The 83,586-nt window shown below is 62.8% G+C and carries 84 protein-coding genes and 1 tRNA gene (1 of these 85 cut by a window edge); 26 read left to right on the top strand and 59 right to left on the bottom strand.

Annotated features, from left to right (window positions below):
- The 12 genes from ureE to IB263_RS12535 form a co-directional block, all read right to left on the bottom strand.
- Positions 1 to 378, bottom strand: the 5' portion of a protein-coding gene (gene ureE, locus IB263_RS12480; protein WP_089045642.1) for an urease accessory protein UreE. Its footprint begins 96 nt before the window's first position; only the first 378 of its 474 coding nucleotides appear in the window; the start codon lies at positions 376 to 378; the stop codon falls past the left edge of the window.
- A 2-nt stretch (positions 379 to 380) separates the two neighbouring features.
- A complete protein-coding gene (locus IB263_RS12485; protein ID WP_192438551.1) occupies positions 381 to 677 on the bottom strand; it encodes a putative quinol monooxygenase in 297 nt (98 codons plus the stop codon).
- A 169-nt stretch (positions 678 to 846) separates the two neighbouring features.
- Positions 847 to 1,386: a peroxiredoxin gene (locus IB263_RS12490; protein WP_192438552.1), complete on the bottom strand. Its 540-nt coding sequence runs from the start codon at positions 1,384 to 1,386 to the stop codon at positions 847 to 849.
- 290 nt (positions 1,387 to 1,676) lie between these two features.
- Positions 1,677 to 2,348 (bottom strand): TIGR02117 family protein, encoded by a 672-nt coding sequence (locus IB263_RS12495; protein WP_060582410.1) that lies wholly within the window; start codon positions 2,346 to 2,348, stop codon positions 1,677 to 1,679.
- 17 nt (positions 2,349 to 2,365) lie between these two features.
- Complete coding sequence (ureC, locus tag IB263_RS12500; RefSeq protein ID WP_192438553.1) at positions 2,366 to 4,078, bottom strand: urease subunit alpha; 1,713 nt, start codon at positions 4,076 to 4,078, stop codon at positions 2,366 to 2,368.
- Between the two features lie 3 nt (positions 4,079 to 4,081).
- Complete coding sequence (locus IB263_RS12505; RefSeq protein ID WP_192438554.1) at positions 4,082 to 4,726, bottom strand: Urease operon accessory protein; 645 nt, start codon at positions 4,724 to 4,726, stop codon at positions 4,082 to 4,084.
- Between the two features lie 3 nt (positions 4,727 to 4,729).
- Positions 4,730 to 5,140, bottom strand: a complete 411-nt coding sequence (locus tag IB263_RS12510) for a lysozyme inhibitor LprI family protein (RefSeq protein WP_192438555.1) — start codon at positions 5,138 to 5,140, stop codon at positions 4,730 to 4,732.
- Positions 5,137 to 5,442, bottom strand: a complete 306-nt coding sequence (locus tag IB263_RS12515) for an urease subunit beta (RefSeq protein WP_089045647.1) — start codon at positions 5,440 to 5,442, stop codon at positions 5,137 to 5,139. The genes IB263_RS12510 and IB263_RS12515 overlap by 4 nt, the downstream gene beginning before the upstream one ends.
- Before the next feature lie 98 nt (positions 5,443 to 5,540).
- Positions 5,541 to 5,843: an urease subunit gamma gene (locus IB263_RS12520; RefSeq protein ID WP_034794185.1), complete on the bottom strand. Its 303-nt coding sequence runs from the start codon at positions 5,841 to 5,843 to the stop codon at positions 5,541 to 5,543.
- Positions 5,844 to 5,966: 123 nt separating this feature from the next.
- Positions 5,967 to 6,800, bottom strand: a complete 834-nt coding sequence (locus tag IB263_RS12525) for an urease accessory protein UreD (RefSeq protein WP_060582407.1) — start codon at positions 6,798 to 6,800, stop codon at positions 5,967 to 5,969.
- Between the two features lie 175 nt (positions 6,801 to 6,975).
- Positions 6,976 to 7,950: a D-glycerate dehydrogenase gene (locus IB263_RS12530; RefSeq protein ID WP_060582406.1), complete on the bottom strand. Its 975-nt coding sequence runs from the start codon at positions 7,948 to 7,950 to the stop codon at positions 6,976 to 6,978.
- 140 nt (positions 7,951 to 8,090) lie between these two features.
- On the bottom strand, positions 8,091 to 9,101 hold the full coding sequence (locus IB263_RS12535; RefSeq protein WP_192438556.1) for an alpha/beta fold hydrolase: 1,011 nt from the start codon (positions 9,099 to 9,101) through the stop codon (positions 8,091 to 8,093).
- Positions 9,102 to 9,291: 190 nt separating this feature from the next.
- Here IB263_RS12535 and IB263_RS12540 point away from each other — a divergent pair, with 190 nt between their 5' ends.
- Complete coding sequence (locus IB263_RS12540) at positions 9,292 to 9,744, top strand: MarR family winged helix-turn-helix transcriptional regulator (protein WP_034798821.1); 453 nt, start codon at positions 9,292 to 9,294, stop codon at positions 9,742 to 9,744.
- Between the two features lie 89 nt (positions 9,745 to 9,833).
- Here the strand turns inward: IB263_RS12540 and IB263_RS12545 are convergent, their stop codons facing one another.
- From IB263_RS12545 to IB263_RS12595, 11 genes are all read right to left on the bottom strand, one after another.
- Complete coding sequence (locus IB263_RS12545; RefSeq protein ID WP_034798823.1) at positions 9,834 to 10,952, bottom strand: branched-chain amino acid ABC transporter substrate-binding protein; 1,119 nt, start codon at positions 10,950 to 10,952, stop codon at positions 9,834 to 9,836.
- A 114-nt stretch (positions 10,953 to 11,066) separates the two neighbouring features.
- Positions 11,067 to 11,411: a DUF6867 family protein gene (locus tag IB263_RS12550; protein WP_034798825.1), complete on the bottom strand. Its 345-nt coding sequence runs from the start codon at positions 11,409 to 11,411 to the stop codon at positions 11,067 to 11,069.
- 24 nt (positions 11,412 to 11,435) lie between these two features.
- A complete protein-coding gene (locus tag IB263_RS12555) occupies positions 11,436 to 12,161 on the bottom strand; it encodes an ABC transporter ATP-binding protein (RefSeq protein WP_034798827.1) in 726 nt (241 codons plus the stop codon).
- Positions 12,161 to 13,045, bottom strand: a complete 885-nt coding sequence (locus IB263_RS12560) for an ABC transporter ATP-binding protein (protein ID WP_090298237.1) — start codon at positions 13,043 to 13,045, stop codon at positions 12,161 to 12,163. Before IB263_RS12560 ends, IB263_RS12555 begins: the two co-directional genes overlap by 1 nt.
- Positions 13,045 to 14,430, bottom strand: coding sequence for a high-affinity branched-chain amino acid ABC transporter permease LivM (gene livM, locus IB263_RS12565; RefSeq protein ID WP_060520354.1), 1,386 nt, complete (start codon positions 14,428 to 14,430; stop codon positions 13,045 to 13,047). Before livM ends, IB263_RS12560 begins: the two co-directional genes overlap by 1 nt.
- Positions 14,431 to 14,434: 4 nt before the next feature.
- Positions 14,435 to 15,337: a branched-chain amino acid ABC transporter permease gene (locus IB263_RS12570; protein WP_034798833.1), complete on the bottom strand. Its 903-nt coding sequence runs from the start codon at positions 15,335 to 15,337 to the stop codon at positions 14,435 to 14,437.
- 287 nt (positions 15,338 to 15,624) lie between these two features.
- Positions 15,625 to 18,051, bottom strand: coding sequence for an FAD-dependent oxidoreductase (locus IB263_RS12575; RefSeq protein ID WP_192438557.1), 2,427 nt, complete (start codon positions 18,049 to 18,051; stop codon positions 15,625 to 15,627).
- A gap of 253 nt (positions 18,052 to 18,304) precedes the next feature.
- Positions 18,305 to 18,859: a sarcosine oxidase subunit gamma gene (locus IB263_RS12580; protein WP_112771948.1), complete on the bottom strand. Its 555-nt coding sequence runs from the start codon at positions 18,857 to 18,859 to the stop codon at positions 18,305 to 18,307.
- A gap of 10 nt (positions 18,860 to 18,869) precedes the next feature.
- Positions 18,870 to 21,827 carry a sarcosine oxidase subunit alpha family protein gene (locus IB263_RS12585; protein WP_192438558.1) on the bottom strand — a complete coding sequence of 986 codons (2,958 nt, stop codon included), beginning with the start codon at positions 21,825 to 21,827 and terminating at the stop codon, positions 18,870 to 18,872.
- On the bottom strand, positions 21,824 to 22,102 hold the full coding sequence (locus IB263_RS12590) for a sarcosine oxidase subunit delta (RefSeq protein WP_090298248.1): 279 nt from the start codon (positions 22,100 to 22,102) through the stop codon (positions 21,824 to 21,826). Before IB263_RS12590 ends, IB263_RS12585 begins: the two co-directional genes overlap by 4 nt.
- Positions 22,103 to 22,176: 74 nt before the next feature.
- Positions 22,177 to 23,427 (bottom strand): sarcosine oxidase subunit beta family protein, encoded by a 1,251-nt coding sequence (locus IB263_RS12595; protein ID WP_034798844.1) that lies wholly within the window; start codon positions 23,425 to 23,427, stop codon positions 22,177 to 22,179.
- A 215-nt stretch (positions 23,428 to 23,642) separates the two neighbouring features.
- Here IB263_RS12595 and cysQ point away from each other — a divergent pair, with 215 nt between their 5' ends.
- Entirely contained in the window at positions 23,643 to 24,419 is a 777-nt protein-coding gene (cysQ, locus tag IB263_RS12600; protein WP_060583004.1) for a 3'(2'),5'-bisphosphate nucleotidase CysQ, read from the top strand.
- Positions 24,420 to 24,447: 28 nt separating this feature from the next.
- Here cysQ and IB263_RS12605 read toward each other — a convergent pair whose 3' ends face one another.
- Positions 24,448 to 24,834, bottom strand: coding sequence for a response regulator (locus IB263_RS12605; RefSeq protein WP_034798951.1), 387 nt, complete (start codon positions 24,832 to 24,834; stop codon positions 24,448 to 24,450).
- A 266-nt stretch (positions 24,835 to 25,100) separates the two neighbouring features.
- On the opposite strand from IB263_RS12605, the gene IB263_RS12610 reads away from it, so the two are divergent.
- Positions 25,101 to 25,613 (top strand): Dps family protein, encoded by a 513-nt coding sequence (locus IB263_RS12610; protein WP_060583003.1) that lies wholly within the window; start codon positions 25,101 to 25,103, stop codon positions 25,611 to 25,613.
- A gap of 62 nt (positions 25,614 to 25,675) precedes the next feature.
- Here the strand turns inward: IB263_RS12610 and IB263_RS12615 are convergent, their stop codons facing one another.
- Complete coding sequence (locus IB263_RS12615) at positions 25,676 to 26,431, bottom strand: Crp/Fnr family transcriptional regulator (RefSeq protein ID WP_034798848.1); 756 nt, start codon at positions 26,429 to 26,431, stop codon at positions 25,676 to 25,678.
- A gap of 189 nt (positions 26,432 to 26,620) precedes the next feature.
- Between IB263_RS12615 and IB263_RS12620 the strand changes: the two genes are divergently transcribed.
- Entirely contained in the window at positions 26,621 to 27,478 is an 858-nt protein-coding gene (locus tag IB263_RS12620) for an SDR family NAD(P)-dependent oxidoreductase (protein ID WP_112771945.1), read from the top strand.
- Between the two features lie 92 nt (positions 27,479 to 27,570).
- Positions 27,571 to 29,127, top strand: a complete 1,557-nt coding sequence (locus IB263_RS12625) for a VOC family protein (protein WP_060583001.1) — start codon at positions 27,571 to 27,573, stop codon at positions 29,125 to 29,127.
- A 148-nt stretch (positions 29,128 to 29,275) separates the two neighbouring features.
- On the opposite strand, the gene IB263_RS12630 is transcribed toward IB263_RS12625, so the two are convergent.
- The 11 genes from IB263_RS12630 to speB form a co-directional block, all read right to left on the bottom strand.
- Positions 29,276 to 29,839, bottom strand: a complete 564-nt coding sequence (locus IB263_RS12630) for an NADPH-dependent FMN reductase (protein ID WP_060520347.1) — start codon at positions 29,837 to 29,839, stop codon at positions 29,276 to 29,278.
- A 182-nt stretch (positions 29,840 to 30,021) separates the two neighbouring features.
- Positions 30,022 to 30,975 (bottom strand): ring-cleaving dioxygenase, encoded by a 954-nt coding sequence (locus IB263_RS12635; RefSeq protein ID WP_060583000.1) that lies wholly within the window; start codon positions 30,973 to 30,975, stop codon positions 30,022 to 30,024.
- 159 nt (positions 30,976 to 31,134) lie between these two features.
- On the bottom strand, positions 31,135 to 31,914 hold the full coding sequence (locus tag IB263_RS12640) for a carbon-nitrogen hydrolase family protein (RefSeq protein WP_034798855.1): 780 nt from the start codon (positions 31,912 to 31,914) through the stop codon (positions 31,135 to 31,137).
- Positions 31,911 to 32,711: an ABC transporter permease gene (locus tag IB263_RS12645; protein WP_034798857.1), complete on the bottom strand. Its 801-nt coding sequence runs from the start codon at positions 32,709 to 32,711 to the stop codon at positions 31,911 to 31,913. Before IB263_RS12645 ends, IB263_RS12640 begins: the two co-directional genes overlap by 4 nt.
- Complete coding sequence (locus tag IB263_RS12650) at positions 32,708 to 33,562, bottom strand: ABC transporter permease (protein WP_060605215.1); 855 nt, start codon at positions 33,560 to 33,562, stop codon at positions 32,708 to 32,710. The genes IB263_RS12645 and IB263_RS12650 overlap by 4 nt, the downstream gene beginning before the upstream one ends.
- Positions 33,559 to 34,596, bottom strand: coding sequence for an ABC transporter ATP-binding protein (locus IB263_RS12655; protein ID WP_060520343.1), 1,038 nt, complete (start codon positions 34,594 to 34,596; stop codon positions 33,559 to 33,561). The genes IB263_RS12650 and IB263_RS12655 overlap by 4 nt, the downstream gene beginning before the upstream one ends.
- A 121-nt stretch (positions 34,597 to 34,717) precedes the next feature.
- Positions 34,718 to 35,797, bottom strand: coding sequence for a PotD/PotF family extracellular solute-binding protein (locus IB263_RS12660; protein ID WP_034798862.1), 1,080 nt, complete (start codon positions 35,795 to 35,797; stop codon positions 34,718 to 34,720).
- Positions 35,798 to 35,870: 73 nt separating this feature from the next.
- Positions 35,871 to 36,518: an amino acid ABC transporter permease gene (locus IB263_RS12665; protein WP_034798864.1), complete on the bottom strand. Its 648-nt coding sequence runs from the start codon at positions 36,516 to 36,518 to the stop codon at positions 35,871 to 35,873.
- A complete protein-coding gene (locus tag IB263_RS12670) occupies positions 36,515 to 37,183 on the bottom strand; it encodes an amino acid ABC transporter permease (RefSeq protein ID WP_034798866.1) in 669 nt (222 codons plus the stop codon). The genes IB263_RS12665 and IB263_RS12670 overlap by 4 nt, the downstream gene beginning before the upstream one ends.
- 59 nt (positions 37,184 to 37,242) lie before the next feature.
- Entirely contained in the window at positions 37,243 to 38,037 is a 795-nt protein-coding gene (locus tag IB263_RS12675) for a transporter substrate-binding domain-containing protein (protein WP_034798868.1), read from the bottom strand.
- 92 nt (positions 38,038 to 38,129) lie between these two features.
- The gene (gene speB, locus IB263_RS12680) at positions 38,130 to 39,191 is read right to left on the bottom strand and encodes an agmatinase (protein WP_192438559.1); all 1,062 of its coding nucleotides are present in this window, start codon (positions 39,189 to 39,191) and stop codon (positions 38,130 to 38,132) included.
- 224 nt (positions 39,192 to 39,415) lie between these two features.
- Here speB and IB263_RS12685 point away from each other — a divergent pair, with 224 nt between their 5' ends.
- Both IB263_RS12685 and IB263_RS12690 read left to right on the top strand, forming a co-directional pair.
- On the top strand, positions 39,416 to 40,462 hold the full coding sequence (locus tag IB263_RS12685; RefSeq protein ID WP_034798872.1) for a LysR substrate-binding domain-containing protein: 1,047 nt from the start codon (positions 39,416 to 39,418) through the stop codon (positions 40,460 to 40,462).
- Between the two features lie 18 nt (positions 40,463 to 40,480).
- Complete coding sequence (locus tag IB263_RS12690; protein ID WP_060520341.1) at positions 40,481 to 41,659, top strand: aminotransferase; 1,179 nt, start codon at positions 40,481 to 40,483, stop codon at positions 41,657 to 41,659.
- A gap of 21 nt (positions 41,660 to 41,680) precedes the next feature.
- Here the strand turns inward: IB263_RS12690 and IB263_RS12695 are convergent, their stop codons facing one another.
- Positions 41,681 to 42,571 (bottom strand): DMT family transporter, encoded by an 891-nt coding sequence (locus tag IB263_RS12695; RefSeq protein WP_371273173.1) that lies wholly within the window; start codon positions 42,569 to 42,571, stop codon positions 41,681 to 41,683.
- Between IB263_RS12695 and IB263_RS34470 the strand changes: the two genes are divergently transcribed.
- Positions 42,525 to 42,659, top strand: coding sequence for a hypothetical protein (locus IB263_RS34470; RefSeq protein WP_256385289.1), 135 nt, complete (start codon positions 42,525 to 42,527; stop codon positions 42,657 to 42,659). The genes IB263_RS12695 and IB263_RS34470 overlap by 47 nt on opposite strands.
- Before the next feature lie 58 nt (positions 42,660 to 42,717).
- Here IB263_RS34470 and IB263_RS12700 read toward each other — a convergent pair whose 3' ends face one another.
- The 6 genes from IB263_RS12700 to IB263_RS12725 all read right to left on the bottom strand — a co-directional run bounded on the left by IB263_RS12700 (position 42,718) and on the right by IB263_RS12725 (position 48,885).
- Entirely contained in the window at positions 42,718 to 44,151 is a 1,434-nt protein-coding gene (locus IB263_RS12700; protein WP_192438560.1) for an aldehyde dehydrogenase family protein, read from the bottom strand.
- A gap of 16 nt (positions 44,152 to 44,167) precedes the next feature.
- On the bottom strand, positions 44,168 to 44,902 hold the full coding sequence (locus IB263_RS12705) for an MBL fold metallo-hydrolase (RefSeq protein ID WP_192438561.1): 735 nt from the start codon (positions 44,900 to 44,902) through the stop codon (positions 44,168 to 44,170).
- Between the two features lie 4 nt (positions 44,903 to 44,906).
- The gene (locus tag IB263_RS12710) at positions 44,907 to 46,007 is read right to left on the bottom strand and encodes an ABC transporter ATP-binding protein (RefSeq protein ID WP_089045839.1); all 1,101 of its coding nucleotides are present in this window, start codon (positions 46,005 to 46,007) and stop codon (positions 44,907 to 44,909) included.
- The gene (locus IB263_RS12715; RefSeq protein ID WP_192438562.1) at positions 46,004 to 46,795 is read right to left on the bottom strand and encodes an ABC transporter permease; all 792 of its coding nucleotides are present in this window, start codon (positions 46,793 to 46,795) and stop codon (positions 46,004 to 46,006) included. Before IB263_RS12715 ends, IB263_RS12710 begins: the two co-directional genes overlap by 4 nt.
- A gap of 2 nt (positions 46,796 to 46,797) precedes the next feature.
- Positions 46,798 to 47,682 carry an ABC transporter permease gene (locus tag IB263_RS12720; protein ID WP_192438563.1) on the bottom strand — a complete coding sequence of 295 codons (885 nt, stop codon included), beginning with the start codon at positions 47,680 to 47,682 and terminating at the stop codon, positions 46,798 to 46,800.
- Positions 47,683 to 47,790: 108 nt separating this feature from the next.
- Positions 47,791 to 48,885 (bottom strand): PotD/PotF family extracellular solute-binding protein, encoded by a 1,095-nt coding sequence (locus IB263_RS12725; RefSeq protein ID WP_371814090.1) that lies wholly within the window; start codon positions 48,883 to 48,885, stop codon positions 47,791 to 47,793.
- Positions 48,886 to 49,003: 118 nt separating this feature from the next.
- Between IB263_RS12725 and IB263_RS12730 the strand changes: the two genes are divergently transcribed.
- Both IB263_RS12730 and IB263_RS12735 read left to right on the top strand, forming a co-directional pair.
- Positions 49,004 to 49,621: a TetR/AcrR family transcriptional regulator gene (locus IB263_RS12730; protein WP_192438565.1), complete on the top strand. Its 618-nt coding sequence runs from the start codon at positions 49,004 to 49,006 to the stop codon at positions 49,619 to 49,621.
- Between the two features lie 51 nt (positions 49,622 to 49,672).
- The gene (locus IB263_RS12735) at positions 49,673 to 50,065 is read left to right on the top strand and encodes a nuclear transport factor 2 family protein (protein ID WP_192438566.1); all 393 of its coding nucleotides are present in this window, start codon (positions 49,673 to 49,675) and stop codon (positions 50,063 to 50,065) included.
- 8 nt (positions 50,066 to 50,073) lie between these two features.
- Here IB263_RS12735 and IB263_RS12740 read toward each other — a convergent pair whose 3' ends face one another.
- From IB263_RS12740 to IB263_RS12755, 4 genes are all read right to left on the bottom strand, one after another.
- Complete coding sequence (locus IB263_RS12740) at positions 50,074 to 50,223, bottom strand: hypothetical protein (RefSeq protein ID WP_034798890.1); 150 nt, start codon at positions 50,221 to 50,223, stop codon at positions 50,074 to 50,076.
- A gap of 134 nt (positions 50,224 to 50,357) precedes the next feature.
- A complete protein-coding gene (locus tag IB263_RS12745) occupies positions 50,358 to 51,272 on the bottom strand; it encodes a transglutaminase family protein (RefSeq protein WP_034798891.1) in 915 nt (304 codons plus the stop codon).
- Between the two features lie 284 nt (positions 51,273 to 51,556).
- Positions 51,557 to 52,870 (bottom strand): FAD-binding oxidoreductase, encoded by a 1,314-nt coding sequence (locus IB263_RS12750; protein ID WP_162744653.1) that lies wholly within the window; start codon positions 52,868 to 52,870, stop codon positions 51,557 to 51,559.
- Positions 52,867 to 54,234 carry a glutamine synthetase family protein gene (locus IB263_RS12755; protein ID WP_034798892.1) on the bottom strand — a complete coding sequence of 456 codons (1,368 nt, stop codon included), beginning with the start codon at positions 54,232 to 54,234 and terminating at the stop codon, positions 52,867 to 52,869. The genes IB263_RS12750 and IB263_RS12755 overlap by 4 nt, the downstream gene beginning before the upstream one ends.
- A 189-nt stretch (positions 54,235 to 54,423) precedes the next feature.
- Here IB263_RS12755 and IB263_RS12760 point away from each other — a divergent pair, with 189 nt between their 5' ends.
- The gene (locus IB263_RS12760) at positions 54,424 to 55,116 is read left to right on the top strand and encodes a GntR family transcriptional regulator (RefSeq protein ID WP_060520336.1); all 693 of its coding nucleotides are present in this window, start codon (positions 54,424 to 54,426) and stop codon (positions 55,114 to 55,116) included.
- Positions 55,117 to 55,433: 317 nt separating this feature from the next.
- Positions 55,434 to 56,537, top strand: coding sequence for a Xaa-Pro peptidase family protein (locus IB263_RS12765; protein WP_082566417.1), 1,104 nt, complete (start codon positions 55,434 to 55,436; stop codon positions 56,535 to 56,537).
- A gap of 59 nt (positions 56,538 to 56,596) precedes the next feature.
- Here the strand turns inward: IB263_RS12765 and IB263_RS12770 are convergent, their stop codons facing one another.
- A complete protein-coding gene (locus IB263_RS12770) occupies positions 56,597 to 56,848 on the bottom strand; it encodes a hypothetical protein (protein WP_060520335.1) in 252 nt (83 codons plus the stop codon).
- A gap of 146 nt (positions 56,849 to 56,994) precedes the next feature.
- On the opposite strand from IB263_RS12770, the gene IB263_RS12775 reads away from it, so the two are divergent.
- From IB263_RS12775 to IB263_RS12830, 12 genes are all read left to right on the top strand, one after another.
- A complete protein-coding gene (locus IB263_RS12775) occupies positions 56,995 to 57,711 on the top strand; it encodes a FadR/GntR family transcriptional regulator (protein WP_034798900.1) in 717 nt (238 codons plus the stop codon).
- Entirely contained in the window at positions 57,708 to 58,880 is a 1,173-nt protein-coding gene (locus IB263_RS12780) for a PLP-dependent transferase (protein WP_034798903.1), read from the top strand. The genes IB263_RS12775 and IB263_RS12780 overlap by 4 nt, the downstream gene beginning before the upstream one ends.
- Positions 58,881 to 58,949: 69 nt before the next feature.
- The gene (locus IB263_RS12785; RefSeq protein WP_034798905.1) at positions 58,950 to 60,212 is read left to right on the top strand and encodes a sugar ABC transporter substrate-binding protein; all 1,263 of its coding nucleotides are present in this window, start codon (positions 58,950 to 58,952) and stop codon (positions 60,210 to 60,212) included.
- A gap of 146 nt (positions 60,213 to 60,358) precedes the next feature.
- Positions 60,359 to 61,294, top strand: a complete 936-nt coding sequence (locus IB263_RS12790; RefSeq protein WP_113188573.1) for a carbohydrate ABC transporter permease — start codon at positions 60,359 to 60,361, stop codon at positions 61,292 to 61,294.
- A gap of 4 nt (positions 61,295 to 61,298) precedes the next feature.
- Positions 61,299 to 62,132: a carbohydrate ABC transporter permease gene (locus tag IB263_RS12795; protein ID WP_060520333.1), complete on the top strand. Its 834-nt coding sequence runs from the start codon at positions 61,299 to 61,301 to the stop codon at positions 62,130 to 62,132.
- An 11-nt stretch (positions 62,133 to 62,143) separates the two neighbouring features.
- Positions 62,144 to 63,211, top strand: a complete 1,068-nt coding sequence (locus IB263_RS12800; RefSeq protein WP_192438567.1) for an ABC transporter ATP-binding protein — start codon at positions 62,144 to 62,146, stop codon at positions 63,209 to 63,211.
- Positions 63,212 to 63,415: 204 nt separating this feature from the next.
- Positions 63,416 to 63,802, top strand: a complete 387-nt coding sequence (locus IB263_RS12805; protein WP_034798911.1) for a cytochrome c family protein — start codon at positions 63,416 to 63,418, stop codon at positions 63,800 to 63,802.
- A gap of 240 nt (positions 63,803 to 64,042) precedes the next feature.
- On the top strand, positions 64,043 to 64,885 hold the full coding sequence (locus IB263_RS12810; protein WP_034798913.1) for a cytochrome c oxidase subunit II: 843 nt from the start codon (positions 64,043 to 64,045) through the stop codon (positions 64,883 to 64,885).
- A gap of 155 nt (positions 64,886 to 65,040) precedes the next feature.
- The gene (gene ctaD / locus IB263_RS12815) at positions 65,041 to 66,819 is read left to right on the top strand and encodes a cytochrome c oxidase subunit I (RefSeq protein ID WP_060605254.1); all 1,779 of its coding nucleotides are present in this window, start codon (positions 65,041 to 65,043) and stop codon (positions 66,817 to 66,819) included.
- Positions 66,816 to 67,520 (top strand): cytochrome c oxidase subunit 3, encoded by a 705-nt coding sequence (locus tag IB263_RS12820; RefSeq protein ID WP_112771936.1) that lies wholly within the window; start codon positions 66,816 to 66,818, stop codon positions 67,518 to 67,520. Before ctaD ends, IB263_RS12820 begins: the two co-directional genes overlap by 4 nt.
- Before the next feature lie 12 nt (positions 67,521 to 67,532).
- Positions 67,533 to 68,255 (top strand): heme-copper oxidase subunit III family protein, encoded by a 723-nt coding sequence (locus IB263_RS12825; RefSeq protein ID WP_034798919.1) that lies wholly within the window; start codon positions 67,533 to 67,535, stop codon positions 68,253 to 68,255.
- Between the two features lie 9 nt (positions 68,256 to 68,264).
- The gene (locus IB263_RS12830) at positions 68,265 to 68,639 is read left to right on the top strand and encodes a cytochrome C oxidase subunit IV family protein (RefSeq protein ID WP_034798923.1); all 375 of its coding nucleotides are present in this window, start codon (positions 68,265 to 68,267) and stop codon (positions 68,637 to 68,639) included.
- 48 nt (positions 68,640 to 68,687) lie between these two features.
- On the opposite strand, the gene IB263_RS12835 is transcribed toward IB263_RS12830, so the two are convergent.
- From IB263_RS12835 to IB263_RS12865, 7 genes are all read right to left on the bottom strand, one after another.
- Positions 68,688 to 69,446 carry an ATP-binding cassette domain-containing protein gene (locus IB263_RS12835; RefSeq protein ID WP_112983545.1) on the bottom strand — a complete coding sequence of 253 codons (759 nt, stop codon included), beginning with the start codon at positions 69,444 to 69,446 and terminating at the stop codon, positions 68,688 to 68,690.
- 11 nt (positions 69,447 to 69,457) lie between these two features.
- On the bottom strand, positions 69,458 to 70,657 hold the full coding sequence (locus IB263_RS12840) for an alanine racemase (protein WP_192438568.1): 1,200 nt from the start codon (positions 70,655 to 70,657) through the stop codon (positions 69,458 to 69,460).
- Positions 70,658 to 70,668: 11 nt separating this feature from the next.
- Entirely contained in the window at positions 70,669 to 71,646 is a 978-nt protein-coding gene (locus IB263_RS12845) for an ABC transporter permease (protein WP_192438569.1), read from the bottom strand.
- A gap of 130 nt (positions 71,647 to 71,776) precedes the next feature.
- Positions 71,777 to 72,841 carry a substrate-binding domain-containing protein gene (locus IB263_RS12850; RefSeq protein ID WP_192438570.1) on the bottom strand — a complete coding sequence of 355 codons (1,065 nt, stop codon included), beginning with the start codon at positions 72,839 to 72,841 and terminating at the stop codon, positions 71,777 to 71,779.
- A gap of 61 nt (positions 72,842 to 72,902) precedes the next feature.
- Positions 72,903 to 73,964 (bottom strand): substrate-binding domain-containing protein, encoded by a 1,062-nt coding sequence (locus IB263_RS12855; protein ID WP_034798936.1) that lies wholly within the window; start codon positions 73,962 to 73,964, stop codon positions 72,903 to 72,905.
- A gap of 26 nt (positions 73,965 to 73,990) precedes the next feature.
- Entirely contained in the window at positions 73,991 to 75,250 is a 1,260-nt protein-coding gene (locus IB263_RS12860) for a M20 family metallopeptidase (protein ID WP_034798938.1), read from the bottom strand.
- Positions 75,250 to 76,461 (bottom strand): ROK family transcriptional regulator, encoded by a 1,212-nt coding sequence (locus tag IB263_RS12865; RefSeq protein WP_034798940.1) that lies wholly within the window; start codon positions 76,459 to 76,461, stop codon positions 75,250 to 75,252. Before IB263_RS12865 ends, IB263_RS12860 begins: the two co-directional genes overlap by 1 nt.
- A 357-nt stretch (positions 76,462 to 76,818) precedes the next feature.
- Between IB263_RS12865 and IB263_RS12870 the strand changes: the two genes are divergently transcribed.
- Entirely contained in the window at positions 76,819 to 79,380 is a 2,562-nt protein-coding gene (locus tag IB263_RS12870) for an FAD-dependent oxidoreductase (protein ID WP_192438571.1), read from the top strand.
- Positions 79,381 to 79,462: 82 nt separating this feature from the next.
- Here the strand turns inward: IB263_RS12870 and IB263_RS12875 are convergent, their stop codons facing one another.
- Together IB263_RS12875 and IB263_RS12880 are read right to left on the bottom strand one after the other, a co-directional pair.
- On the bottom strand, positions 79,463 to 80,392 hold the full coding sequence (locus IB263_RS12875; protein ID WP_192438572.1) for an aldo/keto reductase family oxidoreductase: 930 nt from the start codon (positions 80,390 to 80,392) through the stop codon (positions 79,463 to 79,465).
- 243 nt (positions 80,393 to 80,635) lie between these two features.
- Positions 80,636 to 81,424, bottom strand: a complete 789-nt coding sequence (locus IB263_RS12880; RefSeq protein ID WP_060520324.1) for an SDR family oxidoreductase — start codon at positions 81,422 to 81,424, stop codon at positions 80,636 to 80,638.
- 97 nt (positions 81,425 to 81,521) lie between these two features.
- Between IB263_RS12880 and IB263_RS12885 the strand changes: the two genes are divergently transcribed.
- On the top strand, positions 81,522 to 82,121 hold the full coding sequence (locus tag IB263_RS12885) for a TetR/AcrR family transcriptional regulator (RefSeq protein ID WP_051659468.1): 600 nt from the start codon (positions 81,522 to 81,524) through the stop codon (positions 82,119 to 82,121).
- Positions 82,122 to 82,425: 304 nt separating this feature from the next.
- On the opposite strand, the gene IB263_RS12890 is transcribed toward IB263_RS12885, so the two are convergent.
- Positions 82,426 to 83,145 (bottom strand): hypothetical protein, encoded by a 720-nt coding sequence (locus IB263_RS12890; protein ID WP_113554381.1) that lies wholly within the window; start codon positions 83,143 to 83,145, stop codon positions 82,426 to 82,428.
- Between the two features lie 362 nt (positions 83,146 to 83,507).
- A tRNA-Met gene (locus IB263_RS12895) sits at positions 83,508 to 83,584 on the bottom strand.
- Positions 83,585 to 83,586: the final 2 nt, after the last annotated feature.

The following is an 83,586-nucleotide window of genomic DNA, read 5'->3' on the forward strand; positions in this document are numbered from 1 at the left end:
CGCGCCCAGGCCTTCGAGCATCTGGCGGATCACCGGATCGCGGGCAATCAGGATGCGGCTCTCTTCGAACTGTGCCGGCAGGTGGCGATTGCCGAGATGCCAGGCAAGCTCGATCAGATGCATCGCGTCGCGCGGGCGGATCTCGTAGAGCGCCTCGGGCGCGGCAACGATGCGGATATGGCCGCCGCCCTCGAGCACCAGGAGGTCGCCATCGGCGAGCATCACCGCTTCCTTGAGATCCAGCATCACCACATCGTCGTTTTCGAGATGCAGCAACTTGCGGCGCAGATGCCGCGCGTCGTGCGTCAATGTCACGCTATGAAGCGGCGCAATATCGGCCGGTCCCGGCGAGAGAACCTCTGTCGAACGATAGGGCATCGTCAGAGAACCTCGACCTTTTCCGGCGTCACGAGCTCGAGGCGCGCCTCGACGAGCAGGTCGGCCATCGCCGCCTGAAAGGCCTTCAGATGTGGTTCCTCGAAATGCGCGTCGACGGCTGCCTTGTCCTTCCAGGTTTCGACAAAAACCAGCGCGTCGGGCTCGGCCGACTTGCGGTAGAGATCATAGGTGATGCAGCCGGCCTCGCGCCGGGTGGCCTCGATCAGCGGTGCTGCGAGCGACACTACCTCATCCCCCTTGCCGGGGTGTGCCGTCAGGTAGGCGATAATGTAAACCATTGAACCCTCGATATCTTTTCTGCCGGCTACTTTAGCAAGAAAAAGCCCTGACGCCAGCGGCGGGTGCGGCTTTTCAGGCGCTTGCGGCGGCTGTACCGCGCAAGAAAAAGCCCGAAGACCGGATCCGATCTTCGGGCTTTTTCCAATCAGGAACGATAGGTCGCTGCCATCAGGCGGCAAGCTTCTGGGACTTCAGCGTCTCCAGAATGTTCTGCGGCGAGGAAACGCCATAGGGGTCGCTGTCGCAGTTGTCGGAATAGCCTTCTTCTTCGAACCACTGCTCGACAACGCCGTTGTTGACGACGGCAGCGTAGCGCCAGGAGCGCATGCCGAAGCCGAGATTGTCCTTGGCGACGAGCATGCCCATCTTGCGGGTGAACTCACCCGAACCGTCCGGGATCAGCTTGACGTTTTCGAGGCCCTGGGACTTGCCCCAGGCGTTCATGACGAAAGCGTCGTTGACCGAGATGCAGTAGATTTCGTCAACGCCCTCGGCGCGGAAATCGGCCGTCAGCTTTTCGAAATCGGGCAGCTGGAAGGTCGAGCAAGTCGGCGTAAACGCGCCCGGCAGCGAGAACAGCACGACGCGCTTGCCTGCGAAGTAATCGTCGGAGGACAGGTCCTCCCAGCGGAACGGGTTCGAGCCGCCAACGGCCTCGTCGCGAACGCGGGTGCGGAACGTTACAGCGGGTACTTTTCTGCCAAGCATCGTCATCTCCTTTGGACCACGATAATTTGGATCGGTTCGACCAAAATCATGAACGTGATCGTCTCTTGTAAGTTAGAGCGGGATACATGCGGAGAACCGCAAACCGCTCTGGCGCAGCTCTCGGTCGGCAGGTCTTGGGAGGATTGCTGGCAACCGAGGAAGGTCAGCCGTCTTCCTATCGGATATTGCGCTGCGACGCAGCACGAAAGGCCCCAATTCACATGCGAGCATGGCAGCCATGCGGTGACCGCATGGCTGCCGCCTGCCAATCACTGCCTGCCAATCATTGCTCAATTGTGGAGCCGCAGCGACAGCCCGAGGCTTGGCGGGACCGGGTTCCACAGGCCCGTTCGCAAGCCCGCCTCACGCAACGCCCGCGCCGTCCATGTGTTGCAGCCGAAAAGCGCGTTGAAGCTGCCTCCGGCCTCGAAGAAGCGGTCGTTGCCATTGTAGGAAAAACCCTCGATCGAAACGACAGCTCCGGCCTCGCGGGTGAAGCTTTCGGCAATAAAGCCGAGCAGCCGATCGTATCCCGCTTCGTCCAGCTCGAAGCCGGTGACGGCAGCCTGCGGCTCGACGATCCGACCGGCGATATCCACATGCATCACCGAGCGGTCGACGGTCAGCGCCTTGAACACGGGCCCGGGCTTCAGCTCAGACCAGGTCGGCGTTTCCAGATAGAAGGACCGCCCGCCCCAGCCAAAGATCAGCCATTCAGCCTGCGGATGCGCAAGCGGCACGCCGGCCGCCTCGACAAAGCCGAACCGCGCTCGAATCTCGTCCGTCAGGGGTATGGCGATGTCCGTGTGGATCGGGCCGGAAAGCAGAAGGATGCGCGTGCCCCCTGCTCCCGCCGCAGAGGCGGAAACCGGCAGGAGCGGCCGCGGCAGCAAGGTTCCGGCAACGATGGCAAGTATCGCCGCCAGTAGGCCGAAGAAAGCCCATTTCAGGCCACGCTTCATTCCCTGTCGCTGCTTGTTCAGAACAGGAAATAGCGCTGTGCCATCGGCACGACCGTCGCCGGCTCGCAGGTCAGAAGCTCACCGTCGGCGCGCACCTCATAGGTCTCCGGATCGACCTCGATATGCGGCAGCAGGTTGTTGTGGATCATCGATGCCTTGCCGATGCCGCCACGGGTGTTGCGGACCGCCACAAGCTGCTTGGCAACGCCGAGCTTGGCGGAAAGGCCGGCGTCGAGCGAGGCCTGCGACACGAAGGTTACAGACGAACTCGTGCGGTTCTTGCCGTAGGCGGCAAACATCGGCCGGTAGTGCACCGGCTGCGGCGTCGGGATGGAGGCATTCGGATCGCCCATGGGTGCCATCGCGATCGAGCCGCCGAGAAGCACGAAGTCGGGCTTCACACCGAAGAAGGCTGGGTTCCAGAGGACGAGATCGGCGCGCTTGCCGACCTCGATGGAGCCGATCTCATGGCTGAGGCCGTGGGCGATCGCCGGATTGATCGTGTATTTGGCGATATAGCGCTTCACCCGGAAATTGTCGTTGTCGCCGGTTTCCTGCGCCAGCGGCCCGCGCTGACGCTTCATCTTGTCGGCGGTCTGCCAGGTGCGGATCGCCACTTCGCCGACGCGGCCCATGGCCTGGCTGTCCGACGAGATGATCGAGAAGGCGCCGATATCGTGCAGGATGTCCTCGGCCGCGATCGTTTCCTTGCGGATGCGGCTCTCGGCAAAGGCGATGTCCTCGGGGATCGACGGCGACAGGTGATGGCAGACCATCAACATGTCCAGATGCTCGGCAAGCGTATTCTTGGTGTAGGGCCGCGTCGGGTTGGTCGAGGACGGAATGACGTTCGGCTGGCCGCAGATCTTGATGATGTCGGGCGCGTGGCCGCCGCCGGCCCCTTCCGTGTGGAAAGCGTGGATGGTGCGGCCCTTGATCGCCGCGATCGTATCCTCGACGAAGCCGCTCTCGTTCAAGGTGTCCGTATGGATCATCACCTGCACGTCGTATTCGTCGGCGACACCGAGGCAGCAATCGATCGCCGCCGGCGTCGAGCCCCAGTCCTCATGCAATTTCAGCGAGGTGGCGCCAGCGAGCACCATTTCCACCAGCGCGCCCGGCCGCGACGCATTGCCCTTGCCGGCAAAGGCGATGTTCATCGGGAAGCCATCGGCCGCCTCGATCATGCGGGCGAGATGCCAGGGACCGGAGGTGCAGGTGGTGGCGAGCGTGCCATGGCCCGGCCCGGCGCCGCCTCCAAGCATGGTCGTAAGCCCGCTCACCAGCGCTTCCTCGATCTGTTGCGGGCAGATGTAATGAATGTGGCTGTCCATGCCGCCCGCGGTGATGATCTTGCCTTCGCCCGCGATGACCTCCGTGCCGGGACCGACGATGACAGTGACGCCCGGTTGCGTGTCCGGGTTGCCGGCCTTGCCGATGCCGGCGATGCGTCCGTCCTTGAGGCCGATATCCGCTTTGACGATGCCCCAGTGATCGACGATCAGCGCATTGGTGATGACGGTGTCGACGGCGCCCTCGGCGCGTGTCGCCTGGCTCTGCCCCATGCCGTCGCGAATGACCTTGCCGCCACCGAACTTCACCTCCTCGCCATAGGTCGTGAAGTCCTTCTCCACCTCGACGAAAAGTTCGGTATCAGCGAGCCGCACCTTGTCGCCGACCGTCGGGCCGAACATGTTGGCATAGGCCGCGCGCGACATCTTGTAGGGCATGGTTCAGGCTCCTTGGGACGAAGTAGAAATGGGATGGAGGCGGCGAAGACGGCCGCTGGCTGCAAGCGCATCGACATGGCGGCGCTCGGCGGCGAAGGGATGCCATTCCCAACCGACATGGCCGAAGCCGGCAAGAACGACCTCGTCGTCGGGTGTCGCTAGATGCGCGAGCACATCGGCAATCACGATCATCCCGCTCGATGGAACGACATAAGGGGCCGGCGAAAAGCCGGCGAGATCCTGCTCCACCTGGTCGTGCACATCGACCGGGACGACGCGAAAGCCGCGGTTGGTCGAACGGGCGAAGCTCTCGAAACCGACAGTGTAATCGTCGCAGAAATCGTCGAGGTCCGGATGCGTTTCCGCAAGCCCGGCCCGCATGGCGGCAAACTTCGCGCCGGAGCGAACGCACCATATCTCCCGCGCCTGGCGCACGGCGGCATTCGTCTTCCAGCAACCACCGCCGAGCATGGAAATCCCCGGGCGTCCGGTATTGCAGACCGCGACGATATCGGTCCTGTGGCCACCGGAGCCGACAGAGCGGCAATCGTTGAAGCGCACGACCAGATCGGCGGCATCGATCATTGCGCCGGCGCCGTCAGGCACCTCGCCATTGCCCACGATCATGATGACGCGGCGAGCCTGCAACGGTCAGTTCCCTTGAGCTTCGAGAAATTCGTTGAGTTCGGCGGTACGCTTCTGCGTGAGCTGGGCAAGGCAGCCTGAAACCAGCATCGGCTCCGCCTGGCCGCCACGGGCCTGGAAACCGGCCAGCTCGCATTGTCCGTCGCGATAGCCGATCCAGGCGCGCTGCGCCGTCTTCAGCGCCTCGACCGCGCCAATATCGGCGCCTTCCAGCTCCTTGTCGACCTTCTGCGCCGCCGTCATCGCCTGCCTGTAGACCGCATTCAGTTCCGCGTCAGCTGACTCGTATTCGCGGTAGGCGCAGTCATTCAGATCCGGCTGAGCCATCGCATTCGCGCAATCCACGCCCGGTTCGTCCTCGGCGAGCGCCGGGGTGGCAAGGACCAGAAGCAAACCGAGAACCGGCAGCACTCTCATAGCTTGCCCATCACCTGCTGGCGGAAGCCATAGACCTCGCGCTTGCCGGAAAGCGGTATCAGCGTCACCTGGCGCGTCTGGCCCGGCTCGAACCGCACGGCCGTGCCGGCGGGAATGTCGAGCCGGCAGCCGTAGGCTGCTTTCCTGTCAAACTGCAGCCCCGCATTGGTTTCGGCGAAGTGATAGTGGCTGCCGACCTGGATCGGGCGGTCGCCGGTGTTGGCAACCTCGATCGTCGTCGTGTCGAGACCGACATTGAGCTCGATCTCTCCGGCCGCAGCAATGATTTCTCCTGGGATCATGGTCTTCTCCTCAAGCCGCCCTCGGCCGGCCGCATGCTTTTGTCCCGCGTTCAGGCCTCAGGCACCCTGCGCCAACAAGCCACGTCCTCACCTCAAGCTTAGCGGATCGGCTCGTGCACGGTGACGAGCTTGGTCCCGTCAGGAAACGTCGCCTCGATCTGGATGTCGTGGATCATCTCGGGGATTCCCTCCATCACCTGATCGCGCGTCAGCACCTGGGCGCCCGCCTCCATCAGTTCGGCAACCGAGCGCCCGTCGCGCGCGCCCTCGACGACGAAATCGGTGATCAGCGCGATAGCTTCGGGATGGTTGAGTTTCACGCCGCGCTCCAGGCGCCTGCGGGCGACCATGGCCGCCATCGAAATCAGCAGTTTATCTTTCTCGCGCGGGGTAAGATTCATGCGTCGCCACCGGTTGTTCGTGAAGCAATTCCCTGGAAATCTGCGAAGCGGTCTTCCGCCAGGAATTACAAAGTTTCAATGCGTTAGATCATTTCACTGTTTCAAATAAAAATGTGAAACGAGCTAGAGAACCCAGACTTTCGGCACAGTCTTCTGCTTGCGCAAGTGCGAAATAACCGGGATGAGGATTTTTCTGAGCGCGAAGCCATCCGGCGCCACGAAGCGGGCAACCAACTTGTCGCGGCCATGGACCTGAAAATGGCTGATGCCGACGCCCGCTGCGCCATCGACGAGCGACCGAAGACGCGGCAGCAGGGGCTCGCAGTCGGGACCGACATGGAGCAGCGTGGCGAAGGCGGCCCCACCATCGAGCACCGCCTTGCGCTGACTGAGGCGCGCGACCTCTCCTGATAGCGCCAGATTGTCCGCATGCAGCAGCTTGCCCTCGACGCGGATACGCCAGCGATCGCGGAAGAGCCCGGTTTCAACCGCCTCGCCCATCGCCTTGCGACCGAGCAGAACCGCTTCCACCGCGAGAAACGTCGCGTCGGCAGCAAGCTCCACCTCCAGCGAGCGCGATAGCGAGGCACGGTCGAAGAGGATCGTCTCCTGCGGCAACCAGTCGACGCGCGCGCCGGCGGCAACCTCGATGCGCGTTTTCACTTCGACGGTATCGGCGCTCGCCTTATAGATCTTCTCGCAGGCCTGCGTCGTCACCGTCACATCGGTTCCAGCCCCTGCCGCGACCTCCCAGACCATGCGGTCGCCGCCGGTGAGGCCGCCGGAGGAATTGATGAGCACTGCCTCCATCGAGGTGTCGAAGGTCTTTGGCAGGCGGATCTTGGCGCAGCCTTCCTGGTAGAGTTCGGCAATGCGGCTGTGGCCGAGCGCCGCCTTGGCGACCACCCGTCCCTTGCCCCAGGCCCGCTGCGGGGCGATGCGTGCTGCCTTGTCCATGTCAGACCGCTAAGCGGCGTCCTTCATTTTCGACGCGGCGCCCCATAGGCGCGATCGCCTTATCTTGGCGCTATCGTCCGCATCGCGGCACGACAAGTCAAGTTATTGTTTTGCAAAGAAAATCGTCAGCATGCCGCATTTCCGTGCAGGCCTTGCGCAGAAAACGGGCAGCCGCCTACGCCACGCGATCCGGCGGTTCGCGACCGTCGAAAAACGCCGTGATATTGTCGGCCACCTTCATGCCCATGGCGACGCGCGTCTCCTCCGTGGCACTGCCGAGATGTGGAAGCAGCACGACATTTTCCAGCCCGCGCAGACGTTCCGGCACGTTCGGCTCCGCCTCGAAGACATCGAGCCCGGCGCCGCGGATGACGCCGTTTTCGAGCGCCGCAATCAGCGCCGGCTCGTCGATCACATCACCCCGCGCCGTGTTGACGAGGTAGGCGCCCTTTTTCATCAGCGCCAGCCGTTCGGCGTTGATCAGGTGACGGTTTTCGCCGCCGCCGGGGCAATGGAGCGACACGAAGTCTGCAACCTTCAATACGTCCTCGACCGTGTCGAGTTGACGCGCACCGTAGCGGCTTGCCTCGGCCGGGTCGATGCGCGAGCGATTGTAGAAGACGACATCCATGTCGAAGCCGAAATGACAGCGCTTGGCCATGGCCTTGCCGATGCGGCCGAAGCCGATGATGCCGAGCGTCTTGCCGGTGACCTTGCCGCCGATCATGTGGGTCGGCCGCCATCCACTCCATTCGCCGGCCCGCACCTGCCGCTCGCCCTCGCCTGCCCGCCGCGCGACCGCAAGCAGCAACGTCATGGCGATGTCGGCGGTGCAATCTGTGAGAACGCCGGGCGTGTTGGTGACGACGATGTCGGCAGCCTTGGCGGCCGCGACGTCGATGTGATTGTAGCCGACGCCATAGTTGCCGAGGATCTTCGCGCGGAGGCCGCCACCGGCGAAGAGGTCGGCCGGAAGTCGATCAGAAACTGTCGGAAGAACGGCGTCATAGGTCCGGAGTGCTTCAGCCAGTTCTGCAGCCGTCAGAGGCACGTCCCCTTCGTTCAAGGTGACGTCGAAGCGTTCGGCAAGCACCTGCTCCACCGCCGCCGGCCAACGACGGGTGAGGAGAATGCGGGGTTTCGAGCTCATGCCTGCCTCCGGATCAGAATCGCTGCGAGATAGTGCACGAAACGGCGCGACGCGACAGCTATCTCGACAAGCGAAACACCTATCACGAAAAGCAAAAAAGAGGCGCCGTTGCGGGCGCCTCTTCTCGGGCTTCGGACATGTCAGGCCTTGGCGAAGGCGAGCAGGTCGGCGTTGAGCTGGTCCTTGTGGGTGTCGGTGATGCCGTGCGGTGCGCCGACATAGACCTTGAGGTCCGCATGCGGCACCAGCGTCTTCGAGGCCCGTGCCGCCGCATCGATCGGCACGATCTGGTCGTCGTCGCCATGGATGATCAAGGTCGGCACGTCGAACTTCTTCAGGTCCTCGGTAAAGTCGGTCTGCGAGAAGGCGACGATCGAGTCATAGGTGTTCTTGTGTCCCCCCATCATGCCCTGCAGCCAGAAGCTGTCGATCATGCCCTGAGAGGCGACCGCGCCCGGGCGGTTGAAGCCGAAGAACGGACCGGACGCGATGTCGCGGTAGAGCTTCGAGCGATCCTTCAGGCTTGCCGCCTGCAGGCCGTCGAAGACTTCCTTCGGCAGGCCGCCGGGGTTCCTGTCGGTCTTGACCATCAGCGGCGGCACGGCCGAGATCAAACCGGCCCTGGCGATCCGGCTGGTGCCGTGGCGGCCGATATAGCGGCTGATTTCGCCGCCGCCGGTCGAAAACCCGGCAAGGAAGACACCCTTGAGATCGAGCGCGTTGATCAGATCCGCGAGGTCGTCGGCATAGTGGTCCATGTCGTTGCCGTCCCAGGGCTGCGACGAGCGGCCGTGGCCGCGGCGGTCATGGGTGACGACGCGGAAGCCGTTGGCGGCAAGGTGGAAGGCCTGCGCCTCCCAGCTGTCGGACGACAGCGGCCAGCCGTGGCTGAGCACGACGACCGGGCCATCCTTCGGACCCCAGTCCTTGTAATAGATCTCGACGCCATCGCGGGTGATGATGCGGCTGCCCATGGTGTTTTCTCCCTTGGTGCCGGAGGCGCCGGCGGTTGCTGCGGTGGTGGATGCGGCCTTGGCCGACGTGTTCATGGCATTGACCGCGGCTGCGGTGGCGGCAGCGCCAAAGGCGGCCGAGAGAACCGTGCGGCGGGAGATGCCGTTGGCTTCGGTCTTGCTGATTGCCTTGCTCATGGAAACGCTCCTTCTTCCCTGCGGTCACACCGCTGTTAAATACTTAGCGATTAAATCGTGCGCGACTTATGTGGATTTATGTCGCTACCGATTAGATCGTGCACAATATTTATACCGTAGCCGCGCTATAGTCAATGTCTTGCGATTATATCGTGAACGATTTATTTTGAGAGCATGACAGGAGAAAGCGATGATTGACACCGATCCCAAGGGCGATGAGGCAATGCTGGCGCTCGATAGTTTCCTGTGCTTTGCGGTCTATTCCGCAAACCACGCCTTCACGCGCATCTACAAGCCGCTGCTGGAAGAGCTCGATCTCACCTATCCGCAATATCTGGTGATGGTGCTGTTGTGGGAAAAGGACGACCAGACGGTCGGCAGCCTCGGCGAGCGGCTCTTTCTGGAATCGAGCACTTTGACCCCGATGCTGAAGCGCCTGGAGGCCGCCGGCTACATCGCCCGCGTGCGCGACAAGGCGGACGAGCGGCAGGTCCGGGTACAATTGACCGAGATGGGCAAGGCGCTGCGGCAGAAGGCAATCGACGTACCCCGCAACCTTGGCGAAGCGACAAAGCTCGGCCCCGACGATCTCGAGCGACTGCGCGCCGAAGTCTCGTCGCTCAGAGACACGCTATTGAAATAATAGACCGCTGCGCCGAGCGTCACCAAAAGAAAAGCCCGGCGATTGCTCGCCGGGCCCCAACCACTCGGACACAAGGTCCGAAATCAGAACTACTCGTTCTGGAAGTAGTTGTACTTGCCGTCGTCACCCTTCTTCCAGGTGTACATGACGTAGTCCGGACGCGTGATGTCGCCCTTTTCGTCATAGCCGAGTTCGCCGATTGCCGTCTTGAACGGACCCTTTGCCTTGATGGCTTCGGCAACTGCCTGCGGGTCGTTGCCACCGGAAGCCTTGGCAGCTTCGGCGATGACCTGGAGAGCGGCGTAGGCGTAGAGCGTGTAGGCTTCCGGTTCGAAGCCGGCAGAGCGGAACTTCTCGACGAGGTCCTTGGCAGCCGGGTTCTTGCGCGGATCCGGAGCGAACGTCATCAGCGTGCCGTCAACGGCGTCGCCGGCGATCGAGGCCAGTTCGTTCGAAACGATACCGTCGCCCGACATCAGGGTAGCCTTGAGGCCCTGGTCCTTCATCTGGCGCATGATCAGGCCGGCTTCGGTGTGCAGACCGCCGTAGTAGACGATCGAAACGCCGGCTTCCTTCATCTTGGCGATCAGAGCCGAGAAGTCCTTGTCGCCGGTGTTGATGCCTTCATAGAGGGCTTCGGTGAGGCCGGCTTCGTTCATCGACTTCTTGGTTTCGTCGGCAAGGCCCTGACCATAGGGGGTCTTGTCGTGAATGACGGCGATCTTCGCGTCCTTGAAGTTGGCAGCGAGGTAGGCACCGGCAACCGCACCCTGCTGGTCGTCACGGCCGCAGGTACGGAACGTGTTCCAGAGACCGCGCTCGGTGAACTGCGGGTTGGTGGAGGCCGGGGTTACCTGCAGGATACCGTTTTCGGCGTAAACTTCAGAAGCCGGGATGGACACGCCCGAGTTGAAGTGACCGACAACGAACTTCACACCGTCAGCAACGAACTTGTTGGCGACCGAAACGCCCTGCTTGGCATCCGAAACGTCGTCGCCGAGCACAACCTTGATCTGTTCCCCATTGATACCGCCAGCGGCATTGATGTCAGCGGCGGCCTGCTCTGCACCTTTCTGGAGCTGTGCACCGAAAGCGGCGTTCGGGCCAGTCAGCGGGCCGGCGACACCAACGAGAATATCAGCCCAGGCGCTGCCGCTGAAGGCAACCATAGCCGTCAGCGCGACCGCCGACAGAAGAGACTTTTTCATCTTGTTACTCCCAATTATTCGAGCGGGTCTCGTTACCAACCTGCGCAATGCCCACCATAGTTGCGCCGGTGTTTCTTTCGCACCGGCCGCGGCGGCCGGCGCGCGCTGTTCCCTTTATTTGGCTTTCCAGGAGAAAGGCGAAGCCTTCTCATAGAGCCAATAGTAGTTATTGGTCATTTGCTTGGTCCGGTAGTACCGGAAACCTGCGGTAGCAAACAACAAAAGTACGATCGTGTCCACGATATAGTATTGCAGGCTGAACATGGTGCCTTCGAACAGCGCATGGTGGACGAAACGGATGCCCAGTCCCAGCAACGCCACGTAGAGGATGAGCCGCGGCATGCCTTCCCAGCTTTCAGCCACGCTCTTGCCCGTGCGCCAGGCGGTCCAGCCGCCGAGCACGCAGCTTATGAAAAGAAACTGCCAGATCGACACTTCTTCGTAGAGAATTCCCTGCATGTCACTTGCTCCAGATGCGGCCGGTCAATGACGGCCGCCTTCGAGATAGGCCGCGCGCACTTCCGGATTGGCGAGGAGTTCCTTGCCGGAACCGCTCATCGTCACCCGGCCGTTCACCATCACGTAGCCGCGGTCCGAAAGCTTGAGCGCGCCGAAGGCGTTCTGCTCGACGAGGAAGACCGTCAGCCCCTCCTCCTTGTTGAGTTTCTTGATCGCTTCGAAGATGCCCTTGACGATCAGCGGTGCGAGACCGAGCGACGGCTCGTCGAGAAGCAAAAGCTTCGGCCGGGCCATCAGCGCGCGGCCGATCGACAGCATCTGCTGCTCACCGCCCGAAAGCGTGCCGCCGCGCTGCGCCTGGCGCTCCTTCAGGCGCGGGAAAAGCGTAAACACCTTTTCCACGTCCTGGTCGAAGTGCTTCAGGTTGTCGAGGCTGGCGCCCATCTGCAGATTTTCGAACACGGTCATGCGCGGGAAGATGCGCCGACCCTCAGGCGATTGCGCAATGCGCAGCCGGGCGATCTCGTGCGTCGGCATGCGGGTGATGTCCTGCCCTTCGAAGAAGACCGAACCGGTACGCGCCTGCGGGCTGCCACAGATGGTCATCATCAGCGTCGACTTGCCGGCACCGTTGGCACCGATCAGGCAGACGATTTCACCACGGTGAACTTCGACATCGACCCCGCTGAGCGCCCGGATGTTGCCGTAGTAGGTCTCGACGGCTTTGACTTGGAGAAGTGGCGCCGTCATCAGTGGGTGCCCCCCTGCCCGCCTTCGATTTCCTCGATTTGTTCGATCACCTCTTCAACCTCTTCATCCTCGACACCCAGATAGGCCGCAATGACCCTCGGATCGTTCTTCACGAAATCCGGTGTGCCGTCGGAAATCTTCTGTCCATATTCCAGGACCACCACGTGGTCGGAGATCTCCATGACCACGGACATGTCGTGTTCGATCAAAAGAATCGACGTGCCGGTATCGGCGCGAATGCTTTTCAGCAATTCGTTGAGCGCCAGAGACTCGCGCGGATTGAGACCGGCGGCCGGCTCGTCCAGGCAGAGAAGCTCGGGCCCGGTGCACATGGCACGCGCGATCTCGAGACGACGCTGGGCGCCATAGGAGAGATCGCCGGCCGGATCGTCGGCACGGTCGATCAGCGACGCCTTTTCCAGCCAGTGCTTGGCAAGTTCGATCGCCTCGCGCGATGCCTGGCGGTAGGCCGGGAAGCCGAGCAGACCGAGGAAGGTGTAGCCGGATGCCTGCATCAGCTTGTTGTGCTGCGCGACGAGCAGGTTTTCGAGCACCGTCAGACCGGAGAACATCCGGATGTTCTGGAAGGTACGCGCTACCTTGGCGAGCTTGGTGATCTCGAAGTCAGGCAGACGCTCCAGCAGGTATTCCTTGCCGGCCTTCTGCTTCATCGTGATCATGCCCATCGTCGGCTTGTAGAAGCCGGTGATGCAGTTGAACACCGTGGTCTTGCCCGCTCCGTTCGGGCCGATCAGCGCGGTGATGTCACCGCGATAGGCTTCGAAGGAGAAGTCGTTGATGGCCATGAGACCGCCGAAGCGCATCGACAGGTGCTCAACCTTGAGAATGGGGTCTTTTGTCATTGTCGTTGTCTCGCGGGCCATCAACCGTGCCCTTCCTTGGTGAAGCTGCCGGAGACTGCCTTGCGTTCGTGCAGGAAGGCTGTCGGTTCGCGTGATCCGACGAAGCCGCGCGGCTTCCAGACCATGACGACGACCATGGCCAGGCCAAAGATCAGCATACGGTAGAGTTCAGGTGTGAAGTCCGGTCCGAAGACCATCTTCAGGAAGGAAAGCTCGCGCAGGATTTCGGTGCCGCCGATCATGACGGCCGCAGCGACCGCGATGCCGGTGAGCGAGCCCATGCCGCCGAGAACCACGATCGCGAGAATGACCGCGGATTCCAGGAAGACGAAGGATTCGGGCGACACGAAGCCCTGGCGCACCGCGAAGAACGAGCCGGCGATACCGCCGAACATGGCGCCCGTCGCAAAGGCGGTGAGCTTGGTCGTCACCGTGTTGATACCGAGCGAGCGGCAGGCGATCTCGTCCTCGCGCAACGCTTCCCAGGCGCGGCCGATCGGCATGCGGCGCAGCCGGATCGTCACGTAAGCCGTGAGCAGCGCAAGTGCCAGGATCAGATAGAACAGGAAGATCTTGTAATAGGCCGACGACATCGGCAGGCCCATCATTGCTGCAAATCCGTCCTTCGAGGCATCGAACTTGATGCCGAACAGCGTCGCCTTGGCGATACCGGAGACGCCGAAGGTACCCTTCGTCACTTCGGTCCAGTTGATCAACACCAGTCGGATGATTTCACCGAAGGCGAGCGTCACGATCGCCAGATAGTCACCGCGAAGACGCAAGACCGGGAAGCCGAGAATCATGCCCCAGAAGGCGGCGAGAATGCCGGCGACCGGAAGAAGAACCCAGAAGGACAGGCCGAAATAGGTCGACAGCAGGGCGTAGGAGTAGGCACCGACCGCGTAGAAGGCGACGTAACCCAGGTCCAGCAGGCCAGCGAGGCCGACGACGATGTTGAGCCCCCAGGCCAGCATCACGTAGATCAGGATCTGGATGCCGAAATTGTCGACCCACTTCAGCGAGCCCTGGACGCCGAAGATCGCGACGACGAGCGGCGGATAGATGAGCAGGAACGCAATCGCGAGCTTGGAGAAGTTGCGGCTGAAGAAGGTCTCCTCCTTCACCGCATCCTCGGCCTCGGCCTTGGCGGCCTTGCGCCGAGCCATGGCCGGCTGGACATAGGCAACCATCAGGAAGCGGCCGACGGCAGCGACGATCACGAAGATCGCCAGCAGTCCCCAGCGCTGGTTGAGGATCAGCTCGTTGCGGATGTTCTGGTCGGACTTGAGACCGACGAACAGCACGAAAAGGCCGAGCGAAATCAGGCCCGCGAAGACAGCCTCGCGCAGGGCCCGCGCCGTCACGTCAGTGCCGGCGCTTGCAGTCGTAGAAGCAATGTTTGCCATGGAATTATACCTTCTCGACTTCCGGTCGTCCGAGAATGCCAGACGGCTTGAAGATCAGGACGATGGCGAGAATGGAGAAGGTCGCGACGTCCTTGTAGTCGATGGTGAAATAGGCCGACCAGAGGGACTCGATGAGCCCGATCAACAGTCCGCCGAGAACGGCGCCCGGCAGCGATCCGATGCCGCCGAGAACGGCCGCGGTGAACGCTTTGACGCCAGGCACGAAACCGTCGGTGAAGACGACGACGCCATAATACATCAGATACATCGTGCCGGCGACGGCAGCGAGTGCTGCACCCATGATGAAGGTCACCGAGATGGTGCGGTCGACGTCAACACCCAGCAGCGCCGCCATCTTGCGGTCCTGTTCGGTCGCGCGCTGGGCACGGCCGAGCGGCGTCTTGTTGACGATGTACCAGAAGATCGAAAGCAGAGCCGCCGTGATGACGATGATGATGATCTGCTTCAGCGAGATGGTGATGCCGAAGACTTCGTAGACCGAAGAGACGAGCGGCGGGATCGGCTTGTTGCGCGGGCCCTGCGTCACCTGGATGAAGTTCGACAACGCAATCGACATGCCAATCGCGGTGATCAGCGGCGCAAGCCGGAACGAACCGCGCAGCGGCCGATAGGCCACTTTCTCGATCGTCCAGTTCCAGAGACCTGCAGTCAGCATGCCGACGATCATCATCAGCAGGAGAGCAAGTACAACCGGGACGCCCCCGATGAATGTTGTGAGAATAAGAAAGACAATCAAAGCAGCAAAGCCGCCGAGCATGAAGATATCGCCGTGGGCGAAGTTGATCATGCCAATGATGCCGTAGACCATGGTATAACCGATTGCGATCATACCATAAATAGACCCAAGAGTCAGCCCGTTGACGAGCTGCTGGACGAAATACTCCATCAATCTTCCCCTGGACCAGATCCATAACGGTCCGGTCTCTTGTTTTTTGAGCTCATTGTTGAGCGCTGTGTTTGCTCGATTCCATACCTCTTTCAAACGAAAAGGAAAGCTAAAAAACGCGACTTCGCCAAAAACTTCCTCGATAAAATCGATTTGACGCTTTTACAGCCAGAAAAATCAAATCTTTCGCAGCTTTCGCCCGCGAAAGCATCAACTTTAGTCGTAAAAGCGTCGGGTATTCTATGAAGCTTCGACAGCCACTTCGGTCTGCATTACACCTCGAATGCTTAGGCGCGCATGCGCTGACCGTTCGAATCGAACAGCGGATGCGGCTGAAGACGGGCCGGCAGGATCTCACCCAAGAGTTCGATCGACCAGCCATCGCTTCGGTCGGCGATCTCCTTGGGCACGTAGCCCATGGCGACCGAAACCCCACTTGCATGCGCATAGCCGCCCGATGTCACCCAGCCGCGCACGACACCGTCGAGATAGATGGGCTCGTCGCCGATGACGTCCGCATCCCTCGCATCGAGCACGAAGGTCCGCAGCCGCATCGCGCCGCCATCCGCCTTCTCCTTCACGGCCGCCGCCTTGCCAATGAAATCCGCATCCTTGCCGGTCGCGACGAAACGGCCGAGCCCAGCCTCGACCGGGCCATAGAGCGGACGATATTCGCGCGCCCAGCTGCCGAAGGATTTTTCGACGCGCAATGCATTCAGCGCCCTCAGGCCGAACAAACGGATCCCGGAAGCCGCCCCCTTCTCCATCAGCAGTTCGAAGAGATAACGCTGGTACTCCGGTTTCATCCAGATCTCGTAGCCGAGATCGCCGGTGTAGCTGACGCGGCCGACGAGCGCGGGCGCCATGCCGAGATCCATCCGGCGGATGTCCATGAACGGGAAATCGGCGTCGGAGACATCGAGATGGGTCAGGCTTTCAAGCACATCGCGCGCCTTCGGCCCGGCGATCGACAGGCCCACCAGCTCCAGCTTCAACGCCTTCAGCGTCACCGAGCCGTCCGCAGGCAGATGCGCCTCGAACCAGCGCATGTGGTAGTCCTCGGCTATGCCGGATCCAACAAGCAGGAAATCCCCCTCGCCGAGCTTGGCAAGGGTGAAGTCGCCGATCAGCTTGCCGTCCTCCTTCAGCATCGGTGCCAATGCCATGCGCCCGACCTCAGGGATGCGGCAGGCAAGCATGCGGTCGAGCCAGGCTTCAGCGCCCTTGCCGGTGATCGCATATTTGGCAAAGCCCGATGTCTCCATCAGGCCGACGCCTTCGCGCACGGCCCGGGTCTCCGCGCCCACCGTCTCGAAGTCGGTCGAACGGCGCCAGGAGAAGGCGTCCTTGACGCCTTCGGGTGCAAACCACAGCGGCGTTTCAAGCCCGTAGGACGCGCCGAAGACGGCGCCCGCAGCCTTCAGCCGGTCGTAGATCGGCGTCGTCAGCAGAGGCCTTGCCGCCGGCAGCTCCTCGTTCGGATAACGGATCGAGAAGCGACGCGAGTAGTTCTCGCGCACCTTGGCATTGGTATAGGCAAGCGTGGCGAAATCGCCGTAGCGCGAAACGTCCATGGCAAAGACGTCGAAGCCGGGGTCGCCATGGATCATCCAGTTGGCAAGCGCCAGGCCGACGCCGCCACCCTGGCTGAAGCCGGCCATGACGGCGCAGGCCGACCAGAAATTCCTCAAGCCCCGCACCGGGCCGACCAGCGGGTTACCGTCCGGCGAGAAGGTAAAAGGACCGTTGATGATCTTCTTGATGCCGGCCTTGTTGAAGGCCGGGAAGTGCCGGAAGCCGACCTCGAGTTCGGGCGAGATACGGTCGATGTCCTCGGCGAGAAGTTCATGGCCGAAGTCCCAGGGCGTCGTGACGGGCGACCACGGACGGCACGCCTTCTCATAGGTGCCCATCAGCATGCCGTTCCGCTCCTGGCGGAGATAAATCTCGCCGTCGAAATCGACGCAGTGCATCAGCTCCTTGCCGCGCGTCTGGTTGAACTCGATGACCTCTGGCATGTCCTCGGTGATGAGATACATGTGCTCCATAGCGAGCACCGGGAGTTCCAGCCCCACCATGCGCCCCACCTCGCGGGCCCAGAGGCCGGCGGCGTTGACGACATGCTCGGCGACAATCTCGCCCTGGTTGGTGATCACCCGCCAGCAACCGTCTTGCCGCTGCACCAGATCCTCGACCTTGGCGTGCAGATAGATCTCCGCACCGTTCTTCTTCGCTGATTTGGCATAGGCATGCGTCGTGCCATAGGGATCGAGATGCCCCTCGACCGGATCGAACACCGCACCGACGAACTGGTCGGGATCGAGCAGCGGCATCAGGTCATGCGCTTCCCTGGGCGTCAAAAGCTCGGCTTCGAGCCCCATGTAGCGGCCCTTGGCAAGGATCGATTTCATCCAGTCGAAACGTTCCTTGGTGGCGGCGAGCATCATGCCGGACGTCATGTGCAGGCCGACATCCTGGCCGGAATACGCCTCGATCTCCTTGTAGAGCTCGACCGTATATTTCTGCAGCTTGGCGACGTTCGGGTCGCCGTTGATCGTGTGCATGCCGCCGGCCGCGTGCCAGGTGGAGCCGGAGGTGAGTTCCGATCGTTCGAGCAGCACGGCGTCGGTCCAGCCGAATTTCGTCAGGTGATAGAGCACCGAACAACCGACGACACCGCCTCCGATAACGACGACCTTGGCATGGCTTTTCATGCGTACACTCCGTCTCCCCATGCTCCTGTCGGAGGCATGGCCAAATTGTCAGGAAGAAACTCAGGCACGGCCACCGCTTGCTTCAGGGACAGAAGTGCAAGCGGCGAATGATGAAAGCCTAGTCAGAAAGACGGCGCCGATAAAGACACGGCTGCGAAGGACGCTTGTCCATTTCCGCCGTTTGCTGGTGGATGGGCGACCTGTTTGCGGCATTTCATGCCGCATTTGATTTCGACCTCTTGAAGGGGCCGTTTCAATCAGAGAAGGCGGCGGTGAGATCGAAGGCCCGCCCCATCTTCATCAGGTCATCGAAGAGCGATTCCGCATAGCTCCGCGGCACGATCAGCTCGAACGTGTCCTCGTCCGTCCGGGCGAGATTGACCGGGATGTGACCGCACAGCGCATTGGTGCTGCCGCCAACCGTGAAGGCTGAGGGATGAAGATCAAGGCCGATGCCCTTGGCGAGGATGCTGCGCACGTTCGGGCCGGCGATCCGGAACACGACGCGCCCATCGCTTTGGTCGACAACATAGGCACTGCCGTCGCAAAGCTCTTCGAGCCAACGCACGAGCCCGCTCGGCGCCTCCACCTCGGAGACGACAAGCCATTCCCCCGGCGCCGAAAACCGCATGGACAAGTCGGACTGTACGGCGATCGCCTCACGCACGGTCTCCTCCCGGCCGGCGCACGCAAGAACCGTCGCCATCGTGCGCCAATGCCCGACCATCAGGTGGTCGGCCGCCGGCGACGTGGGTGCCGATCGCAGTTTCTGCTCCAGTGCGTGGCGGTTGTTGTAGTCGCGAACCATCACCGCCTCCTCAGGCCTTCAGCTTTGCATTTTGCGGATCGACGAAGACCGGGTCGCAGACCTCGGCGACGATCTCCTGATCGCGCAGCTTGTCGAACACCACGACCTTCTCGCCATAGCGTTCGCGCCCGGATTTCAGGAAGGCAAGCGCGATGGCGTGGCCCAGGACCGGCGAGAAACCGGCCGAGCTGACCCAACCCTGATCGTTCAGCGTCGAGGGCTTGGTCCCCTCCTTCAGAAGATGCGCTCCGGCCCGCATGTCCTTGTCGGCATCGACGGACTTCAGACCAACGAGCTGCATGCGATCCGCCGCCGTCAGGCCGTAGCGCGTCGACAGGCGCTTGCCGATGAAGTCAGTCTTCTGCATCGAGAGCATTCGGCCGAGCCCGGCATCGTCTGGCGTCACGCGACCGTCGAATTCGGCATGCGTCAGCAGACCCTTCTCCAGCCGCAGCACGTTCAAGGCTTCGACGCCATAGGCACAGATTTCATGCGGCCGGCCGGCCTCCATGATCTGGTCGGCCACCGCCTCGCCATAACCTGCCGGCACCGCCAGTTCGAAAGCCAGCTCCCCGGAGAAGGAAATGCGGAAGAGCCGCGCCGACACGCCGCTTTTCAGGACGATCTTGCGGGCGGACAGGAACGGAAACGCACCATCGGAAATATCGCCATCGACGATCTGCTGCAGCACCGCGCACGCTTTCGGACCAGCGATCGCCATCTGCGCCCATTGGTCGGTCGACGAGGTGAAGCGGACTTCGAGTTCCGGCCAGAGCGTCTGGGCGCAATATTCCAGGTGCGCCATGACGGGACCGGCCATCGCCGTCGTCGTGGTGACGAAGAAATGTTCCTCGTCGAAGCGGCTGACCGTACCGTCGTCGAAGACGAAACCGTCTTCGCGCAGCATCAGGCCGTAACGCGCCTTGCCGATCGGCAGCTTCAGGACCGGGTTGCAATAGAGACGGTTGAGGAACTCCGCAGCGTCGGGGCCGAAGACCTCGATCTTGCCGAGGGTCGAGACGTCACAGAGGCCGACATTGGCCCGCACGTTCAAGACTTCTCGATCGACGCTGTCGCGCCAGGTCTTTTCGCCGGCGCGCGGGAACCATGCGGAACGATACCAGAGCCCGGCCTCGACGAAGGTCGCGCCATTTTTCATCGCCCAGCCATGCAGCGGCGACTTGCGCGCCGGTGCTGCATGCTCATCGCGCGCCGTGCCGGCAAGTGCACCGAAGGAGACCGGCGTATAAAAAGGCCTGAAGGTGGTGGTGCCGACCTCTGCCGGGCTGACACCACGCATGCCGGCGAGAATGCCGACGGCATTGATGTTGGAAAGCTTGCCCTGATCGGTCGCCATGCCGCTGGTCGTGTAGCGCTTGGCGTGCTCGACATGGCCGAAACCTTCGCGCAGCGCCAGGCCGAGATCCTTCGCATGCACGTCGTTCTGGAAATCGACGAAGGCCTTCGATTTGGCGCCCGGCACATACCAGAGCGCTGAAAAGGACGTGGCCTCTTCGCCATCGACGACCGGTGCTGCGGCCGAGCTGGCGCTGAAGCCGAGGTCGGCCGCAATCGCTGCGGCCTTGTCCGCACCATCGGACAGGCAGCCCGCGAGCGTGTAGACACCGTTTGCAGCGCCCACGGGACGCAGGCCGCCACCGACATCGGGTGCGACGAAGGCCTTCAATTCCTCCGACCAGGCCGGTCTTGCGCCGCGCTGGCAGGCAAGATGCACGACCGGGCTCCAGCCACCGGACATCCCCAGCGCATCGCAGGCGATCAGTTCCTCGAAGCCGGAGCGTTCGACGACGATGCCCTTGAGGCGCTGCCTGCCCTTGGTGTCGACGACGGAAGCCGAGCGGATGACCCGGATGCCATCAGGCGCCTGATCGGCGGATTCCGCTCGGGCGTCGACGATCGCCGCGATGGCGACGCCCTTGGACGCAAGGGCCCGTGCCGTGCGGTACCCGGCGCTGCCGCTGGTAAAGATCGTGACCTGCTTGCCGGCGGCCACACCATAGCGCTCGGCATAGGTGGTCATGGCGCCCGCCATCATCACGCCGGGCCTATCATTGCCGCCGAACACCAGCGGGCGTTCCTCGGCACCGGTTGCCATCAGCGCGCGCTTGGCAACGATACGCCAGACACGCTCGCTCACGAGCTTCGAAGACGGTTCAGCGACGTGTTTCTGCACGCGTTCAACCGCGCCGAAGACGTTGTCGTCATACCAGCCGAAGACCGTGGTGCGCGAAAGCAGAGTGACGTTGGGCAGCGCTTGCAGTTCGGCGACGGTGCGGTCGGCAAAGACCGATGCCGGCGCGCCGTCGACAGTCTCGCCGGTCGCAAGCAGGGAGCCGCCGAGCCGGAAATCCTCGTCGGCGACGATGACCCGAAGGCCGGCGCGGCCGGCCGTCAGTGCTGCCATCAGGCCGGCGGGACCGGCACCGACGACGAGCAGGTCGCAGAACGCCCAGGACTTCTCGTAGCTCTCGGGGTCGCGCTCCAGCACCGCCCGGCCGAGGCCGGCGGCGCGGCGGATGAAGGGTTCGTAGACGCGCTCCCAGAACTGCTTCGGCCACATGAAGGTCTTGTAGTAGAAGCCGGCGCCGAGGAACGGCGAAAGGACGCCGTTGACCGCCCCGACATCGAAGCCGAGAGACGGCCAGCGGTTCTGGCTTTTGGCAGTCAGCCCGCCATAGAGCTCGGCGACGGTCGCCTTGGTGTTGGCATCGGTGCGAGCACCAGAGCCGAGGGTGACGAGCGCGTTGGGTTCGGAGGGCCCGGCGCTGACGATGCCGCGCGGCCGGTGGTATTTGAAGCTGCGGCCGACGAGCAGCTGGTCATTGGCAAGAAGTGCGGAGGCGAGCGTATCGCCGGAAAATCCGCGCAGCGGCCGGCCGTCGAAGGTGAAGCTCAACGTTTTGCTGCGATCGACGAGGCCGCCGGAGGAAAGACGATAGCCGGTCATCGCGCAGCCCTCCGCGCAAACTCGGCCGCATCGACGACGGAATAGACCTCGTGGGTGGCCGTATCGCGCTCGACCACCAGGAAGCGGCGACAGCCGGCGATGTGATGCCAATGCTCCAACGTCCGCCCACGCGGGTTGGCGCGCACATAGACGTAATCATGCCAGGCCTCGTCCGAATCCATCGGCTCGGGACGGCCGCGCGAGGCGTCGCCGCGGATCGCGAATTCTTCCTTCGGTCGGACCCCGCAATGCGGGCAGGTAATCAGGCTTGCCATCGTCTTCCGTGTCCTGAAGCCGCACTCCGGCTTCCTGTTCATTCCATACGAGCCGGCGGGCCGGCCGTGTCCTGTCAGTGAAGGTTGGGCTGCGGGCCGGCGCCGGCCTCGTCGACGGCATAGCCGCGGGCGAAGCGATCGAGCCTCAAGGCGCGCGCCACCGGATGGGTGTCGTTCTTGGCGATCAGGTGGGCGAAGCAGTAGCCGGAAGCCGGCGTCGCCTTGAAACCGCCGTAGCACCAGCCGCAGTTCAAGTAGAGATTGTCGATCGAGGTGCGGTCGATGATCGGCGAGCCGTCCATGCTCATGTCCATGACGCCCCCCCAGGCGCGCAGCACCCGAACGCGCGACAGGCCGGGGATCATCGTCACCCCCTCCTCCATCACGTGCTCGGCGGTCGCCAGATTGCCGCGCTGGGCATAGGACGAATAGCCGTCGATCTCGGCGCCGAAGACGAGGCCGCCCTTGTCCGATTGCGAGATGTAGAAGTGGCCGCCACCATAGACGATCACGTGATCGATGCAGGGCTTCAGCCCCTCGGTCACGAAGGCCTGCAGCACATGGCTTTCCAGCGGCAGCTTCAGATCGGCCATTTCGCCGACGCGCGAGGTGTTGCCGGCCGCCGCCAGCGCCAGCTTGCCGCAACCGATGAAGCCCTTGGTCGTTTCGACGCCGGTGACGACACCGTTTTCGCGGCGAATGCCGGTCACTTCGCAATGCTCGATGATATCGACACCATGCTGGTCGGCGCCGCGGGCATAGCCCCAAGCGACCGCATCATGCCGCGCGGTACCGGCGCGGCGCTGCAGCAGGCCACCGAGGATCGGATAGCGGGCATGATCGTAGTTGAGGAAGGGGATCATCTTCTTCAACTGCTCGCGCTCGATGAGCTCCGCTGCCACGCCTTCCATCCACATGGCATTGCCGCGGCGCACATAGGCATCGCGCTGGCCGTCGCTGTGGTAGAGCATGATGACGCCGCGCTGCGACAGCATCACATTGTAGTTGAGATCCTGCTCCAGCCCCTCCCAGAGCTTCATCGAGAACTCGTAGAAGGGCTCGTTGCCCGGCAGCATGTAGTTGGAACGCACGATCGTCGTGTTGCGGCCGACATTACCCGAGCCGAGATAGCCCTTTTCCAGGACCGCGACGTTCTTCACGCCGAATTCCTTGGCGAGATAATAGGCGGTCGAGAGCCCATGGCCGCCGCCGCCGACGATGATCACGTCATAGTGGGATTTCGGCTGTGGCTGGCGCCAATGCGGTTTCCAGTTCAGGTTTCCGGAAAGGGCGTTCCTGACAAGCGAGAAGGCGGAATAACGCATGAAGGCATCCAGTTCAGTTGCGCCGGCACATTTGCACAGCCGGAACGCGGAAGCAAAGACGCAAAGCCTCTCGCAATTGCAAAAAAGCTTGAGATGCTCCGCCCCGCAGATCAGCTTCGACCACGCGTAAAGAGCCGCCTGCCATGTCAAAAGCATGGCTATAATCTTCCTCTCAATATGCTATGGGCCTGATGGCGGACCGAAAGACAGGGCGAATGCTGGAGATACTGCAACAATCGGCAATAACGGCGGGTCGGGCCATTCTCGACATCTACAATGCCGGGCCGGAGGTCACGCACAAGCCTGACTGCTCGCCGGTCACCGATGCCGACACGACGGCCGAACGCATCATCCTGGCAGACCTCGCCTCCGCCTTTCCGGACATCCCGGTGGTCGCCGAGGAAGCGGTGTCTGCCGGCTTCGTGCCGGAGACTTCCGGCAAGTCGTTTTTCCTTGTCGATCCGCTCGACGGCACCAAGGAATTCATCAGCCGCAACGATGACTTCACCGTCAACATCGCGCTGATCGAAAACGGCGCGCCCGTCGCGGGCGTCGTCTACGCCCCGGCGCTTGGCATCCTCTATGCGGCACACCATGGCAAGGCGGTAAAGTCGGTTATTGATGGCAGCTTTCGCCTGACCGAAGAAACGATCATCGGCTGCCGCAGCTGCGGGGATCGCATGGTGGGGCTCGCCAGCCGCTGGCACAACAGCGCCGAGACGATCGACTACCTCGAAAAACACGGCATCGCCGATTACCGGACGGTCGGCTCGTCCTTGAAATTCTGCCTGCTCGCCGAAGGCGTGGCCGACGTCTATCCCCGCTTCAGCCGGACGATGGAATGGGACACCGCCGCTGGCGACGCGATCCTGAGGGCCGCCGGTGGCGAAACGCTGACGATGGATGGCACGCCGCTCACCTACGGCAAGCGCAACCAGAAGGACGACAGCGACTTCGCCAATCCCTGGTTCGTATCGCGCGGCAAGCCCTGAGCAGGTCGCGCAAGGGCTGAGGCGGTTCCTAAGCCTCTCTCGTCTGGATCCCAGCGGCGATCAGCTGGCCGATCGATTTCTCGTTAAAGGGTTTGTCGATCCGCGGAACGTGCCTGAGATAGGTCGGGAAGTGCTCGGCATCGCCGTAGCCGCTGGTGAAGCCGAACGGCATGCCGCGGGCAAGCATGGCATCGGCAACCACGAAACTCGTGTGATCGCCGAGATTGACGTCGAGGATCGCAAAATCGAAGGCCTGGAGCGCCAGCAGTTCCAATGCCTGGTTCGCATTTCCGGCGATCGTAACCTGCAATATTCCGAGAGAAGCGAGGATTTCCTCGACGTCCATGGCGATGATGAAGTTGTCCTCGAGAACGAGGACCGTCCGGACGGACGGTGAAAGCTCGGCCATGTCAATGCACTCCATTTTTCACGCACAGCGACGGCAGTCATCGTCGCTGCAGGCGCATTTCCAGGCGGAATGCCGTCCAGAGTCCCGGAACCTCCACTGAGGCAACGGCAACGACTGAGCTTAGGCTCCAATGGCCTGACCTGGCATTTAAAAAAGACATGTGAGCGTCATGACGGGATCGGGAACAAGCCTTTCGTCGCGGCGTTCAGTTCATGCGGCGTGGCCCTCGGCCGCCTCCGCTCGACATTCCAAGACAGAACTGGAGCAGAAGAATGAAACAGACTGCCGCCGTGCTGAAGCCCAAGGTCAGGGACGAAGAATTCGACATCGGCCTGACGAAGGCCTATCGCCAGCAGATGGCAACCGCGCTTTCCGATATCCTTGCCGATACCTACAAGCTGGTGATCAAGAGCCACATCTACCACTGGAACGTGGTCGGGCCCCTGTTCAAGCCGCTGCACGAACTGACCGAAGAGCACTACAACGCGCTGTTCAAGGCAACCGACATCATTGCCGAGCGCATTCGCGCTCTTGGCCACCTGGCGCCGGCGAAGCTCGCCGAAGCAAAAACCTTCGCCCCCAGCGCCGCCTCGGTCAACCACACGACGGCGGCCGAGATGGTGGCAGACCTGATCACCGATCACGAAGCGGCGGCGCGGCGCATACGCGAGGCCGGCACCAAGGCCGATGAAAACGGCGACCTGGTCACGACGGACATGCTGACCGATCGCCTCAACTTCCATGAAAAGGCTCTGTGGATGCTGCGGGCGATCGTTGCCGCCTGATCTCCCCCACCTTGACATCGATGCGGCCCCGGCGCCGCATCGATCGGCTTCGACTGGGCACGTCAGATGAACGGCCGCTTGGGTTCGCGGAGCCCTTCCCAGCCTGAAACCGCAAGCAGGCCGTCGATGTCGCGGACATTGCAGCCCTTCTCCGCCCAGCGGATCAGGCCCCGTTCGGCAAGTTTCTTCAAAGTCTTGTTGGTGTGAACGATCGAAAGACCCAGCGTGTCGGCCACATGCTGCTGGCTGATCGGAATGGCGACGCGGCTGTTGCTGAAGAGGTCGAGCACCTCCGCCCGCTGATAGAGGAAGGCGATGAGATAGGCCGCCCGCTCCAGCGCGGATCGGCGGCCGATGCTCAAGAGGTTTTCATCCAGAATGCGCTCCTCGCGTGCAGCGATCCACGTGAGATCATAGGCAAGCTCAGGGTAGTTCTCGAACAGACGGTTGAGCTTGCCGCGCTCGAAGACGCAGAGAGTGACGGGCGACAGCGCTTCGATCGAATGCTGCATCTCCCCCATCAGGCTGCCCTGCAGTCCGATCAGATCGCCGGGCATCACATAGTTGAGGATCTGGCGGCGGCCGTCATCGAGCATCTTGTAGCGGAAGCCCCAGCCGGAAAGCACGGTGAAAAGGTGCGCACTGTGCGCGCCTTCGACGAGTATGGTCGCGCCACCATCGACCGCCAGTTCGCCAGTCTTGAACTGCGAAACGAAGGCAAGTTCTTCGCCGGTAAAGGCACGAAAATGATCGAGCTTGCGCAAGGGACAGCTTTCGCAAGGGGTGCGCTTTTCGTTGCGGGCTGTCATTTCGTTCATCGTTCCATCCACCGCATGCGTTCGTTCAGGCTTTTGCGTCCAAAACTGCAAGTAGCGCCGGCATCGCAGGTGACAAGATACAACCCTGAAAACACTTGGTTTTCCGAAGCGCCATCGTTGCCATGATCATGGACAGCCAGCCCTTGGCGCCCTATCTCTTGCACTCGACCCCGCCACAGGAGCTTCACCATGTCCCACCCTGCCTTCGCCCCCGGCAATGTCGCCGTCGTTACCGGTGCTGCTTCCGGCATCGGCCTTGCGGCTGCCAGACACTTCGCGACGCTCGGCATGTACGTCGTGCTCACCGACCTCGCGGGCGACAAGCTGGAGAAGGCGGCCGCCGAAGTCGCAGCCGCCTCGCCCGGCGGGGCGCGGCACGTCACGGCCATCGCGACAGACGTCTCGCGGCTCGACACGCTGGAAGCGCTTGAGCGGGAGGTTCATCAGCGGCTCGGCGACGTGCATGTGCTCATGAACAATGCCGGCATTCAGCCCGGCAGCGCGATCCTCGGCCCCTTGGCCGCCTGGGAGGCGACGCTCGGGGTCAATCTCTGGGGCGTCATCAACGGTTCGCGCGTCTTTGCATCCCGGATGATCGCCCACGGCAAACCGGCCGTCATCATTAACACTGGCTCGAAACAGGGCATCACCACGCCGCCCGGCGACCCGGCCTACAACGTCTCCAAGGCGGCCGTGAAGGTCTTTACCGAGGCGCTGGAGCACGAGCTGCGCAACACCGCCGGAAGCCAGGTCCACGCGCACCTGCTGATCCCCGGTTTCGTCTACACCGGGCTGACGGCTGGCGGCCGCACGGAAAAGCCCGCCGGCGCCTGGACGTCGGAACAGACGGTCGGCTTCATGATGGAGAGCCTGGCGCGCGGGGATTTCTACATCCTCTGCCCTGATAACGACGTGCCACGCGCGACCGACGAACGGCGTATCCTCTGGGCCGCCGGCGACATCGTCGCGAACCGGCCGCCGTTGTCGCGCTGGCATCCGAAATATGCGGATGCCTTCAAGGCGTTCCTCGACAGGGATGGCGATTGATCCTCCTACGTTGACACTGCGTTCTCGGCGACCCTTCTGGTGCTGGCGGGACACATCGTGTTTTGTGGGACGACGATAATGAGGGACTAAGAATGACGAGCGGCATCCATCACATCACCCTGATTGCCCGGAAGGTCCAGGCAAACGTCGACTTCTATGTCGGCTTTCTTGGCTTGCGCCTGGTCAAGCGGACGGGCGGCTATGAGGACGCCAACCAGCTGCACCTTTTTTACGGCGACGCCGAGGGTTCGCCGGGTTCGCTCGTGACCTTCCTGATGTGGGAAGACGGCGGCCGCGGCCGCGTGGGCCATGGCCAGCCGAGCGAAATCGCGTTTGCCATCCGGCCGGAGAGTATCGGCTTCTGGCTGACCCGCGCGCTGCAGTTCAACATCGCCACGTCAGGGCCAGCGCAGGAGTTCGGTGAGCCGGTGCTGCGGCTCAAGGATCCGGACGGTGTCATCGTCAAGCTCGTCGGCACCGAGTTGGTTTCGGGTGCGGCCCCCTGGAGCCCGCGCGATATCCCGGCGGAAGACGCCATCCGCCGCCTGCGTGGCGCCACGATCCTCACGGAAAAGCCGGAGGATTCCGTTCGCTTCCTGACGTCCCATTTCGGTTATACGGAAACCGGCGCAACCGACGCGATCCGGCGGCTCACCTCCGCCTCCGGCGACACCATCGACGTGCGCAATGCAAGCGGCTTCTGGACGTCTGCCCCCGGAACCGGAACGATCGATCACATCGCCTTCCGCGCGCCCGACCGAGCCGCCGTGGAACGGGTGCACGAGGACCTGCAACGGGATGGCGCGGGCGCGATCAATGCGCATGACCGCAAATACTTCTATTCGCTCTACGTCCGCGAACCCGGTGGGTCGCTCTACGAACTGGCCAGCGACGTGCCCGGCTTCACCGTCGACGAACCGAAGGAAACACTCGGCACCGAACTCTTCGTGCCGGCGCATTTCAGCGCCGCGCGCGAAGAAATGCTGCTGGCCATGCCGCAGTTCGCCCTGCCGGGAGAACCGCGGCTGACCGAGCGCGACCTGCCCTTCGTGCACCGCTTCTATCACCCTGGCGTGCTGGATGACCGCACCTTCATGCTCTTGCACGGCAGCGGCGCCAACGAAACGCAGCTTCTCCACCTCGCCCATCAGGTCGACAGGCAGGCGACGCTTGTCGGCATTCGCGGCCGGTCGAACGAGGAGGGAACGCCGCGCTGGTTCCGGCGCTATTCGCCGACGACCTTCGACCAGAAGGACGTGCGGTCGGAAGCCGAGGCCTTTGCTGCCTTCGTCGAGGGTGCCCGCGACGGCTACCGCATCGATCTGGAGAAGACGGTTTTCATCGGCTACTCCAACGGCGCCAATCTTCTGGTGGCCCTGATGCTGTTGTATCCGGGGCTCGTGCGCAATGTCGTACTGATGCGCTCAATGCTCGTCCTCGACGACGTGCCGCCGCCGGATCTCTCGGGTACGAAGGTGCTGCTCCTGACCGGCAAGCACGACAGCTACGGCGACTTCGCTCCACGCCTCAGGGAAGAGCTCGTCCGCACGCGCGCGGATCTGACCGCGGTCGACCTCGACATGGGCCACGAGATCGGCGCGCCAGATATCGCGGCTATCCAGCAATGGCTGCAGGATAAGGGCCTCTAAGCGTTTCTGAGGTCGTTTCGGCGAATGCTTTCGAGAAATCCAACAGCGCTCGCTCCCTCACCCTCATGCTTGGGCTTTGCCCGAGCATCCATACCCAGTCCTGTCCGCGATGTCCGGGGCAGCCTTAGCGCCTCACTGTGTCGGCAGACTACCGCGCTCCCTCAGCGCCGGCAAAATCCGCAAATGCCTTGACGAAGGCGGCGAGCCGGTCGCGGGCGTCCGTGTCCGTCAGCGTCCCCGCCTCATCGAAAAGCGTATCCGCCTTGGGCAGCATCAGGCGCTTGCCGGACCAGAGCTCGGCGCCGAGCGTGCGCATGACGGGCAGCCAGGCGTTCTGGCTGAGAATGGTGCCGAAATTGCCGGGCGAGCTGCCGGCAAGCGCAAAGGGCCGACCGCGAAACACCTTGGCGATATCGGCGGAAGGCCGGCTCATCCAGTCGATCGCGTTCTTGAACACGCCGGGGATGGAGTTGTTGTATTCCGGCGTGAACAGGATGACGCCGTCGGCAGCCATCACCTTTTGCTTCAGCGCCGTCACGGCGTCCGGAATGCCGCTCTCCTTTTCGACATCGCCGTCATAGAGCGGAATTCCGTGCAGCGTCGCGGTGTCGAATTCGACGCCACCAGGCGGGTTTTCCGCGGCCGCCCGCATCAGGCCGGTGTTGAACGACGCCTTGCGCAGGCTCCCGGAAATGCCGAGGATTTTTGTCATGAGGTCTGGTCCTTTTCCAAGTCCTTGCGGGCGCGCCTCGAAGCGCGAGGCGGGATGCCATCGACATAGGCAACGCAACAGCTGTCATGATGGGTCCGCGCGGAACCGATGTCCAACGGGATCAGAGGGATAGAGACAAAAAAGCCGGGGACGAGCCCCGGCTTTTCGTTGGGATCAGACCGTTAGACGAGCGGCTTCAGCCGGGCCTCGATCTGCGCGCGCTTCGGCTCCAGGAACGGCGGCAGAGACAGGCTCTCACCGAGCGTTTCCATCGGCTCGTCGACGGCAAAACCGGGACCATCGGTCGCGATCTCGAAGAGGACGCCGTTCGGCTCGCGGAAATAGAGCGAGCGGAAATAATAGCGCTCGACCTCGCCGCTCGACGGCAGACGGAAGCCGTTAAGCCGTTCCGTCCACTCCGTCAGCGCCGCATTATCAGGCGCCCGGAAGGCGACGTGGTGCACGGCACCGGCGCCCTGACGCGCGATCGGCAATCCCGGTTGGACGGCCACGTGCAGTTCGGCCGCAGGACCGCCCTCGCCCATGGTGAAGACGTTGACTTCCCCCTCGCCGTCCGGCGACGGATAGGTGCGGGCCTTGCTCATGTTCATCACATGCGTCAGGACGAGTTCGGTGTTGGTGATGTCAGGCACGCTGATGGTGATCGGTCCGAGGCCCTTGATCTGGCGCTCGGCCGGCACCGGGCTCTTTTCCCAGGGGTGTGAGGGCGCAAGCCCGCCGTCGTCGACCAGCCGGAAACGTTGGCCTTCGCCATCCTCGAAATCAAGCGCGGTGCGGCCATCGATCTCCGTGACCTCTCCACTCGTGACCTTGAGTTCGTCGAAGCGGTCCTTCCACCAGCGAACGGTTTCGGCGCTGCCGACCCTCAGACCCGTGCGCGAAATGCTGTGCGTGCCGCGCCCTTCCGGCCCGACCGGCCAGTCGAAGAAGGTCAAGTCCGTGCCGGGCGTGGCGCGCCCGTCGGCATAGAAGAGGTGATAGGCGGTGGTGTCGTCCTGGTTGACGGTTTTCTTGACCAGCCGCAGCCCGAGCGTCTCGGTGTAGAAGCGCAGGTTTTCCGGTGCGTTGGCGGTGATCGCCGTCAGGTGATGGATCCCAGTCAGTTGCAAGCTCATGATTGCCTCCAATGCGTTGGCATTGCTGTTGAGCCCAATATGGGATGCCGCATCGTTTCCGACAGTAGACCAATAGAGAACAGAACGTTCTCCTCAGGTGAACAACAAACGGCCCGTCCGCGCTGCCATCGCTGAGGCGCAACGGCGATCGAGGCGCGCTCAGCGGCGATTGAGATCGCCGAGATAGGTGTTTTCAAGGCGGGAGATTGCGTAGGCCTTGGGGTCGATGTCGACGAGGAGCACGGCTTCCTGCCCAGACCCCGCCTTGGCGAGCAACTGCCCGTCGGGTGCTGCAATGCGCGACAGCCCGGCGAAGGAGAACAGCGGGTCCGAACCACAATGGTTGATGTAGGCGACGAACACCTGGTTCTCGAAGGCGCGCGTCTGGATCATGTGCTCGGCGATGAAATCGCCGGACCAGCCCGCCGGCAGCGCCGTCGGCACCAGCACGGCCTCGGCGCCGGCGAGCGCCAGCCGCCGCACATTCTCCGGAAACTCGACGTCGTAGCAGATCAGCATGCCGCAGGTGACGCCACGATGTGTGAAGAGCCGCGTCGACGGCTCCGGCGCGCGGAAGATCGAACGCTCATAGTCGCCGTAGAGATGGGACTTGCGGTAGACGACCGGCGCGGCATCGCCATCGACATAGACGGCGCTGTTATAGACGTCGTCGCCGTCGCGCTCGGCAAAGCCGGCGATGAGCGCAATGCCCGTCTCAGCGGAAATCGCCTTGAGGCGCTGAACGATCGCGCCATCCGGCGCCTCGGCGAGCGCTGTCAACGCCTCGCCGGCGCCATAGCCGGTGACGCCGAGTTCGGGCGTCAAAAGCAGCGTCGCCCCTTGTCCTGCAGCTTCCGCCGCGGCACGGGCAATGCGGTCAAGATTGGCGGCAACGTCACCCGCCGCCGATTGCATCTGGAGGGCGGCGAGTTTCATCATTTTCCATCCGACGACATGGCGCCAAGCAGCTTCGGCAGGTCGCCGAAACGGGCGACGAGGCTGAAGATCACCGCGGCGGTCGTGACGAAGAGTACCGTCACCGACGCCATGGTCGGCGTATAGCCGTAGCGCAGCGCATTGAAGATCTTGATCGGCAGCGTTTCCACCGTGAAGCCGACCGTCATGTAGGCAACGATGTATTCGTTGAGCGACAGCACGAAGGCGAAGGCGTAGCCCGACACGATATAGGGCAGAATCAGCGGCAGCACGACGGTGCGGAAGATCGTGCGCTCATCCGCCCCCATGGTCGAGGCGGCCTCGACCAGCGAGCGGTCGATCGAGGTGAAACCGAGCGACAACGTCACCAGCGGCAGCGTCACGAAGAAGATTGCGTGGCTGACGACGGCCGTCCACGGCTGGCCGTAGAAACCGACCGTCGCCCAGAAGGTGAGCATGCCGAGCGCGGTGATGACAGGCGGCAGCGTGAACGGCGCGACACCGAGAAGCTGGAAAATGTTCGCCCACGGCGCGATCCGCCGCCACAGGAACCAGGAGAGCGGCAGCGCGATCGCCACCGCAAGCGCCGCCGAAAGCACGGCCAGCGTCACCGAGGCAAAAAGGGCGTTGCGCCATTCCGGATTGAGGAAGATCTCGCCATACCAGGAGAGCGAAAAGCCCTGCGGCGGAAAGGCGAGCGTCTGCTTCTGGTTGACCGAGACGCCGGCAACGACGATCAGCGGCAGCGACAGGAACAGGCCGATCAGGAAGAAGTAGGCCTTGCGGAAGATCGAGGTCATGCCGCTTCTCCCTTGCGTCCGGCAATCACGGTGAGCGCCACGAGCCCGAGCGTGACCAGCACGAGGAACACGGCCATGGCGGCGGCAAACGGCATGTTCGACTGGTAGATCGCCTGGTCGGTGATCAGCACCGACAGCGTCCAGTGCTGCGGCCGGCCGAGAAGCTGCGGCAACAGATAGGAGCCGAGCGCGAAGATGAAGACCATGATCAAGGTGGCGGTGATCGTGTTGCGCAACGCCGGCACGACCACGGTGAAGAAGGCCTTGAGCGGTGATGCGCCGAGTGTGCGGGCGGCTTCCGTCAGCGTCGGATCGAGGCGCACGAGCGCCGGGAAAAGCACCAGCACCGTATAGGGGAAGGCCTGATAGACCATGCCGGTCAAGACCGCGCCGAAGCTCGGCGTCAAGGCCTTGGCCTGCTCCATGATGCCGAGCGCAACGAGGATGTTGGTGATCCCTGCGGTGCGCGAAAACAGCGTCGACCAGGCAAAGCCGATGATGACTTCCGAGAGCGACAGGATCGACAGGAGCGCCACCAGCCACACGACCTGTACCTTCCGCGCCATGCGCGTCAGCATGTACGTGAAGGGCAAGGCGAGCACGACGCAGCAGATCGCCACGATGACGGCGAGCATCAGCGAAAAGCCGAGCACACCGCCGAAAAAGACCGAGAGGAAGCGGGCGTAATTGTCGAAGACGAAGGCCGGCGTATAGAAGCCGCCCTGCTGGCGCTGGAAGAAGCTGACGGCGATCATCGTGCCGAAGGGCACGACGAAGAAGATTGTCAGCATGGCCGCCGGAAAGAGGAGCGGCAGGTAGTCACCAAAGGTTTGGGGCGGTTCGCGTCTCATTTCTTCAGCACCACGCAGACATCGGGTGTGAGCGCGATGCCGACCTCCTGGCCGACGGAAACGTCGGGCCGGGCGCGCGGCGTCGAGACGGCGACAATCTGGTGTCCCGCGATATCGACGAAGGTTTCGATCGTGCCGCCGAGATCGCGCACGAAGGTGACCTTGCCGGTGAGCGCCCCGGCGCCGGGCGCCGTCAGGTGCACGTCTTCCGGGCGAACCGACAGCGTACCCTTGTTGGCGCCCGCAGGCAGGGCGAGGCCGGGGACGACATGACCGAGCACTTCCGCGCGGCCGGCACTGTCGGCCTGAACGTCGAGCAGGTTGGTCTGGCCGATGAAGTCGGCGACGAAGCTGTCGGCCGGGCGGCGATAGATTTCGATCGGCGACGCAGCCTGGCGGATCTCGCCGCCGCTCATGACGACGACGGTGTCGGCCATGGTCATCGCTTCGCGCTGGTCGTGGGTAACGACGATGGTGGTGATGCCCAGCTTCTGCTGCAACTGGCGCAGTTCTACCTGCATCGCCTCGCGCAGCTTCGCGTCGAGTGCCGAAAGCGGTTCGTCGAGCAGGAACAGTTTCGGCGAGATCGACAGGGCGCGGGCAATCGCCACGCGCTGGCGCTGGCCGCCGGACAGCTTGGCGACCGGCCGGTCGGCATAGCCCGAGAGATGGATCATCGACAGAAGCTCGTCGACGCGCTTCTTCTGGTCTTCTTTTGCCGCACCGCGGATGCGCAGGGGATAGGCGATGTTTTCGCCGACGGTCAGGTGCGGAAACAGCGCCAGCGACTGGAACACCATGCCTAGGTTGCGCTTGTGCGTCGGAACCCGGGTGATGTCCTCGCCGTCGAGCCGGATCGCGCCGCCGGTCGGCAGATCAAGCCCGGCGATCATGCGCAGCAGCGTGGTCTTGCCGCAGCCAGATGGTCCGAGCATGCAGACGAAGGTGCCGTGCGGCACCGTCAGATCGACATTGTTGACGGCCCTGAAGGCTCCGAATTCCTTGACGACGTTTTGAAGGGCAAGTCCGGACATTGTTTCTCCGCGAGGATGGTCCCCTCCGCCTCATGGGAGGGTTTCAGGCGGGGAGCGGCTGCAAGGCCCCTCCCCGTCGTTATGCTTGTGGCTCTCCCCGGAGGCCGGGGAGCAGGCCGGATCAGCCGACGATCAGCTCGGTCCACTTCTGGTTCAGCCAATCCGACTTGGTCTGGTAGAGATCGTAGCGCGGAATGATCGGCTCGATATCCGACGAGACGGCTGCGAATTCCTTGTCGGTCAGATCCGTAACCTCGCGCTTGACGGTCGGAGACGTTCCGACCTTGCGCGACAGCGTCGCCTGGATCGAGGGTTGGCACATGTAGTCGATGAAGATATGGGCTTCTTCGGACTTCTGCGAGGCACGCGACAGCGCCCAGCAACCGGAATCCTGAATGCCGCCTTCCTTCGGGAAGGTGGAGCGGACCGGGTGACCGTCGGCAGCAGCAAGGCCGGTGACGTCGTGATAGTACTGGCCCATCGGGATTTCGCCCGACTTCAGCGACTGCTCGAACTGCGCCTCGTCGCGGTACCACAGGCGAACGTTGGGCTTCACTTCGGCAAGCTTGTCGAACGCCTTGAGAAGGCCTTCTTCGGTGTCGAGCGCATTGGTGCCGCCGAAGAACGTCTTGGCCGTCACTTCGAGCAGGAACGAGTTGGAGACGAGCGCGAGCAGGCCGAGCTTGTCGGCGTTCGCCGGATCCCAGAAGGCGGTCCAGGAGGTCGGCGCTTCCTTGTAGACGTCGGTGTTGGTCACCAGCGTGATGTACCAGGAAACAGCGCCGATGCCGGCAATGCGTCCGTCCGGATACTTGTTGACGAAGCGATCAAGCAGGTTCGAGGCATTCTTGATCTTGGCGGTATCGAGCGGCGTCCAGAGATCGGTCGACTGGCCCTTCAGCATCGCGACCTGCGACATCATCGAAACGTCGGCTGGGGCCTGGCCGGCGCGGGCGGCCTGTTCGAGCTGGACGAGCCAGGCTTCACCGGTCGGTTCCGCGATCGACTCGACGGCAATGCCGGTCGCTTTGGTGAATTCCGGGAAGATGTTCTTGTCGAACGAATCCTTGAAGTAGCCGCCATAGACGCCGACCTTCAGCGACTTGTCCTGCGCGCGCAGGATCGACGGCATCGCCAGCATGGAGGCACCGGCAAGGCCGGCGCCGAGCAGCGTGCGGCGCTTGATGGAAGTGGTGATCATTCGCGTTCTCCTTTGTTTCGGCGGTGATCCGCCTTGTTCCCTGTTCTGTTTGATTTCTTGCACATTTTCAGTCTCAGTGCGCGGCTGTTTTGCGCTCCAGCATGCGCGAATATTGTGTCAGCGGATAACACAGCACGAAGAAGATCACCGCGACCAGCCCATAGACCGTGAAAGGTTCGAAGGTTGCATTATTGATCGCATTCGCGGTTCTGAGAAGCTCTTCGAAGCCGATGATCGAGGTCAGCGCCGTGCTCTTGATGAGCTGCACGAGGAAGCCGACGGCGGCCGGCCGGGTGATGGCGAAGGCCTGCGGCAGGATGACGAGCCGCAGTTCCTGCAACCGGTGCAGCCCGAGGCTCGCGCCGGCATCCCACTGCCCGCGCGGCAGTGCCTCGACCCCGCCACGCCAGATCTCGGCGAGATAGGCACTGGCATAGAAGGTCAATCCGAGGGCTGCCGCCGTCCACGGCTCGATGCGGAAACCGAGCATCGGCAGGCCGAAGAACATCAGGAACAGCTGCATCAGGAGCGGTGTTCCCTGGAAGAGCGCGATGTAGCCGGAGCCGAAGCGCCGCGCCCAACGGCGCTCGGAAATGCGCGCTGCAAGGACGGCAAGCCCCACTGCTGCGCCGCCGGCAAAAGCGACGATCGACAGCAGGATCGTCCACCGCGTAGCGAAGATCAGGTTGCGCAGGATGTCCCAGAAGGTGAACTCGATCATGACACGCCCGCTCCAAGCACGCGGCGCCCGCCGGCGACGAACAGCCGCCGAAGCGCCATCGACAGGCCGAGATAGATCAGCGTGACGACGAAATAGGTCTCGAATGAGCGGAAAGTGCGCGCCTGCAGCAGGTCCGCCTCATGCGCCAACTCCCGCACCGCGATCTGCGAGACGACCGCCGATTCCAGCATCATGATGATCACCTGGCTGGTGAGCGCCGGGAAAATCACCTTCAGCGCCTGCGGCAGGATGATCTTGACGAAGACCTGGCGGGGCTTAAGCCCGAGCGCAAACGCCGCCTCGCTCTGCCCCTTCGGCACAGCATCGAGACCCGCACCGACGATCTCGGTCGTATAGGCCGCCATATTCAGCGTCATGGCGACGATTGCCGCGACGATCGGGTCGAGCCGGATGCCGAGGCTCGGCAGGCCGAAATAGATGAAGAACAGCTGCACCAGGAACGGCGTGTTCCTGACGACTTCGACATAGACGGCCACCGCCTTGCGCAAGACGCCATAGCGGCTGCGGCGGGCGGCGGCGAAGAGAATGCTGATCAGGATGCCGAGCACCGTGGTGCAGGCGATCAGGAACACGGTCATGGCCGCGCCATGGGCGATTGCGCCCGCGGCGTCCTTGAGCCAACCGAAGCTGAGGCCGTAGCCCATCGTCGCAACCTTTCCTCAAGCGGGCCGCGAGGGGATTGCCCGCGCGGCCACCGAGCTTGTTAGTCCTTGAGGTTGTCGGGGTTGAGCGGCGTCTTCAGCCAGGCCTCCGAGCTCGCGTTCAACTTGCCGTCCGAGAGCATTTTGGCAACGGAGTCGTTGACCGCCTTCTTCAGGCCTTCCTCGCTCTTGTTGAGACCGATATGCGACGGCGAGGTCAGAAGCTGGAACTTCTGCTCCGGTTTCAACGCTTCCTGGCGGGCCAGCACCTGGGCGCCGACGTCGTTGCCGACGACCATCAGTTGCGTCTGGCCGGAGATGAAGGCCTGGATCACAGCATTGTAGTTGTCGAAGCGCTGGATGTCGGCATTGGCCGGGGCTGCCTCGGTGAGCGAGGTGTCTTCGAGCGTGCCGCGATTGACGGCGATGGTCTTCTCGGCAAGGTCTTCCTTGCCGGCAACCTTCAGTTCCGCCGGGCCGATGACGGCAATATAGTAAGGCGCGTAAGCCGCGGCAAAATCGATCACCTCGGCGCGCTCCTTGGAGAAGCCGACGCTCATCAGGATGTCGACGCGCTTGTCGTTGAGATAGGGAATGCGGTTCTGCCCTGTGACGCTGACGAGGTTGAGCTTGACGCCGAGGTCGTCGGCGATCTGCTGCGCGACGTCGACGTCATAGCCCTTGATGCTCATGTCGGCGCTGGCCGAGGAGAACGGCGGGAAGTCGGAGAAGATGCCGACATTGATCTGGCCGGCGGACTTGATATCGGCGAGCGCGTCGGCCTTGGCGATGCCTGCGGCGGCCCCGAGCATCAGGGCGGCGGCGAAGGCTGTTTTCAGTTTTGCATGGATCGTCATGATAATTCCCCTACCCGGAAGCTTTGTGATTGTGCAGTCTGGTGGTCGGCCGCCGTTTCCGGTCCGGCAGCCGACGAACCCTTAGTCAGGCCTCAGGCGGACTTGCCCGTGATCGCCGGGCTGAAGACCATGAGGCTCAGGATTTCGAAGAGCACCTGCGCGCCCGCATGGGCCGTGTTGGTGGTCGAGTCATATTGCGGCGCCACTTCGACGACGTCGCCGCCGACGAGGTTGATGCCCTTGAGGCCACGGATCAATTCCAGCACTTCGCGGGTCGTCAGACCGCCGACTTCCGGCGTGCCGGTACCCGGCGCGAAGGATGGATCGAGGCTGTCGATGTCGAAGGACAGATAGGTCGGGCCGTCGCCGACGATCTTCTTCGCTTTCTCGATGATCGCGGGAATGCCGAGACCGGTCACTTCCTCCGCATGGATGACGGTCATGCCGGACTCGTAGGAGAACTCCCAAAGATATTCGGCCGAACCGCGGATGCCGATCTGCACGACGCGGGTCGGGTCGAGCACGCCGTCGAGCACCGCGTTGCGGAAGGGACCGCCATGGTGGAACTTGGTGAGGTCGTAGGCGCCGCCGGTGTCGCAATGCGCGTCGATGTGGATCATGCCGACCGGGCGCCTCTTGCCGACCGCTTTCAGGATCGGGTGGGTGATCGAGTGGTCGCCGCCGACCGACAGCGGCAGCACGCCGGCATCGACGATCTGGTTGATGCGCTTCTCGATGTCCTCATGGCTGAGTTCCAGCCGGTAGCGGCTCTGGAACGGCACGTCGCCGATATCCGCGACGCGGAGTTCTTGAACCGGCGTGCAGCCGAGCACGTGGTTATAAGGGCCGATACGCTCGATCGAGCGCAGCGCCCGCGGTCCAAAGCGCGAGCCCGGACGGTTGGTGACGCCAAGATCCATGGGAATGCCGACGATCGCCACCTGCAGATTGCCGAAATCCGGGTTCTCCGCGTCAACAGGCATGTGCGGCGCCGTCAGGAAGGTCGGGATGCCGGAATAGGGCGCGAGACGTGTGCCGCTCTTGTTGAAGATCTTGTCGGCGACCTTGCGGAAGGTCGGGTCGAACAGCTCGCCGCCATGGCTTTCGCCATACTTTGCCTTCAGTTCGGCAAGCTTGTTGTCGTTCCAGGCCATCGATTCAATCCTCCGTCTTCCATAGCCTGAGGCATGCGCGCGAAGGCGCCACAGATATCTGTCTGCGGAAGGTGCCGGCTCGTCCGGCGCGTTCATGTTCCCCAGGCGTTTTCGCCTTTGTTGATGAATATTAGGCGGCAATTCCCCTAGAAAATCAATTGACATTGTTATAGCGTTTCGTGTGAGAAAAATTCACATCACAGCAACCGCCGGAACGCCCCGATTTGTCCAGCCGCCTGCCTCCCCTAAACCCCTTGCGCGCCTTCGAAGCGACGGCGCGGCGGGGCTCCGTTTCGGCCGCGGCGCGTGAACTCAACGTCACCCACGGTGCGATCAGCCACCAGATCCGCGCGCTCGAACTTTCGGTCAAGGCGGCGCTGTTCGAGCGCGGCGGCAAGCGGCTGAAGCTGACGCCGCAGGGCGCATTGCTGTTGCCGGCCGTCACCCACGCCTTTGCCGAAATCGCGGCGGCGACCGCAGCGATGACGCGGCCGACGACGAGCGGCGAACTGCGCATCACCTGCGTCCCGGCGCTGCTTTCCTTCTGGCTGATCCCGCGGCTGCATCTATTCACCGAGCAATATCCGGACGTGCGTCTGACGCTAATCGCCTCTAACGACGAGGCGTATCTCCACTCGCCCGACGTCGACGTCTGCCTGATCTATGGCGACGGCAACTGGTCCGGCGCCTGGGCCAAGCTCTGGAGCCGTCTCGAACTTTTCCCTGTCGTCAGCCCGACGCTGCTCAACATGCGGCCACTGCGCTCGGTTCGCGACCTGCGCGACCACGTCATGCTGCATGGCGACGATGGCCGCGAATGGAACACCTGGCTTGCGGCAGCGGATGCCAGCGACCTGCAGCGCGGCCAGCAGCATTTCATGAGTGACGCACGGCTTTCGACCGAGGCCGCACTGCACAACCAGGGCGTCGCGCTCGGCGATACGATTACCGCCGGCAGCCTGATCGCGCGCGGCGAACTGATCGCCCCTTTCGACCTGACGGTGCCCGCCAACGACGCCTTCTTCGTCGCCTGCCGCAACGAGGTGCTGGCGGCACCGATCGTGCGCATCTTCATCGACTGGATGTTCGAAACACTCGAAAGCGACCCGATGCCGGAACTACAGACATCGGCGCGCACGATTATTCGCAGCCGCACCTCGAAATCCGAGCCGACAGATCGTAAATCGGAGAAGAACGGTTTTCAGCCGGTTTCGGCGCCGAGCCGTGCTCGCCGCACCGATCGTCCGCAGAAACGCAAAGCCAAGGCCTAACCCACAGGAACACCCGTCATGCCGCATTTCAACCCGCTCGTCGAAAAGCTCTCGCCGCCGCCCGTGCCCTCGGTGCTGGCCTGGGCGAAGTCCTACGATGGCTCCCGTGGCCCGCTGATCGACCTGTCGCAGGCAGTGCCCGGCTATCCCGCCCATCCGGACATGCTGGCCTGGCTCGGTGAGGCTGCAGCCTCAACCGCTTACACCGGCTATGGCGCGATCGAGGGCGAAGCGGAGCTGCGTGAGGCCTATGCGGCGCATGTCGCCGGCCTCTATGGTGCTGCGGTCGCCGCCGACAACATCCACATCACCTCGGGCTGCAACCAGGCCTTCATCTGCACGGCAATGGCCATTGCCGGCGCGGGCGATACGATCCTGATGACCAACCCCTATTACTTCAACCAGGAAACGACGCTGTCGATGCTCGGCATCAATGTCGAGCTCGTACCTTGCGATGCCGGCGCCGGCTTCCTGCCGGAGGTCGATGCAATTGCCGCGGCACTTCACCCCGGCATCCGGGCGCTCGCGCTGGTCTCGCCCAACAATCCGACCGGCGCCGTCTACCCGCCGGAGCTGCTCGCCCGTATCTACGAGGCCTGCCGTTCCAAGGGCGTCTGGCTGATCCTCGACGAAACCTATCGCGACTTCCTGCCCGATGCCTCCGCAGCGCCCCATGGCCTGCTGGCCACCGAAGGCTGGCAGGATAGCTTCATCGGCCTCTACAGCTTTTCCAAGTCTTTCTGCATCCCGGGCCATCGCCTGGGCGCGATCACCGCCGGCCCTGCCGTCATCGAGCAGGTGACGAAGATCATGGACAACCTGCAGATCTGCGCGCCGCGCTCAGCCCAGGCCGCGGTCGCGAAGGCAATCCCGGCTCTTGCCGACTGGCGTCAGACGAACCGCGCCGAAATCGCGGCACGAGCCGATGCGCTGCGCGACGTCATGAGCCGCCTGCCGAAGTGGAAGCTGCAAGCCGTCGGCGCCTATTTCGCCTATGTCCGCCACCCCTACCCGGATATCGATTCGCAGTTCATCGCCGAGAAGCTGGCCAAGCTCGCCGGCGTCGTCTGCCTGCCCGGCGACTATTTCGGCGAGGGCCAGGAGAACTACCTGCGCTTTGCCTTCGCCAATGCCGACGCCGAAACGATCCGCAAGCTTGAAGAGCGGCTGGCGAACTTCACGCCACCCGGTCTCTGATCGGAACGTAGTCGCGCGGCGTTATCCGCGCCGCGCGATCAATATGCCGACAAGCACGATCGCCCCGCCGATCGCCTGCATCAGCCCGACCGGCTCGGCAAGCAGGAGCCAGGCGAGGATCGCCGCCACGACCGGCTGCAACAGCAGGGTCAGCGACGAAAATGCGGGCGGCAGATAGGCGAGTGCGTAGGTGATCGCCACCTGCCCGCCGGCATGGCTGACGAAGGCGAGCCCGAAAAGCATCGCCCAGCCGAAGGCGGTCGGCGGCAACAGCGACGGCTCGAACAGGACGGCCATCGGCAGCATGCAGATCGCAGCCGAAGCCGTGCTCCAGATCATGATGCGCACGGTGCTGAACAGGCTGCGCAGCTGCCCGATCGCCAGAATATAGCCGGCGTAGAACATCGCCGCGACGACGGCCACGCCATCGCCGAGCAGATTGCCGTCACCCAGCGCCATCGGGCCGCCCTTGAGGATCACCACGCCCGCGACTGCCGTTGCGAGGCCGAGGGCGAAGACGGCGCTGACGCGCGAGCGAAACAAAAGCCAGCTCGTGAGCGTCACGAAGACGGGCGCGAGATTGGCAAGCAGCGTGGCGTTGGCGACCGACGTCTTGGTCAACGCATAGTGCCAGGCACCGAGATCGATCGCGAGAAACACGCCCGGCAGGACCAGAAGCGCATATTCCGAGAGCTTTTCCGGTCGCCGCCCCCCGGCGCCCTCGGGACGAAACCAGGTCCAGGCGAGAAGCGGGATCAAGGCCAGCGCCACGCGCCAGAAGGCGGTCGCCATCGGCCCGACTTCCGACAGCCGCACGAAGATCGGCGAGCCGCCGATCGCAGCGCCGCCAATGAGAAGGGCAGCCATGGCAACGCGATTATGGGAATGGGAAGCTTGGGTCACGGGAGGCATCCGGAAGGGCGCGGTCGTCTGGGGCGGTAAGCCGACGAGCTACCAGATGCGGACGACCGGTGACAGCCCTGCAAGCGCCGAAGCCTGAAAGAAAAAACGGCCGCCGCAGATTGCGACGGCCGTCGTTCAAGGACGTAGCGCTGTATTCAGGCAGCGTCGGGAACGTGAACGGTCTTCACTTCGAGGAAGTCCTCAAGGCCGAACATACCGCCTTCGCGACCGTTGCCGGACTGCTTGTAGCCGCCGAACGGGCTGCCGTAGCGGTGCGGCCCGCCATTGATGTGCACCATGCCGGCGCGCAGGCGTCCGGCGACGCGCTCGGCCCGCTCCGGGTTGCCCGTCTGCACATAGGCGGCAAGGCCGTAGTTGGTGTCGTTGGCAATCGCGATCGCCTCCTCCTCGGTGTCGAAGGGGATGATCGCCAGCACCGGACCGAAGACTTCCTCGCGGGCGATGCGCATCTCGTTGTTGACGTCGGCAAAGATCGTCGGCTTGACGAAGTAGCCGGTCTCGAAGCCCTCCGGCTTGCCGGCACCGCCGACGAGCAGCCGCGCGCCTTCGGCAATGCCTGCTTCGATCAGCGCCTGCACCCGGCCGAACTGGATGTGGCTGACGAGCGGTCCGATATGGCCGCCCTCTTGCGTCGGGTCTCCGACTTTCGCCTCGCGGCCGACGCGCTTGGCGATCTCAACCACCTGGTCATAGACGCCACGCTCCACCAGCATGCGGGTCGGCGCGTCGCAGGACTGGCCGGAATTGTTGAAGCATTCGAGCACGCTGCCGGTGACGCGGTCTGCGAGATCGGCGTCGGCAAAGACGATGTTCGGCGACTTGCCACCGAGCTCCAGCGTCACGCGCTTGACCGTTTCGGCGGCATCCTTGCTGACGGCGATGCCGGCGCGGGTCGAGCCGGTGAACGACATCATGTCGATGTCGGGATGCTTCGACAGCGCGGCACCGGCGTTGATGCCGTCGCCGTTGACGAGGTTGAAGACGCCGGCCGGGAAGCCCGCCTCATGCACCATTTCAGCGTAAAGCATGGCATTGAGCGGCGTGAACTCGCTCGGCTTCAACACGCAGGTCGAGCCAGTCGCGAGCGCCGGCACCACCTTCAGCGCGATCTGGTTGATCGGCCAGTTCCAGGGCGTGATCAGGCCGCAGACGCCGATCGGCTCGCGCAGGATCACGTCGCCGTTCGGCAGCCGGTCGCGGGTCTTCAGGCGCTTCAGCGCATCGATGAAGCCCTGCAGGTGGCCGACGCCGACATCGGCCTGCTGCTCACGGGTCATAGTCTTCGGCGCGCCGAGTTCCATGGTGATGGTGTCGACCATCTCGTCATAGCGGCGCTTGTAGACGGCAAGCAGCTTTTCAAGCAGCGCCAGTCGCTCCTCGACGCTCGTCCGGCTATAGGTCGCAAAGGCCTTCTTGGCCGCGGCAACGGCCCGGTCGATGTCTGCGGCCGTGCCCATGGAGATCACCGCAACCGGCTTTTCCGTTGCCGGGTTCAGGACCTCGAGGTCGTTGGCGACGATGGGATCCACCCAGGTGCCGTTGATGTAGAACTTGCGTTTGTCGAGCATTCGCTCCTCCTTCCCGTCAGTTTGTCTTTTGTTTTTCAGCAAGCCATTCAAGGATTAGCGCTCGGTAACGCTCACCCGAAAAGCTCGGAAAATGTCCGCCGTGAACGATACGCGCGGGTATCTTCAGCAGCCGTTCCATCGACGCCAGATAGTCGTCGGCGTTGGAATGATAAGTGTCCTCGATCAGCGGGCCATCGTAGAGGATGTCGCCGGAGAACAGGATCCCGGTCTTCGCCTCGAAGAGCGCAATCCCGCCGGGCGAATGGCCGGGCGTGTGGATCACCTGGAAGACGCGGTCGCCGAGATCGATATGGTCGCCGTCTTCGAGCAGCCGCGTCGCCGGCGCCGCCTTCACCGCATAGGTGGTGGAGGCGTAGGGCTCGGGCGGCAGCGCGTCGAAGATCTCGTCGGCGACGTAGGGGTTTGCGAGCGTGTTCTTGCGCGTCGGATGCGCCAGCAGTTCCGCCTCGGCCGAATGCACGCAGCGGCACTCGAACTCGTGATGGCAGCCGATATGGTCGAAGTGGGTGTGGCTGGCAACGGCGTCCAAGGCGCGTTCGGTGACGAGGGGCACCCATTGCCGGAGCGACACGACACCCATGCCGCTATCGACGAGCATATCGCGGTCGCGGCCGCGCACATGCCAGATGTTGCAGCGGTAGAATTCCTGGATATAGGGCTCATCGATAGCGGTGACGCCGTCGTCGAGCCGCCTCACCCGGTACCAGTCCTGAGGTGCAATTCTCTGCATCGTGCTACGCATGTCCACCCGTGGCGGGCAAGGCTACGACGTCGGCGGCGCGCACGGCAAGCGGCACAATCTCGCCCTCGCGCACGCTTGCCGATTGCGGCAGGTGCGCGACCAGCGCCCTCGTGTCCGCCGCACAGGGCTGCAGGTGGCAGCGGTAATGCGTGCCGAAGAAAGCGCTGCCGGCAACCCGCGCCTCACCAAGCGCCACTGTCGGACCCTCTGCCTTGTCGTCAGCGCGGAAGTGTTCCGGCCGGATGGTGAGCGTAATCCGGTCGCCGGTCTTCGGCGACGATGCGGTAAAGTTGCCGGTCGGCAGCGCCAGGCTGCCGAGCGGGGTTTCGACACGGGCGGAGCTGGCGTCCGCCGCCGCCACACGGCCGGAAACGAAATTGACCTCACCCATGAAGCCCGCCGAAAACAGCGAGCGCGGGCGCATATAGATCTCCGATGGCGGGCCAAAATCCTCGATACGGCCCTGGTTCATCACCACGATCCGGTCGGCGATCGCCATCGCCTCTTCCTGGTCGTGGGTGACGTGCACGAAGGTCGTGCCGACGCGCTTTTGGATCGCCTTCAGCTCGTCCTGCATCTGGCGGCGCAGTTTCAGGTCGAGCGCGCCGAGCGGTTCGTCGAGAAGCAGCACATCCGGGTCGACGGCAAGCGCGCGGGCGAGCGCCACGCGCTGGCGCTGGCCGCCCGAGAGCTCGTGCGGCCGCTTGCCGGCGGAAGCCTTCAGACCGACGAGATCGAGGAAACCGAGCGCCTTTTCGTCGCGCGCGGCCTTGGCAAGGCCGCGCATCCTGAGGCCAAAGCCGACATTGTCGACAAGGCGCATGTGCGGAAACAGCGCATAGTCCTGGAACATCGTCGTCGTCGGACGCTTGGCCGGCGCCACATAGGTCATGTCCTGCCCCGCGATCGTCACGCGTCCCGCGCTTGGCGACTGAAAGCCGCCAAGGATCGACAGAAGCGTGGTCTTGCCGCAGCCGGACGGCCCGAGCAGCACGATGAACTCGCCAGCCCGGATATCGAGGGAAACGTTATCCAGGGCCGTGAAGGCACCGAAGATCTTGCTGACGTTTTCGATCGAGACAGGAGCGGTCATTGTTTTTTCGTCCTTCCGAACAGGGAAAGCTCAAGGATGAGGAGCACGGCGACAGAGGCTAAGAACACTAGCGAGCCGATGGCATTGGTCTTGGGGTTGAGGCCGGAGCGCAGCATGCTCCAGATCTCGACGGGCAGCGTCACGTCGAAGCGCGACAGCAGGAAGGCGATGATGAACTCGTCCCAGCTGAAGGTGACGGAAAGGAAGAAGGCAGCAAGGATCGACGGCATCAGCATCGGCGCCGTCACCAGCGCCATCACTTTGAAATCGTTGGCGCCGAGATCGCGCGCCGCCCGCTCGATGTTGATGTGATGATCCCCCATCGAGGCATAGATGATGGCAAAGCAGAGCGGCAGGTTGATCACCACATGGCCGATGCCGACCGTCATCAGCGACAGCGGGATATGCAGCGCGTTCATGAGCGACAAAAGGCCAAGCGCGATGATCAGGTAGCTGACCGTCATCGGCGCGATCAGCAGTCCCCTTTGCAGCGCCGAGCCGGGCAGCTTGTAGCGCGCGAGCGCATAGGCTGCGAGAAAGCCGAGCAGCACGGAGATGACCGAGGAGACGAGCGCCACGACCATCGAGTTGCCGAGCGCTGCCATCAGCTTGCGGTCGGCGAACACCGCCTCGTACCATTGCAGCGAAAACCCGTTGAACGGCGGCACCGGCAGGCGGCCGTCCTGGAAGGAAAACAACACCAGTACGGCGACCGGCAGAAAGATGAAGGCGTAGACGAGGACGAGATAGGTCCAGGAAAGCACGGTTGCAGAGATCTGGCGCAGCATCGTCAGGCCCTCTCGATCTTCAGCCAGCGGGCACAGGCAAGGTAGGCGACGGTGACGGCCAGCATCAGCACGATCGACAGTGCGGCGGCCATTGGGAAATCCGCCCGGCGCCCGAGCTGCAGCATGATGATCTGCGGCAGCACCAGCTCGTTGTTGCCGCCGAGGATCTGCGGCGTCACGTAGTCGCCGATGCAGAGCACGAAGGTGAGGAAGGCGCCGGTCATGATGCCGGGCAGCGTCAAGGGCAGTACCACGTGCCAGAACGTCTGGAAGGCGTTGGCACCGAGGTCGGCCGCCGCGCGCCGATAGTTGGGCGACAACTGGATCAGGTTGGAATAGATCGTCAGCGTCAGAAGCATGACGAAGAAGTGCACGAAGCCGATCACGGTCGCCGTGCGGGTGCTGGCAAGCTCCAGCGGTTCGGAGATCAGGCCGATGGTCATGAACATCTGGTTGATCACGCCGTTCTTCGACAGGACCAGCAGCCAGGAGTAGGAACGCACCACATAGGAGGTCCAGAACGGCAGGATCGCGAGGATCAGCGCCATGCGCTGCAGCCGCTTCGGCACCCGCTCGGCGATGATCCAGGCAAGCGGATAGGCAAGCAGCACCGAAATCACCGTGACGATGACGGTGATTTCGAGCGAATTGATCAGCCCCTGGAACAGCGCGTTTTCGGAAAAGAAGCGTGTGTAGTTGTCAAAATTCCAGACACGGATGACATCCCGCCCTTCCCGCTTCCAGAGGCTCATCGCCGCCATGAAGGCGAAGGGCACGACGAAGAAGGCGATGGTCCAGAGCAGTGCCGGCGCAACGAAGCCCCAGGCCTTGCGGCGGTCCGCGTCTTCGAGCGCTGTGGCTTTTGTCAGGGGTCCGGCGTCTGCCATGGCTATCCCAGCTCAAGGGTGTACGGGCATGGTTGCCCTCGCACGCCGCCAAGACGGCACGCTGCGGTGATCAGCAGGGCGCGACGCTAATCGCGCCCGCTCTCGTCGTTACTGCTGCAGCATCTCCGTCCAGGCGTCCTGGAACTGCTGGTCGAGTTCGGAAGACGGGATTGGATAGAGTTGCGTCTTCTTCAGGTATTCGGCCTGCTCGTTGAACCGCAACGCCGTCTTCTGCTGATCGTTGAGGAATTCGCCCGCCTTGGCATTGGCCGGCATCGCCCAATAGCAGGACGAGGTCGCAAGGCGGGCCTGACCCTCGGGGCTTACGATGTACTGCACGAACTTCAGCGCCAGATCCTGCTTGGTCGAATCCTTCATGACGCCGATCGATTGCGCCCAGCGCACCGCACCCTGCTCGGGGATAGTCCAGTCGAGGCTCGGCTTGTCGGCCGAGAGAACCGCGGTGATCCATTCGCCACCGCCGACGAGGATATCGACTTCGCCGGTCGCCAGCGCCGTCTGCGAGGAGACGACGTCGCTCACCTGCTTCGACACGGCACGCATCGCCGCGAGCTTCTCCTTGATCGCCGGCATGTCGGCATCGGTTAGCTCGGAGGTCTTTTTACCGAGGCCAAGCCCGACGAGGCCGATCATCGGCAGGTAGTAGTCATAGAGCGCGATGCGGCCCTTGTACTTGTCCGACCAGATGACCGACAGGTCCTGCATGTCCTTCGGATCGACCTTGGTCTTGTCGTAGGAAATCGTGTTGTAGCCGAACTTCTCGGTGACGGCATAGGTCTTGCCGTCCTTGGTGTTGTTGGCCTCCATGCGGACTTCCGGGAAGATATCTGCGGTCGGCAGCGCATCGGCCGGCATTTCGGCGAGGAGATCGAGATCGATGGCGCGATGCACGTCCACGCCGTCGATGACGAGCACGTCCCAGTCGCCCGGCTGCGACTGATCGAGGATCGAAAGCCCTGCCCCGGTGCCCTCGTAGACCTTGACGTTGACCTTGACGTCGTTGGCCTTCTCGAACGGCTCAAGCAGCGCCGGATCGGTGTGGTCGCACCAGACGAGCGCATTGAGTTCTTCCTGAGCAAAGACCGGCGCGGGCGCTGCCACCGTCGAGAGTGCGGCGACCGCGACGGCGGCGGTGGAAGAGAAGAAACGGCGCAGACGCGCACCGTCACGAACTGACTTCATCATGCTGTTGCCCTCTTGTTTTGACGCTCGTTTCGGCGTCTTCAAAAAAAGATTGAATGAATTCATTTTTTAAGTCAATCTCAATTTTGAACCAATTCATAATTCGGGGAAACATCGGATGACGGGACTGCGCGCACGGCAAAAAGCCGACAGAAACAGGCGTATTCTCGACGCCGCCAGCGCGCTCTTTCGCGAAGTGGGCTACGACAGCGCTCGTATCGAGGTCATTGCCGAGCGCGCCGAAATTTCGGTTGGAACCTTCTACAATTACTACGAAAACAAGGGCGACATCCTGCTTGCCACCGTCTCGATGGAAGTCGAGGAGGTGCTCGCCGCCGGGCGTGCGATCGTCGACAACCCGCCGGCATCGGTCATGGGCGCGCTGGATGCGCTGATCGGCGAATATTACGACCACTCGCTCCACTATCTCAGCAAGGAGATGTGGCGCACCGCCATGGCGATCGCCATCCAGCAGCCGGAGAGCCCGTTCAGCAAGCGCTACACCGAACTCGATCGTCGGCTATGCGAGCAGGTTTCGACGCTGATCCGCAAACTTCAGGCCAAGGGCGTCGTCGCACTTGATGTCGATGCCGAGGCGGTCGGCGAGATGTTCTTCAACAATCTCAACATGATGTTCACCGAGTTCGCGAAGCGCGAAACCATGTCGCTCGACGATCTCAAAGCGCGCGTCTCACGGCAGAACCGCCCGCTGGCGACGCTCATTGCAGTGCGCTGACCATCACGAAGACCACCGGAGCAGTCTGCTTCCGGATAAAGAGGGAACCCCATGAAAAATCTCGAACAGTCGGTGCTTCAGGCCGCCGACCGGCTGGTTGCCGCTTTCGCCAGGCATGACCGGACAGCCTATTTCTCCGCGTTCGCGCCGGATGCGACCTTCATCTTCCACACGCTCGACCGACCGCTGAAAAGCAGGGCGGAGTACGAGGCCGAGTGGTCGCTTTGGGAGGAACGGGACGGTTTTCGCGTGCGCGCCTGCCGGTCGAGCGAGCGAAATGTGCAGACGGTGGGCAATGTCGCGGTATTCACCCACCGGGTCGAGACCGAACTGGAATTCAATGGAGAGCCCGCAACCACGGACGAACGGGAAACGATCGTGTTCGAGCGGAAATCGTCAGGAGAGTGGCTTGCCGTGCACGAGCATCTGTCACGGCAAAGCTGAGGCTGCCGTCAGAAGGCGCCGACCACGACGGCGCTGACGAAAGAGAAGGCGGCAACGATGGCAATTGCGTGCGGAACGAGATGAACATGTGAGCGGCGTTGCGGTGTGGTCCCGTAGAGTGCGTAGCGGGACTGGATCATCGGTTTCGCTGCGTTCATCGCGTCTCTCCGTTCCTGCGAGGGCCACGGCCCATCGACTGTCTTGTTCTCCTATATTTTCCATTGAGTTTGTAGATATTAAATTCCGCAAATCGCATAAATCGTAAAAAATCGGTTCGCCGCCATCGCGCTCATCAATGGCGGTTGCGGTCGCGGTCCTGAAGATGCTTCGCCCAGGTTTCGCTGAACCATGGGGTGAGCAGCGAAACGTCGGAGGCGCGATGCGAGCCTTTGAGCGCGCTATCCGTTTCGACGCAGGTCCAGACGGTGAAAGCGGTGAGCTCATGTTTGCCGAAGGTCTGGATCAGCGGAATGTCGGCGGCATCACGGCCGCGGGCAACCGCGATGCGCCCCGCCCGCCGCTGGTTGTTCTTGGCGTCGAACGTATGCCAGCGATCGCCGAGATAGACCTCGAACCAGGCATTGAAATCCATCGGCGCAGGATGTTCGCTCGCGGGGATATCGGCCATATAGCCGTTCACGTAGCGCGCCGGCATGTTCATGCAGCGACAGAGGGTGATCGCCAGATGGGCGTAGTCGCGGCTGACACCGACGCGATCCTCATGCGCCTCGAGTGCCGTGCGCATCGCCTGCGCATAGCCGTAGCTGAAAACGAGGCGTTCATGGACATAATCGCAAATCGCCTGGACGCGCTCCCAGCCGGCTGGCACATCGCCGAACAGACGCCAGGCAAGCGCGCCAAGCCGGTCCGTTTCGCAGTAGCGGCTGGCTGCAAGATAAGGCAGCCACTCGGCGGGCAGGTTCTCGACCGGCACCGCATCCGCCAATGGGTCCGTGGCGTCGAGCCTGCCGTCATCCTCTATCACCGCATCATAGCAGAGCTTGAAATCGCCCTCGGGCACAGTCATCCGGAAGCAGGTGTTGCCATGCGGATCAGTGATCTGCTCCATCTTCACGATCGGCGAAGAGACTGGACCATGCTCGCGCCGCAGGCATGAGCGCCGTTCCGGCACGACGGAAAGATAGGTCATCATCGGGGTCGGCTGCGGGCAACGAATGCCGATTTCATAGCCAAAGCGCACGAACATCGCGAGGTCTCCCAGGAAATCAATCGGGAGCGATAGGCTCCCCGTTTGCTTGCCCGCAGCGACAGGCGGGCGATCCTTGGTGACCGATTCAGCAAGCGCCAGATGCGGGCGGTCACAGGGCAGAGACGCAAAGGCCCACTTTGAGATGGCGGACCCCTGCCGCAGAAGGTCGATACTATCGCATCGCCAATCAGGACGGAAACACATTCGACGCGAGATCGACCGCGGACCGCCGCCGAGACGGCGGTCCGCCCGGCCAAAACGCCGCTGCGCGCGGATTGTTCCTAGAGCCCGGCCGCGTCCTTGAACTGGTACCACCAGGAACCGATGGTGGAATACTGCGCCCGGAACATGCGCCCGCCCGGGAACGGATACCAGGGCAGCTTCTCGAAGACGTCATAACGCGTAGTGTCGCCGTCGATCGCCTCGGCGAGCGTGCGGCCGAAGAGGTGCGAACCGGTAACGCCGTGGCCGCTATAGCCATGGGCGAAATAGGTGTTGCTGCCGATCCGGCCCATCTGCGGCACGCGGGTGAAGGAGAGCGCGAAATTGCCGCTCCAGGCATAGTCGATCTTCACGCCCTTGAGCGCGGGGAACACCTTTTCGAGATTGGGCTTCAGCTTGGCGACCACGTCGGCCGGATCGGTTCCGCCATAGACGGTACCGCCACCGAAGATCATGCGCTTGTCGGCCGAGAGCCTGAAATAGTCGAGGATATAGCGCACGTCCTCGACGCACATGTCGCTCGGGATCAGCGAATGGGCAAGCTCTTCGCCGAGCGGCGCCGTGGTGATCATCTGCGTCGAAACCGGCATAACGCGCGAGACGAGCTTCGGCACGGCATCGCCGAGATAGGCATTGCCGCAGAGAACGACGATGCGCGCCGAAACCTCGCCGCCTTCAGTATAGACGGTCGGCCGCGCCGCCTCGTGGTCGACACGTGTCACCGGCGACTGTTCGTAGATCGTGCCGCCAATGCTTTCGAAGGCACGGGCCTCGCCGAGTACCAAATTGAGCGGATGCATGTGGCCGCCGGTCGTGTCCAGCATGCCGCCGCAATAGGCATCCGACTTGACGAGCTTGGCGAGCGCGACACGGTCGAGCAACTGGTGGTCGTCCATGCCATATTTGCGCCAGAGCGCCTGCTTGGCTTCGAGCTCCTTCATATGCGCCGGCGTATAGGCGGCGTAGATATTGCCCGGCTTCAGGTCGCATTCGATCTGGTACTGGCTGACGAGGCGGCGGATGATCTTGCCGCCCTCCTGCACCAGCCCGCCGATGAAGCGCGCCGCATCCTCGCCGTAGCGGCGCTGGATGGTCGCGAGACTGGCATTAAGGCCGTTGACCACCTGACCGCCGTTGCGGCCCGAAGCGCCCCAGCCGACCTGCGCGCCCTCGATGACGACGACCTTGTAGCCTTTTTCGGCAAGGTGGATCGCCGTCGACATACCGGAATAGCCGGCGCCGACGACGCAGACATCGGCCTCGACCCGGCCCTGCAGCCGGACCGGCGTGCGGATGATGTTGCGGGAGGCGGCGTAGTAGCTGGTCGGGTAGCTGCCGTCACCGGCATAGGATTTCTGTTTGGTAAGCATCAGACGATTTCCAGATAGGCGCTGAATTCGTAGTCCGTGACCTGCTCGGCAAAGCCCGCGATTTCCTGGCGTTTGCAGGCGATAAGCATCGAGCGCAGCACGGGATCGAAGATTTCGGCGGCAATCGGTCCTGCCTCGAAGCTGTCGACCGCTTGCCCCCATTCCGAGGGAATTTTGGGCAGTTTCTCCGCTGCATAGGCCCGACCCGAAACCGGCGCCGGCGGCTTCCACTTGTTGCGGATGCCGACCAAGGCAGCACCGAGGATCGCGGCAATGACGAGATAAGGATTGGAGTCGGCACCGGCGACGCGGTGCTCGATACGCCGCGCGGCAGGATTGCCGCCGGGAATACGGATGGCCGAGGTGCGGTTCTCGTAACCCCAGCAGACGGCGGTTGGCGCGTGCGTATCCGGCCGCAGTCGCCGGTAGGAATTGAAATGCGGCGCAAACAGCAGCGTCGTCTCGGCCATGCCGCGCAGTAGACCGGCGACGGCGTTCTTCAGCATCGGCGAGCCCTCGTCGCTGCCGTCGTTGAAGACGTTGTTGCCCTCCTCGTCGAGCAGGCTGAAATGGATATGCATGCCATTGCCGGAACGGGTGCCATAGGGCTTGGCCATGAAGGTCGCGGCGAGCCCATGCTTGCGCGCCACGCCTTTGACAATGCGCTTGAAGAAGATCGCGTCGTCGGCCGCCTTCAGCGGGTCGTCGGTGTGGAGCAGGTTGATTTCGAACTGGCCGATGCCGTTCTCGGCGATCGCCGCATCCGCCGGCACGTTCTGCCGGGCGCATTCCTTGTAGACGTCGGAAAAGAACTCGCCGAAATCGTCGAGTTCGTCGATTGAGAGGATCGCATCGGAATCGAGACGTTTGCCGGTATAGGGCGAGATCGGCGGCACTGCGCTGTCCGGCTCCGGGTCGATCAGGTAAAACTCCAACTCGGTCGCGACGACGGGACGAAGGCCGAGCTCCTTGTACTCCCGCACGACCGCCGCCAGGGCCTGGCGCGGATCGGCGAGAAACGGCTTGCCGTCCTCAAGCTGCAGCCAGAGCGGCACCAGCGCGCTCGGCCGCGAGGTCCAGTTGACCGGCAGCGCGCCGCGGCCGGTGACACCGCAGATGCCGTCGCGGTCGCCGCTCGCAAACACCTGCTCGCTGTTGATGATGTCCTCGCCCCAGACGTCGACACCGACGATCGAGAGCGGCATGCGGATGCCGCCGCCGAGCACCTTGCCCGCCTGCTCCACTGGCACGCGTTTGCCCCGCATGATGCCGTTGAGGTCGCAGACGACGGCCTGGATGCTTTCGATCGGCCCGTTCTGCTCGAGCCATGCCTTGAATGCGCTGGGATCTTCCGCGTCGAGCGACATATCGCAAATCTCTTTTTGTGATCACATTTTCAGAAAGTTGACATAATTCGGGAATTGGAGTCAAGCAGCGGCAGTGCTATCAGGCGTTTGACGTAGAGCGGGACGCGGAAAAGTGTATGCAGGCGTTTGCCAAACACCGCTCTCGCTGATGAGAAAGCCATCGCTATTCGGGCAAAAGGACATGCGCACTTGAAACCCCTTGTCTTACCGCCGCTTGCGCGCCCCGACGGCATGACCACGCATGACTATGCCTTTCACCGGCTGCGCCAGGCGATCATGGTCGGCGCGTTCCGACCCGGCACCTCCGTCACCATCCGCGGCCTGGCCGAGGCGCTTGAAAGCAGCCCGACGCCGGTGCGCGAGGCGCTTAGACAGCTGACCTCGATCGGCGCACTGCAGTTCCTCGAAAACCGCCGCATCGTGGTGCCGCACATCACGCCCGCCCGCTTCGAAGAACTGATCTCGTTGCGCATCGCGCTCGAAAGCCATGCGGCTCGCCGGGCCGTCGCTCATCTTTCCGAACGTCAGATCGAGAAGATCACGGCGATCGACGACAGCATCGAGACGGAGATCCGTCGGGGTGACAAGGTGGCGGCGCTGATCGCCAACCAGGCGTTTCACCGGATGATCTACACGGCCAATCCCGATGCGGTCGCCATGCCGCTGATCGAGAGCGTCTGGCTGCAGCTCGGCCCGATCCTCGGCATCGCCATGGAACACGTGACCGAACTCTACGTGGTCGACCGCCACCGCGAGGCAATCGAGGCGCTGAGGCGCCGCGATGAGAACGCTGCTGCCGACGCGGTCGCTGCCGACATCCGTGAGGGTATCGGCGGCTTCGACCAGCAGGCGGTTGCGCGGTTGCTGCGATTGGCTGCCTGAGGCGATGCCGTCACAAATTTTAGTGTGACTAAAATTCCGTATTGACAACGCTCAGCCACAGCACCAAAGTCGTGCAAATACAGACGCATAGCGACGGGAAGCGACCAGCCTCCCGGCCTCATGTTCGTGCATTCGAGGGGGAGGTGTCCGCTTGAAGAGCCAAAGATCCAAGTCCCGCCGCAAGACAGGCGCGGGCCTCAAGCATTCCCCATAGCCGACGACGCGCCAATCTCCGGTGCTCCTTTCCCCCTCACCTTCGGCCACGGCCGCATGACCGGCTGTGGCATCTGATTTCTCAAGCCAGAATTGGAAACACCATGAAGGAACTCACCAAGAGCCGTTTTGCAGCACTCCGCCGCACGATGGCCGAAAGCAATGTCGGCCTCGTCGCGTTGGCGCCGGGATCGCATATGGATTGGCTGATCGGCTACCATCCGCATCCCGACGAGCGCCCGTGCCTGCTGCTCATCGGCCCGGAGAAGGAAGCGTTCCTGATGCCGGCGCTCAACGCCGAAGGCACGCGCGAGCACACCGACATCGCCTTCCACAACTGGGCCGATGACGTTGGCCCGAGCGAAGCCCTGACCGCAGCGCTTGCCGATGTCGGCGCCGCAAAGCCCGGTCGCGTCGTGCTCGACGAAACCATGCGCGCCGATTTTGCGCTGCTGCTGATCGATGCGCTGCCCGCCGATACCGCGCGCGAATTCACCCCGGCGACGCTCGGCGCACTCCGCATGCGCAAGGACAAGAGCGAGTACGCGCTTCTGAAGATGAATGCCGGCATCGCCGATCGCGCCATGCAGGCGGCATTCTCCAAGATCCGCCCGGGCATGACCGAGAAGGAACTGGCCGCCGACATCCGCGCGCACTTCGCCTCGGAAGGTGCGGCACCGGCCTTCTGGATCGTCGGCGCCGGCGGCAACGGCGCCTTCCCGCATCACTCCGCCAGCGAGCGGGTGATCGAGGAAGGCGATGCCGTCGTTATCGACATCGGCGGCCGCAAGCAGGGCTTCCCGAGCGACATTACGCGCATGGCGATCGTCGGCCGCGCGCCCGAAGGCTACGGGCAGATCCACACGATCGTCGAAAGGGCCGTCCAGGCGGCACTGAAGGCGGCTCGCCCGGGCGTGCTCGCCAAGGAGGTTGATGCTGCTGCCCGCAAGGTGATTTCGGACGCCGGTTATGGCGAGTACTTCGTCCACCGCACCGGCCACGGCATGGGCATCGACGGCCACGAGCCGCCCTATATCACCGCGACCTCGGAAACCGTGCTCGAAGAAGGCATGGTCTTCTCGATCGAGCCCGGCATCTATCTCCCCGGCCGCTTCGGCATCCGGCTCGAGGATATCGTTATCCTCCGGGAGGATGGGCCGGAGGTTCTCTCCTCACTCCCCCGCGACGTTCACGTCGCGAAGGTCTGATCAAAGTTGCGGCGCCCCAGGGCGCCGCTTCTCTTTGCGCTCTTCGTCGAGCCCTGCGGCTATTGAACCGGCCGCTTGCGCGGCTTCGCGAGCTCGCTGCCCTTCTTGCCGGGTTGCTTCTTGTAGACGGGCTGCTGCTGCTCGACCGGTGGCCAGATCCAGTAATAGCCATAGGGCTTGCGCTGGATCCCCTCGTAATACTCGCCCTTCCGCGTCCGCATCTGAGCCTCGGCATCCCCCGCAGCCGCCACCATGACGAAGAACGCGCCGAGCACGGCTGCGACCACGAACTGATATTCCGATTTCATCATCACCAGAGCTCCTTGCCTCCCTTGTCTACGCCTGAGGCGGGCGGGGTCAACAGTTGTGCGTCTATCAGTTCTTGCTTGACGACCCCAACTGGCTTGATCATATTGGTGAGATGTCAGACCAATTTGGCCTCTGGGGAGGGAGCCGAATGAATGAACCGGCAAGAGCGGCACTGATGCCCCTGCCCCCGGCCGACCGGGCTCAGCAGGTGATTGCCGCGTTGGCTGACTACATCGAACAATCGGGCCTGAAACCCGGCGAACGCCTGCCGGCCGAGCGCGAGCTGATGACGGCGCTGGCCGTCGGCCGCTCCACGATCCGTGAGGTCATTCGCCACTTCCAGGCACTCGGCGTCGTCGAGGCGCGCAAGGGCAGCGGCACCTATCTCTTGCGCACGATCTCCGGCGCGACCGTCCATATGCCGCTCACGCTCGACGCGGCGCACCTGCGCGACGTGCTGTTGATGACGCTCGAAGTGCGCCGCGGCATCGAAGTCGAAGCCAACATGGTCGCCGCCCGCCGGCGCACCGAAGACGACCTGAAGGTCATCGAAATCAGGCTCAACGAAATGGAGCGCGTGCATATCGCCAAGGGCACGTCGGGGCCGGAAGACCTGGCCTTCCACCTGGCGATCTACGACGCCACCCACAATCCGCTCTTTCGCCAGCTGCTCGAACAAATGCGCGAGGCCTTCGAGCGCTTTTGGGACCACCCTTTCGACCGAACGGATTTCGCCCGTCGCTCCTTCCCGTTCCACCGCACCCTCTTCAACGCAATCGCTGCTCAGGACCCTGAGACCGCGCGCGAAGAAACGCTGAAAATCCTCGCGATCGTCGAGGAAGACATCAAGGAAATGTCCAAATGACCAACGGCCTCGATCCGTTCGACCATGCCTCGCTGATCGTCGCGCATGACGAAGGCCACGCCTTCGACGCCGTCGTGCCGCCGATCGTGCAGACCTCGCTCTTCACCTTCAAGGACTATGACGACATGGTCGCCTCCTACCGGGGCGAGCGCGTGCGGCCGATCTATACCCGCGGCCTCAACCCGACTGTGCGCATGTTCGAGGAGATGCTGGCGAAACTCGAAGGCGGCGAGGACGCGATCGGTTTTGCGAGCGGCATGTCGGCGATCTCCTCGACCGTGCTTTCCTTCGTCGAGCCGGGCGACCGGATCGTTGCCGTCAACCATGTCTATCCCGATGCCTTCCGCCTGTTCGGCACGCATCTGAAGCGCATGAAGATCGAAGTGACCTATGTCGACGGCCGCGACGAGGAAGCGGTCGCCAAGGCGCTGCCCGGCGCCAAGCTCTTCTACATGGAAAGCCCGACGAGTTGGGTAATGGACACCCACGACGTCGCTTCCCTTGCCCGCCTGGCGAAGGACCAGGGCATCATCACCGCGATCGACAACAGCTGGGCGAGCCCGATCTTCCAGCAGCCGATCTCGCTCGGCGTCGATCTCGTCATCCATTCGGCCTCGAAATATCTCGGCGGCCACTCGGACGTCGTCGCCGGCGTCGTCACCGGATCGAAGGAACTGATCGGCCGCATCCGTTCCGAAGCCTATCCCTATCTCGGCGGCAAGCTTTCTCCCTTCGACGCCTGGCTCTTGATCCGCGGTCTGCGTACCTTGCCGATCCGGATGAAATCGCACGAGCGCTCGGCGCTTGAAGTCGCGCGCCGCCTGCAGGCTCACCCGCTGGTCGAGACCGTCTGCCACCCCGGCCTTGGCAACACGTTGCCGCCGGGCCTTTCCGGCACCTCCGGCCTGTTCTCCTTCATCTTCCGCGAGGGCGTCGACGTCAGGCGCTTCGCGGACCATCTCGAACTCTTCAAGCTCGGCGTGTCCTGGGGCGGGCATGAAAGCCTCATCGTGCCGGGCGAAGTCGTGCTGTCGCAGAAAGCCCAGCCCAATTCCGCGGCCGCCTTCGGCATCTCGCCGCGATCGGTACGGCTCCATGTCGGTCTGGAGGGAACGGAGGCCCTCTGGAGCGATCTCGAAGCGGCGCTCGCCGTCGCTTCGACTGACTGACTGGAGCGGGATGAGGATCCCGGTCCGCCCACTTTGAACCAAAACCAACGAAGAAAAGAGGGAACAGAAATGAAGAAACTGATCACTGCCACGCTTCTCGCCAGCCTCATGGCCGGAAGCGCGCTCGCCGACACCAAACTGAAGCTCGTCGAGGTCATCACCAGTCCCGAGCGCACCGAGACGCTGAAGTCGATCGTCGCCAAGTTCGAGGCCGCCAACCCCGGCACGACGGTCGAGATCATCTCGCTGCCCTGGGGCGAAGCCTTCCAGAAGTTCGCGACCATGGTTTCGGCCGGCGAACTGCCTGACGTGATGGAAATGCCCGACACCTGGCTGTCGCTCTATGCCAACAACGGCATGCTCGAAAGCCTCGAGCCCTACCTCGCCAAGTGGGAACACACCGGCGGCCTGACGGAACGCGCGCTCGAACTCGGCCGCGACGTCAACGACACCGCCTACATGCTGCCCTACGGCTTCTACCTGCGCGCCATGTTCTACAACAAGAAGCTCTTGTCGGAAGCCGGCGTCAACGAGCCGCCAAAGACCATGGACGATTTCGTCAAGGCGTCGGAAGCCGTCTCGAAGCTTCCGGGCAAGTCCGGCTACTGCCTGCGCGGCGGTCCGGGCGGCCTCAACGGCTGGGTGATGTTCGGCGCCACCATGGCCGGCAGCAACACCTTCTTCAATGAGGACGGCACCTCGACCATGAACAGCGAAGGCTGGGTCAAGGGCCTCACCTGGGTGATCGATCTCTACAAGAAGGGGCTGGCGCCGAAGGACAGCGTCAACTGGGGCTTCAATGAAATCGTCGCCGGTTTCTACAGCGGCACCTGCGCCTTCCTCGACCAGGACCCGGATGCTCTGATCGCGATTGCCGAGCGCATGAAATCGGAAGACTTCGGCGTCACCACCATGCCGAAGGGCCCGAGCGGCAAGGCTTTCACAACCATCGGCTTTGCCGGCTGGTCGATGCTATCGGCAAGCCAGAACAAGGACCTCTCCTGGAAGCTGATCGAGACGCTCGAAGGGCCGGAAGGCAACATCGAGTGGAACAAGCGCACCGGGGCGCTTCCGGTACACAAGTCGGCCGAGAAGGATCCCTTCTATGCCAGCGCGCAGTTCAAGGGCTGGTTCGACGAACTTGCCGACAAGGACGTCGTCCTGACTGTCATGCCGACCTACCTCGAGGAATTCGCCTTCTTCAAGGACTCGCTTGCCATCAAGACGACCCAGGAAGCCTTGCTCGGCGATATCACGCCGCAGCAACTCGCCGACCAGTGGGCCGACTACCTCACCAAGGCACAGCAGAAGTTCCTCGCCAGCAAGAAGTAAGCTTTTGGCCGGCGGCGGTTCGCCGCCGCCGGCCCTCATAACTCTTTGAGCGGAATGAAGTGTGCGCGGTCTCCGCCCTTCCCGCTCCGACCTAGAATCGAGGCACGCCCGAAAAACCGGCGGCCGCACAGGGGAAATTTCGATCGATGGCCTATGTCGCCCGCCAAAGCGGCCTGCCGGCAAGCAGGACGCCGCTGAAGAAGCGCATCGCCGATGGCGCCGCACCCTATCTCTATAGCGCGCCGGCGCTGATCCTGATCGTCACCGTGATGCTGGTGCCACTGGTGCTCGGCGTCTCCTACGCCTTCCGCGATATCCAGCTCCTGAACCCGTTCTCCGGCGCCTATATCGGTCTTGATCATTTCCGGGCGCTGTCCGAGGACCAGGCCTTCTATCGGGCGTTGCGCAATACGCTCTGGTGGACCGGTGCCTCGGTCTTCTTCCAGTTTGTTTTCGGTCTGATCCTCGCATTGCTGCTCGACAAGCCCTTCTACGGCCGCGGCCTCGCCCAGGCGCTCGTCTTCCTCCCGTGGGCGGTGCCGAGTTTCCTCGCCGGCCTTAACTGGGCCTGGCTGTTCAATCCGGTCGTCGGCCCCCTGCCGCACTGGCTCTTCAGCCTCGGCATCATGAGCGAACCGAACAACATCCTGTCCGACCCGCAGCTTGCCATGTGGGGACCGATCATCGCCAATGTCTGGTGGGGCATCCCCTTCTTCGCCATCACGCTGCTAGCAGCCCTTCAGGCGATCCCCCGCGACCTCTACGAGGCCGCCAGCATCGACGGCGCCGGCCCAGTGCAACGTTTCCTGTCGATCACGCTTCCCTTCCTTGCGCCCACCATCGCCATCACCATCCTCCTGCGCACCGTCTGGATCTCCAACTTTGCCGACCTGATCATCGTCATGACCAATGGCGGACCGGCCGACCGCACCCAGATCGTCGCCAGCTACATCTTCACCCAGGCCTTCAAGCGGCTGGATTTCGGTTACGCCTCGGCGATCGCGCTCGTGCTCCTGGCGCTGCTGCTCGCCTATTCGATGCTGATCGTCATCCTGCGGCAATGGCTCCTGAGCAAGGATTGAACCGATGCGCGCCAAACCTCTTTTCCTCATGATCGCGCACCGGCTGGCAATCCTTGCCTACATCGCGTTTGCGCTCTTCCCGCTCTACTGGCTGCTGAAGGTCGCCGTCACGCCCAACGACCTGCTCTACTCCGAAGGCATTCGAATGTGGCCGTCGCGCGCCAGCCTTGAGCACTTCGATTTCGTGCTCCGCCACAGCGCCTTTCCGGTGTTCTTCAAGAACAGCCTGATCGTCTCGGGTTCCACCGCCGTCATCGTCACCATCCTCGCGTCGCTCTCGGGCTACGCCCTGTCGCGCTTCAATTTCCGCGGCAAGTATTGGCTGGTGGCGCTGATGCTCCTGACGCAGATGTTCCCGCTGGTCATGCTGGTGGCGCCTATCTTCAAGATCCTCTCGCCGCTCGGGCTGACCAACAGCCTCACCGGCCTCGTCATCGTCTACACCGCCTTCAACGTACCCTTTGCCACCTTCCTGATGCAGTCGTTCTTCGACGGCATCCCGAAGGATCTGGAGGAGGCCGCGATGATCGACGGCGCCACCCAATTCGTCGCCTTCCGCCAGATCATCCTGCCGCTGACGCTGCCCGGCATTGCCGCAACGCTCGGCTTCGTCTTCACCGCCGCCTGGAGCGAGCTACTGTTCTCGCTGATGCTGATCTCCGGCAACGATCAGGCGACGTTCCCCGTCGGGCTTCTGTCCTTCGTGTCGAAGTTCTCCGTCGACTTCGGGCAGATGATGGCCGCCGGCGTGCTCGCGCTCATCCCCGCCTGCCTCTTCTTCCTGCTCATTCAACGTTATCTCGTCCAGGGCCTCACGGCCGGCGCGGTCAAAGGCTGAGGGTTGTTCTCATGGCTTCCATCGATATCGCCAATATCCAGAAATCCTACGGCATCCACCCGGTCCTGCACGATGTCGACCTGAAGATCGGCGACGGCGAATTCGTCGTGCTCGTCGGCCCGTCCGGCTGCGGCAAGTCCACGCTTCTGCGCATGATCGCCGGGCTCGAAAGCGTGACCTCGGGTGAAATCCGCATCGCCGGAAAACGCGTCAACGAACTGGCCCCGAAGGACCGCGACATCGCCATGGTGTTTCAGTCCTACGCGCTCTATCCGCACATGTCGGTCGCCAAGAACATGAGCTACAGCCTGAGGCTGAGGAAGGTCGCCAAGGAAAAGATCGCAAGCGTCGTCTCGGGCGCTGCCGCCAAGCTCGGTCTCGACCCGCTGCTCGAACGCCGCCCCCGTGCACTTTCGGGCGGACAGCGCCAGCGCGTCGCCATGGGCCGGGCCATCGTGCGCGAACCCAAGGCGTTTCTCTTCGATGAGCCGCTCTCCAACCTCGACGCGCGCCTCCGCGAACAGATGCGCGCCGAGATCAAGAAGCTGCACAAGGACTTGGGCGCCACCTCGATCTACGTCACCCACGACCAGATCGAGGCGATGACGCTCGCCGATCGCATCGTCGCCATGAACGGCGGCTTCGTCCAGCAGGTCGGAAGCCCTCTTGATCTCTATGACCGCCCGGCCAATCTCTTCGTGGCCGGCTTCATTGGGTCGCCCGGCATGAACTTCTTCGAGGGAACTTATCGCAACGGTACCGCCCCGCGCTTCGAAACCGAAGGCGGCATCATCGTTCCGGCTCAGCCGCATCCTGCCTTGACGGACGGCGCCAGGGCGACGCTCGGCATCCGGCCGGAGCATGTCGAGATCGGCGTCGAAGGCCCGGATGCGCTGAATGCCAATGTCGACCTGGTCGAACCAACGGGCTTCGGCATCATCCTGCACCTCTCCTTCGGCCGTGCCGGCTTCAAGGCGTTTACCAACGACCGCCGGTTCCTCAACGTTTCCGGCTCGCTGCCCGTACGCCTGCCGGTCGAGCGGCTGCACTTCTTCAACGCCGACGGCAATCGCGTCTGAGCGCCGGCAGCGACATGGCGAAAATTTAGGCGCATCCGGCAAACCGGCCGGCTGCGCCGGTTGACTTCCACAAAGCGAGGCGTACCGTCGTCGTGTCGCAAGTATCAACCGCCGTGGCGCCAACTTAAGAGAAGCAAGCACCGCCAAAACGACAGATTGACGATAGCCTTCCTTGCCTGCGCCCGGCGATATTGAGGAAGTGTCATGCGAATTCTTGTTGTTGCCCTTGCCTTTTCGACAACGATGCTCTGTCCGTTCGCTGCCCTTTCGCAAGAGGGCGATGCGGCCGCCGGAGCCACCGTCTTCAAGAAATGCGCCGTCTGTCATGTGGCCGACAGCGACACCAACAAGGTTGGGCCATCGCTCAACCATCTGTTCGGACGAACGGCAGGCACTCATGCCGACTTCAGCTACTCGCCGGCGATGATCGATGCCGGCAAGGGTGGACTCGTCTGGGATGAGGCGCATCTGCGCGACTATCTGCACAATCCAAGGACCAAGGTGAAAGGCACGAAAATGGCCTTTGCCGGTTTGAAAGATGATACGGATATCTCCAACCTCATCGCCTATCTCAAGCAGTATTCGCAGTAACCTGCGGAGACTAAACGCAACCGCTGCTCGCACGGAGGCGGCGAATTGCGACTGTTCGACGTTCGTGTAATAATTGCAGCTACAGCACCGCGTGTCTGACCAGACGCGCAAAGGTCGCTGTAGAACTTTGAATTCCTGCATGTTTTGCCGTTTGATCGGCGACGATTAACGGAAACATGCAGAAGGCTCTACGGATTGCGTATTCATGCCCACAGCCGCCAGCGGCGAGGAGGGACAGAAATGGCCGTGGTAGTTGTTCTGGTTTTGGTGGCCGTCGGTTCGGTGTTGTTCCATCTGTTGAGCCCATGGTGGTGGACGCCGATCGCGTCCAACTGGAATTACATAGACAATACGCTCATCATCACCTTCTGGATTACCGGCGTCGTCTTCGTCGCCGTCGTGCTTTTCATGGCCTATTGCGTCCTGCGTTTTCGGCATCGCCCGGGAAACCGGGCGGCCTATGAACCGGAAAACAGGAAGCTCGAAGGGTGGCTTGCCGGCGGCACCACGCTCGGCGTCGCCGCCATGCTCACCCCCGGCCTTTTCGTCTGGCACCAGTTCGTGACCGTGCCGGATGGTGCGGCGGAGGTAGAAGTCGTCGGCCAGCAATGGTTGTGGAGCTTCCGGCTGCCCGGCGCCGACGGCAAGCTCGGTACGTCGGAGACCCGCGACATCACCCCGGAAAATTCGCTCGGCCTCAACCGCAACGATGCGGCCGCCCTCGACGACGTCGTCATCGAAGGCGGCGAGCTGCATCTGGAGGTCGGCAAGCCGGTCAAGATCCTGCTGCGATCGGTCGACGTGCTGCATGATTTCTACGTGCCGGAGTTCCGCGCCAAGATGGACATGGTGCCGGGCATGGTCACCTATTTCTGGCTGACGCCGACGCGCACCGGCACGTTCGAGGTGCTGTGCGCCGAACTCTGCGGCACCGGTCACCCACAGATGCGCGGCACCGTCGTTGTCGACAGTGCCGCCGATTATCAAGCCTGGCTCTCGCAACAGACGACATTCTCGCAATTGCAGGCAAAGGCAGGAACGAAAGAAACGGCGCAGGCAGTGAATGCCGCCCCGGCGCAATAACAGGCGCCCCGACGGCCAAAGCGGGATGAGGAAAAGTGCTCGCGATATCCGCCCGCATCCCGCTCGTGAGGAGACGCAATTCCATTGTTGGACGTGCGGAATTGCAGGTTCAAGGCGTTGGATCGAGATGATCCGGTGTTGGGAGGTTCTCGCAGATGGTCGATATCCGGTCAGGCACGGGCGAACAGATTGGCCCCGCGGAAGTGGAGGACGTGGAGCTCTATCATCCCCATAGCTGGTGGACGCGTTATGTCTTCAGCCAGGATGCGAAGATCATCGCCGTGCAATATGCCTCGACCGCGATCGCCATCGGCATGGTCGCCCTCGTGCTCTCCTGGCTGATGCGTCTGCAGCTCGGCTTTCCCGGCGCCTTCGCCTTCATCGATGCGGAACGCTACTACCAGTTCATCACCATGCACGGCATGATCATGGTGATCTATCTGTTGACTGCGCTCTTCCTCGGCGGCTTCGGCAACTACCTGATCCCGCTGATGCTCGGCGCGCGCGACATGGTCTTCCCCTATGCCAACATGCTGAGCTACTGGCTGTATCTGCTGGCCGTCCTCGTGCTCGTCGCGAGCTTCTTTGCACCGGGCGGGCCGACCGGCGCCGGCTGGACGCTCTATCCGCCACAGGCAGTACTTTCCGGCACGCCCGGCGGCAAGGACTGGGGCATCATCTTGATGCTTTCCTCCCTCATCCTCTTCGTCATCGGCTTTACCATGGGTGGCCTCAACTATGTCGTCACCGTGTTGCAGGGGCGCACGCGCGGCATGACCTTGATGCGCATGCCGCTCACCGTCTGGGGCATCTTCACGGCGACGGTGATGGCGCTTCTCGCCTTCCCCGCCCTCTTCGTCGCCTGCGTCATGATGCTGTTCGACCGGGTGCTCGGCACCAGCTTCTTCATGCCAGCGATCGTCGAGATGGGCGAGCAGCTGCAGCATGGCGGCGGCAGCCCGATCATGTTCCAGCACCTCTTCTGGTTCTTCGGCCATCCGGAGGTCTACATCGTCGCCCTGCCCGCCTTCGGCATCGTCTCCGATCTCATCAGCACCCACGCCCGCAAGAACATCTTCGGCTACCGCATGATGGTCTGGGCGATCGTCATCATCGGCGCGCTCTCCTTCATCGTCTGGGCGCACCACATGTATGTCAGCGGCATGAACCCCTATTTCGGCTTCTTCTTCGCCACCACCACCCTGATCATTGCCGTGCCGACGGCGATCAAGGTCTACAACTGGGTGCTGACGCTCTGGCGCGGCGATATCCATTTGACGCTGCCGATGCTGTTCGCGCTCGCCTTCATCGTCACCTTCGTCAATGGCGGGCTGACCGGTCTGTTCCTCGGCAATGTCGTCGTCGATGTGCCGCTCTCCGACACGATGTTCGTCGTCGCCCATTTCCACATGGTCATGGGCGTTGCGCCGATCATGGTGATTTTCGGGGCGATCTATCACTGGTATCCGAAGATCACCGGCCGCCTGCTCAACCAGGCGATGGGGCAGATCCACTTCTGGGTCACCTTCGTCGGCGCCTATCTGATCTTCTTCCCGATGCACTATCTCGGGCTGATCGGCATGCCGCGCCGCTACTATGAGATGGGCGAGACCGCCTTCGTGCCGGCATCCGCCCATACGCTCAACGAGTTCATCACCATCATGGCGCTGATCGTCGGCGCCGCCCAGATCGTCTTCCTCTTCAATCTCATCTGGAGCATCCGCCACGGCCGCGAGGCCGGCGGCAACCCCTGGCGGGCAACGACGCTCGAATGGCAGACGCCGGAAACGCCACCGCGGCATGGCAATTGGGGCAAGGACCTGCCGGTCGTCTACCGCTGGCCCTATGACTACAGCGTGCCGGGTGCAGCGGAAGATTTCATTCCGCAGACTGAGCCGGGTTCCGTAGGCCACGCGCCGGAGGGGGCCTCATGAACGTCACCCTCGTCTTCCTGGCGGTGATCTTCGCGATCGCCGCCTGGTGGCTCAGCCGGCAGCGGCTGTTCTCGAAACCCTGGCTGGAGGTCGGCCACGCCCACGACCCCCGTCCGCGCGGTAGGCCTTCGATCCCGCCTGCAAAAATCGGCCTTGGCGTCTTCCTTGCTGTCGTCGCCGCGCTCTTCTCTCTCTTCATCAGCGCCTACTTCATGCGCATGGCCTCCACCGACTGGTGGTCGACGCCGATGCCGAAGATCCTCTGGCTGAACACCGCCATCCTTGCGCTTGGCAGCCTGCTTCTGCATGCGGCCCGCGTCACTGCCGAACAGCATCGTGACGAGGCGAGCCGCACGGCGATGATCGCAGCCCTTGCCGCCGGTCTCGCCTTCCTCGCCGGCCAGGTCTTTGCCTGGCGGGAGTTGACCGACGCTGGCTTCCTGCTCGCCGACAATCCGGCCAACAGCTTCTTCTACATGATCTCGGGCATGCATGGCCTGCACATCCTCGGCGGCCTGTTCGCGCTTACCCGGGTCATCGTCAAGACGCGCACCGGCCCGATGGGCGAAAGGGCCGTGCTGTCGATCACGCTCTGCGCCACCTACTGGCATTTCATGCTGGCCGTATGGCTGGTGCTTTACGCGCTCTTTTCCGGCTGGGCCAACGACTTCGTCGAGCTCTGCCGGTCCCTCTTGACTTGAAGGAGGCAAGGCATGTCCGCCGAGACACATTCGCCTGTCCGAGAACCGCTCCATCGCCCCGCGGGACTTGCCGGCTTTGCCGCCGACTGGGCCTCCGACCAGCGGACGTTCAAGAACGTCTCCTGGGGCAAGGCGATGATGTGGATCTTCCTCTTGAGCGACACCTTCGTCTTCGGCTGTTTCCTCATCGCCTACATGTCGGCGCGCATGTCGACCGCCGTTCCCTGGCCCAATCCGAGCGAGGTCTTCGCCCTGCACATCGGCGGCTCGGACGTGCCGCTGATCCTGATCGCCATCATGACCTTCGTGCTGATCACCTCGAGCGGCACCATGGCCATGGCCGTCAATTTCGGTTACCGGCGCGATCGCAAGAAGACCGCTCTGCTGATGCTGCTGACCGCCCTTTTCGGCGCCACCTTTGTCGGCATGCAAGCGTTCGAATGGACGAAGCTGATCACCGAGGGCGTGCGTCCCTGGGGCAACCCTTGGGGTGCTGCCCAATTCGGCTCGACCTTCTTCATGATCACCGGCTTCCACGGCACCCACGTCACGATCGGCGTCATCTTCCTGCTGATCATCGCGCGAAAAGTCTGGCGCGGCGATTTCGACACTGAACGGCGTGGCTTTTTCACGAGCCGAAGAGGACAATACGAGATCGTCGAGATCACCGGCCTCTACTGGCACTTCGTCGACCTCGTCTGGGTCTTCATTTTCGCATTCTTCTATCTGTGGTGAGGCATGGCCATGACGGAAACGACTGTTCACACCCACGCGGCACCGGCAGCAAAAGTAGAAGGCCACGCACAAACGCACCAGCAACACCCGATCGGTCTTTATCTGGTCGTCTGGCTGCTGCTCTTCGTGCTCAGCACCTTCTCCTACCTCGTCGACTATGTCGGGCTGCAGGGTTATCTCCGGTGGTCGCTGATCCTGATCTTCATGGTACTGAAGGCAGGGCTTATCGTCGCGATCTTCATGCACATGGCCTGGGAACGGTTGGCGCTGATCTACGCGATCCTGCTGCCGCCGCTGCTGGTGCTGGTCTTCGTGGCGCTGATGGTCTCGGAATCGCACTACGTGCTGTTCACCCGCCTCACCTTCTTCGGCGCCGCACCATGATTGCCAACCGGCGCCGCCCCAATGGCGGCACCGCTGGACTCATCCGCCTCAGTGTTGCTGAAGCCCGGTGATCATCGCGATGATCTCGTTTTTGTCCGTCTTGGCCGTCTCACGGATTCCGATCTGCTTGCCGCGGCGCAGAACGCAGATGCGATCGGCGAGCTTGAACACCTGATCGAGGCTATGGCTGATGATCAGTACGCCGATGTTGCGGCTTTTCAGCGATTCGACGATCTCCTCGACCTTGGCGGTTTCGGCAACGCCAAGTGCTGCCGTCGGCTCATCGAGCAAGATCAGCTTGCTCGCCCAATGGGTAGCGCGGGCAATCGCGACGCCCTGGCGCTGGCCGCCCGAGAGGTCGCGGATCGTCGCATGGGCCGAGGGGATGCGGACATCCAGTTCCTTCACCAGCGTTTCCGTCTCGGAAATCATCCGGCGACGGTCGAGCAGGCCGAAACGGTTTACCGGCTCGCGGCCGAGAAACATGTTCATATAGACCGTCTGCTGGTCGGCAAGTGCCAGATCCTGATAGACGACCTCGATGCCATGGGCGCGCGCCATCGTGGCGTTCGACATCGCCACGGTCTGGTTTTCGATGGTGATCGTTCCCGAGGTCGGCGTGTAAACGCCGGAGATGATCTTGATCAGCGTCGACTTGCCGGCGCCGTTGTCGCCGACGAGCGCCACGATCTCGCCCGGACGGACGTCCAGCGAGAAGTTCTCGATCGCGGTGACGCCGCCAAAGGTCTTGCGGATGTCCTTCAGCTTCAGGACCGGCTCTGCTGCAGCACTAACGTTCGCGTTCATGACGTCGCCCCTCATACCGGCCAGGCCGCGGTTTCGCCGCAACCGTTTTCGATCGTTTCCACCTTCGGCGCGCCCTTGGAGATGCCCGACACGCCGACGACATAGGCCCGCGTGACGAAGGCCTGCCCGCGGAAGCCGAACACCGCCGTATCGCCAGGCTTCGGGGCCGCCGCACCGCTGGCGTCGATCATCGCGTAATAGTCGATCGCCGAGGGCGGCGGTACTTCGACGCTTCGAAGCGCCGACGCCGAAGTCGTCGGGTCGGCAGAGACGATCGCCTTGACGTCGTAATCCGGGAAGATCGGGTCGATGTAGAAGCCGCCGCCGAAGCAATAGGCCTTGCCGCCCGAGAGATGGGAAACTTCGGTGAGGTAGAGTACCGCCGGCAGTTCCGGCAGATCTTCCATCACGTGCAGTGCGGTGGTGCCGTGCAGACCGTTGCCCGGCTCGCACTGCGTCGCGCCCGCTTCGGCAAGGGCCGGGAGCATGACGCTGGAGGTCGTACCCGGCGCATTCACCTCGATCCCGTTGCGGCCGGCCTTGGCCAGCGCCTCGGCAGCTTTCGAGAGCGTCGCGAGATTGTGTGTCGGCTTCACCTTGCGGCTTTCATGGTCGAAGAGCAGCGCCGGAAAGGTGGTGATGCCGGCAAAGCGGCCACCGTCGAGCGCATCGAGACGGTCCGCCACCGCGGCAACGTCGCTGGCATCGAACCCGCCTTCATGGCCGCGGTAGAAGGTATCACCTTCCGCCCGGATACGGGCGAGCAGATCCTGCCGATAGCCGGCTGCATGTGCGCCAGCCGCCGCTTCTGCAGCCTTTTCGCCGTTGAAGACCGTCCAATAGTCCGGCCGGAAGGTTTTCGCTGCGGCAGCCGCCTCGTGGCGCGCGACCTGCTGCAGGTGGCCGAGATGGCCGACCTTCAGGCCCGCCTTGTGGGTGGCGCGGGCACAGGCCATGTCGACAGCAACCGAACGGTCAATGCCACCACGCTTGACCGCTTCGCAGAAGGAACTGGAGCGGCCCACCTGCTTGGTCATCGCAAAGGTCTTCAGGCCGAGGCGACGGGCCTCGTTGCTCATAATCGCCGCATTGGCCTCGACCGTGTCGAGATCGAGCACATAGGCGTTGGCCGGGAGCTTGCCCTGCTGGTGCAGGCTCATCGCCGCTTCGATGAATGCCGGGTTGCGGCGGCGCAGAACGTCGAGAAACATGAAATCCTCCTTCAGCGGGACTTTTCGCGCAGCGACACGGCGACCGCAGCGAGGATGATGAGACCGCGAACGATCATCTGGTCGGATACGGAAAGGCCCATCAGGATCAGGCCATTGTTGAGCATGCCCATCATCAGCGAGCCGACGAGCGCGCCGATGATCGTGCCCTTGCCGCCGTTGAGCAGCGTGCCGCCGACGATTACGGCGGCGATCACCGTCATCAGGTCGGTCTCGCCAAGCGTATACTTCGCCGCCTGCAGGCGACCGGCGTAAAGCAGGCCCGCAAGGCCGGCGAGACCGCCGCTGATCATCAGAACGGCCAGCCGAATGCGCGGCACGCTGATGCCGGAGACGCTCGCTGCCCGGCTGTTGTCGCCGGTCGCCAGCACATGGGCGCCGAAGCGGGTTTCGCGGTAGATGACATGGCAGCAGACGACGGCAACGAGGGTCCACCAGATCAGCGAGGGCACGCCGAGGAACGAGCCCGAGCCAAAGAAGCCGGTAAAGGTGCTGTCGGTCACGGGGATCGAGCGCAGGTTCGTCATCGAGCGGGAGACGCCGGCGAAAAGCCCGAGCGTCGCCAGCGTCACCAGGAAGGACGGCAGTTTGACATAGGCGACCAGTGCGCCGTTCAGGAGCCCGATCAGCACGCCGGCGCCGATACCGGCGACGACGCCAGCCACCAGGCCGTACTCGTTGATCGTCACCGCCGCCGCCAGTGCCGAGACGGCAACTGTCGAGCCGATCGACAGATCGATCTCACCGGCCGACATGACGAAGACGAGGCCGATCGCCATGATCGTCACCGGTGCTGTCTGCAGCATGATGTTCGACAGGTTGCGAACCGTCAGAAACCCGCTGTCGCGAAGCACGATGGCGAAGAACAGAAAGATCGCCAGGAAGCCGAGATAGACGACGTATTGCTGCAGGTTGAGGCGACTGACGAGGCTCGCCGGCTGGCCGCTCGCGCTGGAATGGGCACTGGACATTATTCTTCCTCCGAAGGCAGGGGGAAAGCTCCCCCTGCACTACGGCGCCGCGGGTCTGGTCAGACGCGCAAAGGTCGCCGCAGCACTATGAAAAGCTGCATGTTTTACTCATGCAGCGGGCATCATTTCATCACTTCATCGCATCCGCGATCGTCGCGGGGACATCCTTGTTCAGAGACTTCTTCCAGCCGTCGGCGACCGTCGCCTTGGTCACGGCAAGCGAGTCGACCACCAGGAAAGGCTCGGCCTTCTTGCCGACCAGCGACCCTGCCGCGGCGCGCGCTGCGGTGACACCGATATTGTAGGCTTCGTCGGCGACCAGAGCTGCGATGTTGCCGCCCTTGACCATGTCGAGTGCTGCCGGTTCGTTGAGGTCGAGCGTCACGATCTTGGTGTGGCTGTTGCCGGCGCCGCGCAGCGTCGAAAGCACGCTCAGTGCCGGCTCCGCCCAGGTCACATAGATCCCGTCGAGATCCGGGTTCTGGGTGATCATCCCTTGCGCGATTTCCTCGCTGCGGGCCGGATCGGCCATGCCGGCCTCGGCAACGATCTTCATGTCGGGATAGTCCTGCTCGATCGTCGACTTGAAGGCGCCATCGCGCTGGTTGGTCACGTAGAAGTCGGCGTCATGATAGATATAGCCGAGCTTACCCTTGCCATCGAGCGCATCCGCCATGGCAACGGCCGCCTTGTTGCCCATCTGGAAAAGGTCGTCCGAGACGATCGTCACATAGTCCTTGCCGTGTTCGTAACCGGCCGGCGAATTGTCGACGAAGGCGAGCTTCACACCGGCGGTGCGTGCCGGATCGTAAACCACGGCGGCGCTTGCCGGGTCGACCGGCAGCGACAGGATGATCGAGGGCTTCTTGGCAAGCACCGTCTCGACATCCGCCTTCTGGCGGGCGGCATCAAAGCCGGCATCGGTCTGTGCGACCACCTCGACGCCGAGGCGCTTGAACTCGTCATGGGCACCGCTGTTGACCGCGTTGGTGTATTCGCTCATCTCGTGCCAGACGAGCGCTGCGGTAAACTTGCCGTCCTTGATCTGCTGTTCCTGCTCCGCCGTCAGCGTCAGGCTGCCCGCCGGCGTCGGCGTCTCGCCATTCGGACCCGTGGTCTTGCCGTCAGCGGCAAAGCCGGATGTCGCGGCAAAGACCGTTGCCAGCAACGCGAAATGTCTCACTGCCCTGTGCATATCTGCCTCCCTTTTAGGAATGACGCCGCCGGAAGCGTCCTCTCTCCCGGCGGCCACCTGATTACTTGGCCGCGTCGAGCACCGACTGCGGCGCATCGCGGTTGAGCGACTGCTTCCAGCCGTCCGCGACGTTTTCCTTGGTGACGGTCAAAGCCGGGGCAACGACGAAGGCCGGCGTCTGCTGGCCGAGAAGCGACTTCAGGCCGGTCGCAGCCATGGCGCGTCCAAGCTCATAGGCCTTGTCGGCAACAAGCGCGGTGACGTTGCCGCCCTTGACCATGTCGAGCGCGACCGGTTCGGCAAGATCGAGCGTGACGATCTTGGTCTTGGTATTTCCGCTCGAGCGCAGGGCAGAGAGCACGCCGTCGGCAGGCTCGGCCCAGGTCACGTAGATACCGTCGAGATCAGGGTTCTGCAGCAGCATGGCGCTTGCCAGCTCCTCGGCACGTGCCGGGTCTGAGATGCCTTGCTCGGCAACGATCTTGATATCCGGATAGTCCTTCTCGATCGTCGACTTGAAGGCCTGGTCGCGCTGGTTCGTCACATAGTAGCTGGCATCGTGGAAGATGTAGCCAACCTTGCCCTTGCCGCCGATCGCCTTGGCCAGCGCATCCGCCGCCTGCTTGCCCATCTGGAAGAGATCGTCGGTAACGATCGAGGCATAGTCCGTGCCCTGCTTATAGCCGCTCGGCAGGTTGGAGAGGAACACGAGCTTGCTGCCATCGGTCACTGCCTGGCGGAATGCTTCGGCCGAGGTCACCGGATCGAGCGGCAGCGCCAGGATGACGTTCGGCTTGGCGGCAAGCGCGGTTTCGATATCGCTGCGCTGGCGGGCAGCGTCGAAGCCGGCATCCGTCGTCACCGCGATCTCGACGCCGGCGCGGGCAAACTCATCCTTGGCACCGGCCGAAACGGCGTTGGTGAAGTCGGACGAGGTATGCCACAGCAGCGCCGCCTTGTAGCCCTTGCCCTTGAGCGCGCCGATATCGGCATCGGTCAGGGCGACATCGGCGCTCGGCGTCGCGCTCTCGCCGGACGGACCGACCGTCTGGGCAGAGGCGGCGTTTGCGGCAAGCACGAAACCGCTGACGAGTGCGGCAGCCATCAATTTCTTCAGAAGCATTGTCGTTCTCCCTCTTGTTTGGCAGTTCAGTCCATGACGCCGCAGTAGCGCGCCATGAAGGCGGCAAATCCGACGATCCCGGCGAGGTATTCCTCCACCTCGACCCGTTCCTCGTAGGTATGGCAATTGCGGATGTCGCCGGGCGCGCAATAGACGGCAGGCACACCCAAGCGGTTGACGAAGAATGGCGATTCCGACCAGAAGGGCGCGCCTTCGATGACGCCGCGCCCAGCCATGGCTTCGGCCATGGCGGCTGATAGCGCACCGACTTCGCCCGCCGTTTCGTCGATTTCAGCCGCCGTGCCGCCAAGCGCATGGTCGCGGCCGGCCGGATAGGAAAACTCGACCGTGATTTCCGGATCGGTGATCGCCGAGCGCACCGCAGCCTCGATCTCGGCCGCCGCCGTGTCCAGCGATTCCCCTGGCAACAGTTTGCGGATCAGCGACAGTGTGCAACGCTCGGGCACGGCGATGTAGCCGCCGCCGGCAAGGCCGGTGATCAGCAGGAAACTGCGACCGATCAGCTTGTGCTCGGCCCGCGCGGCGATCTCGTCGGAGTGTTTCCAGAGAGCCGACATCGCCGCGTGGCTGGCGCGCAATGCATCCTTGCCGAGTTCGGGTACGCCGAAATAGGCGGACTTGCCTGTAATCGTGATGTCGGCGATGAAAAATCCGATCTGCGCCGGATAAACCGAAAGCCGTGTCGGCTCGACATAGACGACGAAGTCCGGACGGACGATGTCACCGGTCTCGATGCGTTCGACCAGATCCTTGATACCGGCGGAGACACCGGTCCCCGGCTGACCGCTTTCCTCGTCGCCGACGAAGGCAAAGGCCACGTCCCCGGCCAACGCAACGCCGGACTTGTCGAGCAGCGACAGCGCCGCCAGCGACGCGCAGATGCCTGCCTTCAGATCGCCCGAGCCGCGCCCCCAGACCGCGCCGTCGATGATCGGTGCAGCGAAGGGATCCTCGCGCTCGGTACCGGCCCAATGCTCGCGCCAGCCGTCGACATGCACCGTATCCGTATGGCCAATGAACAGCAGGCGTGGCCCCTTGCCGCGCCCCTTGCGCTCCGCCCAGACGTTCGGCCGACCCGGCAGGAACTCCGCCGTTTTCAAGCCTTCCAGGCCAAGGCGCTGCATCGTTTCGGCCAGAAAGGCGACGAAATTCGCCTCGTTGCCGGTAATGCTCTCACGCCCGATGGCGCCACGAAAAAGATCAATCGCCGTCTCGCGATCAAGCACTGCTCGCAAGCGCTCGACCAAGCCGTCATTCATCGTCATCACATCGCCTCCCGAAGCGCGTTGACGTTTGCCCGCGGCAGCGAAATCCGGCCATCGGGCGCATCGACCCCGAACAGGGTGTTGTGCAACTGACCGAGCCCGATCGCCGCCGCCCCGATGATCGCGGCGCGCGCGCCGAGTTCACCGGTCTCCACATTGACCGGATAGGGGAAGCACTGCGGCAGGAACGCTTTTACCCGCTCAAGCATTTCCGGCCGGAGCCCGATGGATCCGCCCAGGATGACCTTCTGCGGGTTGGCGATCGCGGCAATCGCGGCAACGCCGGCTGCCAGATACCGCGCAGTGTCATCCAGCACCGTCAGCGCTGCCGCATCGCCCGCTTCTGCCTTGGCAAAGATGGTGGGCACGGCAACGGTCTTGCCCGAAAGCGCCGCGTAACGTTCCGCCATGCCATGCGAGGCAACCGCGCGCTCGAAGGCGCCGGTGCGCAGCGATTCCGCCTCGAACGGGTCGGCGCCGAGCGGCAGGAAACCCATTTCGCCGGCCGCATTGCTGACGCCGCGCACCAGATGGCCGCCGACCATCAGGCCGCTGCCGACGCCGGTGCCCAGCGCCACATAGGCGAGGTTGTCGATCCCCTGCCCCTGGCCCAGCCAGTTTTCGCCAAGGACGGCAAGATTGACGTCGTTTTCGAGCATGGCTCCAAAACCGAGCACCTCTTCGAAGGCGCCGACGACATCCATCGTGTCGAAACCGGCAATGTTCGGCGCAAGCAACACACGGCCGGTCTCGCTGCAGGGCGCGCCGGGAACGCCGACCACCGCAAGCCGGATCTTCTCGCGAGCGATCTTCTGTCGGTCTGCCGCATCAAAGGCCATGGCAGCGATCTGCTCTACGACGAAGCGGCCGCCCCGCGGATCGGTCGGCGCCGTGTCTTCGGCAAAGATCTGGCAGGCGAGATCGGTGATCGCCACGCGCACCTTCGTGCCACCGAGGTCGACGGCGATGATGAAGGCGGCATCGCACACCAGTTCGTAGGTGACGGCAGTGCGCCCGACATGGCCGCTGGTGCGCCCCGTCTCCTGCACCCAACCCTCTTCTTCGAGGCCGCGGACGATCTCCGAAATGGTCTGCTTGGAAAGGCCGGTCTGCTTCGAGATCGACGCACGCGAAATCGGACCGCCCTGGACGATCGCCTCCATGACGGAGCGCTGGGAGAACTTCCGGGAGATGCGCAAGCTGTCGTTCACGGGGACCTCTTTTAATTCGTTCTGTTACCGAACTTATTAATATCACGCATCGCTGTCAATCTTACCCGATGGGATTATCTTTCGTGGCCAACGCCGCGATCACTGGAAAGCAGGTAGATCGCAATGACGCATTCGGATGCGTCGCCATTTGCGATATGCTAGATGAAATCAGATTGGCGCTGAGAGGCGCTTTTTCTCACGAAATCAGTGGCATGACCGTCTCGACAGCTCTCGTTCCGCGAACCGCAAAATGCTCGGCTCTGGTCGTGCAGTTTGATGAGAATGTCGTAGACAGGCTCTGGTCGGGGCGGATCAGGCCCTAAAATCCGGCATCCAATCCAACTAGGGTCGCAATCAATGGCAGAGTTTCCGCAAAAGGCGAAAGTCGTAATCATCGGGCTGGGTGGCATCGTCGGTGCTTCGATCGCGCACCACCTGATCGAGCGCGGCTGGGACGATATCGTCGGCATCGACAAGTCGGGCGTACCGACCGATATCGGCTCGACCGCACACGCCTCGGACTTCTGCTACACCACCAGCCACGACTATCTCTCGGTCTGGACGACGCAGTATTCGATCGATTTCTTCGAGAAAATGGGCCACTACGCCCGCATCGGCGGCCTGGAAGTGGCGCGCACCGGCGACGAAGTCTGGATGGAAGAGATCAAGCGCAAGCTGTCCTCCGCCAAGGCCTTCGGCACCCGCGCCCACTATGTCTCGCCGGCTGAAATCAAGAAGATGTTCCCGCTGATCGAAGAAGATCAGGTCATGGGCGGCATGTTCGACCCGGATGCCGGCCTCGTCATCCCGCGCTCGCAGACGGTTGCCGGCAAGCTCGTCGACGCCGCGGAAAAGTCCGGCAAGCTGCAGGTCTTCGGCAACACGCCGGCAAAGTCGCTGATCGTCGAGAACGGCCGCATCAAGGGCGTCGTCACCCATCGCGGCACGATCATGGCGGACCACGTCATCGTCTGCGCCGGCATCTGGGGCCGCCTGATCGCTGAAATGGTTGGCGAGGACCTGCCGGTCATGCCGGTCGACCATCCGCTCACCTTCTTCGGCCCGTACAACGAATTCGAAGGCACCGGCAAGGAGATCGGCTTCCCGCTTTTGCGTGACCAGGGCAACTCGGCCTACATGCGCGACACCGGCGACCCGAAGACCACCGAGGGCGGCCAGATCGAGTGGGGCTATTACGAGACCACCAATCCGCGCCTCTGCCATCCACGCAACATTCTTGAAAAGCACGAGGCGCGCCTGTCGCCTTCGCAGCGCGACCTGGAGATGGAACAGATCATCGAGCCGCTCGAGCGCGCCATGGAACTGACGCCGATCCTCGGCGAACTCGGCTACAACGAGAGCCATTCCTTCAACGGCCTGCTGCAGGTCTCGGCCGCCGGCGGCCCCTCCTGCGGCGAGAGCCAAAAGGTGCGCGGCTTGTGGTACTGCGTCGCCATCTGGGTGAAGGACGGCCCCGGTTATGGCAAGCTGATCGCCGACTGGATGACAGACGGCCGCACCGAGATCGACCACGCCTCGATCGACTATTCCCGCTTCTATCCGCACCAGCTGGAAGAAAAGTTCATCGAGGGCCGCTGCTTCGAGGCGGCGCAGAAGATCTATTACCCCGCCGTGCACACCCGCGAACCCTACGCCACCGGCCGCAACGTCAAGCGCTCGCCCTTCTACGAGCGCGAAAAGGAACTCGGCGGCTATTTCATGGAACTCGGCGGCTGGGAGCGCGCCCACGGCTACGCTGCCAACGAGCACCTTCTGGAGAAGTATGGCGACCGCGTGCCGGTACGTGAAAACGAGTGGGACAGCCGCCATTTCTGGCGCGTCTCCAACGCCGAGCATCTGGCGATGAGCGAGGACTGCGGCATCGTCAACCTCTCGCACTTCCATATGGTCGACATCGAAGGCCCTGATCATGTCGAGCTGCTCGAATGGCTGTGCGCCGCCAAGGTCGGCGGCGACGGCAATATCGGCAAGGGCATCTACACCCACTTCCTCGACGACGAGGGCATGGTACGGGCCGACTTCACCGTCTTCCGCATGGCCGACCGCTGCCGCCTGGTGAACGGCGCCGACGCCGGCCCGCGGGACTTCCAGTACATGCGCCGCGTCGCCGAAGATCGCGGCCTTGACGTCACCATCACCGACGTCTCGGAGAAGTTCATCACCATCGGCATCTGGGGCCCCAATGCCCGTGAGACGCTGAAGAAGGTGGTTGCCGATCCCTCGGGCCTCGACATCGAGAACTTCGCCTTCGCCGCGATCAAGCCGATCGAGATCGCCGGCAAAAAGGTCACCGCCTTCCGCATCTCCTATGTCGGCGAGCAGGGCTGGGAACTGCACATGAAGTACGAGGACGGCCTCGCCGTCTGGGACGCGCTGCGCTCGACCGGCGTCATGGCCTTCGGCGTCGAAACCTATGCGAACTCGCGCCGCATGGAAAAGAGCCTGCGCCTGCAGAACGCCGACCTGCTTACCCAGTACAACCTCATCGAAGCCGACCTTGCCCGCCCGAAGGTCAAGGACGTGGACTTCCGCGGCAAGGCCAAGCATCTCGAATACAAGGCGCGCGAACATCAGCCGGCCATGCTCTGCACGCTCGTCATGACGGAGAATACCGACAAGAACGGCGTGAAGCGCTATCCGGTCGGAACCCTGCCGGTGATGGATCCTGAAACCGGCAAGGTGCTGGTCGATGAACTGGGCCGCCGTTCCTACACCACCTCGATCGCCTTCGGCCCGACGATCGGCAAGAACATCGCGCTTGCCTATCTGCCGTGGTCCCATTGCCAGGTCGGCCGCAAACTCAACGTCGAATACTTCGCCGAGACCTATCCGGTCGAGGTCGTCGGCGTCGGCTACAAGCCGCTCTACGATCCGGAAAACCTGAAGCCGCGCAGCTAAGCCATCCGCATCAGCCCCCAATACATAAAAGGCCCGCTCGGATCCGAGCGGGCCTTTTCAATGGTCTGCAGACCTAACGAGGTCAGGGCAGCACGTGTCCTGCCGCCGTGAAGAGACGATACCAGTCCTCGCGCGACAGCGTGATGTCGGCGCCGGGCGCGATATCGGCCAAACGCTCGGGACTTGTCGTTCCAAGCACCACCTGAATGTTGGCCGGATGGCGGGCGATCCAGGCATAGGCGATCGCGGAAGCCGATACGCCGTACTTGCCCGCGAGTTCGTCCAGCACCCGGTTGAGTTCCGGAAAGTTCTTCTCGTCGCCGACGAAGACGCCGCCGAAGAAACCCTGCTGGAACGGTGACCAGGCCTGCAACGTCATGCGGTTGATGCGCGAATAGACGACCACTTCCCCGTCGCGATCGATCGATTGCTCGAGACCTGCCATATTGGCGGCGATTCCGAAGGCGACCGAAGGCGCATGCGCAATGCTGAGCTGGATCTGGTTGGCGACGAGCGGTTGGCGGACGGCGGTCTTCAGAAGATCGACCTGCCGCGGGGTGTGGTTCGAGACGCCGAAATGCCGGACCTTGCCAGCTGCCTGCAATTTGTCGAAGGCGTCCGCCACTTCCTCCGGTTCCACCAGCGCATCCGGGCGATGCAGCAAGAGAAGATCGAGATAGTCAGTCTTCAGCGCCGCCAGCGATCGATCGACCGACTGCAGAATATGATCTTTGGAGAAATCGAAATAGCCGCGACGGATTCCGCACTTGCTCTGGATGACGATCTGTTCGCGCTCAGTCGGCTTTAACCGCAACGCATCGCCGAAACGGCGCTCGCAGGCATGCAGTTCGCCGCCATAGATATCGGCATGGTCGAAGACGTTGATGCCGACGTCCCGTGCCTTGCCATAGAGTCGGATTATGGCGTCATCGCTGAGATCGGCAATCCGCATCAGGCCGAGAACGGCAGAGGAAACGGAAAGGTCGGTTGGTCCCAGATTGAATCTTTTCATCGGCTCGCACCATCAACATCGTTTCGAGGGAGGATTTTCGCACAGGGACGGAGTGTTCGGCCTTGCGAAATCTTTGATCCTCAATTTCTAAGCAGCCTGAGGGCGCTTGGCAAACGCCTTTGAGGCAAACCGTGGAAACGATGTGGCTTGCTGTGCCCAAGCGGAAAGGCCCGAGCATCGACCGTCTCAGCAGGTGCAGGCGTTCGGAGCGAACGCCAAACGCCCGCTCCGTGCGTGGACCGCTCAGGCAGCGGACCGATAGCGCTCGGCCGGCAACGACTGTGCAAAATTCGGCAGCATTGCCTGCCGTGCCGTATCGAGGGTGTTCCACTGGCCGGCATCGGGAAGCGGCGGGATGGTTACCAACTCGCGTCGATCGTAGCCGATCAGCGCCGCATCGACGAGATCGCCGACCTCCATCACACCGGGGAGCGTCTCGACATCGACGCCGGCATGATCCCAGATCTCGGTGCGCGTCGCTGCGGGCAGAACCGCCTGAACGTAGACGCCCTTGGTGGCGAGTTCGACATTCAAGCCTTGAGAAAGGAACAGCACGAAGGCCTTGGTCGCGCCGTAGACGGTTGCGCCCATCTCCGGTGCAAGCCCGACGACCGACGCGATGTTGATGATCGCCCCCTCGCCTCTCTCCGCAAACCCCGGAGCTGCCGCATGCGCGAGCCTGGTGACTGCCGTTACGTTGAGCGCGATCAGCTTCGAGATGTCCTCGCTCTGCTGCTGAAGAAAGCCTCGGGGGATAGACGTCCCGGCATTGTTGACCAGCACGCCGATGCTCCGGTCTTCGCGCAGCCGCTGCTCGACCTTGGCGAGGTCCTGTGCGTCGGTCAGGTCCGCCGGGACCACATCCACCGCCACGCCGGTTTCGTTCTTGAGGCGCTCAGCGAGCGCGTCGAGCCGCGCCGCATTGCGCGCGACCAGAACGAGATCATGACCGCGACGGGCAAATCGCTCCGCATAGACGGCGCCAATGCCGGTCGAGGCACCCGTTACAAGGACTACTGGCTTCCTGCTCATCGATTGGGCTCCTTCAGTTTATTCATGATCACCATCATGTATTTGGATATATGATGACTATCATGTATATTGTCAATCGAAATTTCAGGAGACGATGATGCGCGTGAGCCGGAAGCAGGTCGAAGAGAACAAGAAGACAATTCTGGAGGCGGCGGGACAGCTGTTCCGGGAGCGCGGCTTCGAATCCGTCACCGTTACTGATGTCATGAAGGCGGCAGGCCTCACCCATGGCGGCTTCTACGGCTACTTCAAGTCGAAGGAGGATCTGATCGCGCAGACATTGGCCGGTCTGCAGGGAGAAACCGAGCCGCTAACGGTGGATCTTGCATCCGTCGCCCGACGTTATCTTTCGCCGGAGCATCGGGACGATTTCGGCCACGGCTGCCCGCTTGCAGCCCTTGCGTCGGAGGTGAGCCGCCAGCCCGGTTCCGCACGGTCGGAGATGACGGACGTCCTCAAGCGCCAGTTCGCCCGGTTCGGCAAGATCGCGCCGGGCACGGATGATCATGAGAAGCGTCGCGCGGCAATCGGCAGTTCTGCGGCCATGATCGGCGCGCTTATCCTGGCGCGGATGACCGACGATCCCGACCTGTCGACGGAAATCCTCGATGAGACGCGGGTGTGGCTTTCCGACCGCGATCACGGAAAGCTGAGAAGCCAAGGTCCTTCCGACGGCAAGAGCGACGCCGGAAGCTGAACCATGTCGCGGAAAAATGCGCAGCGGTTTGCGATCACGGCGCGCGGCAATTCAAGATATTGTGGCGCAAGCGGCAGAGCGGAACGGCGCTACGTGCTTGGCATATCCTCAACGCATCGAATTCGTTCGCAGATCACTGCGCCGGAACGATACCAAGGCGAGACACGGGAATCGTTGATGCGGGGCGTGAAGCGCCCAAAGGCAAACCGTTAAAGCGCGTCTCGGGTCGAGCTCGGAGCAACCTGTCCAACGATCCGCCCATCGCGTCTTATCCCGTCACGGGCGGCGATCCCTTATCGCACCGTCACCGGGCCTCCGGCCAGCCGAATTTCTTCGTCCAATAGCCGTTCCAGTCACTCACCGACTGCTGCGTTCGCCGGTAAATCCGCTCGGCTTCCTCCTCCGCCTTCAGAGCCGCCGCGAGCGCCGCATCGTCCTTCGCATTGGCGCGCGCCTTTTGTGCGATGTCGAGACCGATACGCGCTTCGTTCTGGGCATCCGCCAGGAACTGACCGGAGCTATAGCCTTCGGCATCGGCAACATAATGCAACTGGTCGCCGGCGGTTTTCAGCTTATAACCGAGCACGATCTCGGTTTCGGCAAAACGGCTGCGATTGCCGCGCACCGTCGCAGTCAGCGCATTGGCGATGGCCTCTTCGTGTCTGAGACCGGGATTGTTGAGCAGTTCAGCCTCGACCCGGCCGGCGAAAATCTCACCCTGCTCGTTGAGGATTTCCTTCAGCACTGCTTTCACGTTGGGGTCGTTGGATTTGAAACGGTCGGAGTTCAGCAATTCCAGCGCCGTGCCGACAAAAGCGTCGGCCCTCGCCTTCAGCTCCAGTATGCTGTTGTTGATTGCACCCTGCGCCTGCGTCGCTGCTCTGCCAGGCTCCGCTGAAACGCCGTTCGCAGCCCTGAGGATGTTGTTCGCGCTGTCGGCAGAACCGGCTTTCTCCTCCGCCTCGGCCGTTGTCCGCCTGAGGATTTCCAAGGCAACGTTGCTTGTCGGCGATATGGCGGTCACGCGTGGGTCTCCGCGGCAAAGGCGGCGCTCCTGCACCTGCCTGCCGAATGGGTGCGCACAGCCTCATGCCATCGCGAGATTCAAGAATGAAAGCAACTATCGATTGTATGTCTTAATAAACGGGTAACGCCGGTCATAGAAGCAGACGACGTCGCCACCTCCCCCACCCCTCTCCACCCGATGAGGATTTAAGGACGCTCGCTCACCGCGTTACGGCGTCATGCTCTCGGACTTGCGGGGCGCGATCAGGTCTCAGGAACGTGGCCTGATCTGCCGCATTCGGCCTGCGCCTTTCGCCCCTGTGCGCGCCGTTCAAACGTCAAAAAGCCCGCTGGATTTCTCCATGCGGGCTTTTTTTGATTTGGTTGCGGGGGCAGGATTTGAACCTGCGGCCTTCAGGTTATGAGCCTGACGAGCTACCGGGCTGCTCCACCCCGCGTC

Origin of the sequence: Ensifer sp. ENS03 (assembly GCF_014852035.1) — a bacterium.
GTDB classification, from domain to species: Bacteria; Pseudomonadota; Alphaproteobacteria; order Rhizobiales; family Rhizobiaceae; genus Ensifer; species Ensifer adhaerens.

Excerpts from the sequence above, each read along its gene's own strand:
- IB263_RS12535 (WP_192438556.1), bottom strand. The coding sequence starts at position 9,101 with ATGAGCAAGGCAATCAGCAAGACCGAAGCCAACGGCATCTCCCGCCGC.
- IB263_RS12720 (WP_192438563.1), bottom strand. The coding sequence starts at position 47,682 with ATGGCAGACGCCGGACCCCTGACAAAAGCCACAGCGCTCGAAGACGCG.
- IB263_RS12630 (WP_060520347.1), bottom strand. The coding sequence starts at position 29,839 with ATGACAAAAATCCTCGGCATTTCCGGGAGCCTGCGCAAGGCGTCGTTC.
- IB263_RS12705 (WP_192438561.1), bottom strand. The coding sequence starts at position 44,902 with ATGCAGAGAATTGCACCTCAGGACTGGTACCGGGTGAGGCGGCTCGAC.
- IB263_RS12715 (WP_192438562.1), bottom strand. The coding sequence starts at position 46,795 with ATGCTGCGCCAGATCTCTGCAACCGTGCTTTCCTGGACCTATCTCGTC.
- IB263_RS12515 (WP_089045647.1), bottom strand. The coding sequence starts at position 5,442 with ATGATCCCAGGAGAAATCATTGCTGCGGCCGGAGAGATCGAGCTCAAT.
- IB263_RS12730 (WP_192438565.1), top strand. The coding sequence starts at position 49,004 with ATGACGGGACTGCGCGCACGGCAAAAAGCCGACAGAAACAGGCGTATT.
- IB263_RS12510 (WP_192438555.1), bottom strand. The coding sequence starts at position 5,140 with ATGAGAGTGCTGCCGGTTCTCGGTTTGCTTCTGGTCCTTGCCACCCCG.
- IB263_RS12580 (WP_112771948.1), bottom strand. The coding sequence starts at position 18,859 with ATGGTTCGCGACTACAACAACCGCCACGCACTGGAGCAGAAACTGCGA.
- IB263_RS12850 (WP_192438570.1), bottom strand. The coding sequence starts at position 72,841 with ATGCACAGGGCAGTGAGACATTTCGCGTTGCTGGCAACGGTCTTTGCC.
- cysQ (WP_060583004.1), top strand. The coding sequence starts at position 23,643 with ATGCTGGAGATACTGCAACAATCGGCAATAACGGCGGGTCGGGCCATT.
- IB263_RS12690 (WP_060520341.1), top strand. The coding sequence starts at position 40,481 with ATGCCGCATTTCAACCCGCTCGTCGAAAAGCTCTCGCCGCCGCCCGTG.
- IB263_RS12700 (WP_192438560.1), bottom strand. The coding sequence starts at position 44,151 with ATGCTCGACAAACGCAAGTTCTACATCAACGGCACCTGGGTGGATCCC.
- ureC (WP_192438553.1), bottom strand. The coding sequence starts at position 4,078 with ATGCCCTACAAGATGTCGCGCGCGGCCTATGCCAACATGTTCGGCCCG.
- IB263_RS12640 (WP_034798855.1), bottom strand. The coding sequence starts at position 31,914 with ATGATGAAACTCGCCGCCCTCCAGATGCAATCGGCGGCGGGTGACGTT.
- IB263_RS12660 (WP_034798862.1), bottom strand. The coding sequence starts at position 35,797 with ATGATCACCACTTCCATCAAGCGCCGCACGCTGCTCGGCGCCGGCCTT.
- ctaD (WP_060605254.1), top strand. The coding sequence starts at position 65,041 with ATGGTCGATATCCGGTCAGGCACGGGCGAACAGATTGGCCCCGCGGAA.
- IB263_RS12780 (WP_034798903.1), top strand. The coding sequence starts at position 57,708 with ATGACCAACGGCCTCGATCCGTTCGACCATGCCTCGCTGATCGTCGCG.
- IB263_RS12695 (WP_371273173.1), bottom strand. The coding sequence starts at position 42,571 with ATGCCTCCCGTGACCCAAGCTTCCCATTCCCATAATCGCGTTGCCATG.
- IB263_RS12545 (WP_034798823.1), bottom strand. The coding sequence starts at position 10,952 with ATGAAAAAGTCTCTTCTGTCGGCGGTCGCGCTGACGGCTATGGTTGCC.
- IB263_RS12635 (WP_060583000.1), bottom strand. The coding sequence starts at position 30,975 with ATGAGCTTGCAACTGACTGGGATCCATCACCTGACGGCGATCACCGCC.
- IB263_RS12655 (WP_060520343.1), bottom strand. The coding sequence starts at position 34,596 with ATGTCCGGACTTGCCCTTCAAAACGTCGTCAAGGAATTCGGAGCCTTC.
- IB263_RS12870 (WP_192438571.1), top strand. The coding sequence starts at position 76,819 with ATGGCAGAGTTTCCGCAAAAGGCGAAAGTCGTAATCATCGGGCTGGGT.
- IB263_RS12590 (WP_090298248.1), bottom strand. The coding sequence starts at position 22,102 with ATGGCAAGCCTGATTACCTGCCCGCATTGCGGGGTCCGACCGAAGGAA.
- IB263_RS12570 (WP_034798833.1), bottom strand. The coding sequence starts at position 15,337 with ATGGAGTATTTCGTCCAGCAGCTCGTCAACGGGCTGACTCTTGGGTCT.
- IB263_RS12595 (WP_034798844.1), bottom strand. The coding sequence starts at position 23,427 with ATGCGTTATTCCGCCTTCTCGCTTGTCAGGAACGCCCTTTCCGGAAAC.
- IB263_RS12670 (WP_034798866.1), bottom strand. The coding sequence starts at position 37,183 with ATGGGCTACGGCCTCAGCTTCGGTTGGCTCAAGGACGCCGCGGGCGCA.
- IB263_RS12735 (WP_192438566.1), top strand. The coding sequence starts at position 49,673 with ATGAAAAATCTCGAACAGTCGGTGCTTCAGGCCGCCGACCGGCTGGTT.
- IB263_RS12520 (WP_034794185.1), bottom strand. The coding sequence starts at position 5,843 with ATGAATCTTACCCCGCGCGAGAAAGATAAACTGCTGATTTCGATGGCG.
- IB263_RS12645 (WP_034798857.1), bottom strand. The coding sequence starts at position 32,711 with ATGACCTCGATCTTCCGCAAGGCCTACTTCTTCCTGATCGGCCTGTTC.
- IB263_RS12620 (WP_112771945.1), top strand. The coding sequence starts at position 26,621 with ATGTCCCACCCTGCCTTCGCCCCCGGCAATGTCGCCGTCGTTACCGGT.
- IB263_RS12740 (WP_034798890.1), bottom strand. The coding sequence starts at position 50,223 with ATGAACGCAGCGAAACCGATGATCCAGTCCCGCTACGCACTCTACGGG.
- IB263_RS12615 (WP_034798848.1), bottom strand. The coding sequence starts at position 26,431 with ATGAACGAAATGACAGCCCGCAACGAAAAGCGCACCCCTTGCGAAAGC.
- IB263_RS12855 (WP_034798936.1), bottom strand. The coding sequence starts at position 73,964 with ATGCTTCTGAAGAAATTGATGGCTGCCGCACTCGTCAGCGGTTTCGTG.
- IB263_RS12525 (WP_060582407.1), bottom strand. The coding sequence starts at position 6,800 with ATGGACAAGGCAGCACGCATCGCCCCGCAGCGGGCCTGGGGCAAGGGA.
- IB263_RS12875 (WP_192438572.1), bottom strand. The coding sequence starts at position 80,392 with ATGAAAAGATTCAATCTGGGACCAACCGACCTTTCCGTTTCCTCTGCC.
- IB263_RS12495 (WP_060582410.1), bottom strand. The coding sequence starts at position 2,348 with ATGAAGCGTGGCCTGAAATGGGCTTTCTTCGGCCTACTGGCGGCGATA.
- IB263_RS12490 (WP_192438552.1), bottom strand. The coding sequence starts at position 1,386 with ATGCTTGGCAGAAAAGTACCCGCTGTAACGTTCCGCACCCGCGTTCGC.
- IB263_RS12650 (WP_060605215.1), bottom strand. The coding sequence starts at position 33,562 with ATGAGACGCGAACCGCCCCAAACCTTTGGTGACTACCTGCCGCTCCTC.
- IB263_RS12785 (WP_034798905.1), top strand. The coding sequence starts at position 58,950 with ATGAAGAAACTGATCACTGCCACGCTTCTCGCCAGCCTCATGGCCGGA.
- IB263_RS12745 (WP_034798891.1), bottom strand. The coding sequence starts at position 51,272 with ATGTTCGTGCGCTTTGGCTATGAAATCGGCATTCGTTGCCCGCAGCCG.
- IB263_RS12845 (WP_192438569.1), bottom strand. The coding sequence starts at position 71,646 with ATGTCCAGTGCCCATTCCAGCGCGAGCGGCCAGCCGGCGAGCCTCGTC.
- IB263_RS12485 (WP_192438551.1), bottom strand. The coding sequence starts at position 677 with ATGGTTTACATTATCGCCTACCTGACGGCACACCCCGGCAAGGGGGAT.
- IB263_RS12770 (WP_060520335.1), bottom strand. The coding sequence starts at position 56,848 with ATGATGAAATCGGAATATCAGTTCGTGGTCGCAGCCGTGCTCGGCGCG.
- speB (WP_192438559.1), bottom strand. The coding sequence starts at position 39,191 with ATGGCCTGGAACGACAACAAGCTTGCCGAACTGAAGGCAAAGTATGGC.
- IB263_RS12790 (WP_113188573.1), top strand. The coding sequence starts at position 60,359 with ATGGCCTATGTCGCCCGCCAAAGCGGCCTGCCGGCAAGCAGGACGCCG.
- IB263_RS12775 (WP_034798900.1), top strand. The coding sequence starts at position 56,995 with ATGAATGAACCGGCAAGAGCGGCACTGATGCCCCTGCCCCCGGCCGAC.
- IB263_RS12835 (WP_112983545.1), bottom strand. The coding sequence starts at position 69,446 with ATGAACGCGAACGTTAGTGCTGCAGCAGAGCCGGTCCTGAAGCTGAAG.
- IB263_RS12885 (WP_051659468.1), top strand. The coding sequence starts at position 81,522 with ATGCGCGTGAGCCGGAAGCAGGTCGAAGAGAACAAGAAGACAATTCTG.
- IB263_RS12860 (WP_034798938.1), bottom strand. The coding sequence starts at position 75,250 with ATGACGATGAATGACGGCTTGGTCGAGCGCTTGCGAGCAGTGCTTGAT.
- IB263_RS12830 (WP_034798923.1), top strand. The coding sequence starts at position 68,265 with ATGACGGAAACGACTGTTCACACCCACGCGGCACCGGCAGCAAAAGTA.
- IB263_RS12665 (WP_034798864.1), bottom strand. The coding sequence starts at position 36,518 with ATGATCGAGTTCACCTTCTGGGACATCCTGCGCAACCTGATCTTCGCT.
- IB263_RS34470 (WP_256385289.1), top strand. The coding sequence starts at position 42,525 with ATGGCAACGCGATTATGGGAATGGGAAGCTTGGGTCACGGGAGGCATC.
- IB263_RS12610 (WP_060583003.1), top strand. The coding sequence starts at position 25,101 with ATGAAACAGACTGCCGCCGTGCTGAAGCCCAAGGTCAGGGACGAAGAA.
- IB263_RS12675 (WP_034798868.1), bottom strand. The coding sequence starts at position 38,037 with ATGACGATCCATGCAAAACTGAAAACAGCCTTCGCCGCCGCCCTGATG.
- IB263_RS12725 (WP_371814090.1), bottom strand. The coding sequence starts at position 48,885 with ATGAAGTCAGTTCGTGACGGTGCGCGTCTGCGCCGTTTCTTCTCTTCC.
- IB263_RS12555 (WP_034798827.1), bottom strand. The coding sequence starts at position 12,161 with ATGACGGCGCCACTTCTCCAAGTCAAAGCCGTCGAGACCTACTACGGC.
- IB263_RS12795 (WP_060520333.1), top strand. The coding sequence starts at position 61,299 with ATGCGCGCCAAACCTCTTTTCCTCATGATCGCGCACCGGCTGGCAATC.
- IB263_RS12550 (WP_034798825.1), bottom strand. The coding sequence starts at position 11,411 with ATGCAGGGAATTCTCTACGAAGAAGTGTCGATCTGGCAGTTTCTTTTC.
- IB263_RS12800 (WP_192438567.1), top strand. The coding sequence starts at position 62,144 with ATGGCTTCCATCGATATCGCCAATATCCAGAAATCCTACGGCATCCAC.
- IB263_RS12810 (WP_034798913.1), top strand. The coding sequence starts at position 64,043 with ATGGCCGTGGTAGTTGTTCTGGTTTTGGTGGCCGTCGGTTCGGTGTTG.
- IB263_RS12805 (WP_034798911.1), top strand. The coding sequence starts at position 63,416 with ATGCGAATTCTTGTTGTTGCCCTTGCCTTTTCGACAACGATGCTCTGT.
- IB263_RS12820 (WP_112771936.1), top strand. The coding sequence starts at position 66,816 with ATGAACGTCACCCTCGTCTTCCTGGCGGTGATCTTCGCGATCGCCGCC.
- IB263_RS12540 (WP_034798821.1), top strand. The coding sequence starts at position 9,292 with ATGATTGACACCGATCCCAAGGGCGATGAGGCAATGCTGGCGCTCGAT.
- IB263_RS12560 (WP_090298237.1), bottom strand. The coding sequence starts at position 13,045 with ATGGCCCGCGAGACAACGACAATGACAAAAGACCCCATTCTCAAGGTT.
- IB263_RS12625 (WP_060583001.1), top strand. The coding sequence starts at position 27,571 with ATGACGAGCGGCATCCATCACATCACCCTGATTGCCCGGAAGGTCCAG.
- livM (WP_060520354.1), bottom strand. The coding sequence starts at position 14,430 with ATGGCAAACATTGCTTCTACGACTGCAAGCGCCGGCACTGACGTGACG.
- IB263_RS12755 (WP_034798892.1), bottom strand. The coding sequence starts at position 54,234 with ATGTCGCTCGACGCGGAAGATCCCAGCGCATTCAAGGCATGGCTCGAG.
- IB263_RS12710 (WP_089045839.1), bottom strand. The coding sequence starts at position 46,007 with ATGACCGCTCCTGTCTCGATCGAAAACGTCAGCAAGATCTTCGGTGCC.
- IB263_RS12585 (WP_192438558.1), bottom strand. The coding sequence starts at position 21,827 with ATGACCGGCTATCGTCTTTCCTCCGGCGGCCTCGTCGATCGCAGCAAA.
- IB263_RS12530 (WP_060582406.1), bottom strand. The coding sequence starts at position 7,950 with ATGAGCTCGAAACCCCGCATTCTCCTCACCCGTCGTTGGCCGGCGGCG.
- IB263_RS12765 (WP_082566417.1), top strand. The coding sequence starts at position 55,434 with ATGAAGGAACTCACCAAGAGCCGTTTTGCAGCACTCCGCCGCACGATG.
- IB263_RS12825 (WP_034798919.1), top strand. The coding sequence starts at position 67,533 with ATGTCCGCCGAGACACATTCGCCTGTCCGAGAACCGCTCCATCGCCCC.
- IB263_RS12840 (WP_192438568.1), bottom strand. The coding sequence starts at position 70,657 with ATGTTTCTCGACGTTCTGCGCCGCCGCAACCCGGCATTCATCGAAGCG.
- IB263_RS12880 (WP_060520324.1), bottom strand. The coding sequence starts at position 81,424 with ATGAGCAGGAAGCCAGTAGTCCTTGTAACGGGTGCCTCGACCGGCATT.
- IB263_RS12575 (WP_192438557.1), bottom strand. The coding sequence starts at position 18,051 with ATGAAAAGCCATGCCAAGGTCGTCGTTATCGGAGGCGGTGTCGTCGGT.